The following is a 110361-nucleotide window of genomic DNA, read 5'->3' as shown; positions in this document are numbered from 1 at the left end:
CCTCGTCCAGCCCGCGGCCCTCGTCGGTGACCAGGCTGGACCCCACCTTGACGACGATGCGGCGCGCGTCGCGCAAAGCCGCCTGCCCGTTCTTCTCCATCAGAAATGCCTCCGCGCTGTGCCCTGCGCGCGCGCCGCTTCGGGCGGCCCTGCGCGGCTCATCGTTCGATATTCTCGCCGCCCGCAAAGCGCGGGTCGACCTCGACGTGCGGCTGCTCCGCGACCTGCTGCGCATGCACGTGCTGCCAGATCGCCTTGATCAGGTGCTCGCAGCCCTCGCGCGTGAGCGCGGAGATCTCGAACACCGGCCCCTTGTACTTGAAGCGCTTGACGAAGTCCTTCACGCGCGCCGCCCGCTCCTCGGCCGGCACCATGTCCAGCTTGTTCAGCACCAGCCACCGGGGCTTGTCGTACAGGGCCTTGTCGTACTTCTTCAGCTCCTCGACGATCGCCTTGGCCTGGGCGACGGGGTCCACGCCCTCGTCGAAGGGCGCGACGTCCACGACGTGCAGCAGCAAGCGCGTGCGCTGCAGGTGGCGCAGGAACTGGTGGCCCAGGCCGGCGCCCTCGGCCGCGCCCTCGATCAGGCCCGGGACGTCGGCGACCACGAAGCTCTGTTCCGGCCCCACGCGCACTACCCCGAGGTTGGGATGCAGCGTCGTGAAGGGATAGTCGGCGATCTTGGGCCGCGCATTCGACACCGCGGCGATGAGGGTGGACTTGCCCGCGTTGGGCATCCCCAGCAGGCCGACGTCGGCCAGGACCTTGAGTTCGAGCTTGAGGTTCTTCTTCTCGCCGGGCCAACCCGGCGTCTTCTGCCGCGGCGCCCGGTTGATCGAGCTCTTGAAGCGCATGTTGCCGAAGCCGCCGTCGCCGCCCTTGGCGATCATGATCTTCTCGCCCGGCACCAGCAACTCGTACAGGACGTCGCCGGTCTCCGCATCGGTGATGATGGTGCCCACCGGCATCTTCAGGGTGATGTCGTTGCCCATGGCACCGAACATGTCCGAGCCCATGCCGTGCTCGCCCCGGCCGGCCTCGTGCCGGCGCGAGAAGCGGTAGTCCACCAGGGTGTTGAGGTTCGGGTCCGCCACCGCGTAGACGTGTCCGCCGCGGCCGCCGTCGCCGCCGTTGGGACCGCCGAATTCCTTGTATTTCTCGTGGCGGAACGAGACGCAGCCGTTCCCGCCGTCGCCCGCGGCGATGTCGATGAATGCTTCGTCGACGAACTTCATGGCTTCAGCCCTTTATAAAGGACAAGGCCCCGACTTGTCGGGGCCTTGTCACCGCCCCGTGTCGCCGGGGCTTACTGTCAGCGGGTGAGACCGGCTCAGGCCGCCACGGGGACGACGCTGATCGTCTGCTTGTTCAGCGCGCCCTTGGTCTGGAACTGCACGTGGCCGTCCACCAGGGCGAACAGCGTGTGGTCCCGGCCCTGGCCGACGTTCGTTCCGGGGTGGAACTTGGTGCCGCGCTGGCGCACGATGATGGAGCCGGCGCTGATGAGTTCGCCGCCGAAGGCCTTGACGCCCAGCATCTTCGGCTGGGAATCGCGCCCGTTTCGCGTGGAGCCGCCGCCTTTTTTCTGTGCCATTGTCCGTTCTCCTTAGCCGGCGATCGCACCGATTTCGAGTTCGGTGTAGGCCTGGCGATGGCCCTGGTGCTTCTGGTAGTGCTTGCGGCGACGCATCTTGAAGATGCGCACCTTCTCGTGCTTGCCGTGCGAAACGACCTTCACCTTGACCGTGGCACCCGACACCAGGGGGACCCCGATCTTCAGGTCGCTGCCGTTGCCGAGAGCGAGAACCTGGTCGATCGTGATTTCCTGGCCGATGTCCGCAGTAATCTGTTCTACCTTGATCTTGTCGCCGGACGCAACGCGATACTGCTTGCCCCCGGTTTTTATGACCGCGTACATGTTGACCTCACAAAGAAAGCTCCCCGGACGAATTCCGGAGAGCCCGCGATTATAGCGTTGTTGGCGTCCACTCACAACTCAGGGGCATGGCCCCCGGCGGGTGCGGCGGTCGCGTTCCTATAATCCGGCGCAACTCTGCGGATTCCCTGTCTTGACCGATACCAGTGCCTCGTCCGTCCTAGCCCTGATTGCGGACGACATGCGCGAGGTGGACGCCGTCATTGGGCGCCGGCTCGATTCCGGCGTGCCCCTGGTCGGCCAAGTCTCCCGTTACATCATTTCCTCCGGCGGCAAGCGCCTGCGCCCCGCCCTGCTGCTGCTGATCTGCCGCGCGCTGGGCTATCGCGGCCCCCAGCGCTTCAACCTGGCCGCGGTGGTGGAGTTCATCCACACCGCCACCCTGCTGCACGACGACGTGGTGGACGAGTCCACCCTGCGCCGCGGCCGCGCCACGGCCAACGAGCATTTCGGCAACCCGGCCAGCGTGCTGGTGGGCGACTTCCTCTATTCGCGCGCCTTCCAGATGATGCTCGACGCGCACGACGTGCGGGTGATGGAGATCCTGGCGGACGCCACCAACGTGATCGCCGAGGGCGAGGTCATGCAACTGATGAACATGCACGACCCGGGCCTGGACGAGGCGGCCTACCTGCAGGTGATCCGCTCCAAGACCGCCAAGTTGTTCGAGGCCAGCGCCCGCCTGGGTGCCGTGCTCGCCGGCGCCCCCAGCGCCGTCGAACAGGCCTGCGCCGACTACGGGCAGGCCCTGGGCACCGCTTTCCAGGTCGTCGACGACGTGCTCGATTACGCCGGCGCCAAGGACGAAATGGGCAAGAACCTGGGCGACGATCTGCGCGAGGGGAAGGTCACCCTGCCGCTGATCGCGGCCATGCGCCGCGGCAGCGCGCAGCAGCGCGACCTGATCCGGCGCGCCGTGGAGACCGGTGCGCTCGACGAGCTCGATCACGTGGTGGAGATCGTGCGGGCCACCGGGGCGCTGGACGTGGCGCACGAGGCCGCGGCAGCGGAGGCGCAACGCGCGATGTCAGCCGCCGCGCAGCTTCCGTCGAATGAGCATGCTCAGGCTTTGGTACAATTGGCGGCTTCGCTGCTCGCGAGGCGCAACTGAGGAAACTCGGCGCGCCGGAGCGGCGGACATCGGGGTGTAGCTTAGCCTGGTAGAGCGCTACGTTCGGGACGTAGAGGCCGGAGGTTCGAATCCTCTCACCCCGACCAGGTTTCCCATTCGAATCGGGCACGTCGTTGCCCGATTCGTCTTTCTGGCCTGCCCTCGCCGGATCGCGTTCCCCCCACCGCAGCACGCAGACGGCATCGCCGCCTGCATCAGGTCGGGCCCTGCGCCGACCTCGCGCTTGCCCGCGGAACCTCATCGTCCCGCCATGCACACGGTCGATTACACCCGCAAGGCCGGGCAGCAACTCACGTACCGCATCGTCGCGGACGACCATGGCCGTTTCACGATCGCGCTGGGCGAAAAGGAATTGCTGCGGGGGCGGGACAGCCTCTCCGCGGGCGGCCGCCGCGGGGCGAACAAGCGCAAGATCGTCGGCGCGGTCGCCGAAGCGCAGCGCGCCATCGAGTCCTTGCTGCTGATGGACGAGAGCTGAGGCCAGGCCGGGGCCTCGCAGGCCGTCCATCCTCGCGCGGCGACCGTTGAGTCCCGCTGACGTTAACAAGCCATTGCAAACGGGCTGGATGGTGGGCGAGCCGTGACTTCCTACCAACGCCGGGGCTTTGCAAACGGCGTGCGCATTTACACCAACTCGGCTTTTCGGGATGATCGGACACCGATTTCCCTCTGCCCGAGCACGCCCCGGGCCGCCCCAACGTTTCTTCCATGGCCGCCGTCGACCCCATCACCGAAGCCTCCGTCGCCCTGCCTGGCCTTGGCCGCGCGCTGGTTTCCGCGGGCAAGCTCGGCCAGAAGGCGGCCGAGGAAACCTACCGCAAGGCCCAGTCCAAGCGCACCAGCTTCATCGCGGAGCTGACCGGCTCCGGCGCCGTGTCGCCCGCCGACCTGGCGCACACCATGGGCGCCGCGTTCGGAGCGCCGGTGCTGGACCTCGACGCGCTGGACACGAACCGGCTGCCCAAGGGCCTGCTGGACGGAAAGATCTGCCAGGACTTCCGCATCGTCGTGCTCTCCCGGCGCAACAACCGCCTGATCTGCGCCACGGCCGATCCCTCCGACCAGGCTGCCGCCGAGAAGATCAAGTTCGCCACCCAGATGGGCGTGGACTGGATCATCGCGGAGTACGACAAGCTGACCAAGATGGTGGAGACCATCGGGACCTCGACCACCGAGGCCATGGACAGCATCATCGGCGAGGACTTCGAGTTCGACGAGTCCAGCATGGACACGTCGGCCGGCGGCGACGAGGACTCGGGTGCGACCTCCGACGTCGACGACGCGCCGGTCGTCAAGTTCCTGCACAAGATGCTGCTGGACGCCATCGGCGCCCGCGCCTCCGACCTGCACTTCGAGCCCTACGAGCACCAGTACCGCGTGCGCTTCCGCATCGACGGCGAGCTGCGCGAGATCGCCTCGCCGCCGGTGGCGATCAAGGACAAGCTCGCCTCCCGCATCAAGGTGATCTCCCGCATGGACATCTCCGAGAAGCGGGTGCCCCAGGACGGCCGGATGAAGCTGAAGATCAGCGCCGACCGCGTGATCGACTTCCGGGTGTCCACCCTGCCCACGCTCTTCGGCGAGAAGATCGTGATCCGTATCCTGGACCCGAGCTCCGCCCGCCTGGGCATCGACGCGCTGGGCTACGAGCCGGAAGAGAAGGCGCGCCTGATGGACGCCATCGGCCGCCCCTACGGCATGATCCTGGTGACCGGCCCCACGGGCTCCGGCAAGACGGTGTCGCTGTACACCTGCCTGAACCTGCTGAACAAGCCGGGCGTGAACATCTCCACGGCGGAAGACCCGGCGGAAATCAACCTGCCCGGCGTCAACCAGGTGAACGTCAACGACAAGGCGGGCCTGACCTTCGCGGCGGCGCTGAAGTCCTTCCTGCGCCAGGATCCGGACATCATCATGGTCGGCGAAATCCGCGACCTGGAAACCGCCGACATCGCCATCAAGGCCGCCCAGACCGGCCACCTGGTGATGTCCACGCTGCACACCAACGACGCCCCGACCACGCTGACCCGGATGCGCAACATGGGCATCGCGCCCTTCAACATCGCGTCCTCGGTGATCCTGATCACGGCCCAGCGCCTGGCGCGGCGCCTGTGCGGCCAGTGCAAGAAGCCGCTGGACATCCCCTACGAGAACCTGATCGAGGCGGGCTTCAAGGAAGAGGACGTCGACGGCACGTGGACGCCCTACCAGCCGGTGGGCTGCTCGGCCTGCAACAACGGCTACAAGGGACGGGTGGGCATCTACCAGGTGATGCCCGTCGGCGAGGACATGCAGCGCATCATCCTGGCCGACGGCAGCGCGCTCGAGATCGCGGAACAGGCGCGCAAGGAGGGCGTGCGCAGCCTGCGCGAATCGGGCCTGCACAAGGTGCGGCTGGGCCTGACTTCCCTCGAGGAAGTGCTCGCCGTCACCAATGAATAACACCGAGAACAGCGAAAGTCAGAGGAGCGCAGATGGCCACCGTAGCAGCTAAGGTCACCGAATTCGTCTTCGAGTGGGAGGGCCGCGACCGCAACGGCAAGCAGGTGCGCGGGGAAACGCGCGCCGCCGGCGAGAACCAGGTCATGGCGTCGCTGCGGCGCCAGGGCGTGTCGCCGAGCAAGATCAAGAAGCGCCGCATGCGCTCCGGCTCCAAGATCAAGCCGAAGGACATCGCGATCTTCACGCGGCAGCTCGCCACCATGATGAAGGCCGGCGTGCCCCTGCTGCAGTCCTTCGACATCGTGGGCCGCGGCAACGCGAACGCCAGCGTGACCAAGCTGCTCAACGACATCCGCACCGACGTCGAGACCGGCACCTCGCTGTCCGCCGCCTTCCGCAAGTACCCCATGTACTTCGACAACCTCTACTGCAACCTGGTGGAGGCCGGCGAAGCGGCGGGTATCCTGGAAAGCCTGCTCGACCGCCTGGCGGTCTACATGGAGAAGACCGAGGCGATCAAGTCCAAGATCAAGTCGGCGCTGATGTACCCGATCGCGGTGCTGGTCGTGGCCTTCGTCGTGGTCTCGGTGATCATGATCTTCGTGATCCCGGCGTTCAAGGAGGTGTTCACCTCCTTCGGCGCCGACCTGCCGGCGCCCACGCTGTTCGTGATCGCCGTCAGCGAGTTCTTCGTCAAGTACTGGTGGGCCATCTTCGGCGGCATCGGCGGCGCGCTCTACTTCTTCATCCAGGCCTGGAAGCGCAACGAGAAGGTCCAGCAGTTCATGGACCGCCTCATGCTCAAGCTGCCGCTGTTCGGCAACCTGGTCTACAAGTCGGTCATCGCCCGCTGGACGCGCACCCTGTCCACCATGTTCGCCGCCGGCGTGCCGCTGGTGGAAGCGCTCGACTCCGTGGGCGGCGCCTCCGGCAACTCCGTGTACGAGCTGGCCACGCAGAAGATCCAGCAGGAGGTGTCCACCGGCACCAGCCTGACCGCGGCGATGACCAATGCCAACGTCTTCCCGTCCATGGTGCTGCAGATGTGCGCCATCGGCGAGGAGTCCGGCTCGATCGACCACATGCTGGGCAAGGCGGCGGACTTCTACGAGGCCGAAGTCGACGACATGGTGGCCGGCCTGTCGAGCCTGATGGAGCCGATCATCATCGTGGTGCTGGGCACGGTCATCGGCGGCATCGTGGTCTCCATGTACCTGCCCATCTTCAAGCTCGGCTCGGTCGTCTGATGTTGCTGGATCCCGGTCTCGAGGCGGCCATCATCGCCGCCGTCTTCGGCCTGCTGGTCGGCAGCTTCCTCAACGTCGTCGTCTACCGCCTGCCGAAGATGCTGGAGCGGCAGTGGGCCGCCGAGTGCGCGGACTTCCAGGGCCAGCCGGCCAAGGAGGAGGAGCCCTTCAACCTGGTGGTGCCGCGCTCGCGCTGCCCGCACTGCGGCCACCAGATCCGCTGGTACGAGAACATCCCGGTCCTGAGCTGGCTCGCGCTGCGCGGCCGCTGTTCGTCGTGCAAGGCCGGCATCAGCCTGCGCTACCCGGTGGTGGAACTGGTCACCGGCGCCTTCTTCCTCCTGTGCGGCTGGCGCTGGGGCCTGGGCCTGCAGGCGGCCGCCTGGGCGACGTTCGCGTCGCTGCTGATCTGCCTGTTCCTGATCGACATGGACACCCAGATCCTGCCGGACGACCTGAACTACGCCCTGCTCTGGCTTGGCCTGCTCACCGCTGCGATGGGCTGGACCGTGCCGCTGGCGTCCGCCGTCTGGGGCGCAGCGCTGGGCTACGGCATCTTCTGGCTGATCTTCCAGCTGTTCAAGCTGGCCACCGGCAAGGAAGGCATGGGCTATGGCGACTTCAAGCTGCTCGCCGCCCTCGGTGCCTGGCTGGGCGCGCCCTATCTCGTGGCCATCATCCTGATGTCCTCCATCGTCGGCGCCGTCATCGGCATCCTGCTGCTGTTCGTGGGCCGGCTGGCCAACAAGGACATCCCCATGCCCTTCGGCCCCTACCTCGCCGGCGCCGGCCTGCTATCGCTGGCGCTGAGCCCGGCGGCAGTGCCCCTGCTGCTGCCCTTCGCCTTCCCCTTCGGCGTGCGCTGAGGAGGCCCTGGCCATGGCCGCGCGCATCGGCCTCACCGGCGGCATCGGCAGCGGCAAGAGCACGGTGCTCGCGATGCTGCAGGAGCTGGGCGCGGCCGCCATCGACGCCGACGCGATCTCGCGTGCGACCACCGCAGCCGGCGGCGCGGCCATCCCGCTGATCCGCCAGGGCTTCGGCCCCGAATTCGTGGGTGCGGACGGCGCGCTCGACCGCGTCCGCATGCGGGAGCGCGCCTATGCCCACCCGCAAGCGCGGCGGGAGCTGGAGCAGATCATCCATCCGCTGGTGGGCGCGGAGATCGCGCGGCAGGTCGAGGCCGCCTTGGCGGCCGGAGCGCGCTGCATCGTCTTCGACATTCCCCTGCTGGTGGAGTCCGGGCGCTGGCGCCCCCAGCTCGATCGCGTGCTGGTGGTGGACTGCGAGCCCGAGACGCAGGTGGCGCGCGTCACGGCGCGCAGCGGCCTCGCCGCCGAAGAGGTGCGCGCGATCATCGCGGCGCAGGCCCCGCGGGCCCTGCGGCTCGCCGCCGCCGACCTCGTGATCTGCAACGAGGGTCTGACGCTGCAAGCGCTGCGGAACGAAGTGGAACAGGCGGCGCGCACCTTCGGGCTATGATGGCGCCCTGCCGAATGCCCCCCGCAGTTCACGCCCGCCGGTGATCCTCTACGAATACCCCTTCAACGAACGCATCCGGACCTACCTGCGGCTGGAACACCTGTTCCGCCGCCTGGGCGAGCTGATCCCACGCAGCCACCCGCTGGACCACCATTACGCGCTCGCCACCATCTTCGAAGTGATGGACGTCGCCGCACGCGCGGACCTGAAGTCCGACGTGCTCAAGGACCTGGAGCGCCAGAAGCAGGCGCTCAACGGCTACCGCGGCAACCCGGCCATCTCGGAAAAGGTGCTCGACGGCGTGATCGCCCAGCTGGAAGGGTGCTTTCGCGAGGTCAACGGCACGCCGGGCAAGGCCGGCCAGCCGCTGACCGAGAACGAGTGGCTCATGAGCATCCGCAGCCGCGCCGGCATCCCCGGCGGCACCTGCGAGTTCGACCTGCCCGGCTACTACGCCTGGCAGCACCACCCCGCCGAGGACCGCCGCGCCGACCTCGAGCGCTGGGCGAACACCCTGGCGCCGCTGGCCGAATCCATCCACCTGCTGCTGCGCCTGCTGCGCGACACGGGCGCCCCGCAGAAGGTGATCGCCTCCGGCGGCCAGCTGCAGCAGACCCTGCCCCAGGGCAAGACCTTCCAGCTGCTGCGCCTGCGCATCGACCCGACGCTGGGCCTGGTGCCGGAAATCAGCGGCAACCGCCTGATCGTCTCGGTGCGCCTGATGCGCCAGGAAGCCGACAAGATGCAGGCCAGCACGGACAACACGCCCTTCGAACTCACGCTCTGCGCCTGATTTCCGCGATGGCCACCCGCCCCGAGAAGCCCCGCCTCGTGCGCTGCCCTGCCTGTGGCGGCGACAGCGTGTACGCGCCGAGCAATCCCTACCGGCCCTTCTGCAGCGAACGCTGCAAGAACCTGGACTTCGGCGCCTGGGCCAGCGAAACCTTCCGCGTCCCGGACGAAACGCCACCCGACGACGTGCCGTTCGGGGATCCCAAGGAGCAATAGGAGCTTGTCTTCAGGCGTGCGTGGCGCCTGCGAAGCCCCGTTCCTGCGCGAACCACCGCAGCACCGGCACCGTCCCCGGCAGGACCGGTTGCACCGTGACGGGCAGCTGCTGCCAGGCGAACTGCTGGCCTTCGTGCATGTGCAGCGTGCCGGTCCATTCGTGGACCTTGCAGAAACTCAGCCGCACCAGCGCGTGCGGGTAGTCGACGCGCTCGACGCGCCAGGGATGCGCCGGGCCGATGGTGACGCCGATCTCCTCCTGGAGTTCGCGGCGCAAGGCCTGTTCGACGGTCTCGCCGGGCTCCACCTTGCCGCCGGGGAATTCCCAGTAGCCTTCGTAGACCTTGCCGGGCGGGCGCGAGGTCAGGAGGAAGGCCCCGTCCGCGCGCAGCAGCACGCCCACCGCGACCTCGACCTCCTTGCGGTCCGGCCCGCCCTCGCGCGGACGGTCGCCATCGGCGACCAGGATGCCCGTGCTCACGCGTGGTGCCGCCCCGCGTAGTCGCGGGCGAACTGGTAGGCCACCCGGCCGCTGCGCGAGGCGCGCTCCAGCGCCCACACCAGCGCCTGCGGACGCGCCGCTTCGATCTCCGGCTGCGGCACGCCGAAGTGCTCCAGCCAGGTCGCCGTGATGTGCAGGTACTCGTCCTGGCTGAAGGGATAGAAGCTCACCCACAGGCCGAAGCGCTCGGACAGCGAGATCTTCTCCTCCACCACCTCGCCCGGATGGACCTCGCCATCGTCGGTATGGGTGTAGGTCAGGTTCTCCTTCATGTACTCCGGCAGGAGGTGGCGCCGGTTGCTGGTCGCGTAGATCAGCACGTTGGGCGTGGACGCAGCCACCGAGCCGTCCAGGATGGACTTCAGCGCCTTGTACCCGGGCTCGCCCTCCTCGAAGGACAGGTCGTCGCAGAACACCATGAACTTCTCCGGGCGCCCCGCGACGATGTCGACCACGTCGGGCAGGTCCACCATGTCGCCCTTGTCGATCTCGATCAGGCGCAGGCCCTGCGGCGCATATTCGTTCAGGCAGGCCTTCACCAGCGAGGACTTGCCCGTGCCGCGCGCGCCCGTGAGCAGCACGTTGTTGGCCGGATGGCCCTGCACGAACTGCTCGGTGTTGCGCTGGATCTTCTCCTTCTGCGGATCGATCTCCTTCAGGTCGTCCAGCCGGATCGCGGCCACGTGCTTCACCGGCTCCAGCACGCCGTGCCCGCTTGAGCGCTTGCGGTAGCGCCAGGCGATCGCCTTGCTCCAGTCGGGAGCGGACAAGGGCTGCGGCAGGACGGCCTCGAGGCGGTCGAGCAACTGCATGGCGCGCGAGATCAGCGCGTCGAAGTTTTGCGTCATGAGCGGTAGTCTGCGTTGATGCTCACGTAGTCGTGGCTGAAGTCACAGGTCCACACCTGGTCGGCGGCGGTGCCGCGGCCCAGGTCCACGCGCACGGTGATCTCGGCCTGCTTCATCACGCGCTGGCCGTCCTCCTCGCGGTAGGCCGGGTTGCGGCCGCCGCGGGTGGCGACGTGCACTTCGTCCAGGTACAGCTCGATGCCGCCCTGGTCGAGGTCCTCGATACCCGCATAGCCGACGGCCGCGAGGATGCGGCCCAGGTTGGGATCGCTCGCGAAGAAGGCAGTCTTCACCAGCGGCGAATGGGCGATGGCATACGCGACCTGGCGGCACTCGGCGGAGGTCTTGCCGCCTTCGACGCGCACGGTGATGAACTTGGTGGCGCCCTCGCCGTCGCGCACGATGGCCTGCGCGAGCAGGCGCGCAACCTCCAGCATGGCGGCCTGCAGCACCTGCCCGGCCGGCGTGTGAAGCGAACCGATCACCGGATGGCGCGCCTTGTTGGTCGCGATCACCACGAAGGAATCGTTGGTGGAGGTGTCGCCGTCCACCGTCGCGCGGTTGAAGGAACCCTCGGCCAGTTCGAAGGCGAGCTCCGGCAGCAGGCGCGGGTCGACCTGTGCGTCGGTGGCCAGGAAGCCCAGCATGGTGGCCATGTTCGGGCGGATCATGCCGGCGCCCTTGCTGATGCCGGTGACGGTGACGGTGGCGCCCTCGATCTGCACCTGGCGGCTGAAGGCCTTGGGCAGCGTGTCGGTGGTCATGATGCCTTCGGCCGCCTTCAGCCAGTGCTCCGGCTTCGCATCGGCGAACGCGGCCGGCAGGCCTTTCTCGATGCGGTCCAGCGGCAGCGGCTCCATGATCACGCCGGTGGAGAAAGGCAGCACCTGTTCGGGCGCCAGCTCCAGCAGGCGCGCCGCGGCGATGCAGGTGGCGCGCGCGCGCACCAGGCCGTCCTCGCCGGTGCCCGCGTTCGCATTGCCGGTGTTGATCACCATGGCGCGGATGTCGCCGCGCGCCAGGTGTTCGCGGCACACCTGCACCGGCGCCGCGCAGAAACGGTTGCGCGTGAACACGCCGCCGACGGCGGTGCCCTCGTCGAAGAGGAAGGTCACGAGGTCCTTGCGGTTGGCCTTGCGGATGCCCGCCTCGGCGACCCCGATGCGCACGCCGGGAACGGCGTGCAGCGAGTCCGCGCGCGGCGCGCTCAGGTTGACTGCCATGGAAGTCCTTGTTGCTGTTGGGAGGAGGAAGCCGGCTTCAGTTCTGGCGCCAGGGCAGGCCGCGCAGGCGCCAGCCGCCGGTGCGGCCGCGATGCCCCTCGGCGTCGGTGCCGCCTTCGAAGCCTTCCAGGATGTTGTACGCCTCGATGCCGACCTCGGCTGCGCGCCTGGCGGCGGCGATCGAACGCACGCCGCTACGGCACAGGAGCACGGCCTTCCCACCCTCGGGGACGGCCGCGCGCAGCTTGTCGGCGAAGGCGGGGTCGATCTCCATGCCCGGCCATTGCTTCCAGGCGAGCGCGACGGCACCGGGCACGAAGCCCACCCACTCGCGCTCCGCATCGCTGCGCACGTCCACGAGCACGGCTTCGCCGGCCTGCCACCAGCGGAAGGCGAGCTCGGGCGTGACGTCGCCCGCGTAGCCCTCGGCGGGCCGGGGCTGGTCGCGGTCGGGCGGGGAGGAAGCGGCGGCGGTCATGGCAAGGATTTTGCCACCCGCCGCCCGGGAGCCTGCGCGGCAGCGCCAGGCCTCAGACGATGCGCACCTGCAGGTTGGGCAGCTTGTCGATGTGGATCTCGATCACGTCGCCACGCACCACGGGGCCGACGTTCTCGGGCGTGCCCGAGTAGATGATGTCGCCGGGGTAGAGCTCGTTGGCTTCCGACAGCTTGCTGATCTGCTCGGCCACCGACCAGATCATCTGGTTCAGGTTGGCGTTCTGCTTGGTCTGCCCGTTCACCTTCAGCCAGATCGCGCCCTGCGTGAAGTGGCCGATCTGCGCGGCCGGGAACAGCGGCCCGATGGGCGCGGAGTGGTCGAAGCTCTTGCCGATCTCCCAGGGCTTCTTCTCCTCGCCCATGGCGCGCTGCAGGTCACGCCGGGTCATGTCCAGGCCGAGCGTGTAACCCCACACATGCTCGAGCGCGGTGGCCACCGGAATGTTGCGACCGCCCTTGCCGAGCGCCGCGACGAGCTCCACCTCGTAGTGGTAATTCCTGGTGAGCGTGGGGTAAGGATGGTCGGCGACCTGGCCCGGCGTCACGTTCTGGATCGCATCGGTCGGCTTCTGGAAGAAGAAAGGCGGCTCGCGGTTGGGGTCCGAACCCATCTCGCGCGCATGGGCGGCGTAGTTGCGGCCTATGCAGTAGATGCGACGCACCGGGTACATGTCGCTCGAACCCGCGACGGGAATGTAGGTATCGGCGATCGGGAACAGCGGCTTGCCGCCGCCGGCGCCCATGGTGGCACCCGTGCTCGCACAGCCCGCGAGGCCGGCCGCTGCGGCCGCGGCCGAGCCCTGGAAGAAATGACGTCTGTCCATCGTTGGTGTCTCCTGGTAATGCATGAGGGGATGCGGGTCGACAGGTGTTCGTCAGGAATGACTGTCGCTTGCCGCTACGCGCTCCGCGTAAACCCTATTACCCCCTGTACAGAGCGGAATCAATGATCGCCTGCCGACCATTCCAACGCAAGGAGACAAGCATGACCGACACCCAGAACACGCGTCGCCGCGGACTGCTCAAGGGAGCAGCCGTTGCAGCGGGCGCGATGGCCGCACCGATGGTGGCCGTCGCCCAGACGACCTCGTTCCGCTTCCAGAGCACCTGGCCCGCGAAGGACATCTTCCACGAGTTCGCGCTGGACTTCGCCAAGAAGGTGAACGACATGGCGGGCAATCGTCTGAAGATCGAGGTGCTGCCCTCGGGCGCGGTCGTGCCGGCCTTTCAACTGCTCGAGGCGGTCAACAAAGGCACGCTCGATGGCGGCCACGGCGTGGTGGCCTACCACTACGGCAAGAACTCCGCGCTGGCGCTATGGGGTTCGGGCCCGGCCTTCGGCATGAACCCGAACATCGTACTGGCCTGGCACTACTACGGCGGCGGCAAGGCGCTGCTCGAGGAGATCTACAAGTCCATCAACATGGACGTCGTGTCCTACCTGTACGGACCCATGCAGACGCAGCCGCTCGGCTGGTTCAAGAAGCCGGTGTCGAACGTGGCGCAGCTCAAGGGCCTGAAATTCCGCACCGTGGGCCTCGCGGTCGACATGTTCAGCGACCTCGGGCTGGCGGTGAATCCGCTGCCCGGCAGCGAGATCGTGCCGGCGCTGGACCGCGGCCTGATCGAGGCGGCGGAATTCAACAACGCCTCCTCCGACAAGGCGCTGGGCTTTCCCGACGTCGCGAAGAACTGCATGCTGCAAAGCTTCCACCAGAGCGGCGAGCAGTTCGAGGTGCTGTTCAACAAGGCCAAGTACAACGGGCTGGCGCCGGAACTGAAGTCCATCATCGATTACGCGGTGCAGGCCGCCTCCGCGGACTTCGCGTGGAAGTCGATCGACCGCAATTCCAAGGACTACATCGAGCTCAAGACCAAGGACAAGATCGCGTTCTACAAGACGCCGGATACGATCCTGCGCGCCCAGCTGGACGCCTGGGACCGCGTGGTGGCCAAGAAGTCGACCGACAACCCGTTCTTCAAGCGCGTGCTCGACTCGCAGAAGGCCTTTGCCGAGCGCGCCGGCCAGTGGCAGTTCGACTACGAGGTCGATTTCAAGATGGCGTGGAACCGCTACTTCGCCAAGACCACGAAGAAGGCCTGACGCGCTGACGCGCTCCTCAGGGCCAGGGCCAGGGGCTGGGGCCCGGGGCCCGGGGCCCGGGGCCCAGGGAAGACCGATCCCTGGGTCCTGGACCCCGGCCCCTGGTCCGATCAACATCCATACAACACATGACGATCGAGAACCTGCTGCACGGAGTGGAAAGCGTCAGCACCTGGATCGGCAAGGCCTTCGCCTGGCTGATCGTGGCGCTGATGCTGCTGGTGTGCGTCGAAGTCTTCAAGCGCTACATCCTCAACATGCCCACGGCCTGGGTGTTCGACGTGAGCAACATGCTGTACGGGACCCTGTTCATGATGTCGGGCGCCTACGCACTCGCCCAGGACGCCCACGTGCGGGGCGACTTCCTCTACGGCAGCATGAAGCCGCGGCGCCAGGCCTCGCTCGACCTGGTGCTGTTCATCGTGTTCTTCCTGCCGGGCGTGGTGGCGCTCACCTGGGCGGGATGGGTGTACTTCCGGGAGTCGCTGGCGATCCACGAGACCACGTTCAACGCGACGCCGCTGCCGATCTACCCCTTCAAGTTCTTCATCCCGCTGGCGGGGGCGGCCGTGCTGGTGCAGGGGCTCTCGGAGATCCTGCGCTGCATCGTGTGCCTGAAAACCGGTGAATGGACGCCGCGCCTGGACGACGCGCACGAGATCGACGTCGTGGAGCAGCAGCTCGCGGGCAGCACCTACGTGGACGACGAGGCGCGTCGCGACGCGATCGCCCGGGCCAAGAACATCGAAGACGCGGCGCGCCAGCGCATGGAGCAGGAATGAGCGACCCCGCACTCGGGCTGACGATGCTGGTGCTCATCGTCGTCGTGATCATGATGGGCTTCCCGACGGCGTTCACGCTGATGGGCCTGGGCATCATGTTCGGCTGGGTCGCCTTCTACGACCCCAACGTCCACTTCTGGAACAACCAGGTGTTCACGCTGATGGTGCAGCGCGCCTTCGGGGCGATGAACAACGACACCTTGCTGTGCATTCCATTGTTCGTGCTGATGGGTTACGTCATGGAGCGCGGCGCGCTCGTGGACAAGATGTTCCACAGCGTGCAACTGGCATTCCGTCGCCTGCCCGGTTCGCTCGCCGTCACCACGCTGATCATCTGCACCTTCTGGGGCATCGCCTCCGGCCTGGTCGGCGCGGTCGTGGTGCTGATGGGCGTGATCGCCATGCGGCCCATGCTCAACGCCGGCTACGACGTGCGGCTCGCCTCGGGCGTGATCACGGCCGGCGGCACGCTGGGCATCCTGATCCCTCCCTCGGTGATGATCATCGTGTACGCGGCGGTGGCGGGCCAGTCGGTGGTCAAGCTGTATGCCGCAGCGATGTTCCCCGGCTTCTTCCTTGCGCTGCTGTACCTGGTCTACGTGATCGGCTGGGTGCTGATCAATCCGAAGATCGCGCCGAGGCTGCCGCCCGAACAGCTGGTCGTGCCCATCCCCGAATGGCTCGCGACCTTGTCGCGCACGTATTCGCGCCGCATGATTCCTGCGTTCTTCGGCGCGCTGCTTGCGCCCCGCAAGGCACTGGCGCTTCCGGCCGCAGGCGGCGCGGCCACCGTCAGCATTGCGCCCCCGATCGGCGCCCGCCAGGTCCTGCGCGGCCTGGGCATCGCCAGCGTGCCGCTGCTGCTGGCCCTCGTCACGCTCGGCACCACCTGGTGGTACGTGGTGATCCATTCCCAGAAGGTCGATCGCCCGGCGGTCACCGCGACCCAGCCGGCGGACGCGCAAGTGGCGAGCGTGGGCGTCGGGGAGAGCGTGCCCGGCCCCGTGCCCGCCGGCGGCGGGCTGCAGGAACCGCCCGGGGTCACGGAGGGCGCAGCGTCGTCGATCGGACAGGGCGAGCCTGCGGCAGCGACGCTGGCGGAGCCACCAGGTGCGGCAGGCACGACTGCGCCTTCCGGCTCCGGCGCCCTGCAGGAGCCGCCCGGGGCGGTGCCCGACGAGCAACAGGCTGGCGACGCCGGCGGCCTGCAGCGGCTGGACGTGCCGCAAGGCGAGGTCGAGGCGGCGGGCGTGCCGCCCGCCTTCTACATCGGCTTCTGGCTCGTGTCCGCCGCGATCGGCTTGCTGCTGCTCTGGTACTACTGGCGCTTCGACGCCGAGCAGTTCGAAATGCTGCGCATGCTCACATCCTCGGTGATGCCGCTGGCCATCCTGACCTTCGTGGTCCTGGCGGTGATCCTGTTCGGCATCACGACGGCCACGGAATCGGCGGGCGTCGGCGCCGCGGGGGCCTTCCTGATGGCCTGGCAGGCGCGCACGCTGAACTGGAAGCGCATCAAGGAAGCGGTGTTCCTGACCGCCAAGACCACCGCCATGGTCTGCTGGCTGTTCATCGGTTCTGCCATCTTCTCCGCCGTGTTCGCCCTTCTCGGCGGCCAGGCGCTGGTGGAACGCTGGGTGCTGAGCATGGACCTCAGCCCCATCCAGTTCCTGCTGGTGTCGCAGGCGATCATCTTCGTGCTCGGCTGGCCGCTGGAGTGGACCGAGATCATCGTGATCTTCGTGCCCATCTTCCTGCCGCTGCTGCAGCACTTCCACATCGACCCGATGCTGTGGGGCGTGCTCGTGTTCGTGAACCTGCAGGCGGCCTTCCTCTCGCCGCCGGTGGCCATGTCGGCCTTCTACCTCAAGGGCGTCTCGCCGCCGCACGTGACGATCAACCAGATCTTCGCGGGGATGATGCCGTACATGGCGATCGTGATCGTCTGCATGGTCCTGATGTACATCTGGCCGCAGCTGACGCTCTGGCTGCCGAACTACCTGTACCACTGACGGCGTTCCAGGGCGCCGCCGCGACGGCCGCCCCCCTCCCCGAGGAGGGGCCGGCCCCGGCGCGGCTGCGGTCAAATGCGGGGGTTTCATTGACGTTGACGTAAACGTCAATTAAGGTGTCGGCTCCCCTGGAGCCCCCCGCATGACCGACCTGTCCGCCGAATTCAAGGCGCTCGCCAGCTACCGCCCCACCAACAAGGTGCGCTTCGTCACGGCCGCCGCGCTGTTCGACGGCCACGACGCCGCCATCAACATCATGCGGCGCATCCTGCAAGGCATGGGCGCCGAGGTGATCCACCTCGGGCACAACCGCAGCGTGGACGAGGTCGTGACGGCCGCCCTGCAGGAGGACGTGCAGGGCATCGCGGTCAGCTCCTACCAGGGCGGCCACGTCGAGTACTTCAGGTACATGGTGGACCTGCTGCGCGAGCGCGGCGGCGCCCACATCCAGGTCTTCGGCGGCGGCGGCGGCGTGATCGTGCCGGCGGAAATCCGCGAGCTGCAGGACTACGGCGTCGCCCGCATCTACAGCCCCGAGGACGGCCAGCGCATGGGCCTGGCGGGAATGATCGGCGAGATGGTCATGCGGGCCGACCACGACCTGTCGCAGCACGCCCCGCGCGAGCTGGCCGCCCTGCAGGGCCACACCCAGCAGGCCTGGCGGGCGCTCGCGCAGCTGGTGACGGCGCTGGAGAACGGCAGCGCCGACGGCAAGCTGCTGCAGGACCTGCGCCAGGCCGCGCAGCAGCGGCCGGTGCCGGTGCTGGGCATCACGGGCACCGGCGGCGCCGGCAAGTCCTCGCTCACCGACGAACTCATCCGCCGGCTGCGCCTGGACCAGGACGACCGCCTGCGCGTGGCGGTGATCTCCATCGATCCGTCGCGCCGCAAGAGCGGCGGCGCCCTGCTCGGCGACCGCATCCGGATGAACGCGATCGGGCCGTGGCAGCAGGGCCCCCGCGTCTTCATGCGCTCGCTCGCCACCCGCGACTTCGGCAGCGAGATCTCCGGGGCCCTGGGCGACGTCATCGCGGCCTGCAAGGCGGCCGGCTTCGATCTCGTGCTCGTCGAAACCTCGGGCATCGGCCAGGGCGATGCGGCCATCGTGCCGCACGTGGACGTCCCGCTGTACGTGATGACGCCGGAGTTCGGCGCCGCCAGCCAGCTGGAGAAGATCGACATGCTGGACTTCGCCGAGTTCGTGGCGATCAACAAGTTCGACCGCAAGGGCGCGGCCGATGCGCTGCGCGACGTGGCCAAGCAGGTGCAGCGCAACCGCGAAGCCTTCGGCAAGCGTCCGGAGGAGATGCCGGTGTTCGGCACCATGGCCGCACGCTTCAACGACGACGGCGTGACGGCGCTGTACCAGGCGCTCAAGCCCCGCCTGGCGCAACTGGGCCTGCCCCTGCAGGACGGCCGCCTGCCGGCCGCGAACGTGCGCCACAGCACCAACCAGTCCCCCGTGGTGCCGCCGGCGCGCACCCGTTACCTGGCGGACATTTCGGAGACGGTGCGCGGCTACAAGAAGCGCGTGCGCGAGCAGGTGCGGCTCGCGCGCGAGATCCAGCAGCTCAAGGAAGCGGCGCGCATGCTCAAGGTGGACAAGCCGGACCGCGCACCGGCGGCCGAAGCCGCCCTGGACCTGGCGGCGCAGCGCCTCACCCGCATGGACAAGGACACCTTGCACCTGCTCAAGCAGTGGCCCGACATGCAGAAGGCCTACGCGGGCGACGAGTACGTGGTGAAGATCCGCGACCGGGAGATCCGCACGAAGCTCACCTACCAGTCGCTGTCGGGCACCACGGTGCGCAAGGTGAGCCTGCCGCCTTACGAGGACCACGGCGAGATCCTGCGCTGGCTGATGCTGGAGAACGTGCCCGGCAGCTACCCGTACACCGCCGGCGTGTTCGCCTTCAAGCGCGAGAACGAGGACCCCACCCGCATGTTCGCGGGGGAAGGCGATGCCTTCCGCACCAACAAGCGCTTCAAGCTGCTGTCCGCCGGCATGCCGGCCAAGCGCCTGTCCACCGCCTTCGACTCGGTCACGCTGTACGGCAACGACCCGGACCCACGGCCCGACATCTACGGCAAGGTGGGCAACTCCGGCGTGTCCATCGCCACGCTGGACGACATGAAGGTGCTGTACTCGGGCTTCGACCTGTGCGACCCCGCCACCTCCGTGTCGATGACCATCAACGGGCCGGCACCGACCATCCTGGCGATGTTCATGAACACCGCGATCGACCAGAACATCGAAAAGTTCAGGGCCGACAACGGCCGCGATCCCACGGACACGGAGGCCGCCAAGATCCGCGAATGGGTGCTGGCCAACGTGCGCGGCACGGTGCAGGCCGACATCCTCAAGGAAGACCAGGGCCAGAACACCTGCATCTTCTCCACCGAGTTCTCGCTCAAGGTCATGGGCGACATCGCCCAGTACTTCGTGCACCACGACGTGCGCAACTTCTACTCGGTGTCGATCTCGGGCTACCACATCGCCGAGGCGGGCGCCAACCCGATCTCGCAGCTGGCCTTCACGCTGTCCAACGGCTTCACCTTCGTCGAGGCCTATCTCGCGCGCGGGATGCACGTCGACGATTTCGCGCCCAACCTGTCCTTCTTCTTCTCCAACGGCATGGACCCGGAGTACACGGTGCTGGGCCGCGTGGCGCGGCGCATCTGGGCGGTGGCGATGAAGGAGAAGTACGGCGCCAACGAGCGCAGCCAGAAGCTCAAGTACCACATCCAGACCTCCGGCCGCTCGCTGCACGCGCAGGAGATCGCCTTCAACGACATCCGCACCACGCTGCAGGCGCTGATCGCGATCTACGACAACTGCAACTCGCTGCACACCAACGCCTACGACGAGGCGATCACCACGCCCACCGAGGAGAGCGTGCGGCGCGCGATGGCGATCCAGCTGATCATCAACCGCGAGTGGGGACTGGCGAAGAACGAGAACCCCAACCAGGGCGCGTTCGTGATCGAGGAGCTGACCGAGCTGGTCGAGGAGGCGGTGCTGGCGGAGTTCGAGCGCATCGCCGAGCGCGGCGGCGTGCTGGGCGCGATGGAGACCGGCTACCAGCGCGGCCGCATCCAGGACGAGAGCATGCACTACGAGATGCTCAAGCACACCGGCGAGCTGCCCATCATCGGCGTCAACACCTTCCGCAATCCGCACGGGGACCCCACCCCGGACAAGCTGGAACTGGCCCGCTCCACCGAGGAGGAGAAGCAGGGCCAGCTGCAGCGCCTGCGCGATTTCCACGCGCGCAACGCCGCCCACGCGCCCGCCATGCTGCAGCGGCTGCAGCAGGCGGTCATCGAGGACCGCAACGTGTTCGAGGTGCTGGTGGACGCCGTGCGCGTGTGTTCCCTGGGCCAGATCACCACGGCCCTGTTCGAAGTCGGCGGCCAGTACCGCCGCAACATGTAAGAAAGCAAGGACGGAAAGAATGACTCGCGAGATCCATGTCGTCGGTGCGGCCCGCACCGCCATCGGCACTTTTGGCGGCGGCCTGAAGGACGTGCCCCTGACGCAACTGGCGACCACCGCCGTCAAGGAGGCCCTGCGCCGCTCCGGCGCCGACGCCCAGGCCGTGGGCCATGTGGTGATGGGCAACGTCATCCCCACCGACGTGCGCGACGCCTACCTGTCGCGCGTGGCGGCCCTGGAGGCCGGCCTGCCGCAGGAGACGCCCGCCTTCAACGTGAACCGGCTGTGCGGCTCGGGGCTGCAGGCGGTCGTCTCCGCCGCGCAGACGCTGCTGCTCGGTGACGCCGAAATCGCGGTCGGTGCCGGCGCCGAGTCCATGAGCCGCGCGCCCTACTTCATGAACGCCGCGCGCTGGGGCGGCCGCATGGGGGACCTGACGGCCACCGACTACATGCTGGGCATCCTGCACGATCCCTTCCACCGCATCCACATGGGGGTCACGGCGGAGAACGTGGCCAGGCGCGACGGCATCACCCGCGAGATGCAGGACCAGCTCGCCGTCGAAAGCCACCGGCGCGCCGCGCGGGCCATCGCGGAAGGCCGGTTCCGGGAGCAGATCGTCCCGGTGGAGGTGGCCACCCGCAAGGGCACGGTGCTGTTCGACACCGACGAGCACGTGCGCGCCAACACGACCCTGGAGCAGCTCGCCAAGATGAAGCCGGCCTTCGACAAGGAAGGCTCGGTCACCGCCGGCAATGCCTCGGGCATCAACGACGGCGCTGCGGCCCTGGTGCTGGCCAGCGGGGAGGCGGTGAAGGCACACGGCCTGAAATCGCTGGCGCGCCTGGTCTCCTACGCCCACGCCGCGGTCGACCCGAAGATCATGGGCCTGGGGCCCGTCCCCGCCAGCCGGCTCGCGCTGCAGCGCGCCGGCCTCAAGGCGGCGGACCTGGACGTGATCGAATCGAACGAGGCTTTCGCCGCCCAGGCCTGCGCCGTGACCCGCGCGCTGGAACTGGATCCCGCCAAGGTCAACCCCAATGGCTCCGGCATCTCGCTGGGGCATCCCGTGGGCGCCACCGGCGCGATCATCGCGACCAAGGCGATCTATGAACTGCAGCGCATCGGCGGCCGTTACGCGCTGGTGACGATGTGCATAGGCGGCGGGCAGGGCATCGCCGCCATCTTCGAGAGGGCCTGAGCATATGAGGAACATCCGCAGCATCGGCGTGATCGGCGCCGGCACCATGGGCAACGGCATCGCGCAGGCCTGCGCGGTCGCGGGGCTGCCCGTCGTCATGGTGGACATCAACGACGAAGCCGTGCAGCGCGGCACCAAGACGCTCGCCGGCAGCCTGGACCGGCTGGTGAAGAAGGAAAAGCTCACGCAGGCCGCGAGCGCCAAGGCGCTGGGCCTCGTGAAGGGCAGCACCCAGTACGCGGACCTGCGCGACTGCGACCTGGTCATCGAGGCGGCCACCGAGAACCTGGAACTCAAGCTGCGCATCCTCCGGCAGATCGAGGAGATCGTCGGCGAAGACGCGGCCATCGCGACCAACACCTCGTCGATCTCGATCACGCAGCTGGCCGCCGTGCTGAAGAAGCCCGGACGCTTCATCGGCATGCACTTCTTCAACCCGGTGCCGATGATGGCGCTGGTGGAGCTGATCCGCGGCCTGCAGACGGAGGACGCGACGCACGCGGCGAGCGCCGCCTTCGCCCAGGCCATCGGCAAGAGCCCGGTCACCGTGCGCAACCGCCCGGGCTTCGTCGTCAATCGCATCCTCTGCCCGATGATCAACGAGGCGGTCTTCGTGCTGCAGGACGGGCTGGCGACGGCGGAGGACATCGACACCGGGATGCGCCTGGGCTGCAACCACCCCATCGGCCCGCTGGCGCTCGCCGACCTGATCGGGCTGGACACGGTGCTGGCCGTGATGAACGTGTTCCACGACGGCTTCAAGGACTCCAAGTACCGCCCGGCCCCCCTGCTGCAGGAGATGGTCGACGCCGGCCGCCTGGGCCGCAAGACCGGGCGGGGCTTCTACAGCTACGCCTGAAGCGGCCGCTTCGGCGAAGCGGGTAGGATGGGGGCTGCAAGGGAGAAAAACATGAGAAGCAGCCAGCCCCGTCCGGGCGGGAGAGCCGCGGCGTGACCGCCACGGTGCACTACACCCATGGCCCCAACTTCGCCGTCGCGGAGGTCACCTCGCTGGCCTTCCTGGAGAACGCGGTCCCCGTGCTGCACGCCATCGTCGAGCGCACGCGGGAGCATGGCGACCGACGCCTGCTGATCAACCTCATCGACGTCGTCGGCACCTTCGGCCCCGAGGAGCAGCGCGAGCTGGGCATCCTCGCGCACCGCTCCCTGTCGCACCTGGAGAAGGTCGCCTCGCTGGTGCCGCCGGACAAGATCACGCGCGTGAGCGAGGCGCAGGCGCAGGCCCAGGGCTTGCAGCTGCAGGTGTTCACGCAGCTGTCGGATGCGATCGACTGGCTGGTGGCGTGACGCAAGCGTCCGCCTAGGATTTCCGCCCCTGGCGCACGGCTGCCGCCAGTTCGCGCAGCAGCTCCTCCGTCTGCTCCCAGCCGATGCAGCCATCGGTGATGGACACCCCGGGCGCCGGCGCGACGCCCGCCTTCAGCTCCTGCCTTCCCTCGCGCAGGTGGCTCTCGATCATCATGCCGAGGATGCGCTTGTCGCCGGCGGCGATCTGCCGCGCGACATCGCGCGCCACCTCCGGCTGGCGCCGGTAGTCCTTGCCGGAATTGGCGTGGGAGCAGTCGACCATGACGCGTTCCAGCACCCCGGCGTTGCGCAGTAGCGCGCAGGCGGCTTCCACGTCGGCCGCCGCGTAATTCGGACCGCGCGAGCCGCCGCGCAGGATGACGTGGCCGTCCGCATTCCCCTGCGTCTCGAACACGGCCGCCACGCCCATCTTGGTCATGCCCATGAACGCGTGCGGCGCCCCGCAGGCGACCAGCGCATCGGCCGCCATCTGCACGCTGCCGTCGGTGCCGTTCTTGAAGCCGATGGCGCAGCTCAGGCCCGAGGCGAGCTGCCGGTGGCTGGGGCTTTCGGTGGTGCGGGCGCCGATGGCCCCCCAGCTGATCAGGTCCGAGATGTACTGGGGGCTGAGCAGGTCCAGGAATTCGGTGCCGGCCGGAAGCCCCAGCTGCGCGACCTCCAGCAGCAGCTGGCGCGCCAGGCGCAGGCCTTCGTTGATGCGGAAGCTGCCGTCCAGCCGCGGGTCGTTGATGAAGCCCTTCCAGCCGACGGTGGTGCGCGGCTTCTCGAAGTACACGCGCATCACCGGCAGCAGGTCCTGCCGCAGTTCGCCGGCCAGGGTGCGCAGGCGGCGCGCGTACTCCAGCGCCTGCGCGTGGTCGTGGATGGAACAGGGCCCGACCACGACCAGCAGGCGCGCATCGCTGCCGTGCACGATCGCAGCCACCTCGTGGCGGCTGCGCTCCACGAAGGCCTGCACGGCCTCGTCGGCGGGCAGCTCGTGCTGCAGCAGCGCCGGCGAGATCAGCGGGCGCACGTCGCGGATGCGGACGTCGTCGAGCCGCGTGGACTGCGGCATCTCTTCCGCACCTTCCGGGCGCGGCGTGGTCGTCGGGTTCATGGGAGCTCTCCTGCAGCCTGCACTATATTGGCTGCCCATGGCATTCGCTTTCCTGGAAGGTGCGCGCGGCCCGCTGCGCATCGAATACGAATGGGTCGGCGCCGAAGGCGCGCCCGTGATGGTCTTCCTGCACGAAGGCCTGGGCTCGGTCGCGATGTGGCGCGACTTTCCCGGGCGCCTGTGCGAGGCGGCGGGCCTGCGCGGCCTGGTGTACTCGCGCCCCGGTTACGGGCAATCGACGCCGCGCCCGCCCGAGGAGCACTGGCAACCGGACTTCATGCACGTGCAGGCGCGCGAGGTGCTGCCGGCGCTGCTGCGCACGCTGGGCGTGGACAAGCCCTGGCTGCTCGGGCACAGCGACGGCGGCTCCATCGCGCTGCTGTACGCGGGGGCCTTTCCACAGGACGTGCTGGGCGCCGTCGTGCTCGCTCCGCACATCCTCGTCGAGGAGATCTCGCTCACCAGCATCCGGCAGGCGCGCGAGACCTACATGCAGACGGACCTGAAGCAGAAGCTGGCGCGCTACCACGCGGACGTGGATTCGGCCTTCTGGGGCTGGAACGATGCCTGGCTGTCGAACGCCTTCCGGACCTGGTCCATCGAGCAAGAGATAGGCGCGATCCGCTGCCCCCTGCTCGCCATCCAGGGCGTCGCCGACGAATACGGCACCCTGGAGCAGGTCCGCGGCATCGCCCGGCGCCTGCCGCAGACGCAATTGCTGGAGCTGCCGCGCTGCGGGCATTCGCCGCACAAGGACCAGCCCCAGGCCGTGATCGAGGCCGTCACGCAATTCGTGGCGATGTCGTCCCGTCCCTGAGCCGGGATCCATGGCGCGGGCTACGTCCGCGGGCAGCGGAACAACTTCAGCGTCCGCGCCGGCAGCAGCGTCTTGTCTCCCGCCTTCTGCGTCTCGCTGGCCTCGTCGTCGCTGGTATCCACCAGCAGCTCCCAGTGCCCGCACTCCGCGAAATCCGGCAGCGTGAACTCCAGGTCCTCGTGCGAGGACGAGAGCATCAGCAGCAGGTGGTCGTCGTGCAGCGGACGGCCCTGGCGGTCGGTTTCCTTCAGGCCATTGCCGGCCAGGAACATGGCCAGCGACTGCGTGTGGGGGTTCTGCCAGTCCTCGTCCGTCATCGCCTCGCCGTCATGGCGCAACCACATCACGTCGTGGATGTCGCTGCCGCGGATGGGCCGGCCGGAGAAGAACTTCTGGCGGTGCAACGCCGGGTGCTCCTTGCGGATGCGGATCAGGCGGCGCGTGAACTCCAGCAGCTTGCCGTCCACCTGGCTCCAGTCGAACCAGCTGATCTCGTTGTCCTGGCAATAGGCGTTGTTGTTGCCCTGCTGGCTGCGGCCGAACTCGTCGCCACCCAGCAACATGGGGGTGCCCTGGCTCAGGAGCAGCGTGGCGAGGAAGTTGCGCAGTTGCCGGTCGCGCAGGCGATTCACCTCGGCGTCGTCGCTCGGGCCCTCGGCGCCGCAGTTCCAGGAGCGGTTGTCGTTGTGGCCGTCCTGGTTGTTCTCCTGGTTCGCCTCGTTGTGCTTGTCGTTGTAGCTCACCGTGTCGCGCAGCGTGAAGCCGTCGTGCGCGCTGATGAAGTTGATGGAGGCCGAAGGCTTGCGGCCGTCGCCCTGGTACAAGTCGCTCGATCCCGTGAGGCGGTAGCCCAGGTCGCTGGCCAGGCCGCCCTCGCCCTTCCAGAACGCGCGGATCGAGTCGCGGTACACGCCGTTCCACTCGGCCCAGCGCACCGGGAAGTTGCCCACCTGGTAGCCGCCCTCGCCCACGTCCCAGGGTTCGGCGATCAGCTTCACGTGCGACAGCACCGGGTCCTGGTGGATGATCGTGAAGAAGCCCGAGAGCTGGTCCACCTCGTGCAGCCCGCGCGCCAGCGTGCTCGCCAAGTCGAAGCGGAAACCGTCCACGTGCATGGCGAGCACCCAGTAGCGCAGCGAATCCATGATCAGCTGCAGCGTCTGCGGATGGCGCCCGTTGAGCGTGTTGCCGGTGCCGGTGTAGTCGAAGTAGAAGCGCGGGTTGTCCGCGACGAGCCGGTAATAGGTCGGGTTGTCGATGCCCTTGAAGCTGAGGGTCGGCCCCATGTGGTTGCCCTCCGACGTGTGGTTGTAGACCACGTCCAGGATCACCTCCAGCCCGGCGGCGTGCAGCGCCTTGACCATCTCCTTGAACTCGCGCACCGCACCCACGGGGTCGCCGCGCTTGAACGCGGCGCTGTAGCGCAGCTCCGGCGCGAAGAAGTTCAGGGTGGAGTAGCCCCAGTAGTTCGTCAGTCCCTTGTCCAGCAGGAAGGGATCGTCCAGGTGCACGTGCACCGGCATGAGTTCGACGGCGGTGATCCCCAGCGACTTCAGGTAGGTGATCATGGTCGGGTGGGCCAAGCCTGCGTAGGTGCCGCGCAGTTCCTCGGGCACCTCCGGGTGCAGCTGCGTGAGCCCTTTCACGTGCGCTTCGTAGATCACCGTCTCGTGCAGCGGCGTGTTGGGCCACCGGTCGTCGCCCCAGTCGAAGGTGTTGTCGACCACCACGCCCAGCGGCGCGCCGCGCTGGTCCCGTTCGAGCATCGCGTAATCCTCGCGCTCGCCACCGGTTTCGTAGGCGAACACGCCCCGTTCGAAGTTCTCCAGGCCGTCCAGGGCGCGCGCATAGGGATCCAGCAGGACCACGTTCGGATTGAAGCGCAGGCCGCGGTCCGGGTCGTAAGGCCCGTGCACGCGGTAGCCGTAGCGCTGCCCGGCCTGCACGCCCGGCAGGTAGCCGTGCCAGATGAAGGCCGTCTGCTCGCGCAGGGGGACGCGCGTTTCCCGGCCGTCCGCATCGAAGAGGCAGAGCTCGACGCGCGTCGCGTTCTCGGAATACAGGGCGAAGTTGACGCCCTCGCCGTCCCAGGTCGCGCCCAGCGGATACGGCTCGCCCGGATGGACGAGGATCGCGTTGCTCATGCTGCTCATCCCAGGAAGACGGGACCTTCGAGGCGCGTGCCGGGCCCGATGCCGCGCTCGTCGAACCAGCCCTGGTTCACTTCGAGCACGAAGCGCACCGGATGCCCGGACGACTCGGCTTCCAGGTCGTAGGGCTCCAGGTCGGCGATCTTCAGGATGGTGCCGTCGTCCTCCAGGAAGGCGATCGACAGCGGCAGCGGCGTGTCCTTCATCCAGAAGTTCTGCACGTCCGCTGCATCGCACATGAACAGCATGCCTTCATCCTGCGGCAGCTTCTGGCGGTGCATGAGGCCGAGCGCCCGCTCCTCGTCGCTGCGGGCGACGTACACCTGGATCTGGTGCTCACCGGTGGTGAGCTGCACGCGCGGAAGATTCATGGATGGCAATGGTGGCGCCGGCGGCGGGGCTGCTTCGTAGGACAGCGCCACTGCCTGCAGAGTCAGCCCGCGATGGCGCGTTGTAGGATGCCCCGTGACTTCCCCCGCAGTAACCTCCCCCGCCCCCGATCCCGCAGCCGCCACCCGCGCGGCCGTCGTCCTGCTGGCGCTCGCCGGCTTCTTCAGCGGCGCCGCCCTGCGCATCTGCGACGGGCTGATCCCGCGCCTGGCCAGCGACTACGCCGTGACGCCCGGCGTCGCGGGCCGCGTGATCCTGACCTTCGCCGTCGCCTACGGCGTCTCGCAACTGCTGTTCGGCCCGCTGGGCGACCGCTACGGCAAGGCGCGCGTCATGTGCGGTGCGCTGTTCGGCTCCGCCCTGGCGTCGCTGGCCTGCACCCTGGCGCCCGATTTCCAGACCCTGGTGCGCCTGCGCGTGTTCTGGGGCGTCGCCGCGGCGGGCGTGATCCCGCTGGCGATCGCCTGGATCGGCGACGCCGTGCCGTACGAGCAGCGGCAGGCGACGCTGGCGCGCATGCTCATGGGCACGCTGTCCGGCATGACGGCGGGCCAGCTGGCCGGCGGCCTGTTCGCGGATTCGGCCCTGGGCTGGCGCGGTGCCTTCGCCACGCTGTGCATCGGCAACCTCGTCGTGGGGCTGCTGCTGCTGGCGCGCCTGCGCAGCATCCCATCCGTGCCGCCGGTGCGCGGCACCGGCCGTTTCGCCTTCGCGACGCAGCTGGCCGCGGTGCTCGCCATCCCGTGGGCGCGCGTGGTGGTGCTGGCCGTGTTTGCCGAAGGCGTCATCCTGCTGGGGCCGCTGGCCTTCCTGCCGTCCTACCTGCACCAGCGCTTCGGCCTCGCGCTGTCGACGGCCTCGGGCCTGATCGCGCTGTATGCGGTCGGCGGGCTGCTCTATGCCGTGGTCGCCCAGCGTGTGGTGCGGCGCCTGGGCGAGCGCCGCATGGTGCTGGCCGGCGGAATCGTGATGGGCCTGGGCTTCCTCGCGCTGTACGCCACGCCCATCGCGTGGCTCGCCGCCCCGATCGCGCTGGCCCTGGGCTTCGGCACCTACCTGCTGCACAACACGCTGCAGACCAATGCGACGCAGATGGCTCCGGCCACGCGGGGCACCGCCATGGCCTTGTTCGCGTTCTCCTTCTTCAACGGGCAGGCGATCGGGGTCAGCGTCGCCGGTTACGCTTACGATCACGGCGGGCCGCTGCCGCTGCTCGTGGCGCCCGCCGTGCTGCTGCCGATGCTGGGCTGGGCTTTCGCGCGCGGCCTGGCGCGGCGCGCACGCGCGGCTGCCTGACCTCCGGAGGCAACACATGCAGGCTGCGTTCTACACCCGGCAAGGGCCGGCCCGGGAAGTGTTCACGGTGGGCGAGCAGCCCACGCCGCAGCCCGGGCCGGGCGAGGTGCGCGTGCGCCTTGCCGCGTCCGGCGTGAACCCGTCGGACTGGAAGGTGCGCAAGGGCGGCTTCGGCCGCCCGCTCGCCTTCCCGCTGGTGGTGCCGCACAGCGACGGCGCCGGCACCATTGACGCCGTCGGCGAGGGCGTGCCGCGCGAGCGCATCGGCGAGCGCGTCTGGACCTGGAACGCGCAGTGGAACCGGCCGCTGGGCACCGCCGCGCAATTCATCGCCCTGCCCTCCGCACAGGCCGTGCGCCTGCCGGCGGCGGCAAGCGATGCGGAAGGTGCCTGCATCGGCATCCCGGTCCGCACGGCCTGGCAGGCGGTGCACCGCGCGCAGCTGGGGCCAGGCCGCACCGTGCTCGTCTCTGGTGGCGCCGGTTCGGTGGGGCACTACGCGATCCAGCTGGCCAGGCGCCAGGGCGCCACCGTGCTCACGACGGTGAGCACGCAGGACAAGGCCGCGCACGCCCGGGCGGCGGGTGCCGACCACGTCATCCGCTACCGCGACGAGGACGTGGGCACGCGCGTGCAGGCGCTCGCCGGCGGCCGCGGCGTCGACGCCGTGATCGAGATGGACTTCACCACCAACGTGCGCCACTACCCGGCCTGCGTGCGCCCCGGCGCGACGGTGGTCGTCTACGGCCTGGGCGCGCAGGAAGCGACCCTGCCCACGTACTGGTTCATGCGCAACCGCATCCGCCTGGAGCACCTGTTTGTCTACGACATGGACCCGGACGAACGCGAGCTGTGCCACCGCGAAGTGCTGGGCCTGCTTGAAGCCGGCGCGCTGCGGCACACGGTGGCCCTGCGGCTGCCGCTGGCCGACATCGCCAGGGCCCACGACCTGGTCGAACAGGGACAGGCCCTCGGCCACGTCATTCTCGACATCACCTGAAGGAGAAGAGATGGACCTGCAACTGCAAGGCAAGCACGTGCTGGTCACGGGCGGCAGCCGCGGCATCGGCCTGGCCTGCGCCCGCGAGTTCCTGCGCGAGGGCTGCCGCGTGAGCCTGGTGGGTCGCGACCCCGCGCACATGGAGAGCGCCCGCGCGGCCTTGTCATCGGCCGAGGTACGCGGCTTCTGTGCCGACCTGCGCGATCCGGCCGCAGCCCTGCGCGTGGTCGACGAGGCCGAGGCGCAGATGGGCCCGATCGACGTCCTGGTGAACTCCGCCGGCGCGGCCAGGCGCACGCCTTTTGCCGAACTCCAGCCGCAGGACTGGCACGACGCCATGCAAGCGAAGTTCTTCACCTACGTCCACGTGATGGACCCGGTGGCCAGGCGCATGGGTGCGCGCGGGACCGGCTCCATCGTCAACGTGGTCGGCATGGGCGGCAAGGTGGCGGCACCGACGCACCTGCCCGGCGGCGCCGCGAACGCCGCCCTCATGCTGGCCAGCGCCGGACTCGCCGCGGCCTGGGGCCCGCGTGGCGTGCGCGTGAATGCCGTGAATCCGACCCTGACGCTCACCGACCGGCTGGCCGAAGGCCTCGCCGCGGACGCCCGGCTGCGCGGCACGACGCCCGAGGACGTGCGGCGCCAGTCGGAGCAGAAGCTGCCGCTGGGCCGCCTGGCGACGCCGGAAGAGATAGCGGCCGCGGTCGTGTTCCTCGCTTCCGGGCGCGCGTCCTACATTTCGGGCGCGATCCTGTCGCTCGACGGGGCGAGCACGGCGATGGTGGTCTGACGCTGCATCACCCCGCGCGCACCCACTCGCGCGGTCGCACAGGGGGCGGCGCCCATCCGACGCTGCGCGGACCGCGCCGCAAACATCCGGACTACGCGCAATGCGCCGGAATGCCTGTGGGACAAAACCCTCTGTCAATGTGAGTGCGTTACACGTCGTTCGCACAGCTTTCGGAGGCATCTACATCCAGATGTAACTTAATGAAGAACAATTGGCCGCACGGCTGTTGTAGGACAAAGGACACCCACGACTGAACACTGGCATTTGCTGTGCTTCGCTAATGCTTGAGCAACGTAAGGAGGCGTCTCGAAGGTGAGATTAAGTTGCGGCTTGATTTTTACACCGCGACACAATTTACGTCAGCCGCGAGTTCCACACTCCGCCGCCTGTGTCGAAGTTTGCTGACACGGCGAATGGGAGAAAAAAAGTGGAAGTACCGAACACCTCGCAGCCGGCCTGCAGTGAAGCCGATCTGGTCCGCGCGCTGACCCGTGGCGCGGCACTCACGAGCCGCGTTGAACTCGCGCAGTGGCTGCAGCACGACGTTCAGCCGTGGCTGCCGCACCAGCTGCTGCTGTGGGCGGAATTCCGCGACGGCATCGAGGAATGCGCGGTGCTGTCCGCTCCCCGGCACTTCCGCGACCCCACGGACCGCGGCGTCTGGGTCCCCAAGCTGATGGCGTACTTCGCCGACTGCTGGATCGCGGCCCAGCACACCCCGACCCGCGTCCCGCTCGCCGGCTGCGAAGCGCTGCTGGGCCCGGACATCCAGGCCCTCCACCAGCGCAATGCGAAGTCGGCACTGGTGCACGGTGTCGTCGACCGTCATTCCGGCACCCGTCGCGTGTTCGCTGCGATCGGCCAATTCTCCGTCGAGCCGGATCCCGCGCCCGCCTCGCTCAAGCTGTTCATCGCCGTGCTCGACACCGCGATGCGCGCCCTCCCCGCCGCCCCCGTGTGCCACGCGGATGGCCCCGGCGGCCGGGCGCTGAGCGAGCGCGAGCGCCAGATCATGCACTGGATCGCGCTGGGCAAGACCAACCCCGAGATCGGCTGCATCCTGCGCATCAGCGAATTCACGGTCAAGAACCACATCAAGAGCATCTTCTCGAAGCTCGACGTCACCAACCGCGCGCAAGCGGTGGCCAAGCTGACCCGCCTGCACTCCTATGCCTGAAGTCCGCGCCCACATGCTCCCGAGCCGCATCGAGCAGGCATCCCACTGGATGCCGGCTCCGAGCATGGACAACCGCATGCTCGGCGCGCTGGAGGCTCTCGTCGAGCCCCTGGCGAGCGTCGCTTCGCTGTGGCTGCTGGTTTGGTGGTTCGACAACGATCTCAGCCCCGCGTGGGTGATCGTCTCGGTCCTGGTGTTTGCATTGGGCTTCCCCGGCCGCAGGCAACTGCAGCTGAGCCCGGCCAAGGTGCTGATCGGAACGCTCGTGCTGTGGCTGTGGACGGCCGGCCTGCTGCTCACGCTCGGCTTCGCCAGCGGCCGCATGGACAGCTTCGACCCGGTGGTGGTCGGCCACTGGCTCTGGTTCGCCCCGGCGGTGCAGCTCGCCGCGCACGGGGCCCTGCGGGCGGCCGCCCCGCGGCTGGCGCGCCTGCAAGGCCAGGTCCAGCGGGCGGTGATCGTGGGGACGAACGAACAAGGGTGGCTGCTCGCGCAACGCCTCGCGAACGCGCCCGACTCCGCGATCGAGCTGATGGGGATCTTCGGGGACCACGCCGCGCCGGACGGCTACGCCCCGCGTTGCGCGGTGCTGGGCAAGACCAATTCCGTGGCCTCGTACGTGAAGGAGCACCGCATCGACCGCGTCTACCTGTCGCTGCCGATGACCGCTTCCGGCCGCACGCGGCGGATGCTGGACGCGTTGAAGGACACCACGGCCTCCGTGTATTTCGTGCCGGACATGTTCGTCACCGACCTGATCCAGGGGCGCGCCGACTCGGTCTGCGGCCTGCCGGTGGTGTCCGTGTGCGACACGCCCTTCCGTGGCCCGGCCGGGGTCATCAAGCGCGTGAGCGACCTCGTGCTGGCCTCGGTCATCCTGGTCCTGATCTCGCCCGTGATGCTCGGCGTCGCGATCGCCGTGAAGTTGAGCTCGCCCGGCCCGGTGATCTTCCGGCAGCGCCGCTACGGCCTCAACGGCCAGGAAATCATCGTCTACAAGTTCCGCTCGATGACGGTCACCGAAGACGGGGGCGAAGTCCGCCAGGCCCGCAGGAACGACTCGCGCGTGACCCGGGTGGGCGCCATCCTGCGCCGGACCTCGCTCGACGAGCTGCCGCAATTCATCAACGTCCTGCAAGGCCGCATGAGCGTCGTTGGTCCGCGGCCACACGCCGTCGCGCACAACGAGATGTACCGCCGGCTGGTCAAGAGCTACATGGTCCGGCACAAGGTCCGTCCCGGGATCACGGGCTGGGCCCAGGTGAACGGTTTCCGGGGCGAAACCGAATCGGTCGAGAAGATGGAGGCGCGCGTGCGCTTCGATCTGGATTACTTGCGGAACTGGTCGTTGCGGCTGGACCTTTACATAATCCTCAGGACCATCCGCCTGGTGTTCCGGGACAGCGCAGCCTACTGAAGGGAAAGCAGCAGATGCCCAAGGCCCTGGTGGATGGTGAAGTGTCCGTTTGCGTGGAGCGCGAGCAGCGTCTCCGCGTGCGCGGAAAAGCGCCCCAATCCCGGGGCAGTCTCATCCAAAAGCCTGAGGATTCCTTGAAGAAACATCTCACCTTCCGGCCCGTGCTGGCCACCTTGTGCGCCTTGCCGCTCGCAGTGCATTCGCAAGGCGCACAGCCCGCCGGCCCCGCGCAACCGACGCAAGCCTCGACCACGTCGCAGGCATCCGCTCCGTCCACGCCCTCCGTACCGGAGTCGGCGCTGTGGCACGGTACGCCCTCACAGGCTCCCGGCGTGCCCTATCCGTCGGGCCTCTTCTACCCGTCCGCCTTCGCTCCGGCCGGCACCCAGGCGTCCACGGTCACCGAGGACGTCGGGCCGGCGCTGCAGTTCCGCGTCCTGGCCGGCATCGAGCACGAGAGCAACGTCACCCGCGTCAACACGGGTGAGGTCTCGGACACGGCGGCCATCCTGGGCGTCGGCGTGCGGTTCGATCGCCGCTACAGCCTGCAGCGCCTGCGGGCCGACGTGGAAGCCAACACCTACCGCTACACCGACGATTCGTCTCTCAATTACAACATCGTCAACTACGCGCTCGCGTGGGACTGGTCGCTGACGCCGCGCTTCCATGGCGTGCTCGGTGCGAACCAGCAGCAATACCGCGACGTGCAGCTCGATCCCGTGACGCTCGTGAACCGGGTCGGCCGCCGCAGCGACCGCACCGAGCTGCTCGAAGGCGTCTACGAGATCGGCGCCGCCTGGCGCGTGACGGGCGGCTTCGCGCACACGCAGTCCAAGAGCGAACTGCCCAACAGCTGGGACGGCAACCCGGACATCACCAATTTCCGCGCCGGCCTGGGCTACGAATTTCCCTCGGGTGCCTCCGTCTACGGCCGCCTGCGGCACGGCAAGGGTTCGTACAAAGATCCGCGGTCCTCGGTCAATGGCGACTTCGACGAGAACGAAGTGGACGCGGTGCTCAAGTGGCCCGTGTCCGGCAAGACCGCGCTGGACGCGCGCCTGGGCCATGTCGAGCGCAAGCACGACACCGACACGCAACGCGATTTCTCGGGCATGGTGGGGGCCGCCGTGGTCTCCTGGGCCATCACCGGCAAGACCTCGATCGCGGGCGGCATCAGCCGTGACCTGAGCGCCACGGGCGACGTCGTCGGCGGCAGCGTGACCAGCGACCGCGTGTTCATCGGACCGATCTGGCGGGTGACTCCGCTGGTGGCCGTGAACCTGCGCTACGACCACGTGCGCCGCGCGTGGGAAGACATTCCCGCCGGCAACATCAATGCCGGCCGCCACGAATCCGCCAACATCCTGTCCGCAGCCGTCGAATGGCAGCCGCTGCGCTGGATGGCGGTGTCAGGGTATGTCCGCGGAGAGCGGCAGACATCCAACGCCAACACCGGTTACCGCAACACCACTGTAGGAGCCGCGGTGAAGGCATTTTTCTAGCCAGTACTGAAGGGAGATCACTCATGCCAAACCTCTTTCGAATCACGATAGCCTTGCTGCTTTCGGCCTGCACGGCCGCGACGTTTGCAGCTGCACCGCCGGACTACAAGCTGGCGGCAGGCGACTCGATCAAGGTCCAGGTCTACCAGAACCCGGACATGACCGTCGAAGCGAGGGTTTCCGAGAGCGGCACCATCAGCTACCCGCTGGTCGGCAGCGTGTCCATCGGCGGCATGAGCATCCCCCAGGCGGAGAAGGCCGTTGCCGGCGCGCTGGAGCGCGGCAAGATCCTCAAGCAGCCGCAGGTCAACATCGTGCTGCTGCAGGTGCGCGGCAACCAGGTCTCGGTGCTCGGCGAGGTGCAGCGCCCCGGGCGCTTCCCGCTGGAGACCACGACGGTGCGGGTGAGCGACATGCTCGCCACCGCCGGCGGGATCACCCCGACGGGCAATGACCAGGTGATCATCAGCGGCACCCGCGACGGCAAGCCGTTCCGCAAGAGCGTCGACGTGCCCAGCCTGTTCCGCGCCGACGCCAGCGCCGACGACATCCTGCTGGCGCCGGGCGACACGGTGTTCGTCACCAAGGCGGCCACCTTCTACATCTACGGCGCCGCCCAGCGTCCCGGCACCTACAAGATCGAGCGCGGCATGACCATGCAGCAGGCCCTGGCGATCGCCGGCGGCCCGAACGCGCGTGGCAGCGAACGCATGCGCCTGGACCGCAAGAGCGAGGACGGTCGGCTGCAGCAGATCGAGCCGCGCATGACCGACGTGGTTCAGCCTGGCGACGTGCTGTTCGTCAAGGAAAGCCTGTTCTGATTTCCAACAACCGACGCAGGGAGCACTCATGAGGCTGCATCAATTCTTCGCCATCGTGCGAGCACGGTCGCGGCTCGCCACGGCCATCTTTCTCGGCGTGCTCGCGCTCGCCGCCATCTGGCTGCTGGTGCGCACGCCGGCCTATGTCGCACGCGCCCCGGTCCTGGTGGACGTGCGCACGGACCCCGTCGGCACCACGCCGCTGCAAGGCATGGTCTCGCCCAGCTACATCGCGACACAGATCGACGTGGTCAAGAGCCGCGCGGTGGCAGAGCGCGTCGTCAAGCTGCTGCCGCCCAACGCGGAACCCATGCTGCGCCTGAAGGAGGACGCCAAGGACCGGTCGTCCCCTGACGAGTGGGTCATCAACGCACTGCAGCGCGAGCTGGAAGTGACGCCGGCCCGCGAGAGCAACATCATCCAGATCGGCTGGACCGGCCGCTCGGCGGAGGAGGCAGCGCGCGTCGCGAACGCCTACGCCGAAGCGTACCTGGACACCAACGTCGATCTGCGGACGACGCCCGCCAAGCGCTACACCGCCTGGTTCGAGCAGCAGCTGGAGCAGGCCCGCGAGCGGCTGCAGGCCGCCCAGTCCAAGCTGGCGCAGTTCCAGCAAAGCTCCGGGCTGATCTCCACCACCGGTCAGAACGACTACGAGCAGCAACGCCTGAACGACCTGTCCGCCCAGCTGCTGGCGGCACAAGGCCGGCGCACGAACCCCGTGCCGGATGCAGCAGCCGCCAGCCCGGAGGTGGGGGCCCTGCGCTCCGAAGTGGCGCGCCTGCAGGCCAAGGTGGACGAGGCGAACGAGACGCTCGGCGTCAACCATCCCAGGATGCAGCAGATGCGCGCGGAGCTGCGCTCCATGCGTGACCGGCTGGCCGAGGCATCGTCGCGCGCCGGCAGTGCGTCCGCCGTTTCGAGCCAGACGAGTGCCCAGCGCATCCGCGAGCTGCAGGCGCAAGTCGATGCCCAGAAGGCCCGCGTGCTGTCCCTGGCCCGCGACCGGGCCGGCTTCAGCGTGCTGGAGCAGGACGTGAACGCGGCGCAGAAGGCGTACGACGTGGTGGCCGCGAATGCCGCGCAGACCCGCCTGCAGAGTCTCTCGACGCAAGGCAACGTGACCTTCCTCGGGTCCGCGGCGGCGCCTCTGCGCGCCAAGGGTCCGACCGGCATCCTGACCATGGCCATCGCGGCCATCGTGGGCGGCTTGCTCGCGATCCTGGGCAGCCTGCTGGCCGAGATCGCCAACCGTCGCGTGCGGTCCCGCGAAGACCTCGAGAGCATCACCGGCCTGCCGATCCTCGGCATCGTTTCCGCCCCCGCGCCGCGTGCCAAGCTCATGCGCCTGGGCGGCGAGTCCCGTCCCCAATTGTCGTTCCAGCCCTCCAGGAGTGCAGCATGAACAGCCAGGTCTACCCTCTGCCCCAACGCTCCGAGTCCGAGGACACGCCGGTGCGCAGCGAGCAGGACTTCCAGGTCACCGTCCACGACCGGCCGCGGTCCGTCAGCCAGGCGCTGGTCGAGACCGGCCGCCTGACCGCCGACGACACGCGCGCGATCCAGGAATACCAGGCGCGCAACGGGACGAGCTTCGCCGACGCGGGCATCTCGCTGGGCCTGCTGGACATCGCGGACCTGCGGGCCGTGCACGCCGCCGAATTCGGGCAGGTGCTGCTCTCGCCGGACAGCGGCATCGCCGACGAAGTGATCGCGGCCCGCGACCCGGACGCCCCTTCGGTGGAGAACCTGCGTTCGCTGCGCACGCAGCTGATGCTGCGCTGGTTCGAGAACCACGAGGGCCAGTCCGCGCTGGCGATCGTCAGCCCCGGCTCCGGCGAAGGCCGCAGCTGGATCGCCGCGAACCTCGCCGTGCTGATCGCGCAGACCGGCAAGCGCACGCTGCTGATCGACGCGGACATGCGCAGGCCGCGGCAGCACGCGCTGTTCGGCATCTCCGACCGCAACGGCCTGTCGTCGATCCTGGCGGGCCGCGCCGGGCTGGACAGCCTGACGGAGATCCCGGGCGTGCCGGACCTGTCGGTGCTGCCCGCGGGCATCGTGCCGCCCAATCCGCAGGATCTCCTGGGCCGTCCGCTGTTCCAGCGCCTGCTCAACGCGCTGCGCACGCGCTTCGACGTGATCCTGCTGGACACGCCGGCGGCATCGTGCGGCGCCGACGCCGAAACGATCTCCGTACGTGCCGGCGGCGCACTGGTCGTTGCCTGCCGGGACGTGAGTTCGGCGCCGGCCCTCACCTCGCTGTGCCGCGACCTCGAGCAGTTCGGCGTGACGGTGACCGGCGCCGTGCTGAACGGAGCTCCCGAGCATGCCGGTAGCCACTGACCAGCACGCCTGGACGGACGAATGGAGGGAGCTGCTGACGCGGCTTTCCTCCGTCGAAGACGCGAAGCAGGAGTCCCAGCTGCTGCGCGCGCTCGCGACGCCCGCGTACCCCACGGTGCTCGGTTTCGCGAACGCGCACGCCATGAACTCGGCGGCGCGCGACACGGCCTTCTCCATGGCCCTGTCGCGCTGCGACGTGCTCCTGCGCGATGGCAGCGGCATGGCCATCCTGCTGCGCCTGCTGCACCAGGAGCCCGGCCTGAACCTGAACGGCACGGATCTCATCCCGAAGCTGATCCAGCGCTTCGGCGGGCGCACGATCGCGCTGTTCGGCACCCGCGAGCCCTACCTGGGCCGGGCGCGCAGCGAGGTCGAGGTGCGGCTCGCGCGGCACAGCCCGTGCGTCTGCGCGCACGGCTTCCTGCCCGACGAACACTACCTGCAGCTCGCGCGCCGCCACCGTCCGGCCCTGATCCTGCTGGGGATGGGCATGCCCCGCCAGGAACTGCTCGCGCAGCGCCTGCGCGCGACGCTGGACCATCCGTGCCTGATCGTCTGCGGCGGCGCGATCATCGATTTCCTCGGCGGCAAGACCGCGCGGGCGCCGCACTGGATGCGCGCGGCGGGACTCGAGTGGTGCTACCGCCTCGGCGCGGAACCGCGACGCCTGTTCCGGCGCTACGTCCTGGGCAATCCCTTGTTCCTCGGCCGGGCGTTGCGTTTCAGCCTGTCGACGCCTGCCATCGGACGAAGGACCGTCTGAGGGCACGAGCTGCCGCCGCGTGCCGGCGGCAGCTCATGGCGCGATGCATTTCGCAGGGTGTCGATGCGCGCCGAGCGCGCGACCCAGGCCGTAGGCCTTGCACCTTGGGAGCCTGGCCGGGGAGCCCCCTCCCCGGCCGGCAGGCTCACCAGCGCGCCGCGAGCGAAGCCCCGTGCCGCGGCGCGGGATGCGCCTTCACCCACCACTGCACCGCCTCTGCCAGCGCCTTGGAATAAGGCGTCCAGCGCACGCCCAGCTCCTCTTCGGCGCGCGCGCTGCACAGGCGCAGCTGCCGGCCGAACAACGCCAGCAATCCGGGCGGGAACACCTCCGGCACGCGCCGGGCGTGCTCGCCGCCGGGTCCGAAAGCGAGTTCGAGCAGCTTCAGGGGCGGTGCGGCCAGCCGCGTATCCGCCAGCAGTTGCCGGCGCCCGACCCGCGCGACCGGGACCGCCCCGATGCGCAGCGCCAGCTCGACGAAGTAGTCGTTCCAGCGCGGACTGTCGGGAGCCGCCAGGTTGTACGCCCGCATGCTTCCCTCGGCCGGCGGCTGCCGCAAGGCGGCAAGGGCGGCATTGCACACGTCGTCCACGTGGACCAGGTTGCTCCAGCCGTCCCCCGCCGCGCCCAGGTCGCCGAGGCGGTGCGACCGCAGCAGGCGCGCGATGCGGCCGACCCACAGTTCGCTGCCGGCCCCCCAGACACATCCAGGGCGCAGCACGGTCACGGAGCCACCGCCGGCGGCGAATCCCGCCATCGCGTCCTCGGCAGCGTTCTTCGCGTGGGCGTACCAGCCGATCGAGGAATCCCTGGCCGCATCCTCGGTCAGCTCTCCCTCGGCAGCGCCGTAGATCGACATGGAACTGAAATGCACGATCTTTTTGCAGCCGCTGCGACGCGCGGCTTGCGCCAGCGCCACGGCGCCACCGGAGATCGCGCCGGCGCTGCCTGCCACGCAGTTCACGACCGCGTCCACGCCGACCAGGGCCTGCTCCACGGCCTCCGCGTCCATCGCGTCCAGCCGCACGGCGCGCACGTCGTGCGGCGCACTCCTGGAGGCGGCCACGGGCGCCGCCCAGCCGCTGTCGGACAGTGCCTGGACCAGCCGCTTTCCGATGAAGCCCGAGGCTCCCAGCACCAGTACCTTCATGCCTGCACCTCCTGCTCGGACGCGATCGTGGGGGCACGCAGGCGCCCGCCCAGGTGCTTGCCCAGCCGCAGCGCCAGCGCGACCAGCGTCAACGTGGGATTGGCCTGGCTCGAGGTCGGGAACACCGAGCTGCTCGCGATGTAGAGGTTGTCCACCCCATGCACGCGGCAGTCCGCATCCACCACGCTGCTGCGCGGGTCGGCGCCCATGCGCGTGGTCCCGATGTGGTGCCCGCCGAAAGCACCGAAGCGCATCAGCTCCTCCTCGAGCGTGGCCGGGTCGTACTCCAGCCGGCCGCTGCCGGTTTGCTGCAGTTCCAGCGCGATGAGGTCCAGCATGCGGCGCACGGAGGCGATGTCCTCCGGCCCATAGCGCCAGTCGACGCGCAACCGTGGCATGCCGAGCGCATCCACCGACTCGCACAGCCCGACCCGGCTGTCGCGCCGCGGGGCCTGTTCCGCATGGATCTCCAGGCTGAAGCGGTTGGTGCGGTTGCGCAGGATCACCGACGGGAACTTGCGGTCGGCCAGCGTGCGCTTGAGCGCCCAATGCGCCAGGAAGGCCGCCGTGTCGAGCGGATCGCACAGCACGTTGCGCAGATGCTGTGCCTGCATCGCGAGGCCGCCTTCGACGCCGTCGCGCAGCCGCTTGCCGTACTCGTAGCTGATGAAATTGCGCGCGAGGAAGAGGCCCGAGAGCACGCCGTTGCGGTGCGCGGGGTCGACGATGCGCGGGAAGTGCAGGCGCGCGACCGCATTGAGCAGGCCGCAGCGGCGTTGCTCCTGCGGCGCGATCGACAGCCGGCGGCGGGAATAGATGCCGTCCGGGCTGCGCAGGTAGCCATGCTGCACTTCCGTGGTCGAGCCCGACAGCGTCAGCCGGCCCACGTTGCCGGCGATGTGGCACATGTAGTAGCGCCCGACGACGTCGTGGTCGTTGCCGACGCCCAGCGGCGCGACGTCGCGGCTCGCCAGCAGCAGCCGCGGCGTCTCCAGGCCCCCCAGGGCCAGCACGGTGCTGCGTGCCGCGACGCGGAAGCGCTTGCCGCCCAGCGTGCTCACCGACAGCTCGCGCACGGCGCGGCCGTCGGCCTGCAGCACCACGCGCGTGCAGTTCGCACCCAGCAGCACCTCGATGTCGCGCGCGACACGCAAGCGTCCTTCGTAGCGCTCGCCGAAGTGGGTGGGGCAGGAAAAGCGCTCGAGGCTGTTGGTCAGCACCACCTTGCTCACCAGCCGCCGGATCAGCGGCGAGGAAGCGAAGAGCTTGTCACCGTCGTACTCGAAGCGGCCGGCCTCGGACAGGTGATTGGCCTCCGGGTAGAAGGCGGCGATGTCCTCGTAGGCGATCGGCCAGCCGCTGTCGGGGACCCAGTCCCTCTTCTCGAAGTCGATCGGATCGTAGGGGACGCAGCGGCCGCCCCAGATGGCCGTGGAGCCGCCCAGGCGGCGCTGCCGGTACTTGTCCGGCGGGCTGTGCAGGCGCTCGTCGACCACCTCGCCGGCATACAGCGCCTGGGTGGTCGCATCCTCCTGCATGCGGCCCGATTCGAGCAGCAGGACCTGCAGCCCCTGGCCGGACAGCGACAGGGCCAGCGAAATGCCGGCGGCGCCGGCACCGACGATGCACACGTCCGGGCGCAGGCAGGCGCCGTTCTCGATCGCTTCGGCATCGGAGATCACGCGTTCACCTCCGAGCCGGCCCGTGTTGCGGAAGGCCCGGCGGACGTGCCGAACCGCAGGCCATGCACCCGTGCGATGCGGGCGAAAAACCGTGGCATGGAAAACCTCTCTTCGTAGATCGCGCGTCCGTTGGCGCTCAAGGCCCGCATCAATTGCGCATCGCCCAGCGTCGCCTGCAGCGCGGCGGCGAGCGTCTCGGGCTGCCGGGCCGGCACGAAGCGCACGTGCACCCCGTCCTCGAACACGTGCGGCAACTCGCCCACGGGCGTGCAGAGGACCGGCAGGCCGTACGCGAGCGCCTCCAGCACCACCAGGGGAAGCACCTCCTCGTGCGAAGGCAGCACCAGCACCGACGCCTCGGCCAGAAGCCGGTGCACCTTCTGCTGGTCGCACCAGCCGGCAAAGTGCGTGACCGATGCGATGCCCAGGCTGGAGGCGAGCTGCTCGTAGCGCTCGACGTCGTCGCCGCCGCCGGCAAAGGTCAGGCGCAGCGCCACGCCGTTGGCATGCGCCAGCGCCGCCGCCTGCAGGAGATCGACGATTCCCTTGGCATCGCACATCCGGCCGACGAAGAGCAGGTGGTGCGCGCCACCCGCCTCCGGCTGCGCCCGCAGCGGGGCGACGGACGGGCCGGGAACACCGTTTTCCACCACGTCGATGCGGTCCTCGGGAACGCCGAGTTCCTCCGCGATGAAGCGCCGGCCGGTCGTGCCGATGACGACCACGCTCGCCGGAAGCGAGAACATCCAGCGCGTGAGCCGCTGCGCGGCCGCCGGCAGCCGCCGGTAGAAGGTGCGCATCTCGCCGTGCAGGTGGATGATCGACGGCACGCCCAGCAGCCAGCAGGTGACCACGACCAAGCCCTTGCGCAGCAGGCTCATGCGCTCGGCCATGTTGACGTGCACGCCGGCGAGCCGGCCGCTGAGCCGCCCGCGCAGGATGCGCAGCAGGGCGAGTGCGAGGAACAGCAGCGAAGCGGCGGCGCTTCCCGCCCCGCGCGTGTCGAGCGGCCGCAGGGTGACGGCCTCGCTGCCCTGGAACGCGTGCTGGGCGGAAATGAGGTAGTCCGCGACCTTGAACATGCCGCCGCCGCCCGGGGACCACGGGCAGGCCACGTAGATGAAACGGCCCTTGGCGGCCGCCCGCGACCCGCCGGCGGGCGCTTCGGTCCCGACCGGAGCAGCTTGCGGCGTGCCCTGCGCGAGGCCCGCGCCGTGCCGGACCTCCACGCCAATGCGCTCCTGCGGCGGCGTGCGGGCGCCGAACAGGCCGCGGATCATCCCCGCGGCGTGGACGTTCCACGAGACGACGGAGTAGACCGCACGCGACACCGAGCGCTTCTTCACGCCGATGGCGAGGAAGGGAAGCAGCGCGATGCCGATCGTCGGGAGCGCGCGCCCCAGCCCGTGAAGCGGCCAAACGGCCGACGACAGCAGGACCAGCCACCAGGCAACGACCGCGACGTACAGCTTGAGTTCGCGCAGGTCGTGCCACAGCAGCGACCAGTGCGGGCGCCCGGCGGCCGCGCGCAGCAGCTCGCCCGCCGCGAACGCGTACCGGCTGCGCCACCTGCGCAGCAGCAGCTGGTACGGCGGGGCGTCGTGCCCGAAATGGGTGACCGCGTCGACGGGGATGCGCACGAGTTTCCATCCGGCGGCGCGCAGCCGGATGGCCAGGTCGAACTCCTCGTACGCATGGAGGTTGCGATCCGACAGCCAGCCCGCCTGCAGCACGGCCTCGCGCCGGTACAGCCCGCCCCCGTCCAGGCGGTCCACCTCGCCCGGCGCCAGGTGCGCCGCGTTGCGCAGCGCGCGTTCGCGGTACTCCATGCAATGCAGGTTCATCTCCACGATGCGGCCGCCGACGCCGGCGACGTCCCGGTGCGCATCGAGGAAGTCCAGCGCGGCACCCAGGAATCCCGGGCGCAGCTGCATGTCCGCGTCCATCACGTAGACGTATTCGCCCAGCGCGTGCTGGAAGCCGATCTGCGGCCCGATGCCGCAGCTGCGCTCTTTGCCGTCCAGCAGCCGCACGATGCGCACCGGATAGGCGGACGCGATCTCGGCCGTGCGGTCCGTGGAGTGCCCGTCGGCGAGGATCACCTCCCCTCCGACTTCGGCCACGGCGGCCAGGCTGCTGCGCAGCGCCTCCTCGATGCGCCTTTCCTCGTTGTAGGCCTTGATGATCACGGAGACCCGGCAGCGGGTCGGCGTGTTCGAACGCGGCACTTCGCTCATTCGGCCGCCCCCTGGTGCGAATAGACCCCGCTGGCCGATAGCCGCCAGCTCTGCCAGCGATGGGCGACCCCACCGGGCAGCAGCAGCATGAGGGCGCTCAGCATCCAGCGTTTGCCGAAGGCCGCATACCGCGCGCGCCACAGCGAGCGCCGCGCGCCGGCACGCTCGCCGGCCGCCAGCAGCTCGCGCGCGAGCGTGATCTCCTGCTGCGCGACGAACCACAGCGCGGAGTGGCGCTGGCCGGCCGGCAATTCGCCCGCGAGCGCCCGCTGGCGCATCCGGCCCAGGAAAGGAGCAAGCTCGGTGCGCCGCGGGGAGGACAGCGAACCGGCCACGGCCGTGCGGTAGGCCGCCAGTTGCGCGTGCACGAGCGCCACGGGGCTGGTTTCGGCGACCCGGAACCACAGGTCCAGGTCTTCCCCGAAGGACTCGCCAGGGCGGAAACAGGGTTGCATCTCCCGCAGGCGCTGCGCGCGGATGGCCACGGTGCCGGTGAAGAAAGGAATGTCCTTCATCCAGCGGCGGCGCAGGTCCTCCACCACTTCGATCGGGTGGACAGCCGCGACGGCCCAGGGCCGCGGCTCGTCCATGCCCTGGATGCAGCGAAAGCCCGCGGCGAGCATGTCCGCCTGCGGCACGCTGGCATGCGCCTGGGCCCAGTTGCGCAGCAGGTCGGGATGGTGCCAGTCGTCGGCGTCCAGGAAGCCGATCCAGTCGCCGCGCGCCAGGGCGATGCCGTGGTTGCGCGCCTGCGAGACGCCGGCATTGGGCTGGCGCACCAGCCGCACGCGGCTGTCGGCGATGGCCGCGACGCGCGCCGGGCCGTCGTCGGTCGAGCCATCGTCGACCACGATCACCTCCAGCGGGGCGAGCGACTGCGCCAGGACGGAGCGCACCGCGCCCTCGACCAGGTCGGCCTTGTTGAACAGCGGAATGACGATGGAGAAGTTCATGCGGGGGTGCCGATGGACGCCCGTGCCGGCCGCACCCGTGGCTCGCGTTGCCGCCGCGCGACCGCCGCCAGCGTGATGATCAGGAGCAGGTGCGCGAACAGCTCCATGCCGTAGCCGAAGATCAGCAGCGGCACCTCGCTGATGCTGCGCAGCGCGATCACCACGAACAGCGCCAGGCTCAGTCCGCCGGTGGCGCGGGCCGTGGACAGGGCCAGGCCGAGCAGCACCAGCGCGTAGATCACGAGCGCCGTCGCCCCGACCGCGCCGGACCGCGCCAGCGTGTCGTAGAACTGGTTGTGCGCGCTGGTCGCGTTGGGCATCTGGATGCTGGTGCGGAACGCGTCGTCCCAGAGCCCCGGGCCATAGCCGAAGACGGGGTTGGCCTGCCATTCCTCCCTGGCGATCTCCCAGATGCGGTCGCGGCCCGTCATCGACAGCAACTGCGCGCCCTCCTGCGTCGAGGAGAAGTCAGCCGCCTTGTCGCCCAGGTCGGCGAACAGCAGCACGCCCGCCAGCGCGGCGACCGAGAGGATGGCGACCGTGCAGACCACGATGCCGAAGTCCTGCTGCTTCGGGTCCGTCATGCGGCGCCACACGCCCGGCAGCGTGCGCACCGCGAACATGACCAGCACGCACAGCAGGAAGGCGACCCAGGAGGTCTTGGACTGGGCGAAGAACAAGGTCGCCAGACCGATGCCCCAGGCCGCGACGTTGAGCCAGCGCCGGCGGAACGGGAAGGCCCACAGGCACAGCAGGAAGATCTCGCTGAAGATGCCCATGGCCACCGGGTGCGGCGCCAGCCCGCCGTAGCGGGGCACGCCGGGCAGCACGCCCTGGGTATAGCTCGAGTCGAGCACCATCTCGGGATAGGCGACCACGAGCACGGCGCTGGCGAGCAGGAAGGCGAGCAGGGACGTCCGCACCCACTCCACCACGCGGGTCAGTTCCTGCGGTTGCGCGAGCGCCGCGGTCGTGCCGAGCAGCAGGGAATAGAAGTAATCGTGCTGCAGGCGCGGGTGCGCACCGAACAGCGCCGGCGAGCCCACGGTGCCCAGCCAGAAGACGATGTACGCGACCGCCAGCACGGGCGAGCCGCCCGTGCGGTCGCCGGCGTACCACGCATAGATCCGCTGCAGGCAGATCCCGATCAGCACGACCGACACCAGCCGCTGCAGCCATTCGGCGATCGGGTGGATGACCATCGGTCCGCGGGCGAGGTCCTCGAAGTTCTGCGACAACACGCGCCCGGACAACAGGATGGTCACGGCGACCACCATCAGCATCGCGGGAAGCACCCAGTGCAGCAGGGAGGGGAATTCGTGGTTGCGTGTGCGCATGGTCATCAGCTCGCTCCCGTTACGGCCCCGGCGGCCAGAGGGGAAGGGGGTTTGGCAAGGAAGGGGAGGATCCGCGAAAGCATGGCGAGTGCATCCCGGCCGAGCCACCGGGGCGCGAGCAGCAGGACCAGCGGCGCCGCAAGCGCGCCCATCGCCGCGCCTGCGAGCAGGCGTGCCAGCGGCGCAGCGTATTCACCGGCCAGGTGCTGTCCCGCCAGGACAGCGGTGCCGCACAGCAGGGCGAGCGAGGCTCCCCTGAGCAGGGCGACACCCACGCCGGTCCAGCGGATCTGCAGCCTGCGAAGCACCGCGATCACCATGACCGCGGCGCGCAGGAACATCACCAGCACCGAGACGGCAGCCACGGCGCGTACGCCCTCGTGGGAGGCCCAGAACCACGCCAGGGCCGCCACGGCGAGCACGGGCAGCTGCAGCAGGCATTCGGAGGACTTGCGCTGCGCGTTCCACAGCACAGGCGTGGAGATGCCCCAGCTCGCCCACGCAGGCACGCACAGGAACAGCGCGCCGAGCACCCAGCCGGCCTGGCCCCACGCCGGGCCGTAGACAAAGGCGACGAGATCGTTCGAGAGCAATGCGGCCGCGACGGCCACAGGCGTGGCGAGCACCAGGACCGCCGCCATCGCGGTCGACCATGCTGCGCCCAGCCGGCCGGGGTCGTCCTGCAGCTTCGCGCCCGTGGACAGCAACGTGGGCTGCAGCGCGCCCACCAGCAGCGTGTTCGGGATGGAGGCGACGTTGTACGCCAGGTTGTACACGCCGACGGCGTGCGCGTTGAGCACGCGGCCGATCACGACCCGGTCCAGGTTCATCAGCAACCAGTTGACGATGTTCGTGAAGAAGACGATCCGGCCCGTCGCCAGGGTGTCGGAGCCCGCGTGCCTCAGCAGCGGCCGCATCGGATGGCGCCGCACCGCACAGGTGGCGACCAGTGCGACGGCAGCCTGCACGATCGCAGCGGCGCCGAGCGCGAACACGCCGTAGCCCAGCCATGCGAGCGCGACCCCCACGACGAGGTAGCCCGTCGCGTAGCTGCCGATCTGGATGAACCCGAGGCTGCGGAAGTCCAGGTCGCGTTGCAGCAGGCACGTGGCCGTGGCGCCCGCGGCGGTCAACGCGCTGGCGATCGCCAGCAGCTGCACGACCTCGGTCACCCGTGCATCCGCAAAGAAGCGCGCCACCAGCGGTGCCGTGAGCCACATCGCCACGGCACAAGCCACGCCGGCCAGCAGCTGCCACGTGAAGGAGAACCGGATGTCCTCGTCCGTCACCTTGGGCAGCAACATGAGGTTCCAGCTGAAACTCGCGCCCGACAGGAAGGCTACGAAAGTCAGCACGGTCATGCCGATGCCGTAGACGCCGTACACCTCCGGACCGAGCAGGCGTGCGAGGGCGATCTGGGAACCCAACTGCAAGCAGAAGCGTGCGAACGTCGTGGCGACGCTCCACTTGACCGCACGCTCCGCCGATCGCGACAGTTGGTCGTCTTGCATCAGTTCACGGCGGCCAGTCGGCGCAGCACGATCACGAGCATGACGCCCAGGCCGGCGAGCACCATCGCCAGCCGCGAGCCGTGGGGCGGTGCGTCGGGCACCGCCGCGCCCCCAGCGCGCGGTGCGCCCATGACCTGCGTGGGGTTGGCGTGCACGGACGCGGGCATCATGACGGGCCCGGGCTGGGCCGTTGCCGCGTTGAGGGGCGCTTGCGCGGCGGCCGAGGAGATCAGCTCCGCGGCCGGGCTGGACTGGGGCGGCACCAATGCCGCGGCCGGGCAACCGGCCGACGCCAACTGGGCGGCAGCGCAAAGCACCAGGGTGATTAGCAAGTTGCGCATCTGACTCTCTGTGCGTTGAAGGGGGAAGGAATGAACCGATTCTGAGGCAGCACTTGAGCCTCGGGGGGCCTGGCAGGTGGCTCTTTCAGGCCCCCCCCCGCACGCGGCCGCGCTGCAGCGTGCGAAGATCGTTTCCATGACGCACCGCATGGCCTGCCCTGTCGCAGCGAGCGCGCGCTGCACGTGCCCACCGGGCACAGGAGCGCCGGACAGCTGCGCGACGCAGCGGCGCGTCGCTGATTGAGTCGATCGTGAAGCACAGACCCGAAATCGATGGCCTGCGCGCCGTCGCTGTCTTGCCGGTGATCTTCTACCACGCCGGCTTCCCGGCCTACGCGGGCGGCTTCGTCGGCGTGGACGTCTTCTTCGTGATCAGCGGTTACCTGATCACGGCCATCCTGCTGGACGAAAAGACCAGGGGAACGTTCTCGATCGCGCGCTTCTACGAGCGGCGTGCGCGGCGGATCCTGCCGGCCCTGATGTTCATGCTCGTGTGCTGCATCCCGTTCGCACTCGCGTGGCTGCTGCCCCAGGATCGCGAGGATTTCTTCCGCAACGTCGCCGCCACGACCCTCTTCTCCTCGAACATCTATCTCTGGAAGACCAGCAGCTACTTCGCGCGCCACGCCGACCTCAAGCCGCTGCTCCACATGTGGAGCCTGGGGGTGGAGGAGCAGTTCTACCTGTTCTTCCCGGTGTTCCTGGGAATCGCCTGGCGCTTCGGGCGGCGTGCGATCGTGGTGATGCTCGCCATTGCCGCGGTAGCCAGCCTGCTCGTGGCGCAGTGGCTCGCGCTCGCCAAGCCCACGCCCGCCTTCTACCTGCTGCCCCCGCGTGCGTGGGAACTGATCATCGGCTGCCTGCTGGCCTTCTACCTGGAAAAGCGTGACGCCCACGTGCCTTTCCTCGGCACCATCGGCCTGATCGCGATCGCGGCGGCCGTGGCCCTGTACGACAAGACCACGACCTTCCCGGGATTCTTCGCGCTGGTCCCGACCCTGGGCGCCGCCGCGGTCATCGCCGGCGCGGGCCCGCGCACCTTTGCCGGACGCCTGCTCGCCGCGCGGCCCTTCGTCGGCATCGGCCTCGTGAGCTACAGTGCCTACCTCTGGCACCAGCCCCTGTTCGCCTTCGCCCGCAACTACGGCGTCGAAGCGTCCGATTTCCCCGCGATGTTCGGCCTGTGCCTGCTGACCCTGGTCATGGCGTACCTGAGCTGGCGTTTCGTGGAGCGCCCGTTCCGCACCGGCATGAGCCCCCAGTGGATCATGCGGGCGGCGGTCGCCAGCACCGCCGGCATGTGCGCGCTCGGTGCGGTGGCTGCAACGATGATGCGCAGCGAGGTGCAGGTCGAGACGACCGACGCCAGCTGCAACTTCTCGACGAAGGACTGCTACCGGCTGCCGGCGCCGCGCGCCCGCGTCGCGCTCTGGGGGGACAGCTATGCCGACGCCTTCGCGGTCAGCCTGGCGCGCAGGCTGGCGCGCGAGAACATTTCACTGCACCTCTTCATCAAGCAGAGCTGTCCCTCGATCATGGGCACGCGCCGCAACGAGGCGCACACGATGGGCGTGGGATTCGCGGCGGACTGCGAACGCCACAACGACGCCGCGATCGCGGCGATGCGGCAGGAGAAGTTCGACTACGTTATCCTCACCAGCGCCTACGGCTGGTACCTGAAGGACGTGAACGTCCACGGGCACCCGATCCTGCTCGATCGCGACGCGCCCGCCCTTGCGCCGCCCCAGTTCCTCTCGGCGCGCCTGGCCCAGACGATCGACGCGATCGGGCGTTCGGGCTCCAGGGTGCTGCTGGTCACCCCGCACCCGACGGTGGAAGACTTCGATCGCCAGCGTCGCGAGCTGCTGGCGGGACGCCTGCACTCCATCCTGGGCGATTACGCGGAGGCCACCACGGTGCGCAGTGCCCTGCTCTCGGGCCTGGACCGCTCCAGGTTCACGGAGATCGATGGACGCCGCCTGCTGTGCCGGGACGAGTTGTGCCCCGTGGTGAGCAGCGGAAGCATGCTTCTCTATGACGGAAGCCACCTGTCGACGCAGGCCGCTCCCGGCTTCGCCGACGCCATCGCCACCCAGATCGCCGCCGGACTGCGCCAGGGCCCGAAGGTCCTCGAAGCAAGCAGCGGCACGCACCTGGTCGCCTTCCCGCGCTGACGCAGCGGCGGCCGTCATCGCACCGCGCTGCGCGCGACGCGCAGGAACGCACACGCAAGTACGAAACCTCCCCGATCGGGAAATTTCCGCCCTTCGTTTAGGACCTCACCAAAGTTGCGAATCGCCGCGGCCTGCAGGCGGCGCCCGCATGCACGTGCGAAGAAGAGGACGCAGCAGCCGCTGCCGTCGTTCGCTTGGTTTTCACTGTGCGTTCGCTGCGCGGTCCATTCACATGCGAGCCGAGTGCGGTGGCACAAATCCACGCTCCGCACCGTCGGGGTGCGCACGCACGCGAGTGATTTAAGCAATTGTCGAGTGTAGGACACGATCCAATTTCCGTGTGAGTACGAGCGGCTCGTCCCTGCGCGATTGCAGAGGCTCCCATACTCCGCTGGCACAACGTTATGGAGGCACTATGAAGCGACGTGAATTTACTTTGTCGCTGGGGGCAGCAGCCGCACTCACCGCCTGTGGCGGCGGAGGCGGCGGCACGGATGCGGGACCTGCACCAGGTCCTGTTCCCGGCGCACCAGCTCCAGCTCCCGGCGTCGGGCCTGCTCCCGCACCTGGGCCGGCGCCGGCGCCAGCGCCCCTGGTCCAGAAGTTCGCCATCGGCACGAACCTGGCGAGCATGGAACTCGGCGACGCGATCCGCTTCGGCCCGAACACCTTGCCCAACGTGAACTTCACGGTCCCGCGCCAGCAGGACGTGACCTTCCTGCGGGACAACGGATTCACGAAGTCCCGCCTGCCGATCCGGTGGGAACTGCTGCAGCCTGCGCTGCACGACTCCAGGCCCAACGCCGCTGCGCGCGCGCTGCTCGGCATCGTCAACCCGGGCGATTTCCACCCCGGCTACGCCCAGTTCATCACCGACGTCCTCGATGCGCACGCGCGGGCCGGCACCAAGTGCATCATCGACGTGCACAACTACGGCCGCTACACCGACTTCGTCTACCAGCCGGACGGCTCCGTCATCGGGCTGGCGAAGCAGCCCGGCGTGACGCACGCCTACACGACCGACGCGACCAAGGTGCGGTTCCGCGTGATGGCCCTGGCCGCCGGCGCGACGCTCACGATCGCGAACTACGTCGACCTCATGACCCGCATTGCGCAGAGGTGGAAGGGCCACCCCGGCCTCGCCGGCTACGGCATGATGAACGAGCCGTTCGCGCTGCCCAAGCCGGGAACGGTCGAGGAGAACGACCCGACCCTGGCCCCCGAGTTCAACGGCCAGGACCTCAACATCTGGCCCACGTTCGCGAGTGCCGGCGCAAAGGCCATCCGCGCCATCGACCCCGACACGCCGATCTACCTGGGCGGCAACAACTGGCATCGCGCGTGGGGACTGGGCACCGAGAACCCCGGCTTCCCGATCGACGTTCCGCGCATCGTGTACGACGTGCACTGCTACCTGGACTCCACCAACAGCGGCCAGGGCGCCGACTGGGACCTGCAGGTCTCCCGGAATTTCACGGCGGGCGTCAGCAACTCCGCGCCGATGGACGAACAGACCGGCGTGAACCGCCTGAAGCAGGCCATCGACTTCGCCAAGTCCCGCAACATGGCGCTTGCGCTCACCGAAACGGGCATGCCGACGGACGATCCGCGCTGGCAGCGGTCCTGGGAGAACATGCTCGCGCTCGCGAAGGCGAACGACGTGGAGGTGTTTTCCTGGGCCGGCGGCTCGCACTGGCAGCACCGCGCGGAGCACGTCACGCACATCTCCGGCTGGTACCAGAACCGGCCGGTGGAAGCGCAGATGGGTGGCGCCATGATGAAGATCGCCGGCAGCTTCAAGGCCGCCATCTTCGACGCGGGTCCGGGCTGGGCGCCGGGCGGCGCGAGCGTCGAGATCAAGGTGTATGCGCGCGGCGCGCTCCAGGCGCCGGTCACGCTGACGGTGAGCTCGAACAACGGCGGCACCTTCAGCAAGTCCACTCTCACGATTCCGGCGGGTGCCAACGGGTTCGACACCTTCACCTTCACGCCGGGCGCGAACAGGGTCACCACGCTGACGTACGCGAGCACTTCCGCGCCGAACGTGCCGCCGCCGCGCAAGGTGTATTCGCTCACCGACCCTGTGGCGTTCGCAAACGCCAGTCCCGCCAACCTTGCCGACGGTGCGATGGCGCTTCTCGCCAAGTACTCCGCGGCCAGGTGGGACATGGACGATGCCTATACCGATCCGCTGCTCGGGACGCCTGCCGCCGCCGGCCAGGAACTCCGCGCGGTCTCCGACACGGGCTACGCCTCCTCCATGGGCAACGAGATGGACGCGCTGAACTGGTTCAACACCGGCAGCACCATGGGTCCGTTCACCGTGCCCATCATGCGCACGGTGGGTGGGCGCAAGGCCGCGGACCTGACGGACCCGAACGTGTTCGGCCTGTGGTGCAAGAAGCGGCTGCATCCGGCCCAAACGAACCCCGATGGCTCGGTCAACTTCCAGGCCGACGTGGACGCGGTCCCGGTGATGCCCTACAAGCTCGATGAGCCGCACTTCGCCATCGCCGCCCTCTCCGTTCCGTCCGCGGCGACGTCTGGCTTCGTGTTCCAGGCCAGCGCCGCGGACCGGGGGCACTTCTCCGCACTGGAACTGAAGGCGGGCAAGCCGCAGGCGCGTTGGGTCAATTCGGGTGGCCAGGACGTGACGGTGGTGAGCAGCCCCACGGCGCTGGCGCCGAACACGCCGACGACCTTGTCGCTCGTGTCCACGAAGACCGCGCAGACCTTGCGGGTCGGCAACGCGGAACTCGCCGGCGCAGGGACCCTGCCCACCGCGGAGTTCGACTCGGTCCTGCTCGGTTGCGGCTTCAACGACGTCTTCCCGCGTCCGTCCTTCGGGGGCTTCCTGTTCGGCGTGATCACCGGCAAGGGGACGCCGAACGCCGCCGAAATGCGCGTGATGGAGTCCTTCCTGCTGGCCTGATCGCAGCCGCGACAGCGCAAACGAAAATGGGCCGCGCAAGCGGCCCATTTTTCATGGGGCATGGAGCGGGAGATCCCTCCCGCCGGTTGCTTACTTCCAGACCCGGAAGTTGTGCATGGTGAGGTCACCCGTACCGTCGAAGGGCTCGACGCCGAGCTCCACGCTCACGAGGTACTCGTTGCCTTGCGCCCAGGATGCGCCGGCCTTGTCCTTGCGCGTTGTCAGGTAATTGATGAACGACGCCACATTCAGGCTGCTGGGCTGGATCCCGGGCTGGTCGGGTTCGAACACCACGAAGGTCCAGCCCGTCCCCGCCTGCCCGGTGGGGAAGTTGCGCACGAAATAGATGTGCCACAGGCGGCCGTCGATCACCGCATCATGGCTGTACCAGCTGGGGTTGCGGTGCGGATACGCGCCGTAGTTGCCCCAGTAGTCCAGCGGAATCATGATCTCGTGCGTGATCTCGCCCTTGGCATTGAACCCGTGCTGCTGCTCGGGCGTGCTCTGCAGCCAGATGTCGTAGCTCAAGTGGCCACGGCCCGTCGGGGCGGCGTTGTGCTTGTACGCCGCGGAGGACTTGAGCGACGCGATCGGCAGCTGGATCGGGAAGATCGATCCAGGCGTCTTGCCGCTCGGATAGACCTGGCTGGAGGTGCCATTGAGCAGGCGCACGTCGTAGCCACCCGGCGTGATCCAGGTGTTCGACCACCCCGGCTTGTTGCCGGCGAGCAGGGCCATGTAGCTCTTGACCTCGGTCGTGCCGGTGGGCCACGCCCAGCTGATCCGGCCCGCGACTTCCCCGTTCGGGCCCATGGTCGGGCTGACGCCCATGCTCTGCTGGTACTGGGTGCCGTTCAGGCCCGTGTAGGTGCCGCGCGTGAGCGTTCCGGCACCCCAGACGCCGTCCTGCAACCAGTAGGCGGCGTTGTCGTAGCCCGTCTGCAGCATGGTCATGGGCCAGTTCCCCATGACGATATCGGTCGGAGCGGCGGGCACGGGAGCCGGCTTGCCGCCGCCGGCGGCCGCCGCCGCGCCACCCGAAGCGGCCGCACCGCCGGCCGCCGCCACCACGGTGGTCGCGGTCGCCAGGTCCGAAGTCGCCGCGCCCGAGACGCTGCTGGTGCCCAGAGCGCTGCAGGAGTCGGCGCTCGTCGCGCAGCTGACCTGGGGACCGGTGGAAGATTCGCCTCCGCCGCCGCAACCGGCCAGGGCGATCGAGAAGAGTGTGCAGATGCTGAGGATGCTTTTCATTCTACGGTTCTTGCTGGTTGGGATGTGGTCCCGCCCGTACTCCCATACGGCTGAGCCTTCGATGAACACGACTGTAGCCCGGCCGTTTCGCGCAACCGTTCGTCGCTGTAGCGCGGGAATGGATAGCTACGCGTGTTTTTTTTCACGGCGAAGTCGACCGGCGAATTTGCCGAGCCCGTGCCACTACTGGGTTTTTGCCGACATGACGGCGGCGTGCCGTCCTACACGGCTGGGTTACGGATTCCTACGTCGAGGACGCATCCGTTTCGTAGCAAAAGAAAATGTCACGGATTTCGCGTGGTGGCGAGAACACAAGACGAAATCAGCGCGACGATGGACCGTGACATATTCCAGCCGCCTGCCGCTCGTCGCCAGCTCGGCTGTGGCGCACCGACCCGTGCGTTGCGCTCAGCGCGCCGCTTCGCTCGGGTCTCGCAGCCCGAGCGACTTAGCAAGCAGTGGGGAGGACCTAGAGGAGCTCGATGGGCAGCGCCCGCACGACCAGTTCCTTCTGCCCGAAGCGCCGTGCCAGGTCGGTCCGGTAAGCCGCCGACCAAGCGCGGTCCGGCGCCTCGACCATCACTTCGTACACGACGATCTCGTCGCGATCGACGTCCTGCCCGTTCTCGCTCCACAGGCCCTGGGCGGGCGCGCTGTTGTATGCGGTCAGGCCGCCGAAGCGGGCCAGCAGCTCCTGCCGCACGGACCCGAACAAGGCGGGCGGCTGCCGGGCACCGTCCTGGCTGCGCAGCGGAAGGAGGATCTGGACGAGGTGCATCCGGCCAGCATAGCCAAGGCCCGGGAACTTGCGGGCGGGTGCAGGTCCGGCCCGACTACACTAAAGCCTCCTGAAGCATGGCGCGCCGATGATCGACCGTTCTCAACACAGTGTGCTCGTGGTGGACGACAACGCGGCCACGCGCTATGCCACGGCCCGCGCCCTCAAGGCCGGCGGCTTCAACGTCGTCGAGGCCGCCGCCGGCGCCGAAGCGCTGGAACTGTGCGAGTTCGTCTCGGCCGTCGTCCTGGACGTGCACCTGCCGGACCTGATCGGCTACGAGGTGTGCCGGCTGCTGCGCAGCAGGCCGACGACGGCGCAGCTGCCCGTGGTGTACGTTTCGGCCATGTACGTGACCGAAGACGACCAGAAGCACGGCATGGACACGGGCGGCAATGCCTACCTCGTGTCGCCGATCGACCCCGAAGCGCTGCTCGCGACCCTCGACCAGCTCATCGGCGGACGCGCGACGCACACGCACTGAGCCAGCGATCTCCGGATCGCCGTGGGATCGACGCCAACCGTCGAGCCGACCGCGCGCAGGACCCACATGAGGCGCCGTCCTACGCCGCGTCAGCGGACGACGACAAAAAATGCGCCCATGAACGTCGACATCTATCGCCGCAGCGAGCCGGGCAACATGCTCTCCTATCTCATCGTGCCGTCGGGGCAGCCCATCCCCGAAGAGGCCGTGAATGTCGACTGGCAAGCCCGCCAGCGCGACGTGCACGTGGACGACACCACCGAGCACCTGCATCCGTACGAGATCGACAACCCGCGCGCCCAGATCCAGGAGAAGGGCTACGCCATCACCAGCGTGTACCACCAGGTCGCGAGTCAGGGCGACGCGCCCTGAATACCTCCGTGTAGCGGGCGGCGCCTACGCCTGTCCGCAGCACGGCGACGCCATCCGCCGCAGCGCGCCGACGCGCTGCCCCCGCGTGCGCGGCGATCATGCAGGCCTCGAAAGAACGCCTGACGGACAAGAACATGCTGCTCGCCGCCTCCCTGCTCTCCTCCATCGCCCAGACGCGGGTCAGCCGCCTGCTGCGCGTGGCGCAGTCGCTGCCGCGGCGCGTGGTGCGCTGATTCGCCGGGGCTCGCTGCGCCCACCGCCCGCTGCGGCCGCGCCTGCAGCGACTATTCCGTCCAGCCGCCGCCCAGTGAGCGGTAGAGCGCGACCTGGTTCTGCAGGCTCGCCAGCCGCGACTGCACCAGCGCGGTCTGCGCCGTGAACAGCGCGCGCTGCGCATCCAGCAAATCCAGGTAGCTCGCCACCCCGCCCTCGTAGCGCAGGCGGGCGAGGCGGAAACGCACCGCCTCCGCCTCGGCCACCGCGCCGAGCGCGCGCAGTTGCTCGCCGTAGGTTGCGCGGCCCGCGAGCGCGTCGGCGACGTCGCGGAAGGCCTGCTGGATGCTGCGCTCGTACTGCGCGACCGCGATGTCGCGCCCCACTTCGGCCGATGCGAGGTTGGCGCGGTTGCGCCCCGCGTCGAAGATCGGCTGCAGCAGGCTGGGCGCCACCGTGTAGCCCCAGGCACCGCTCTTGAACAGGCCGGACAGCTCCGAGCTCGCCGTGCCGATTCCCGCGGTCAGGGAGATGCGCGGGAAGAAGGCGGCCCGCGCCGCGCCGATGTCGGCGTTGGCCGAGCGCAGCTGCTGCTCCGCCTGCCGCACGTCCGGGCGGCGCACCAGCACTTCCGAAGGCAGGCCGGCCGGCACGTCGGGCAGCTTCACGTCGCGCGTCGTCAGGCCCACGAGGAATTCCGGCGGCACCGGCTGCCCCAGCAGCAGCGCCAGGGCATTGATGTCGTTGGCGCGCTGGCGCTGCGTCTGCGCCAGAGCGGCGCGCGAGCTCTCGCTCAGCGACTGGGCCAGGCGGAAATCGATCTCGCTGGTCACGCCGTTCTCGAAGCGCAGGCGCGTCAGGCGCAGCGTCTCCTCGCGGGTGGCCAGGGTCTCGCGCGTGAGCACCAGCAGTTCCTCGTCGGCGACGATGTTCAGCCACGCATTGGCGACGCTCGCCACGATGGTGATCTGCGCCGCCTTGCGGCCCTCTTCGGTCGCGAGGTACTGCGACAGCGCCGATTCGCTCAGCGCCGCGATGCGGCCGAAGAAGTCGATCTCCCAGCTGCTGATGCCCAGCGTTGCCGAGTAGCTGTTCACCTGCTCGCCGGTGATGGTGCTGGGCGAGCGCGACGCGTTGACGCCCGCGGCCAGCGTCGGGAAGCGGTCCGCGTTGCGGATGTCGTACTGCGCGCGCGCCTGGGCGACGTTGAGCACCGCCACGCGCAGGTCGCGGTTGTTCGCAAGCGCGGTGGCCACCAGCGAGCGCAGGCGCTCGTCGGGGAAGAAGTCCTGCCAGGGCAGCTGCGCCGGCGGCGTGCCTTCCTGCGCCGACGGATAGGGGAAGCTGCCCGCCACCGGCGGCGCGGGACGCTCGTAGGTCGGGATCATCGAGCAGCCGGCCAGCAGCAGGGCCGCGGCGAGCGTGGAGAGGTGCGATTTCATACCTGGTCCCCCGCGGTGGCGCCCGCGGGCATCTCCCGCTGCAGTTCGTGCGTGTACAGCTTGCGCTGGCGCTCGCTGCCCTTGAAGTAGCCGCGCACCACGACGAAGAAGATGGGCACGAAGAACACGGCCAGGGTGGTGCCGGTGAGCATGCCGCCCAGCACGCCGGTGCCGATGGCGCGCTGGCTCGCGGAGCCGGCACCGGAGGCGATCGCCAGCGGCAGCACCCCCAGGCCGAAGGCCATCGAGGTCATGATGATCGGCCGGAAGCGCAGGTGCGCCGCCGCCAGCGCCGACTCGATCACGCCCTTGCCCTGCGCCTGCAGGTCCTTGGCGAACTCGATGATCAGGATGGCGTTCTTGGCCGACAGGCCGATGATCGTGATCAGTCCCACCTGGAAGTACACGTCGTTGGCGTAGCCGCGCAGCAGCGTCGCAAGCAGCACGCCCAGCACGCCGAGCGGCACCACGAGGATCACCGCCAGCGGGATCGACCAGCTCTCGTACAGCGCGGCCAGGCACAGGAACACCGCCAGCACCGCGAAGCCGTAGAGCACCAGTGCCTGCGCGCCGGCGAGCTTTTCCTCGCGCGACTGGCCGGTCCACTCGTAGGCGAAGCCGGAAGGCAGTTCCGCGGCGAGCCGCTCCATCTCGTCCATCGCGGCGCCGGTGCTGTAGCCGGGCGCCGGCGCGCCCGAGATGCGCATGGCCGGATAGCCGTTGTAGCGCACGCTCTGCATGGCGCCGTTGACCCAGCGCGTGCTCGCGAAGGACGACAGGGGCACCACGCTGCCTTGCGTGCTGGGCACGTTCAGGCGCAGCAGGTCTTCCGGCTGCATGCGCGCGGGCGCATCCGCCTGCACCACCACGCGCTGCAGGCGGCCGCGGTTCGGGAAGTCGTTGACGTAGGAGGAACCCAGCGCCGTCGACAGCGTCGCGTTGATCGCATCGAAGCTCACGCCCAGCGCCTGCGCCTTGTCGCGGTCGATGTCCACCTGCAGCTGCGGCGCGTCTTCCAGGCCGTCGGGACGCACCTGCGCGAGCAACTTGCTCTTGCCGGCCAGCCCGAGCAGCTGGTTGCGTGCGGCGACCAGCGCATCGTGGCCGTTGCCGCCGCGGTCCTGCAGGCGGAAGGTGAAGCCGGAGGCCACGCCCAGTTCCGGGATGGGCGGCGGGCTGAGCGGGAAGATGAAGGCATCGCGGATCGCGGAGAGCGCGCCGAAGGCCCGGCCGGCCAGCGCCTGGGCCGAGTGTTCCTCGCCCTTGCGCTGGTCCCAGTCCTTCAGCGTCACGAAGGCGAGGCCCGCGTTCTGCCCCTGGCCGGAGAAGGAGAAGCCCAGCACGCCGACCATGCTCTGCACCTCGGGCTGCTTGAGGATGAAGCTCTCCACCTGCTCCATCACGGCCGTCGTCCGCTGCAGCGTCGCGCCGGGCGGCAGCTGCACGTTCACCAGGATGTTGCCCTGGTCTTCCTGCGGCAGGAAGGAGGTCGGCAGGCGCGTGTAGACCAGCGCCGCCACGCCAGCGATGACGCCGTAGACGATCATGTAGCGCGCCGCGCGGCGCAGCAGCCGCGACACCAGCGACTCGTAGCCCTTGGCCGTGCGCGTGAAGAAGCGGTTGAAGCCGCCGAAGAAGCCGCGCTTCTCCACGTGGTGGCCGGCTTCCACCGGCTTGAGCAGCGTCGCGCAAAGCGCCGGGGTGAGCGACAGCGCCATGAGCGCCGAGAAGCTGATGGAGGCCAGCATCACCGCCGCGAACTGGCGGTAGATGTTGCCCGTGGAGCCGGCGAAGAAGGCCAGCGGCACGAACACCGAGATCAGCACCACGGTCACGCCGATGATGGCGCCCTGGATCTGCCCCATCGCCTTGCGCGTGGCCTCGCGTGGCGGCAGGCCCTCGTGGCTCATGATGCGCTCCACGTTCTCCACCACCACGATCGCATCGTCCACCACGATGCCGATCACCAGCACCATGCCGAACATGGTCAGCACGTTGATGGAAAAGCCCAGCGCCAGCAGCGCGCCGAAGGTGCCCAGCAGGGCCACCGGCACGACCAGCGTCGGGATGATGGTGTAGCGCCAGTTCTGCAGGAACAGGAACATGACCAGGAACACCAGCACCACCGCCTCGACCAGGGTCTCGACCACCTGGGTGATCGAGATGCGCACGAAACGGGAGCTGTCGTACGGGATGTCCCACTTCATGCCCTTGGGGAAGTAGGGAGCGAGCTCGCCCATGCGCTTGCGGATGGCGTCGGCGGTGGCCAGCGCGTTGCCCGACGGCGCCAGCTGCACGCCGATGCCGGTCGATGGCTTGCCGTTCAGGCGTGCCGCCGTCGCGAAGGTCTGGGCGTTGAGCTCCACCCGCGCGACGTCCTTCAGCCGCACGGTGGCGCCGCCGGGCGTGGAGCGCAGCACGATGTTGCCGAACTGCTCCACGTTGGTGAGCTGTCCCGGCACCACGATGGTCGCGGCCACGGTCTGGCCCGGAATGTTGGGCAGGTCGCCGATGGTGCCGGCGGAAACCTGCGCGTTCTGCGCGCGGATGGCGGCGTTCACGTCGGCGGCCGACAGGTTGTAGCCGACCAGCTTCTGCGGATCGATCCACACGCGCATGGCGGCCTCGGTGCCGAACAGCTGCGCCTGGCCGACGCCGGAGATGCGCTGGATTTCCGGCAGCACCGAGCGCGAGGCGTAGTCACCCAGGTCCACCGGCGTGAAGTTGGGATCGTCCGAGGACAGGATCGTGAACAGCAGGAAGTTCGAGCGCGACTTTTCCACGCGCACGCCCTGCTGCGTCACCGCCGCGGGAAGCCGGGGCGTCGCCCGCGCGAGTCGGTTCTGCACGTCCACCTGCGCCAGGTCGGGGTTGGTGCCCGGCTCGAAGCTGATGGTGATCTGGCCCACGCCGTTCGCCTGCGTGACCGACTCCATGTAGATCATGCCCGGCGAGCCGTTCATTTCCTGCTCGATCACGCTGATCACGCTTTCCTCCAGCGTGCGCGCGGAAGCGCCCGGGTAGGCGGCGGTCAGCACGATCGCGGGCGGTGCCACCGGCGGGTACTGCGCGATCGGCAGCTTGGTGATGGCCACCGAGCCGACCACGATGATGAACAGCGCGATCACCCACGCGAAGATGGGCCGGTCGATGAAGAACTTGGCCATGGACGCTCAGCCCTTCTTCGCCTGGGACGCGGCCGCGGATGCCGCAGGTGCCGCGGCGGATGCAGGCGCCGCCGCGGAAGCGGACGCGGCTGGCCTGGACCCAGGCGCGGCCGGCGCCGCGGCCGTCCCCGCCGTCCCGGGACTCGCGCTCCAGGGCACGGGCTTCACCGGCGAGCCCGGGCGCACCTTCTGGAAGCCGTCGACCATCACCTGCTCGCCGGCGGTGAGGCCGCTCAGCACCACCCACTGGCTGTCCTGCGAGCCGCCGATCTTGATCGTGCGCTGGCTCACCTGGCCCTTGTCGTCCACGACCGTCACGGTGTCGCCCTGCGGCGTGCGCGTGACGGCCTGCTGCGGCAGCAGCAGCGCGTTGCTCGCCTTGGCCTGTTCGATCTGCACGCGCACGAACATGCCGGGCAGCAGCATGCCGCGGGGGTTGGGCACTTCGGCGCGCAGCGTCACCTGGCCCGTGTTCGGGTCCACGGTGAGGTCGGCGAAGAGCAGGCGGCCGGCCTGCGGATGCAGGCTGCCGTCCTCCAGCTGCACGCGCACCTGCGCGCCTTCGCTGCCGGCGCGCTTGAGGCGCCCTTCCTGCAGCGCCCGGCGCAGCTCGGTCACTTCGCCTGCCGACTGCGTGAAGTTGACGTAGAGCGGGTCGATCTGCTGGATCACTGCCAGCTGCGTCGCCTCGCCCTGGCTGACCAGCGCCCCCTCGGTGACGAGCGCGCGGCCGATCCGCCCGGAGATGGGGGCGTTGACGCGGGTGTAACCGAGGTTGATGTCGGCGCTGCGCAGCGCCGCGCGCGCCGCCGCCACGTCGGCCTCGGCCTGTTTCTCGGCCGCGACCGCGTCGGCGTACTCCTGCTTGCTGATCGCGTTGGCTTCGACCAGCGGACGGTAGCGCTGCTCCAGCGCCTGCGCCTTCGCGAAAGCCGCCTGCGCCTTGGCCACGTTGGCCTGCGCGCTGGAAGCCTGCGCCGCGTAAGGGCCTGGGTCGATGCGGAACAGCACCTGGCCGGCGCGCACGTCGCTGCCTTCGCGGAACTCGCGCTTGAGCACGATGCCGGTGGCCTGCGCGCGCACCTGCGCAACGCGCGACGCCTCCAGGCGGCCGGGCAATTCGCGCACGAGGCCGACGTCGCCGGTGACGACGCGCACCACGCCGACTTCCGGCGGCGGCATGCCGCCGCCGGCCTGCTGCGGGGCGCCGCTATTGCCCTGGCCGCAGGCGGCCAGCACGAGCACGAGGGGGGACAGGAAGGACCATGCAGGAATCTGCGGCAAGCGAGCAGCCATCGGAGTATTCGTATGAGGAGCGGGAAAACGGCCCGGACTGCAGGCCAACGCAAGCCCGCGAGTATATACATACAGGATTGCATGTATATTCGCGGGGCCATGGTCCGCCGCACGAAGGAAGAAGCCCTCGCCACCCGCCACGCGCTGCTCGACGCGGCGGAGCACGTGTTCCTGGCGCAGGGGGTGGCCGGCACGTCCCTCAACGACATCGCGCAGGCGGCCGGCACCACCCGCGGGGCGATCTACTGGCACTTCAAGGACAAGGCGGACCTGTTCAACGCGATGATGGACCGCGTGGCAATGCCCCTGCAAAGCGCGTTGTCTCTGGCGGACGCGCAGACCCAGGACGATCCCCTGCCCGGCCTGAAGAAGGCGGTGCGCTCGGCCTTGCGGCAGACCGTCAACGACCCGCAGACCCGCCGCGTCTTCGAGGTCGCGACGCACATGGTGGAGTACGTGGACAGCCTGTGCGCGGTGCGCGAGCGCCACCTGCAGACCCGCGAGCTGTGGACCGAGCGCTTTCGCCACATGCTCCTGCGCAGCGCGCAGGCCCGCGGCGTGAAGCTGGCCGTGCCCGCCATCGTGGCGGCCCATGGGCTGCATGCCATGCTGGACGGCTTCATCCAGAACTGGCTGCTGGATCCGGACGTTTTCGACCTGGAAGCGACCGCAGGCAAGGCGCTGGACGCCTACCTGCGGGGCGTCGGGCTCGAGTAGTCCGCCTCCGGCACCCGGCGTCGCCGCGCCCCTTCAACCGCCGCGGCCCCTCGCGCGTCAAAGAAGTGTGTCCTCGCGGCGCAATCCCAATATCCACACATCAGGAGTCCTCCATGAAACTGCAGACCCTTGCCCTGGGCCTGGCGGTCACCGTCGCCGGCTCTGCCTTTGCGTCAACCCATGAGACCACCGTGACGCGCGTGACGCCGCACGGCACCGTGACCAAGCACATCGTTCGCACCAACGACCGCCAGGACGACCACCCCGGCTACTGGCATCCCATGCACAGGGTCGTCGTGGTCAAGCACCCGACCCACCACCACGCCAAGAAGGTGGTGATCGTGCATCCCTCGCACCACGGCCGTGACGTTGCCCACCGCACGGTGGTGATCCACCGCCACGGCTGACCGGCGCACGCAAGGAAAAAGCGGCCCGCAGGCCGCTTTTTTCATGGGCGCGCGCTCAGGACTTCTTCTTCGCGTCCGCCTTGGCATCCGCCTTGGCATCCGCCTTCGCGTCCGCCTTCGCATCCGCCTTCGCGTCCGCCTTGGCATCCGCCGTCTTGGCGTCGGCCTTGGCTTCGGCCTTCAGCTTGTCGTGCGTGGCCTTCGCTTCCTTCTTGCACGCGGACTGGGCGGCGCCCTTCTGGTCCTCGCACTTTTCCTTGGCGACGCTGTAGTCGGCGTCGGCCTTGGCCATCTTCACCTTCTCGTCGGCCTTGGCGCCGGGCTTGTTCTGCGCATCGAGCTCGGCCTTGGCGACCTTCTCCTTGCCCTTGGCTTCCGCCTCGCAGACGTCCTTGGCGTTGGCCTTCATGGCGTCGCAGGCCTTCTTGTCGGTCTTGGCCTGCGCCTCGATCTTTTCCTTGGCCGCCTTGTAAGCGTCCTTGCTCATGGCGGCGTTGTCGGCGGCGAAGGCGGAGCCGGCGAAGCCGAGGCACAGCGCGACGGCGAGGCTGGTGAACTGTTTCATGGGGAGGGTCCTTTCAGCGGATGGAGAATTTTGGAACGGGTCCACTCCACAAAACGCGGCAGGCCCCTGCCCCAGCGGTAGGAGCCCTCTCGGATCGCTTGTGGGACTGCGACTACAGCGCCCGAACCGGTGCCGGCGCCCGGCGGGCGCGCTCAGGAATCGAGCCCCTTGACCGGGCGTTTGGACACGCTGCTGGCGAACGCCCCGCCGGTTTCCCGCACCTTCTCCACCTTCGCCTGGCGGATGGCGGCTTCGCGCGCGGCCTTGGCCTCCTTCACGCAGCGGTCCTCGGCATTGCCGCCCAAGGCCTGGCACTTGGCCTTCGCCGCCTGGTAGTTCGCCTCTGCCGTGACCTTCTTGGCCTTCTGCGATGCCTCGGGGCTGGGCTTGAAGCGCGCCTCGAGCTCGGCCTTCAAGGCCTCGGCCCGCCCCTTGGCCTCCGCGTCGCACACCTTCCCGCGCTGGCCGTGCAGGCTGTCGCACAGCTTCTCGTTGGCCTTGTACTCCGCCTCGATCTTCGTCTTCTCGACCTCGTACTGCGCCCGGGTCATGGGAGCCGGCTTGGCGGGTTGCCTGGCAGGGGCGGCGTGCGCGGCTGCGCCCAGGGCCAGGCAGGCCGCGAAGGCCATGCATTCGAACTTCCTCTTCATGGTCGCAAGGGTAGAGCTGCCTGGCGACACGCCTTGCAGGATGAGCACCGCAGCCGCTGTCATCCACGCACGTGCAGACGAAAGTTGCTATGCGCTCGCGACCTTGGCGGCGTCCAGCTCACGGATGCGCTCCTCCACGTAGTAACCGCCGAACTCCGTGTAGCGCAGGAAGGGCCGGCCGCACGACGCGCACTCCCAGACCTCGCAGCGGTTGTAGGGGAAGAAAGCCGCAGCGATCGGCGCATCCGGCGACCACGAGCGCGTGCCCGCCGGGTGGTATTCCTCCAGCGTGGGATCGTCGTCCCCGGGGCGGCGCAGCGTGGCCACCTTGCGCAGCCGCGCCGCATCGAAGGACCCGGGCAGTGCCTCCCAGCCCGGGGCCCGGATCGCCGCGCAGGCGGGGCAGCCGTTGCCGGCCTTCTGTCGCGCGAGCGCGCGCAGCGCATCGGTGTCCAGCACCGGAAGGTTCTCGTCGCTCATGTCCTGCATTGTGCTTGCCGCCGCAATCCGTGTACGCTGCCTCCATGAGCGAGCATCCCCATCCCACCGACCCACCCGAAGGCGACGCCAGGTGGAAGCGCGACGGCGTGCGCGTGGTCCCCGGCAACCAGCTCGATGCGAACACGGCGCAGACGCCCGGCATGGACCGCAAGGCCGCCATCAACTTCGCCCGCGTCGGTGCGCAGAAGCTGTGGGCGGGTACGGTGCACATTCATCCCGATGCGAAGACCGGGGCGCACCATCACGGCCCCCTCGAAAGCGTGATCTACGTGGTGAAAGGCCGCGCGCGCATGCGCTGGGGCGAGCGCCTGGAGTTCACGGCCGAGGCCGGGCCGGGCGACTTCATCTACGTGCCGCCCTACGTGCCGCACCAGGAGATCAACGCCAGCCGCACCGAGGTGCTCGAATGTGTCCTGTGCCGCAGCGACGGCCAGGCCGTGGCCGTGAACCTGGACATCGAGCCGGTGGAGAAGCCCGAGCAGGTGCTGTGGGTCGACCCCACGCATCCGCACGGCGGCGTCTGAGCGATGCGCACGCCGCCCTCCCACGAGCAGGTCCTGCGCCACCTGCGCCGCTGCAACGTCGTCGCCGAGCGCGCGCTGGCGCTGGGCCACCATCCGTTCGGCGCGATCCTGGTCGCGCCCGACCACGAGACGGTGCTGCTGGAACAGTGCAACATCGACACGGTCAACCACGCGGAGTCCACCCTGGCGCGCGTCGCGGCGACGAACTATCCCGCGGACTACCTGTGGGAGTGCACGCTCTACACCTCGGTGGAGCCCTGCTGCATGTGCGCGGGCACCGCCTACTGGGCCAACATCGGCCGCGTCGTGTTCGGGCTCACCGAGCAGATGCTGCTGCAGGCCACGGGCAGCCACGCCGAGAACCCGACGATGAGCGTGCCCGCGCGCTACGTCTTCGACCATTGCCAGAAGAGCGTCGAACTGTTCGGCCCCGTGCCGGAAGTGGCCGGCGAAGTGCTCGCCGCGCAGAAGGCCTTCTGGTCGCAACGCTGAAGGAACCCTCCATGGACTACCGCACACTGGGCCGCTCGGCCCTGAAGGTCTCGCCGCTGTGCTTCGGCGGCAATGTCTTCGGCTGGACCACCGACGAGAAGACCTCCTTCTCGCTGCTCGATGCCTGGGTGGACGCCGGCTTCAACTTCATCGACACCGCGGACGTGTATTCGCGCTGGGCTCCGGGCCACACGGGCGGCGAGTCGGAGACGGTGATCGGCCGCTGGCTGAAACAGGGCGGCCGGCGCGACAAGGTCGTGATCGCCACCAAGGTCGGCATGGACATGGGTGACGGCCGCATCGGACTGAAGCCCGAGCGCATCCGCGCAGCGGTGGAAGCGTCGCTGCGCCGCCTGAACGTGGACCGCATCGACCTGTACCAGGCGCATCGCGACGACGAGTCCACGCCGCTGGAGGCGACGCTGCAGGCCTTCGCGCGGCTGGTGGAAGAAGGCAAGGTGGCCGTGATCGGGGCCTCCAACTACACGGCGCCGCGGCTCGCCGAGGCTCTGCAGGTCAGCGCGCGCCAGGGCCTGCCCCGCTACGAGTCGCTGCAGCCCCTGTACAACCTGTACGACCGCGCCGAGTTCGAGGCCGACCTGCAGGCGCTGTGCCAGCGCGAGCAGCTCGGTGTCATCAACTTCTATGCCCTGGCTGCCGGCTTCCTCACCGGCAAGTACCGCAAGCCGGAGGACGTGGCGAAGAGCCCGCGCGGCGGCGGGGTGGTCAAGAAGTACCTGAACGAACGCGGGCTGAAGATCCTCGCGGCGCTGGACGCGGCCGCGCGCGAGAACGCGTGCACGCCCGGCCAGGTGGCGATCGCCTGGCTGCTCGCGCAGCCGGCCGTCACCTCTCCGATCGCCAGCGCCACCTCGCTGGCGCAGTTGCGGGACCTGGTCAAGGCGGCCCAGCTGCGGCTGCCGCCGGAGACGCTGCGGCGGCTGGACGAGGCAAGCGCCTGGAAGGACAGCGCGACGAAGTCATCGCGGGCTTGACCCGCCATGACAGGCCTTCGTGCGATGACAGGCCGCGCGGCGACGGCGCGCGTCGCCGCGCTGCCATTCACTGCGGCTCGATCTTCGCGTCCTTGATCGCCTTCGCCCACTTGGCCGTCTCGGCCTTCGTGCGCTGCTCCAGCGCCTGCGGCGTGCCGGGTTCGACGACGAAGCCGATGGGCGCGAACTTCTCCTGCAGCTCCTTGGTGCTGGCCGCTGCGTTGATCGCCTGGTTCAGCTTGGCGACGATGTCGGGCGGGGTGCCCGCGGGCGCGAACATGGCGAAGTAGGCGATCAGCTCGTAGTCCTTCAGCCCCAGCGCCTCGTTCACCGTCGGCAGTTCGGGGATCGCGGGCGAACGCCTGGTCGAGGTCACCGCCAGGCCGCGCACCTTGCCGCCCTTGACCTGCGGCAGCATCACCGCGAAGTCCGCCGTGAACAGCATCACCTGCCCCCCGATCAGGTCGGTCATGGCGGCGGGTCCGCTCTTGTACGGCACGTTGGTCATCTGGATGCCGGCCATGCTGGCGAGCATTTCCGTGGACACCAGCTGCGAGGTGCTGGCGCTGGCAAACGTCACGTTGCCCGGCTTGGCCTTGGCCAGCGCCACCAGCTCGCGCAGGTTCTTCGCGGGAACGTCGTTGTTGACCGCCACGATCAGCGGCACCGAGCCCATGTAGCCCAGGGGCGCGAAGGCGGTGTCCTGGTTGTAGGGCAGCTGCTTCATCAGGCTTTTCAGCGCCGCGTTCGTGCTGTTGGTGCCGATCAGGAGCGTGTAGCCGTCCGGCTGCGCCTTCGCGACTTCGGACGCGCCCAGCATCCCGTTCACGCCGGGCCTGTTGTCCACGATGATCGGTTGGCCCAGGGTCCTGGCCATCTCGGCGGCGAAGGCGCGGCCGATCTGGTCGGTGGCGCTGCCGGGCGCGAAGGGAACGATGGCCTTGATCGGCTTGCTGGGCCAGGTGTCGGCCTGCGCCGCGCTGCCGAGAAGCGAAGCAGCGGCAAGCAGGGCGAGAGAGAGGAAGGTACGGCGCACGGGGATCTCCTTGAGTGCGCCGATTCTAGGAGCCTGCGCGGAACAGCGGCCGCATCGCCAGCACGCCCAGCAGCGGGCCGAGCCCCAGCCAGGGCAGCACGCTCGCCAGCGGCCAGGCCTGCGCGGCGCGGACGAACAGCTCGATGCTGGCCACCGAGATCGCGAAGCCGATGCAGTTGCTGAAGGTGAGCACGCTGCCGACCACCTCCGGCGGCGCATTGCGCGCGGTGAGCGCGGAAAACTGGGGCGAATCGCCCACCACCGTGAGACCCCACAGCAGCAGCCACGCGATGAACAGCGGCGCCGGCGCGGCGAGCATCACGGGCGCGAGCACGCAGCAGGTGCCGCTGGCGGCGAGCTGCCAGCGGGCGACGCGCGCGCTGCCCAGGCGCTGTACCAAAAGGCCGCCGCCCGCGCAACCGAGCGCGCCCGCGGCGATGGTCCAGAAGGACAGCGCGCTCACGTCGCTGCCGGCATAGCGGGTCGCGACGAGCACGGGCACGAGCACGTACAGCGAATAGAGCTCCCACATGTGCCCGAAGTAGCCGAACACGGAGCCGCGCAGGCGCGGCTCGCGCCAGATCGCCGCCAGCGCGCGCACGCGCACCGGCGCGCCGCTGCGCCCCGCGGGCTCGGGCACCAGCCAGGCCGTTGCGATCCCGCCCAGCGCGGCGAGCACCGAGACGGACAGCACCACCCATTGCCACGGCTGCAGGCCGCCGGTGGCGGTCGCGAGCGCATCCTCCCCCGCCAGCGCGCGCAGCCCGTGCGGCAAGGCGGTGCCCAGCACCAACGCGCCGATCAGCACGCCCAGCGCGGCGCCCAGGCCTTCGCGGTACCAGCTGGCGGCGATCTTCATCCCCACCGGATAGATGCCCGCCAGCAGGAAACCGACGGCGAAGCGCAGGGTGACGAGCAGCGTGTACTGGCCGTCCAGCGTCGCGATGGCCGCATTGCAGGCAGCGCCCGCCAGGGCGCAGGCGAGGAACACGCGCGTCGGCGGGAAGCGGTCGGCGAGCGTCAGCAGCGCGAACACCAGCGTGCCCGCGACGAAGCCGAGCTGGACGGCGGTGGTGACCGTGGCCAGCGCCGAAGGCGGCAGGCCCCAGCGCCGCTGCAGGTCGGGCAGGACCGCGTTCACCGCGAACCACAGGGACGTGCCGGCGAATTGCGACAGCACGATGACGGGCAGGATGCGGCGCGGGACCGCGGCGGGGGCCATGCTGGCGCCATTGTGCCGAGCTGACACCCGCCGGCGCCGCAAGCCCGTCCAGCGGTTGAACTAAGCATAATGACCGGCTTCCGGGGCCTGGTCCCGCAGCGTGCTCGACCGTGTGCGCTGTCCGCCAGGGTCCGAATCCACCATCGCCCAGGGAGGGCCGCATGGGCAACTCTGGAGAATCCGGTCCCGCCTTCCTGCAGGGCGGCGGCGAAATGGGCGCGTGCATGCGCGGTTTTCCGTGGCACGACACGCCGCTGGGGGCGCCCTCGTCGTGGCCGCAGTCGCTCAAGACCGCCGTCAGCCTGATGCTGCGCGCGCGCCAGCCGATGTTCATCGGCTGGGGGCCGCAGCTCGTCTCCCTCTACAACGACGGCTACATCCCGATCTGCGGCGACAAGCATCCGCACGCGCTGGGCCGTCCCATGGCGCAGGTGTGGAGCGAGATCTGGGACACCTTGTCGGTGCTCAACGGCGCGGTGCTGCGCGGCGAGGCGCAGTGGCACGAGAACATGCCCTTCGACCTGGCCGGCCGCGGCGGCGACGGTCCCAGCTACTTCAGCTTCTCGTACACGCCGCTGCTGGACGACGACGGCGCGATCGGCGGCATCTTCTGTTCGGCGGTGGAAACCACGGCGTCCGTGCGCATGGCCCACAGGCGCGCGGACGAGATGCGCAGGCAGCAGCGCATGTTCGAGCAGGCACCGGGTTTCATCTGCACGCTCAGCGGCCCCGAGCACCGGTTCGAGTTCGTCAACGACGCGCACCGCCGCCTGTTCCAGCGCGGCGACATCGTGGGCAAGACCATCCGCGAGGCCTTCCCCGACATCGCGGGCCAGGGCTACTACGAGCGGCTGGACGAGGTCTACCGCACCGGCCTGCGGCACGTGGCGCACGGCCTGCGCACGCGCTTGCGGGACACGCCGGCGTCGCCCGAACGTGAAGTGCTGCTGGACTTCGTGTTCGCCCCCGTCTTCGACGACGGCGGGCGCGTGACCGGCATCTTCTGCGAAGGCCACGATGTGACGGCGATGGACGCCGCGCAGCAAGCGCTGCTGGAGAAGGAAGAGCAGCTGCGCCTCGCCACCGAGGCGGCGGAGGTCGGCTTCTGGGACTTGAATCCCGCATCGGGCACGCTTTACTGGCCGGCGCGCGTTCGGGGGATGTTCGGCATCACGGCCGATGAACCCGTCACCCTGGCCGACTTCTACGCCGGCCTGCATCCGGACGACCTGGAGGCGACTTCCGCCGCCTTCGCGGCCGCCTGCGACCCGGCACGGCGCGCGCTCTACGACGTCGAGTACCGCACCGTGGGCCGCGAGGACGGGCTGGTGCGCTGGGTGGCCGCCAAGGGCCGCGGCATCTTCGACGCGGACGGCCGCTGCGTGCGCGTGCTCGGCACGGCGATCGACATCAGTGCGCGCAAGGCTTCGGAACAGGCGATGGAAGTCGCCCTCGCGGCCAGCCACACCGGCACCTTCCACTGGGACATCCAGAACAACAAGCTCAGCTGGGACAGCGCGCTCGACCGGCTGTTCGGCCTGCGCCCGGGCCAGGTCGTGCGCAGCCTCGACCAGTTCGTCGCGCTGGTGCACCCGGACGACCGTGCGGGCGTCATCGCGCGCTGCGAGCGCTGCCGCGACGAGGCGGCCGATTTCGAGATGGAGTTCCGGGTGGTCTACCCGGACGGCTCGGTGCACTGGCTGTACGACCGCGGCCGCACCTTCGTCGACGCGGCCGGAAGGGCCAAGACCATGACCGGCGCCTGCGTGGACGTGACCCAGCGCCGCGAAGCCGAAGCCGCCCTGCGCGCCAGCGAGCAGGAACGCCAGCGCGAGCTGCGCACGCTGGCCGACAACTCCCCCGACGTCATCGCCCGCTTCGACCGCGAGCTGCGCCACGTGTTCGTCAACGCCGCGGTGGAACGGTTGACGGGGCTGGCCCCGGAGCTGTTCCTGGGGCGCACCAACGAGGAACTCGGCATGCCGGGCGCCTTGTGCGAGCAGTGGAACCGCGCGCTGCGCAAGGTGTTCGACGAGGGCCGGCCGCTGGGCATCCAGTTCGAGCAGGACGATCGCGGCACGCAGCGCCACTTCTCCTCGCGCTTGGTGCCCGAACCGGACGCGGACGGGGTCGTGCGTCACGTGCTCGGCGTCACGCGCGACATCACCGACCTGTGGCAGGCGCAGGAGGCGCTGCGCCGCGCCGACCGGCAGAAGGACGACTTCCTGGCGACCCTCGCGCACGAACTGCGCAACCCGCTGGCGCCGCTGCGCACCGGGTTGCACATCCTCAAGCGCAGCCCTGCCACCGCCGAGGAGGAGCGCGTGCGCCAGATCATGGAGCGGCAGCTCAATCACATGGTGCGGCTGGTGGACGAACTGCTGGACATCGCCCGCATCAGCCGCGGCAAGATCGTGCTCAGTCGCGAGACGCTGCAGCTCGACACCGTGCTGCAGCACGCCGTGGACGCCTGCCGGCCGCTGCTGGACGCGCAGGGGCACCGGCTGTCCTGGGAGGGCGTGGACCCGCGCTGGCACGTGCACGGCGACATGACGCGGCTGGTGCAGGTGGTGGGCAATCTCCTGAACAACGCGGCCAAGTACACCCCGCCCGGGGGCCGCGTCGCCGTGCGGGCGGTCGAGGACGGCGAAGGCATCGCGGTGATCGTGGAGGACGACGGCATCGGCATCCCGCGCGACCTGCTGGATCGGGTGTTCGAACGCTTCGTGCAGGTGGACCAGCACCTGGAGCGCGCGCAGGGCGGGCTGGGCATCGGCCTGAGCGTCGTCAAGTCGCTGGCGGAGATGCATGGCGGCCGGGTGCGCGCCGAGAGCGCCGGGCCCGGTGCGGGCAGCCGCTTCACGGTGTGGCTGCCGCGCGCGCAGAGCCCGCACGCCCGGCCGGACGCGGACGCGCTGGCGATCGCCCCGCGCGCGGCGCAGCGCAGGAAGGTGCTGATCGTCGACGACAACCGGGACGCTGCCGAGACCCTGTCGATGGTGGTCGCGCAAGGCGGGCACGAGGTGCACCTGGCGCATGACGGCGCCAGCGCGCTGCGCATCGCGGCGGCGCAGGACCCGGCGGTGGTGTTCCTGGACATCGGCATGCCGGGCATGAACGGCTACGAAACTGCCGGCAGGCTGCGGGCGCTGCCCGGCGCGAACCGCCCCGTCCTGGTGGCGCTCACCGGCTGGGGCACCGAGGAAGACCGGGCGAAGAGCCTGGCCGCCGGCTTCGACGTGCACCTCACCAAGCCGGTGGACCTGGGCGAGGTGCAGCGCATGCTGAGCCTGGTCGAAGCCGGGCCCGGCACTGCCGACTGAACCCGCGGCCGCCACGCAAGAGAAGCCGTCCGACATCTGCCGCGCCGCGCCCGCGTTACACCGTCAGTGAAGGAGGCGTCCCATGCTCGAGAAACTGCCGCCGGCGGTGGGCCATGTGCTGCGCGACCGGCGCGCCGGCCTGGAGAAGATCGTGTTCAACCGCAGCGGCCTGCGCACCGGCCAGGGCCTGCTGCAGGTCGGCAGCCTGGCGTTCGCCGACCACGCACCCATCCCGGCGCGCTACACGGCCGATGGTGAAGGTGTGTCGCCGCCGCTGCACTGGCAAGGCGTGCCCACCGGCACGGAAAGCGTCGTGCTGATCGTCGAGGATGCCGATGCGCCCACGGGCGAGCCGCTGGTGCACGCCATCGTGGTCGGCCTGCCGGGCGAGGACGGCAACCTGCACGAAGGCGCGCTGGACAGCCCGGGCCACGAAGGCTCGCACGTGCACGAGGGGCGCAACTCCTTCTTCCGCAGCGGCTGGCTGCCGCCCGACCCGCCGCCCGGCCACGGCCAGCACCGCTATGTCTTCCAGCTGTTCGCCCTCGGCCCGGGCGCCGACTTCGGCAAGACGCCGGGACGGGACGAGGTCGTGGAAGCGATCCAGCAGCGCGCGCTCGCCAGCGGCATGCTCACCGGCACCTACGAGCGGCCCGACGGCACGATCAAGGTCGGCGCGCCACGGGTGGTGGCCGGGACGATACCGCCGGCGTAGCGCGGGCTCTCGCCCCGCCGCCGGATTCCGGTCAGCGCCGTGGCGCGGTCGCTTCCCGCAAGCCCGCCGGCAGGCGCCCGAGCAGCCAGCGGATCGCCAGCGGTACCAGCACGATGTCGTCGACCATGCCGAGGCCGGGGATGAAGTCGGGCACCAGGTCGATGGGCGAGAACACGTAGAGCACGATCAAGGCCGTGCCCAGCTTCAGCCAGCCCGGCGCGGCCGGGTGGCGCAGGGCCGCCCAGAGCTGGCGGGCGTCGCCCCGCAGCACGGTCCACAGGAGGGTCAGGCGCTTGAACATGCTTGCTTCCTCGTTCACGGCCCCGGCGGGGCCCACGGGCGGATACTTGGCAGCGGACCCGACCGGCACAAGGGGCGTTACATTCCCAGGCCGCACGAAAGCCCGCAACGTGAAATTTCGCCCATTCCCCGTGCTCGCCGGCGTGCTGCTGGTGGCAGCGGCCCTGCTGCTGGCGCGCGAATGGCGCTGGCGCTCCGACTACCCGCTGGCGGGAACCGCGACGCCCTCCCCCGACGGCGCCTGGACCGCGGAGATCCGCGGCCTGCCCGAGACCCTCAAGCTGGGCTCCGGCGTGTTCCTGCGCAGCCGCGGCGACCTGCTGCGCAGCTTCAAGCCGCGGCTGGTGTTCGTCGGCTCCTGCGAGGAGCTGTCGGCGCGCTGGTTCGGCCAGCGGCGGCTGGTGCTCACCTGCGTCGTGCGCTCGGGCGAGCCCGCGCTGCTGCAGGAGCTGGTGCAGGACGTGAAGATCGAGCTGGTCGTCGACCGGCACTTCGGGTAGTTGGCGCGGCGAAGCCGCGGACAGTGAGCGACGGCCAGCCCCGTCGCGCGGGCTACCCGCCGCGCGGATCCAGCGCATCCCGCAGGCCGTCCCCCAGCAGGTTGAACGACAGCACCAGCAGGAAGATCGCGATGCCCGGCCAGATCGCCATCCAGGGCGCGTTGTCGATGAAGTTCTTGGCCGTGTTCAGCATGCTGCCCCAGCTGGGCGCGGGCGGCTGCTGCCCCAGCCCGAGGAAGGACAGGCTCGCTTCGGCGATCACGGCCGCCGCGATGGCCAGCGTTGCCTGCACCATGAGCGGCGCCGTGATGTTCGGCAGGATGTGGCGCAGCGCGATGCGCAGCGGCGGGTTGCCGACGGCGCGGGCGGCTTCCACGTAGTCCTCCACCTTGACGCTGAGCACCTGCCCGCGCGTGAGCCGCACGAAGATGGGCGCGGCCGACACGCCGATGGCCACCATGGCGTTGGACAGGCTCGGGCCCAGGAAGGCGGCCAGCGCGATGGCCAGGATCAGGAAGGGACAGGCCAGGAAGGCGTCGGTCACGCGCGAGACCACGGCATCGACCCAGCCGCCCAGGAAACCCGCCGCCATGCCGATCGGCACGCCGATCAGCAGCGAGATGGAGACGGACATCACGCCCGCCAGCAGCGAGGCGCGCGTGCCCCAGATCACGCGCGAGAGCACGTCGCGGCCGATCTCGTCGGTGCCGAACCAGTGTTGCGCCGACGGCGCCTTGCGGATCGCGCCCCAGCTGGTGGCGATCGGGTCCTGGGGCGCGATCCAGGCCGCGCCCAGCGCCAGCACGATGAAGGCCAGGACGACGGCCAGGCCCAGCATCGCCGACGGCCGGCGTCGCAGCCGGCGCCACGCGCGCCGCCAGGGACCGGCCGGGGGTGAAACGGCCGCCGGGGCGGGAAGAGGAAGGACGGCCGACATCCTCAGTGCCGCAGCCGCGGGTTCACCGCGAAGTACGCCAGGTCGGCCAGCAGGTTCAGGAGCATGTAGGCGGTTGCGGTCACGAGCACCACGCCCTGCACCACCGCGTAGTCGCGGTTGAACACCGCGTCGACGATCAGCTTGCCGAAGCCGGGGATGGTGAAGACCTGCTCGGTCAGCACCGCCCCCGAGAGCAGCGTGCCGAGTTCCAGCGCGCCGAGCGTGATCACCGGCGTGAGCGCATTGCGCAGCGCGTGCTTGAGCACCACGGTGCGCTCCGACAGGCCCTTGGCCCGCGCCGTGCGCACGTAGTCGGCCGACAGCACCTGCAGCATCGCGCTGCGCGTGTGCCGCATCAGCACGGCGGCGATGGCGTTGCCCAGCACGAAGGCCGGCATGATCATCGACTTCAGGTTGGCGCCCAGGTCCTCGAACGGACTCACGTAGCCCGAAGCCGGCAGCCAGCCAAGGTTCACCGCGAACAGCAGGATTAAGAGGATGCCCAGCCAGAAGTTGGGCGTGGAGATGCCCCACAAGGCAAAGACGTTGGCGCCCCAGTCCCAGGCCGTGCCGCGCGCCACCGCCGACACGATGCCGGCCGGGATGCCGATCACCAGCGCGATGGTGATCGCCATGAGCGCGAGCTGCAGCGTCACGGGCAGCTTCTGCGCCACCAGCGACAGCACCGGCTGCTGGTTGCGGATGGACTCCCCGAGGTCGCCACGCAGCACGCCGCCCACCCAGTACGCGTAGCGCACCGGCAGCGGCTCGTCCAGGTGCATCTTCTGGCGCAGGTAGGCGATCACCGTCGGGTCCTGCTCCTCCCCCGCGAGGATCATGGCCGGATCCCCGGGCAGCAGCTGCTGCAGCCCGAAGATCAGCATGGACACCAGCACCAGCGTCGGAACGAGCTGGGCGAGGCGGCGCACGAGGTAGTCGAACATCCTAGGAATCGGAACCGGTGGCTGGCAGTTGTCGGCCTCTCACATCTTCAGGCCGGTCACCCGAAGCAAGCCATCCGGGATCTGGCGCACGCCGGTGAGCTTGGGGTTGTACGCCCACAGCCACTTGCGGTGGTAGAGGTAGATCACGGGACGGTCCTTGAGGACGCGGGCTGCCACTTGCTCGAAGATCTTGCGCCGCTCGGCCGGGTCGCGCGCTTCGCGCGAGGCGTTGATCAGCTTGTCGGTCTCCGCGTCGCAGTAGCCGGCGTAATTGAGCGGCTGCTTGCAGGCGTGGAAGCTGTAGAGATTGCCGTCGGGGTCGGGGCGGCCGCTCCAGGCCAGCACGTAGGCCTCGAAGTCGCCCTTGTCCGCCATGTTCAGCGAGGTGGCGAACTCCGTCGCCTGGATCTTCACGTCGAAGCCGGCCTCGCGCGTCATCGCCTGCACCACCAGCGCGATGCGCTGCGCGTCCGAGGTGGTGGGCGTCACCAGCGTGAAGCTCGGGTTGGGCACGCCCGCTTCCTTGAGCAACTGCCTGGCCCTGGCGACGTCGCGCTTGGGGATCGGCACGTTCTTCGCATAGAACGGGTTGGTCGGCGGCACCCACTGGTTGCCCACGATCGCCTCGTTGTCCATGACGACCTGCACCAGGCCCTGGCGGTCCAGCGAGAGCTCGAAGGCCTCGCGCACCTTGGCGTCGCGCCCCAGGGGATTCGCCTTGGCCTTGTCGCTCTTGCCGACGTTGATGGTGATGCCCTGGTAGCCGATCTCGGTGATGGCCGCCGTCTTGAGCTTCTTCTCGGCGGCGATCTTCTCCATGTCGCTGGGCGCGACCCGCTCGATGAAGTCCAGCTGGCCCGAGCGCAGGTTCGCCAGCCGCACCGTGGCGTCCGGGATGGGCGTGTAGACGATGCGCTCGAAGTTGACCGCGCCCTTGTTCCAGTAGTTCGCGTAGCGCTCCAGGACGATGCGGTCCTGCGGCACGCGCTCGACGAACCGGAACGGCCCGGAGCACACCGGATGCGTGCCGAACTTGTCACCGGCGGCCTGCGCCGCCTTGGGCGAGACCATCATCCCCGCCCGGTCGGTGAGCTGCGCCAGCAGCGGCGAGAACGGCGCCGACAGGTTCAGCCGCACGGTGGAGGGATCGACCACGTCGACGCTGGCCACCGGGGCCAGTTCGCCGCGCCGGTTGGAGCCGGGGATGGTCTTGTGCCGCTCGATGTTGTACTTCACGGCGGCCGCATCGAACTTCTCGCCGTCGTGGAAGCTCACGCCCTGGCGCAGCTTGAGCGTCAGCGTCTTGCCGTCCGCCGACCAGTCGTAGCCGGTGGCCAGTTGCGGCACGATCGCCAGCTTCTCGTCGATGTCGAACAGCTTGTCGCACAGGCCCGCGAACACCACGCGGCCGACGAAGCTGCGGGCCAGCGACGGGTCGAGCGCGTCGGGATCTTCGGCCAGGCCGACGCGCAGCGTCTGCGCCTGCGCTGCGACGGCCCCGGCCGCGAGGGCCAGGGCGAGCAGGATGCTTCGGGGGGGACTTTGCATCAGGGGTTCTCCGGTGAGGACGTGGACGACGGTGGTGCGAGGAAGGCTGCCTGCAGGCGCGCCAGGCGCTGGCGGCCGGGCACGAAGGCGATGGGCTGCGCAGCTGGCGCGGGCGCTGCCAGCTCGCGCCAGAAATGACATGCCGCTGCATGCCCATCCGCGGTGGCTTCCAGCACGGGTGCCTCGCGCACGCACAACTCGCGCGCGTGCGGGCAGCGGGTGTGGAAGTGGCAGCCCGAAGGCGGCTGCAGCGGACTGGGCACGTCGCCACCCAGGACCGGGCGGCCGCGCTCGCGCGCCGGCTCCGGCCGCGGGATGGCCGCGAGCAGCGCCTGCGTGTACGGATGGCGCGGCGAAGCGAACAACGCGTCCTTGTCCGCCAGTTCCACCACGCGGCCGAGGTACATGACGGCCACGCGATGCGCGATGTGCTTGACGACCGCGAGGTCGTGCGCGATGAACAGGTAGGCCAGGCCGAAGCGCCGCTGCAGGTCCTGCAGCAAATTCACCACCTGCGCCTGCACCGACACGTCGAGCGCGGACACCGCCTCGTCGCACACGATCAGCCTGGGCTCGCCGGCGAGCGCCCGTGCGATGCCCACGCGCTGCCGCTGGCCACCGGAGAACTCGTGCGGGTAGCGCAGGGCGTGCTCCGGCGCCAGGCCCACGGTGCGCAGCAAGGCGTCGATGCGCTCGTCCTCCCTGCCTGCATGCAGGCCGTGCAGGCGCAGCGGTTCCGCCAGCGTCTGGCCCACGGTCATGCGCGGGTTCAGCGAGGAGTACGGGTCCTGGAAGATCAGTTGCATGGCGCGCCGGCGGGCGCGCAGTGCCGCGGCATCGAGGCTTCCCAGGTCCTGGCCGTCGAACACGATGCGGCCGGCGCTGGGCTCGATGAGGCGCAGCAGCAGGCGACCCAGCGTCGACTTGCCGCAGCCCGATTCGCCGACCACGCCCAGGGTCTCGCCTGCGGCCAGCTGCAGGTCGACGCCATCCACGGCACGCACCTGTCCTTGCACGCGGCCGAACAGGCCCCGGCGCACCGGGAAGTGCTTGACCAGGCCCTGGGCCTGCACGAGCGGGGCGGCAGCCTTCATGGCGCGAGCGCGGCCTCGGGCGCGCGGGGCAGCAGCACGTCGGGATCCAGCGGCGCGCGCCAGCAGGCGGACTGGTGCGCGGGACCCACGTCGCGCAGCGGCGGCACCTCGGCGCGGCAGCCAGGCAAGGCGAAGGGGCAGCGTTCGGCGAAGCTGCAGCCGCCCGGCCGGCGCAAGGGATCGGGCACCTGCCCCTCGATGGAGGCAAGCCGCTCCTGCGGTACGTCCAGGCGCGGGATCGACCCGAGCAGGCCCACGGTGTAAGGATGCTGCGGCTGGTCGAACAAGGCGCGCGCCGAGGCGCGTTCGACGACGCGGCCCGCGTACATCACGGCGACTTCGTCGGCCACCTCGGCCACCACGCCCAGGTCGTGCGTGATGAGGATGACCGCGGAGCCGGTCTCGGCCTGCAGCGCGCGCAGGAGCTCCAGGATCTGCGCCTGGATGGTCACGTCCAGCGCGGTGGTCGGCTCGTCGGCGATGAGCAGTCGCGGGCGGCAGGCCAGCGCCATCGCGATCATCGCCCGCTGGCGCATGCCGCCGGAGAGCTTGTGCGGGTACTCGTGGAAGCGCTGCTCGGGCGCGGGAATGCGCACCTGCCGCAGCACCTCGATGGCACGCGCCTGCGCTTGGGCGCGCGCCACGCTCCAGTGGCGCAGCAGTCCTTCGACGATCTGCTCGCCGATGGTGAAGGCCGGGTTCAGCGAGCTCATGGGCTCCTGGAAGATCATGGCCATGCCGTTGCCGCGCAGGTCCAGCAGTTCGCGCTGCTGCGCCCCCACCAGTTCGCGGCCCTCGAAGCGGATGGAGCCCGCGGTGATGCGGCCCGGCGCGGGCACGAGCCCCATGATGGACAGGGCGGTGACGCTCTTGCCGCAGCCCGACTCGCCGACGATGGCCAGCGTGCGTCCGGCCTCCACGGCGAAGTCCACCCCGTCGACGGCAGGAAAGCGCCCGGCTTCGGTGGTGAACTCGGTGCGCAGGCCGCGCACTTGCAGCACCGCCATCAGGCCTGTCCTCCGCGCGCGCGGTGGAAGGCCGCGATGCGCTCCTCGATCACCGCGCGGTCGGTGATGCCCGCGGGATCGTGTCGCCCCGCCAGACAGGCCATGAAGGGCTGGTAGCGCTCCAGACTTTTTTCGTACAGCCGGCGCAGCTCGCGCACGGGCTGCTCGTGGTCGTCGACGCGGATGTCCAGCTGCGGGTGGTCCTCGTCGGCGTGGATGCGCAGCGCCGCGGCCTGCTTGCCGCGCTTGTCGCCGCCCGCGTCCTCGCCGGCGGCCAGCGCCGCGAGCAGGCGCTCCGCCAGGTCCTGCCCGCGCGTGGCGCGGAACGCATCGGCCGTGGCCTGGAGCACCTGGGCCCCCGCGAGCATGTTGCCGGCGACGCTGAAATCCTCGCCCGCCAGGTGGCCGCACCAATCGATGCAGGCCGCACCGGTCCAGGCCGCGGACGCACCGCGGGCGGGCAGAACGTGCAGCTGGCGGTGCTCGCGTCCCCCATCGGCAGCGGTCAGTTCCGCGATCACGCCGGCCGGGGAATGCCCTTGCGCCAGCAGCGCGATGCCGCGCGGACCGTAGAGCGGATTGAGCAGGGCCTGGGTCGCAAGGACGCCGACGCCGCGGCGGGTGTGCACCGTGAGCGCGCCCACCGCGAAGAAGCGGCTGGCGATGGCGGCGCCCAGACGTCCCGCCTCATCGCGCGCCAGAATCGACCAGGTCATGCGGCCAGCCTTTCGCGGAGCCGCGACGGCCCCGACGGGGAGTCATTGTGGCAAGAAGCGCGCCTGCCGGCCCCCGGGTATGTCAGGAGCAGCTGAAGGTTCTCAGAACCCGACCTCGTGCCGTCCCTTGAGCTGGAGCAGCGCGCGCGCTTCGTCCGGCGTGGCCACTTCGAGTCCCAGGCCTTCCAGGATCGCGCGCACGCGGCGCACCTGGTCCGCATTGCTCCTGGCCAGGCGCCCCGGGCCGTCCCACAGCGAATCCTCCAGGCCGACCCGCACGTTGCCGCCCTGGGCCGCGGCGGTCGCGGCGATGGGCATCTGCGCGCGCCCCGCGCCCAGCACGGACCAGACGTAGTCCTTGCCGAAGAGGCGGTCGGCGGTGCGCTTCATGTGGGCCACGTCGTCGGCGTGCGTGCCTATGCAGCCCAGGATGCCGAACACCGTCTGCACGAACAGCGGCGGCGTGGCGAGCTTGCGGTCCAGGAAGTGCGCCAGGTTGTACAGGTGGGCGGTGTCGTAGCACTCGAACTCGAAGCGCGTGCCGTTGGCGGTGCCGCGCGTGAGCACGAACTCGATGTCGGCGAAGGTGTTCTTGAACACCACGTCGCGCGTGCTCTCCAGGAACTTCGGCTCCCACTCGTGCCGCAGGTCCTTGTAGCGCTGCAGCATTGGAAACAGGCCGAAGTTCATGGACCCCATGTTGAGCGAGGCGACCTCCGGCCGCAGCTGCAGCGCGGGCTGCATGCGCTCTTGCACCGTCATGGTCGGCGCGCCGCCGGTGGTGATGTTGATGACGGCATCGCTGCGCGCCTTGATGTCCACCACGAAGGGGCGGAAGGCCTCGGGCGTCTGGTCCGGGCGCCCGTCCTGCGGGTTGCGTGCGTGCAGGTGCACGATGGCCGCACCGGCCTGCGCGGCGGCCACGGCCTCGTCGGCGATCTGCCGCGCCGTGACGGGCAGGTGCGGCGACATGGATGGCGTGTGGATGGAGCCGGTGACGGCGCAGGTGATGAGGACCTTGCGGGAAGCAGCCATGTCTTGTTCTCCAGGAATCTAGCGGCCGCCGGCCACGTCGAGGACGGTGCCGTGCACGTAGGAAGCGGCATCGCCTGCGAGCCACAGCGCCGCCTCGGCGACCTCGCGCGCGCTGCCGGCCCGGCCCATGGGCACGGCGGTCTTCGCCATCTCCTGCATCTGCGCGATGCCGCCATGCACGTTGTGGATCTCGGTGGCGATCAGGCCCGGGCGCAGCGCATTGACGCGGATGCCGTCGCGGCCCACCTCCTTGGCGAGCGCCAGGTTGAAGGCGTCGAGCGCTCCCTTGGAGCCCGCGTAGGCGCTGCCGCCGGCCAGGCCGCCCAGGCGCGAAGCGACCGAGGACATGTTGACGATCGCGCCGCCGCGGCCGCCCAGCGACGTGGCCATGCGGCGCACCGCCTCGCCCGCGCAGTAGTAGGCGCTGAAGACGTTGGCCTCGTACAGCGAGCGCACGTTGTCTTCGTCCACCTCGGTGATGCGGAAGCTCGCGAGCACGCCGGCGTTGTTCACCAGGACGTCCAGCGGGCCGAAGGCTTCGTCGAGCTGCGCGAACATGCGCTTGACCTCCGCCAGCTTGCCCGCGTCGGCCTGCAAGGCCAATGCCTGCCCGCCAGCGGCATGCACGCGTTCGACAACCGCGCGCGCGGCCTCTTCGCTGCGGTGGTAGTTCACGCCCACGCGCCAGCCACGTTCCCCCGCCGCCACGGCGATCTCCGCGCCTATGCCCCGGCTCGCTCCCGTCACGAGAATCGTCTTGGTCATGCTCATTCCGGCTGGATGTTGGCTTCCTTGACGAGGCGCACCCATTTCGCGACCTCGCTGCCCATGAAGGACCTGAGTTGTTCCGGCGACATGGGCATGGGCTGGATGCCGATGCCGGCGAGCTTTTCCTTCGCCTCGGGTGACTTCAGCGCGGCGCCGACGGCGCCATTGAGCTTGTCCACCACCTCCCGGGGCATGCCGGCGGGGCCGACGATGGCGAACCACGCGGTGATGTCGAAACCGGGCATGGCTTCGGACAGCGCGGGCCAGTCGGGGACGATGGCGGAACGCTTCGGCGAGGTCACGCCCAGCGGCCGCAGCTTGCCGCCCCTGGCCTGCGCCATCGCATTGCCCAGGTCCACGAAGGTGAAGTCCACCGTTCCGCCCAGCACGTCGTTGACGGCCAGCGGGATGCCCTTGTACGGCACCGGCATCGTGTCGAGCTTGCCCAGCTTGTTCAGCACGGCGATGCTCACCTGCGAGCTCGAGGAGCCATAGCCGGCGGTCACCTTGCCAGGGCGCTGCCGCACGTACTCGACGAACTCCTGGAGGTTCCTGGCCGGGTGTTCGGCCTTGACCATCAGCACCAGCAGGTTGTCGCCGATGCCGGCCACCGGCGTGAAGTCCTTCAGCGGGTCGTAAGGGATGTTCTTCAGCAGGGCCACGTTGGAGGCGACCGCCGAATTCGAGGAGAACAGCAGCGTGTAGCCGTCGGGCGCGGAGCGGATCACTTCCGTGGCGGCGATGGAGCCGCCGGCGCCGGGCTTGTTGTCGACGATGAAGCTCTGGCCCAGCGAAACGGTGAGCTGCTGCGCCATCACGCGTGCCGCGAGGTCGGTGGCACTGCCCGCCGGGAAGGGCACCACCATGCGCACGGGCCGGCTCGGGTAGGCCTGCGCGAATGCGCTGCCCGTGCCGGCGGCCAGCACCAGCGCGAGGGCCAGCGACTGCAGAAAGGGACGTCGGGAGTTCATGGCGTTGCCTTTGCGGGAATGCGCGCCGCCACCGCGGCGCTCACGGGGATGGTCATGGCCAGGAGCTGGAAGGACAGCGTCTTGCCGTGCATGTCCAGGTTCAGCGAATCGTTCACGCCGCCGTCCAGGACCTCGTCGAGCACGAAGTTCATCGCGGCCAGCTTCGGCAGCAGGTAGCGCTTGACCGCGGTGGGGTGGCGCGCGGCAAAGCAGGCCGCCACGCGCTCCTCTGTCACCTGTTCGACCAGCAGCGGCCAGTCCTCCTCGCGGTACGCGATGAGGCTGATGTTGATGCGGTTGCCCTTGTCGCCGGTGCGGCCGTGGGCAAGTTCGTAGAGAGCGATGTCCGGCATGGCGGTTCCTCAGGCGATGCGCCAGCTGGCAGGCGCCAGCTCGCGCGGGACCAGGCAGGCGCGGCTGGACAGGCGCTGGCGCTTGGCGGTGCGCACGCCGCCGCCGCCCGCGGGTCCGCCGGTCCACAAGGCGGTGACCTCGCGCATCAGGTGTTCGACGGGCGCGAGCTGTTCGTGCTTGCCGGCCACGCGCAGGCGCACGTCCAGGGCCTGCCCGCGCGGCGCGGCTTGCAGCATGCTGCCCGCATCCTCGCCGAGGATGCTGCTGATGCCGATGAGGTCGAATCGCAGCGGCATGGTGCCGCCCAGGCGCTTCTGCATCATGTCCATGGCCAGGCGCGCGCGCGCCTCTGCGTTGGGACCGGCATAGGAGATCTCCGCCTCGCCCAGCCAGCCGCCGTCGAAATAGGCCAGCACCTTGAAGGTCGGGGTGCGCGGATGCCCCTGCACGCCGGAGAGGCGCACCCGGTCCGGGCCCACCTGCGCCACCGTGGCTTGCGTGATGTCGGCGACGACATCGGGCGTGATGTAGGCCGCGGGATCGTGCACCTCGTACAGCAGCTGCTCCTTGACGGTGCGGCAGTCCACCAGCCCGCCGGTGCCTTGCGCCTTGGAGACGATGCAGCTGCCGTCCGCGGCGATCTCCGCGATCGGAAAGCCGACGTTCTCCATGCCGGGCACGTCCTTCTTTCCCGGGTCGGCGAAGTAGCCGCCCGTGACCTGTGCGCCGCATTCCAGCAGGTGTCCTGCCATGGTGGCGCCCGCGAGCTTGTCCCACTCCTCGGGCCCCCAGCCGAAATGCGCGATGGCCGGGCCGAGCACGAGCGAAGGATCGGCCACGCGCCCGGTCACCACCACCTGCGCGCCGGCGCGGATGGCCGCGGCGATCTCGTGCGCGCCCTGGTAGGCGTTCGCGCAGACGAAGCGGCGTTCGTCGAAGCCGGCGCCCAGGCGCTCGCGCACGACACCGCGGCCGCGTTCGTCCGAGAGGTCGTCACCCTGGACGATACCGATGCGCGGTGCCGGCAGGCCGAGCTCGTCGGCGAGCCGGCGAATCACCTGCGCCGCACCATCGGGATTGGCCGCCCCGAAGTTGCCGACGATGGTGATGCCGTGGCGCAGGCAGTCGGCCAGCACGGGCCGAAGCTCTTCGGCGAGCAGCGGCTCGTACCCCAGCGAGGGGTCCTTGCGGCGCGCGAGCTGCTGGAACGCGAGCGTGCGCTCGGCGAGGTTCTCGAAGATCAGCGCGGCGGGCCCGCCGCGTTCCACGAGCGTGCGCACCACCGGGGGTGCGGCGTCGACGCGGTCGCCGGAAAAGCCGGCGCCGCAGCCCACTGCGAGTGTCTCCATCGGGCTGGATCCTTCTGTTTGCGAGAGCGCACTGTGCCTCGGGCCTTTCGGCAAGTAAACTGGATTTATTCGACCGACTGTGCAGGTTTCTCGATGAATCTCTCCGGCCGCCTCATCGACGCCTTCCTCGCCCTGGAGGAGACGCGGCGCTTCTCCATGGCGGCCCAGCGCTGCCATGTCTCTCCTTCGGCGTTCAGCCAGATGATCGGCCGACTGGAGGCGCAGGTAGGCGCGCGCCTGTTTGACCGCGACACGCGCAACGTGGCGCTCACGCCGGAAGGCGAGGCCTTCTCGCAGGGCGCGCACCGCATCGCCTCGGAGATCCGCGCCACCATGGGCGAACTGCGCGACCGCGCGACGCGCCAGCAGGGCCGCGTCACCGTCGCCGCCCTGCCCTCGCTGGCGGCCGACTGGCTGCCGCGGCGGCTGGCGGAGTTCCACGCGCGCCATCCCGGCATCACGCTGCGGCTGCACGACGTGGTCTCGGACCGCTGCCTGGAGATCCTGCGGCGTGGCGAGGCGGACTTCGGCATCAACGCCGTGGCCGGCAGCTCGCTCGAATTCGAGGCCACGCTGCTGTTCGACGAGCACTGGCACGTCGTGTTTCCCGAGCACGACCCGCTCGCGGCGAAGAAGGGCGTGACGCTGCGGGAACTGAGGGGGCGGCCCTTCATCCACACCCTGCGTTCCGGCAGCGTCTGGCAGCAGCTGCAGCCCCTGGTGGAGGCGGCGCAGGTGCGGGACACCGGCTTCGAGGTGAACCAGCTGGGAACGCTGGGCGGGCTGGTTGCCGCCGGCCTGGGCATCAGCATCGTCCCCGAGTTCGCGCTGCGGCTGTGCGCGCACCCCGGCGTGGTGGCAGTGCCGCTGAACGCGCGCAACGCGACCCGGCCGGTCTACCTCGTGCGGCGACGCCAGCGCAGCTTGTCGGTCGCGGCCGCCACGCTGTGGGACCTGCTGCTGGAGGACGCGCGCGGCGGGCGCGGTCCGGCGCGCCCCCGCGCCGCGCGAAAGGCCCGATGATCGGGCGGATGCGCGCCCTCGTCGTCCTCAACGCCCGCTCCGGCACCGGATGCGACGACAGCCGTGTCGAACAGCTGAGGCAGTTGTTCGACGAGGCCGGACTGGAGGCGCGCCTGGTCCTTGCGCACGGCGGCGAGGAGATGTTCGCGGCGGTCGATCGGGCGCGGGCGGACGGCATCCGGCTGGTCGTCGCCGGCGGCGGCGACGGCACCCAGAGCGCCATCGCGTCGCGGCTGGCGGGCACGGACCTGGTCCAGGGCGTGCTGCCCCTGGGCACGCTGAACCACTTCGCCAAGGACCTGGGCATCCCGCTGGCGCCGGCCGATGCGGTCCGCACGCTGGCGCAGGGGCGCGTCATCGAGGTGGACGTGGGGGAGGTGAACGGCCATGTCTTCATCAACAACTCCAGCCTGGGCCTGTACCCGCAGATCGTGCGCGAGCGCGAGCTGCAGCGCCTGCACCTGGGCAAGAGCAAGTGGCGCGCGCTGGCCAGTGCCACGCTGCACGCGACCGAGGGGCGCCCGGGCATGGCGGTGAAGGTGGACGCCGAAGGCGAGCAGCAGCTGCTGCGCACGCCCTTCGTGTTCGTGGGCAACAACCGCTACACCATGGAGGGCCTGGCCATCGGCGCCCGGCCTTCGCTGCAAGGCGGCGAACTGGCGCTCTATGTCGGACAGCGGCGCGGCCGCCTCGCGCTCCTGCGGATCGCCCTGCGCGCGCTGACGCACCGGCTGCGGCAGGACGAGGACTTCGCGATGCTCACCGGGCCGGCCTTCGTGGTCAGCACCACGGAAGCGCGCGTGCGCGTGGCCACCGACGGCGAGGTGACGATGATGGACACGCCGCTGCACTACCGCATCCGGCCGCGCGCGCTGCGCGTGTGCGTGCCCGGCTGAGCCGGGTCAGTCCAGGCCCAGGGGCGCGGGTCCCGTGGTCGCGGCTTCGGGCGCGCGCACGCGGATCGCCAGCCTGGCGAGATCGCGCTCGACCCCCTGCAGCCAGCCCCGGCCTTCGTAGGTGCGGCTCCAGCCAGGCGCGGAGACCAGCACCACCACCGGCAGGGCGGCATCGTCCACGCCGGGCAGCGGCTGCAGGCGCGACACGCACACATGCTGCGGCGGGATGCGCAGGCGGCGCAGCAGCGCGTGCAGCTCGTCGCGCTCGCGCAGCGGGAAATCGGTGAAGGGGATGAGCTTCATGTCCTGGAGGTCGGCCGACGCATTCTTGCAAACGCAGGCCCCCTGGAACATTTCCCCCATGTAAACCGAAGTCCGCACCGGTGACGGGGCGGACTTAGTTCCGCATCGCGTGGCGCCGGCTCACTCCGCCGTGATCTTTCGGTCCCGGACGATGGCGCCCCACTTGGCCGATTCCTTCTGCATGAACTCGGTCAGTTCGGCGCGCGTGGTCGGATGCGGCGTGAGGCCGTGCCTGGTGAGCTGCTCCCGCACCGACGCGTCGTTGAGCACCTTCACGATCTCCTGGTTCCAGCGCTCCAGGACCGGAGCAGGCGTCCTGGCCGAAGCCACGAAGGCATACCAGTTCAAGGCCTCGAAGCCCGGGTAGCCCGACTCCGCCACCGTGGGGATGTTGGGCATGTAGGCCGGCCGCGTCAGGCCCGTGGTGGCCAGCGGCACCAGCTTGCCGCTCTCGACGTGCGGCAGCGCCGTCGGCGGCGCGGCGAAGTAGCCGGTGAAGCGGTTGGCCAGCAGGTCCTGCATGGCCGGGGCGCCGCCCTTGTACGGCACGTGGATCATTTCCACCTTCGCCTGCTGGCCGAACAGTTCGCCGGTGAGGTGCGAAGCCGAGCCGGCCCCGGTGGAAGCGAAGGTGACCGCCCCGGCCTGCTTGCGCGCGGCCGCGACGAAGTCGGCCAGCGTGCGGATGCCCGAGGCGGGGTTCACCACCAGCACGTTCGGGAAATGCACGCCCCCGGACAGCGGCGCCAGGTCCTTGAACGGGTCGTAGCCGACCTTCATCATGTGCGGCGCGATCGTGAGCGGCCCGATGGAGCCGAGCAGGATCATCGAGCCGTCGCTGGGGCCGTTGGCCACGAGCTGGTGCGCGATGTTGCCGCCGGCGCCGGCGCGGTTGTCCACCACGACGGCCTGGCCGATGCTGTCTCCCAGCTTCTTGGCGATGAGGCGAGCGGCTGCATCCGCGGCGCCGCCGGGCGCGAAGCCCACGACCATCGTCACGGCCTTCTTTGGCGGAAAGTCCTGGGCGTGCGCGGACGCGGCGAGGACGGCGGCGGCAAGGCCGCAGCCGATGGCGCGCAGCCAGAGGCGCTTGTGCATGTCTTGTCTCCTGCTGTGGGATGCCGCGCGATGTTAGGGCGCAAAGAGCGCGGGCGGGCTCCGCAGGAACCCGGCGCCTCAGGGCCCCGCGACCCAGCCCGGGAGCACGCGTTCGAGCGCAGCGCGCATGCGGCGCACGTGCGAGCCGTCCCAGTAGAGGCGCTCGCACGCCGGGCAGCGGCGCACGGTCGCCGCCAGCCCGCGCACCCCGTCAGGCAGCAGCTGCTCGGCTTCCCCGGGGGGCACCGGGACCAGCGCCGCGTTGTCCAGGAGGCAGCGCGTGAACAGCTCGCTGGGCCCGGGCAGCTGCAGCGCCAGCACGAGGTCGCGCAGCTGCTGCAGCGGTTCGTCCTGCCGGACCTCGTGCGCGCGGACGGGACGCAGGTCCTGCAGTAGGCGGCGGTCGCGGGTGAGCAGGATGCGCGCCTGCGTCTCGGCGACTTCCACCAGCACCGGGTCGGCCACGGCGATGTCGTACCAGGTGTCGTAGCCCAGCACGCGCAGCCAGCGCGCCAGGCGCCCCAGCATGGCGTCGGCGGCGAAGCGCGTGTCGTCGTTCAAGCCAGGCGCGCGACCGCCGGCGGCCGCTGCGTGCTCCAGGGCGCGATCGTTTCCCAGGCGCGGGCGAAGGCGAGAACGGAGAGGTCCGCGCGGGCGGGACCGGCGACCTGCAGGCCCATGGGCAGGCCGCCGGGACCGAAGCCGATCGGCACGCTGGCCACCGGCAGCCCCGCCAGGGAGAACGGCGTGACGATCTCCATCCAGCGGTGGTAGGTGTCCATCGCCACGCCCGCCACCTCCCGCGGCCAGTGCTGCTCCACCGGGAAGGGGAAGACCTGGGCGGCGGGAGCGACGAGGTAGTCGTGCTTCTCGAACAGGCGGCGCAGGCCCTGGTACACCTGCGTGCGCTGCACGGAGGCCTCGTACAGCTGCGCCGCGGTGAGCGTGAAGCTCTGCTCCACTTCCCACTGCGCCTCGGGCTTCATCAGCGCGCGCAGCTGCGGCTGCTCGTACAGCGCGCGCAGCTTGCCGGCGGTGAGCATCTGCCGCACGCGCAGCCAGGCGGACCAGTTCACCTCGCGCGGGACGTCCAGCGTGCACGGTTCCACCACGTAGCCTGCGTCCTGCAGCTTGCGCAGTGCCGCTTCGCACAGTTCGCGGATGCCGGCTTCCAGCGGCAGGTCGCTCCAGATCGGGCCCAGCCAACCGATGCGCTGGCCCGCTGCACAGGCGATCGGGTCCTCGGCGGACGGGTCCGGCAGCACCTCGGGGAGGGACAAGGGCGCGCGCTCGTCCCAGCCTGCCAGGGTGGACAACAGGCGCGCCACGTCCTCGGTGGTCCGGCCCATGGGCCCTTCGGTGCCCAGCTGCTGGAAGAACACGTCGTCCGCGGGCACGGCAGGCACGCGGCCGCGCGAAGGACGCAGGCCGACGATGTTGTTGAAGGCCGCCGGGTTGCGCAGCGAGCCGCCGAAATCGCTGCCGTCCGCCACCGGCACCATGGACAGGGCGACGGCCACCGCCGCACCGCCACTGCTGCCGCCGGCGCTCATCGCCGGCTCCCAGGCGTTGCGCGTGACGCCGAACACCTGATTGTAGGTGTGCGAACCCAGGCCGAACTCCGGCGTGTTGGTCTTGCCGATGACGATCGCGCCGGCTTTCTTCATGCGTTGCACGAACAGGGCATCCGTCTGCGGCACGCGCCGCACGGTGCGCGAGCCCAACGTCGTGGGCAGCCCCGCCGCGTCGCTGAGGTCTTTCACCGCGATGGGAAAGCCGTGCATCCAGCCGGTGATCTCGCCGCGGGCGAGCGTCGCGTCGCAGGCATCGGCTTCGGCCAGCAGCGCCTCGGGCGGGCGCAGGGAAACGATCGCGTTGTGCAGCGGGTTGAGGGCGGCGATGCGCTCCAGGCTGGCTTCCATCAACTCGCGGCAGGACACTTCGCGCGCGGCGATCCGCCGCGCCAGCGTGCCGGCATCCAGCAGCAGCAGGCCTGCGTGCGTGCTCACGCTTGAGCCCCCCCGAAGTGGCCCTGGTGCCGCAGGCGCAGCTCGCGCTTGAGCAGCTTGCCGCTGGGGTTCTTGGGCAGCGCCTCGGTGAACACCACCGCCTTGGGCGCCTTGAAGCCGGCCAGGTGCTGCTGGCAGTGCGCCAGCACCTCGGCCTCGGTGAGCTGCTGGCCTGCCTTGGGCACGACGACCGCCACCACCGCCTCCACCCAGCGCGGGTGCGGCACGCCGACCACCGCCACCTCCGACACGCCCGGCAGGCGGTAGATCATCTCCTCCACTTCGCGGCTGGCGACGTTCTCGCCGCCGGTCTTGATCATGTCCTTCTTGCGGTCGACGACGGTGATGTAGCCCTCGTCGTCGATGGTCGCGAGGTCGCCGGAATGGAACCAGCCGCCTTCGAAGGCCGCACGGGTGCGCTCCTCGTCGTGGAAGTAGCCCAGCATGAGGTGGGGCGAGCGGTGCACGATCTCGCCCACCTCCCCCGGCTGCACGTCGTGCATGGTGTCGTCGACCACGCGCGTTTCCACGTTCAGCACGGCGCGGCCGCAGGAGCCGGGCTTGCGCAGCTGGTCCTCGGGGCCGAGCATGGTGGCCAGGGGCGCGATCTCCGTCTGGCCGTACAGGTTCCAGAAGCCCACGTCCGGCAGCCGCCGGGCCAGCTCGCGCAGCACCTCCACCGGCATGATGGACGCGCCGTAGTAGCCCTTGCGCAGCGAGCTCAGGTCCGTGCCGTCGAACAGCGGCGAGCGCAGCAGCGAGATCCACACGGTGGGCGGCGCGAAGAAGGACGTGATGCGGTGCCTGGCGATCAGCGGCAGCAGGTTCTCGGGCGTGGGCTTCGCGGTGACGATGCTGGTGCCGCCGACGTAGACCATGGGGCCGAGGAACACGTCGAGCTGCGCGCAGTGGTACAGCGGCAGCGCATGCAGCATCACGTCGGCACCGGTGATGTTCGCGTCCACGGCGCAGCTCGCGTACTGCCAGATCACCGCATCGTGGGTGAGCATCGCGCCCTTGGGGCTGGACTCGGTGCCGCTGGTGTAGACGATCTGCAACAGGTCCTCCCCCTTGAGGTCCACCGCGGGAGGTGCCTCGCGCCGGTCCAGGAGCGCGTCGAAGGCGGTCATGCCGGCGGCCGGCTCGCTGGGGTCCTCGGAGGGCAGCCAGAGGAACTGCCGCACCTGCGTGTCCAGCGCGGCGGCGCTGCGCGCGAGCCCGGCCAGGCCCGAGTCGGTCGCCATCAGGCCCGCGCCCGAATGGCGCAGGATGTAGGCGACCTCTTCGGCCTTGAGCATGAAGTTGATCGGCACCAGCACCGCCCCCAGCCGCGCGAGCGCGAAGCGCAGGGCGGCGAAGCCGTGCGAGTTGCGCGCCAGCACCGCAAGTGGCGTGCCCTTGCCCACGCCCATGCGCGCCAGGCCGGCGGCGAGCCGGTCCACGACGTCGTCGAATTCGGCAAAGGTCCAGCGTGTGGCGCCGCATTCGAGCGCGACCCTGGCGGGAAAGCGCTTGGCGCTGCGGTGCAGCAGGTCGGCCAGGGTCTGGCGGCGGACGGCGGAATCCATGCGGTGCTCCTCGGGTGAGGGGCTATGGTGCCGCAGGGGAACGGGCCGCGGGGACGGGATTGACCCGCAAGGAGGTCATTGCGGCCAGCAGCCGCGATCCACCGGGCGACCGATGCGGCGCTGCATGGCCCCCGGCGCGACGCCGGGATGACCTGCCGGCTCAGGAGCCGAGGACCTGGTAGGCGTTGCCTGGGCCGAGCAGGTGCCGCACCTGCTCGGCGAGCGAGCCGAACATCTTGCCGGCGAGGCTGGGACCTTCGTCGCCGAACAGGATGCGGTCGCAGCCGAACTCCCGCGCGGCCTGGGCGATGGTCTCGGCGCTGCGCCCCACCAGCACGGTGCTGGTGTAAGGCACGCCGGCGGCATCCAGCAGCCCCTGGGCGAAGTGCAGTTCCTGCGCGCCCTCTTCCATCTGCATGGTCTGCAGCTCGCGGGTGCCGAAGAACATCGCCACGTGGCCGGACAACCGCGGCTGCACCCGCACCAGCCGGATGCCGACGAATTCCTCGCGCCAGATCCGCACGGCCTGTTCGACCGCCGAGCGCGTGCGCGCAGGGCTGTGCGGATCGACGGCGACCAGGAGCTGCCTCATGGCGTCAGCCTCAGGCGGCGGGCTGGTCCGCGGCCGGATGCTCTTCCTCGCGGCGACCACGGCTGCCGAGGTACTTGCCGATCGCGACGACCAGGATGGCGCCGGCGATGGGCAGCACGGTGTGCAGGTAGTGGTGCTGCTCGACGAAGCCGTGGATCGCCGGATCGGTCACGGCCATCTCGCCGGCCACCCAGCCCAGCAGCGCCGCGCCGATCGTGATGATGATCGGGAAGCGGTTCATCAGCTTGAGGATGACCGTGCTGCCGAAGATGATCAGGGGGATGCTGATCACGAGGCCGATCACCAGCAGCGGCACGTTGCCCTTGGCGGCGGCGGCCACGCCGATCACGTTGTCCAGGCTCATCACCAGGTCGGCGATGACGATCGTCTTCACGGCCGCCATCAGCCCCGAATTGCCCTCGATGTCCTCGTCGCCGTCATCGCCCTTGAGCAGGCCGATGCCGATCCACAGCAGCAGCGCCGCGCCGACGAGCTTGAGATAGGGCTGGGACAGGAGGTAGACCGCGAAGAAGGTCAGGATCACGCGCAGCACGATGGCGCCGACGCTGCCGAAGATGATGGCCTTCTTCTGCTGGGGCGGCGGCAGCGACCGGCACGCCAGGGCGATCACCACCGCGTTGTCCCCCGACAGCACGATGTTGATCAGGATGATCTGGGAAAGGGCAATCCACATGTCGGGATTGGTGAGAAAGGCCATGTTGTCTCCTGAGGGTCCGCCCGGAATCCGAAGCGGATCCGATCCCATCGAGCGTAAGGACTGCCGCTGACAGCCTCTTGGCGTTGCCCTGTCGGCAAGTTGTCGGCCAGCTTTCAGCGCGCTTACTAGGCCGCAGCTTCAGGCAGGGGCCGGACTGTCCGAACGCCCCGTGAAGAACACGCTGAAGGTGTTGCCCACCCCGTCGACGTCTTCGTCCAGCGTGATGCGCGCTCCGTGCAGGGTGGCGATCTCGCTGACGATGGCCAGGCCCAGGCCGCTGCCGTCCTCCTGCGTGCCGAGCAGCCGGTGGAAGCGCTCGAAGATGCGGGCCCGCTCGGCCACCGGGATGCTGGGGCCGTCATCGCTGATGGCGAGCTTGCACTGGCCTTCGGCGGTGCGGCTGGCCTGCACCGTCACGCGGCCGCCCTCGTGGCTGTAGCGGATCGCGTTGTCGATGAGGTTGTTGATCAGTTCGCGCAGGCGGTCGCCGTCGGCATCGATCATGAGCGCATCGTCCACGCCCTCGAAGCCCAGGTCGATGTTGCGCTTGATCGCATGCGGCACCCAGTCCATGCTGACCTCGAGCGCGAAGGCGTTGAGGTCCAGCGGCTGCAACTGCACCGTGTCCAGCGCGCCGGGCTCGTTGCGGGCCAGCGAGAGCAGCTGCCGCACCAGCCGCGACAGGCGGTCGGCGCTGATGTACAGCTGCGCCAGCGAATGGCGCACGCGCTCGGCGTCGGTCTCGCGCAGGGCGAGTTCGATCTGCGCCTTCAGGCCGCTCACCGGCGTCTTGAGCTGGTGCGCCGCGTCGGCGACGAAGCGGTTCTGGAAATCGAAGGTCTTGCCCAGGCGCGCCATCAGGTCGTTGACTTCGTCGACCAGCGGCCGCACTTCGCCCGGCACGTCGTGCGTTTCGATCGGGCTCAGGTCCAGGTGCGAGCGCCCTGCCACGGCGCGGCGCAGGCGCTGCAGCGGCTCCAGCCCGCGGGAGACCCCCAGCCACACCAGGGCGGTCGCCATCACCACCAGCAGCAGCTGCGGCAGCACCACGTTGGCGAGCATTTCGAGCGCCAGCCGCCGGCGCTTGTTCAGCGTCTCGGCCACCTGCACCTGCACCACCGGCGCACCGGCTGCTTCGGACACCGGCATGCGCGCGGCGATCATGCGCACCGGCTCGCCGTGCACCTGGTCGGCGTAGAAGCGCGGCTCGCCGTTGGCCACCGATGCCTTGGCCAGCGCCGCGTCGCCCCCGAGCAGGGAGCCGTCGGCCGCGTCGAGGCGGAAGAACAGGCGGTCCTGCGCGTCCATCAGCAGGATGTTGGCCGCCGTTTCGGACAGCTCCAGGCGCGGCCGGCCGCCGCCGTCGCGCACGTGCAGCACGATCTCGCGCGCGATCTCGTGCAGGGCACGGTCGTAGGCGAGGTTGGCGAAGCGCTGCGAGATCCACCAGGCGGCAGCGGTGTCCAGCACCAGCAGCACCAGCAAGGGACCCAGCAGCCAGGCGAGCAGCTTGCGCTGCAGGCGCGGCTCAGCCTTCCGCATCGCCGCGTTCCATGAGGTAGCCCATGCCGCGCACGGTGCGGATCTCGCACCCCAGCGGCTCGAGCTTGCGGCGCAGCCGGTAAACGTAGACCTCGATCGCGTTGTCGCCCACCTCGTCGCCCCAGCCGTACAGGTGGTTGACCATCTGCTCCTTGCTGACGACGCGGCCCTCGCGCATCAGCAGCAGCTCCAGCACCGCGAGCTCGCGCGGGGAGAGCTCCAGCGGCTTCTTGTCGTAGAAGACGCGCCGCCCGACCGTGTCGAACTTCAGCAGGCCGTGTTCCAAGTAAGGGGTGGAATTGCTGCCGCGGCGCAGCAGGGCGCGCACGCGCGCTTCCAGCACCGGCAGGTCGAAGGGCTTGGACAGGTAGTCGTCGGCCCCGAGGTCCAGCCCCCGCACCTGGTCCTCCATGGTGTCGAAGGCCGTGAGCATCAGCACCGGGATGGTGGACTTGCGCGCGCGCAGGCGCTTGAGCACCTCCAGCCCGGACAGCCCGGGCAGGCCGATGTCCAGGATCGCCAGGTCGTAGATGGCCAGCCCCAGCGCGTGGTCGGCCTCCTCGCCCGTCGACACGCTGTCGACGGCATGAGCGGTCTGCACCAGGGCGCGCGAGAGCGCGTCGGCGAGCACCTTGTCGTCTTCGACCAGCAGGATGCGCATGGACGGGAACTGTAACGCGAGCGCGCCCAGGCGTTAAACTGGCGTCGCCATGCATGGCTTCGCCCTCTTCATCGGAGACCACCTCGCGCGCAGCGTGCGCGGAGTGCCGGGCGCGCCTCCTGCCTGACGACCCCCCGCCGCCGGCCGCGCCGGCCAGCCCGCCGTCGTCTTCACCCTTGCAGGAGTTCCCCATGCCCGACCTCTTCGACAACCCCATGGGCCTGTGCGGATTCGAGTTCGTCGAATTCGCCTCGCCCACGCCCGACGTGCTCGAGCCCCTGTTCGAGAAGATGGGTTTCTCCCTGGTCGCCAAGCACCGCTCGAAGGACGTGCTGCTGTACCGCCAGGGTGACATCAACTTCATCGTCAACCGCGAGCCGAAAAGCTTCGCCGGCTACTTCGCCGCGGAGCACGGTCCGTCCGCCTGCGCGCTGGCTTTTCGCGTGCGTGATTCACACAAGGCCTACGAGCGCGCGCTGGCGCTGGGCGCGCAGCCGGTGGAGATCCCCACCGGGCCGATGGAGTTGCGGCTGCCGGCGATCAAGGGCATAGGCGGCGCGCCGCTGTACCTGATCGACCGCTTCGAGGACGGCAAGTCCATCTACGACATCGACTTCGAGTGGCTGCCGGGCGTGGTGCGCCATCCCAGGGGGCACGGCCTGAAGGTCATCGACCACCTCACGCACAACGTCTACCGCGGGCGCATGGCGCACTGGGCGGCGTTCTACGAGCGCCTGTTCGGTTTCCGCGAGATCAAGTACTTCGACATCAAGGGCGAGTACACGGGGCTCACCTCCAAGGCGATGTCGGCACCCGACGGCCTGATCCGCATCCCGCTGAACGAGGAGGCCGGCAAGACCTCGGGCCAGATCGAGGAATTCCTGATGAAGTTCAGCGGCGAGGGCATCCAGCACGTGGCCCTCGCCTCGGACAACCTGATCGAGACGGTCGACGCCTTGCAGATGGCGGGCGTGCCGCTGATGACGGCGCCCAACGACATCTACTACGAGATGCTGCAAGAGCGGCTGCCGGGCCACGGCCAGCCGGTGGGAGAGCTGCAGGCGCGCGGCATCCTGCTCGATGGCGACACGAGCACGGGGCAGCCGCGGCTGCTGCTGCAGATCTTCAGCGAGACGCTGCTGGGGCCGGTGTTCTTCGAATTCATCCAGCGCAAGGGCGACGATGGCTTCGGCAACGGCAACTTCAAGGCGCTGTTCGAGTCGCTCGAGCGCGACCAGATCCGCCGCGGCGTGCTGCAGGTGGACGAGCGCGGCGCATGAAATTTGCGCAGGCGCGTGGCACGCGCCGCACGGCCGCGCCAGGCGCAGGACGGCACCACCGACCAGGCTGCATTTCCGACTAGGGCGTTCCAGGGACTTGGCGGACGGTTTGCGCATCGCCGGTCCTACAGGCCGTTTTCGGCCGCCGCGCCACGATGCTCCCACGTAGCGCAGACCTTCAGTCTTCATTCCGTTGCTGGCGATGCGCTTGGAACAAACCGTGGAGTCCACATGAAAGCCGTCGTCTTCTGCGCCGCGATCGCCGCCTTTGCCGCGGCCCCCAGCTTCGCCCAGGACCTGATCGCCCGCCAGGGCGACGACTCGGTCCGGCTGTCCGAGGAAACGTGCAAGAGCGATCTGGTCATCGCCCGGCTGGAGCCCGGCATGGCCCAGCACTTCCACTCCGCTTCGGCGACCTTCCAGGGACAGCGCTTCCAGGCCTGCTGGCGCATGATGGGCAACGCCGCCTACCTCATCTACGAAGACGGCGACCAGGGCATCATCCCGGCGGGCGAGCTGAAGCCGGAACTGTCCGCCTGATCCAGGACAGGGTCACGACTGTCGCGCATCGTCTATCCTCGGGTCCGTGACCCGTGCGCTGATCGTCGAGGATGACCCCACCACCGCCGCCGCCCTGGCCGGGCTCGTGCGGCGCCACCAATGGCAGGCCGAGGTGCGCGGCGACCTCGCCTCCGCCTGGACTGCACTGGCCCAGGGACCGTTCGACTTCGTGCTGCTGGACCTGAGCCTGCCCGACGGCGAAGGAACCGACCTGCTGCAGCAGCTCAGGCGCGCACCGTCCGGGACCTTGCCCGATCCCAAGACGCCGGTGCTGGTGATCTCCGCACGCACGCAACTGCGCTCCCGCCTCAGCGCCCTGGACCTCGGGGCCGACGGCTACATCATCAAGCCCGTGCACCTGGAGGAAGTGGGTGCCGTCCTGCGCGCACTGCTGCGCCGGCGCACCACGCTCTCCGCGGGGCAGATCGCGCACGGCGACATCCGCGTCGACCCGGCCAGCCGCTATGTGCAGAAGGCGGGCGCGCCGGTGGAACTGACGGAGCAGGAGTTCGCCGTGCTGCTGGCCTTGCTGGAAGACCGGCCCAAGCCGCTGAGCCGCGCCGACATCCAGGCGCGCAGCGGCAACCGCGTGAGCGACGGCGGCGCGGTCGAAGTGCACGTGCACCACCTGCGACGCAAGCTGGGGGACGGCCTCATCCAGACGGTGCGCGGCGTCGGCTACCGCATCTCCGAGGATCCGCAGGCGTGAGCGGCGGCCCGCTGCCGTCGGTCCTCGCGATCGGCCTGGGCGCCGCCCTGGGTGCCCTGCTGCGGTGGGTGCTCGCCGTGCGCTTCAATCCCTTGTGGCCCGCCCTTCCGCTGGGCACCCTCCTTGCCAACCTGGCGGGCGGCTATGCGATCGGGCTGGTCCTGGGATGGCTGGGCCAGCATCCGGAGCTGCCGCCGGAGTTGCGCCTGTTCCTGGTCACGGGCCTGCTGGGCGGGCTCACCACCTTCTCCACCTTTTCGGCCGAAGTCATCACCCACCTCCAGGACGGGCGGGTGCTGCCGGCCCTCCTGGTCGCCGCGACCCACCTGTTCGGCTCACTCGTCCTGACGGCCCTGGGCTTCGCCACGGCGCGGGCCATGTCGTAGCACATTAGGCAAATTGGCTAGCCGGCGCTTGCCAAACACCTAGAGCATCTGCTCATCCGTCGATGACACTGTTGGCATGCTCACATTGTCGCTTCGCGGGTTGTTCGGAGCCGGGCGCAAGGAAGCTTCCTCCAACCCCTCTCAGGCCACCCGATCCGGCGCACCGCGGCCCGCGGGTGCCGACCTCATCTTCCGCATGAAGTCCTGGCCCCAGTTGCCCGAGGACGGGCGCACGGCCGACATCTACCGCGTGCTGTCGGTCATGAGCCACCAGCCGGTCAACCGCCAGTACCTGCTCGCCCGTTGCCGGCTCGCGCCGCGGCAGCTGGACCAGCTGCTGATGAAGCTCGTCGCAGAAGGCGCGCTCGAGGTGATCGACCCGGCCGGGTTCGCGGGACGCGAAGCGCGCGCCGCCTGAACCCGCCGCCGGGTCCCCTTCCCGGCAGCTAGTCGCCCGCCGCCGCGTCCGCCGGCTCGGGCACCGCCTGCGCCAGCACCTTGTCGATGCGGCGGCCGTCCAGGTCCACCACCTCGAACACCCAGTCGCCGCAGTCGATGCGCTCGCCCGGGCCCGGCAGGCGGCCCGACACCGCCATCAGCAGGCCGGCGAGCGTGTTGTAGCGCCCCTTGTCTTCTTCCGGCAGGTCGCGGATGTCCAGCCGCGCCTTCAGCTCGGACACGGGCATCATGCCGTCCAGCAGCCAGGAGCCGTCCTCGCGCTGCGTGGCCCAGGCCTCGGCGTGCTCCGCCGGCTGCAGCTCGCCGGTGATCGCCTCCAGCAGGTCGTGCGGGGTGATGAGGCCCTGCACCACGCCGTATTCGTCCACCACGAAGACCAGGCGCGCGGCCTGGATGCGGAACTGCTCCACCAGCTCCATGCCCGAGAGTGTCTCGGGCACGAAGGGCGCCGGGACGGTGTGCGGCTCGATCGGGCCTTCGTGCGCGGGGCCCAGCGAGATCAGGCGCGACACGCTCACCACGCCGACGACGTCGTCGAGCGAGCCGCGGCACACGGGATACCAGGAGTGCGCCTCGCTTTCGCCGGCGCGCCGCAGCGCGTCGCGCACGCTCGCGGACGCGTCCAGCCATTGCACGTCGCTGCGCGGCACCATCATCGAGGTGAGCGGGCGATCGTCCAGGTGGAAGACGTTGCGCACCATCTGGTGCTCGTGCTCCTCGATGAGCCCGGCCTCCACGCCTTCTTCCAGGCTGTGCGCGATCTCCTCTTCGGTCACCGGGCGCGCGCGCGTGTCGATGCCCAGCAGCTTGAGGATGCCTTGCGTGGAGGCGGACAGCACGCGGACGAAGGGGCCGGCCGCCTTGGACAGCCAGCGCATGGGGCGCGCCATGAAGCGCGCGATCTGCTCGGGATAGATCTGGCCGATGCGCTTGGGCACCAGCTCGCCGAAGATGATGGTGATGTAGGTGATGATGGCCACCACGATGGCCGTGGCCGCGATGGCCGACGCGCGCGGGGGCACGCCCAGGCCGTGCAGCCACGCGGCCACGCCTTCGCTGAACGCCGCCTCGCCGACGATGCCGTTGATGATGCCGATGGAGGTGATGCCCACCTGCACGGTGGACAGGAACTGCGTGGGCTGGTCCAGCAGTTTCAGCGCCGCCAGCGCACCGCCGTCGCCATCCTCGGCCAGGGACGCCAGCCGCGCCCGCCGCGTGGAGGCCAGCGCCATCTCGGACATGGCGAACAGGCCGTTGAGCAGCGTGAGGAAGGCGATCAGCAGGAAATCCATGAATGGGGACAGAATCGGAGCCAACGCACTTTATCCCAAGCCCCACGTGCCCGACGAAACCCTGGACCAGGTGCTCTGGTCCGACATGCAGCGCGAGCCGCCCGCCGGCGCCCTGCCCCTGCTGGCCCACTACACCTCCATCGGCACCCTGGAGCGCATCGCGCAGACCGGCGAGATCTGGTTCTCCAACCCGCTGTACATGAACGACGTGGACGAGCTTCGCTATGGCATGAACCTCGGCCTGCACGCGGTGCGCAGCCACACCGGCCTGCGCGAGGCCTGCCCGCCCGCGCACTACAACGCCCTGCTGGATGCCTTCGACGAGCTGTACGCCGCGTTCGACAGCGACTCGGCCTTCGATGTCTACGTCTTCAGCTGCTCGGAGCACGACGAGGACATCGGCGACGACGGGCTGCTGTCGATGTGGCGCGGCTACGGCGGTGACGGCAACGGCGTGGCGATCGTCTTCGACATGGGACCGCTGCTGGCCGCGCGCTCGCCGCTGCTGGTGCGGCAGGTGCAATACCTGTCCTACGAGGCCAGCGAGGCGTGGATGGAACAGAAGCTGCAGCAGTTCGCGCAGGCGCTGCAGCGTGCCGGCGGTCCCGTCACGCAGATGAAGGACGCGGCCGCCGCCCTGTTCGAGCGCATCAAGCTGTTCGCGCTGTTCACCAAGCACCGCGGCTTCCACGAGGAGCGCGAGTGGCGCATCGTGTACCTGCGCGAGCAGGACCGCGAAGGCCTGTTCACGCAGCAGCTGCACTACGCGATCGGCTCGCGCGGCATCGAGCCGCGGCTGCGCTTCATCACCGAGGCGCTCAGCTCCCAGGAGGGGCCGCCGAGCCTGGAGCACATGGTGCGGCGGATCATCCTGGGGCCGGTGCTCGCGACACCGCTGGCGCTGCGTTCGGTGGTGCGCATGCTGGAGCTGTACCAGCCCACCTGGGCGGACCGCGTCGCGCGGTCCAGCACGCCCTACCGCTCGCAGCGCTGACGCCGTGGCGCACTACCTCGTCGGCGATGTGCAGGGCTGCGACGCGCCGCTCGGGCGGCTGCTGGCCACCATCGCCTTCTCGCCCAGCCGCGACACGCTGTACGTGCTCGGCGACCTCGTCAACCGCGGGCCGGCCTCGGCCGCGGTGTTGCGGCGGCTCATGGCGTACGGGGACGCGGCGCACTGCCTGCTGGGCAACCACGACCTCAGCCTGCTGGCCGTGGCGCACGGCCATCGGGCGCCGCACGGCAACGACACGATGGACGACATCCTGCACGCGCCGGACCGCGAGGCAATGCTGGAGTGGCTGCGGCACCGCTCGATGGCCTTGCTCGCGCACGGCATCCTGATGGTGCACGGCGGCGTGCTGCCTTCCTGGGACCTGCGCAAGACGATGGCGCTCGCCGGGGAAGTCGAAGCCGTGCTGCGCGGCCCCGATCTGCCGGTCTTCCTCGCGCGCATGTGGGGCAACCAGCCCGATCGCTGGGATGACGCGCTCACGGGCGCCGACCGGCTGCGGGTGATCGTCAATGCACTGACGCGCCTGCGTTTCTGCACGCCCGAAGGCGCGATGGACCTGAAGGCCTCCGGCGGGCTGGACCAGGCGCCGCCGGGCATGCTCGCTTGGTTCGACGTCCCCGGGCGCAAGACCGCAGGCGTGACCATCGCCTTCGGCCACTGGTCGACGCTGGGTTACCTGCGGCGGCCGGACCTCATCTCGCTGGACACCGGCTGCGTGTGGGGCGGCTGCCTGAGCGCGCTGAAGCTGTCCGCCGACGGGCAGCACGAACTGGTCCAGGAGCGGTGCGAGCAGGCACAGGCGCCGGGAGAATGACGCTGGCCTTGCGGGGGCGCGACCCGCAATCGACGGGCGTCGGAGCCAGCGCCCCAGGGTTCCCGGGTCGAGCCCGGCATGCCATCCGCAGCCGGGAGGCCGGGCCCTATTCCGACTTGAACAGCGCCGCGACCTTGCGCTTGGGCTTGATGTTCGCCGAGATGCGGTTGCCGGCCGGCTTGGCGTTGGCTTCCCAGGCGGGCGCTTCCTCGCGCGCAGGCGTCTCGTAGGGCTGGTCGAAGAAGGGATCCTTGGGCGCGGCGGTGGCCCGGGAGTCGCGGCGGCGGTCGTCGGTGACACGCTGCGGGCGGTCCTCCTCGTCCTGCTCGCGCCAGGCGCGGCGGCCGTCGTTGATGCGGCCGCGCGGACGGTCTTCCTCGAACTCGATCGGCTCGATCTCCAGCTTGCGCTTGAGGAGCTTCTCCAGGTCCGCCACCAGGCGCGTGTCGCTGGGCGAGACCAGGGTCACGGCCAGCCCCGAGGCGCCGGCACGGCCGGTGCGCCCGATCCGGTGGATGTAGTCCTCCGGGTTGAAGGGCACGTCGAAGTTGAACACCGCCGGCACGTCCTTGATGTCCAGGCCGCGCGCCGCCACGTCGGTGGCCACCAGCAGGTCGACTTCGCCCTTCTTGAACGCGTCCAGCGCCTTCAGGCGCTCGTCCTGGCTCTTGTCACCGTGCAAGGCCGTCGTGTTGAGGCCCTCGCGCTCCAGCGAGCGCGCGAGCCGCGCGCAACCGAGCTTGCTGTTGACGAACACGAAGGCCTGCGAGATCCCGCGCTGGCGCACGATCTGGCGCAGCGCGCGGCGCTTGTCGTCGTCCGGGACGCTGAAGAAATGCTGTTCGACGGTGGAAGCGGTGGTGTTGGGACGCGACACCTCGATGGTGACCGGATCCTTCAGGTAACTGGCGGCCAGCCGCTTGATCTCCGGCGAGAAGGTCGCGGAGAACAGCAGCGTCGTGCGCTGCTTGGGCAGGTACGACAGGATGCGTTGCAGGTCCGGCAGGAAGCCGATGTCCAGCATGCGGTCGGCCTCGTCCAGCACCACGTATTCGACCTGGTTCAGGACCGCGTTCTTCGCCTCGATGTGATCGAGCAGGCGACCGGGCGTGGCGACCAGCACCTCGACGCCGCGCTTGAGTTCCGCCGTCTGCGGCTTCATGTCCATGCCGCCGAACACCACCGCGCTGCGCAGGTTGGTGAACTTGGAATAGAGCTTGACCTGCTGCGCCACCTGGTCGGCCAGTTCGCGCGTGGGCAGCAGCACCAGGGCCCGCACCGGGTGCCGCGCGGGCGAGGTGGAGGCGTTCTCGTGTTTGAGCAGGCGCTGCAGCAGCGGCAGCGAGAAGGCGGCCGTCTTGCCGGTGCCGGTCTGCGCCGCACCCATGACGTCCTGGCCCGTGAGCACCACGGGGATGGCCTGCGCCTGGATGGGCGTCATGGACTCGTAGCCCATCTCGGCGACGGCCCGCGCCAGGGGCTCGGCCAGGTTCAGTTTGGAAAAGGCGGATTCGGACATGAACCCGCTATTGTCGCACTGCCGCAAAATCCATGCCGGGCAGGCTTGCTGCGGAGGCTGGGACCCTCCAAAAAGCAATGACGGAGGCCGGTCACCGCAGAGGCATGGAGGACGCAGAAGACCGCAGAGCTGCAGAGAAGCAACTTGTGATCTTCTGCGCTCCTGTTTCCTGCGCGCCTCCGCGGTGAATGTCTCAGAGGTTCTTGGCGCTGAACGTGTCGCAGGACTTGACGCTGCCGGTCTGCAGCCCGGTGTTGAACCAGCGCTGGCGCTGCGCGCTCGTGCCGTGGGTGAAGCTCTCGGGCACCACGGCGCGGCCGGCGGCCTGTTGCAGGGCGTCGTCGCCGATCTTCTGGGCGGCGTTCATCGCTTCCTCGATGTCGCCCTGCTCCAGGATGTTGCGTGCCCGCTGGGCGTGGTGTGCCCACAGGCCCGCGAAGCAGTCGGCCTGGAGTTCCAGGCGCACGCTCAGGGCATTGCCTTCGGCCTGCGAGGCCCGGGCGCGGGCGCGGTCGACCTGGTCGGTGATCCCGAGCTCCTTCTGCACGTGGTGGCCCACCTCGTGGGCGATCACATAGGCCTGGGCGAAATCACCCGGCGCGCCCAGGCGGGACTTCATCGTGTCGTAGAAGCTCAGGTCGATGTAGACCTTCTGGTCGGCGGGGCAGTAGAACGGGCCCATCGCCGCCTGGCCGGCTCCGCAGGCCGTGCGCACCGAACCTCGGAACAGGACCAGCTTGGGGTCCTGGTAGGTGGCGCCGCCCTGCTGGAACTGCTGCTTCCAGACGTCCTCGGTGTCGGCCAGCACGGTGGAGACGAACTTCGCCTGCTGGTCGTTCGCCGGGGGTGCGGGGGCCGGTCCTTGCTGGGTGGTCGGCGCACCGCCGCCGCCGGTCATGATGCCCAGCAGGGTGAGCGGATTGACGCCCAGGAGGGCGCCGCCCACCAGCGCAATGACGATGGTGCCGATGCCGATCGTGCCGCCGCCGATGCCGAAGCCGCCGCCGCCACCGCCGGAGCGCATGTCCTCGACGTTCGATGATTCCCGGTTTCCTTCCCAACGCATGGCCGATCCTCCTGCTGTAGAGTGGGCCCATGGTAGTCCCCGCAAGCCCGGCCGTTCGTAGGCCGTTGTCCGTATTGGTGACAGGTTTCGACCCCTTCGGCGGGAGCGACGTCAACCCCAGCTGGGATGCCATCCATGCCCTGGACGGCCGGGACATCGCCGGCCACCGGATCGTCGGCGGCGAAATCCCCACCGTTTTCGGCGCCTCCCTGCAGCGCCTGCAGGCCCTGATGGAGCAGCACCGGCCGCAACTCGTGCTCTGCACCGGCCAGGCCGGGGGCCGCCCGGCGATCTCGCTGGAGCGGGTGGCGATCAACGTCAACGATGCCCGCATCCACGACAACGCGGGCGCCAAGCCCATCGACCTGCCCATCGTGGAGGGCGGCCCGGCGGCCTACTTCACCAGCCTGCCGATCAAGGCGATGCTCAAGGCGCTGCTGGACGCCGGCGTGCGCGCCGAGGTGTCGCAGACGGCCGGCACCTTCGTGTGCAACCAGACCTTCTACGGGCTGATGCACCTGCTCGCGCGGCCGGAGTGGCAGGGCGTGCGCGGCGGCCTCGTCCACGTGCCCTGGTTGCCCGCGCAAGGGCAGCCCTCGATGCGGCTGGAGGAGATCGTGCGCGGGCTGGAAATCGCGATCGCCACCGCCCTGGCCACGACGCAGGACATCCGCCAGGAAGCGGGCGCGCTGAACTGACCTGCCCCGAGTCCAGGCGATGCACGGGGGCGTTCATGGCGTCGCCAGCAGCGCCACACGTCGGCTCGTAGAATCGGCACGTGTCCATCCTCAACGCCGACCTCCACTGCCACTCCGTGGTGTCCGACGGCACGCTCGAGCCGGAAGTGCTGGCGGCGCGCGCGGCGAAGAACGGGGTCGAGCTCTGGGCCCTGACCGACCACGACGAGATCGGCGGGCAGCGCCGCGCGGCCGCCGCCGCCCGCGAACACGGCATGCGCTACCTCACGGGCACCGAGATCTCGGTCACGTTTGCCAGCGAGACCGTGCACATTGTGGGCCTCGGCTTCGACCCCGAGGACGCGCAGATGCAGCGCGGCCTGGAGGAAACGCGCGGTGGCCGCGGTGCCCGCGCGCACGAAATCGCCGCCGGCCTGGCCCAGGTCGGAATCAAGGACGCGTACGAGGGCGCGCTGAAGTACGTGGGCAACCCGGCCCTCATCTCGCGCACGCACTTCGCCCGTTTCCTGGTGGAGTCCGGCGTGTGCAAGGACACGGGCGAGGTGTTCCGCCGCTTCCTCACGGACGGCAAGCCGGGCTACGTGCCGCACCGCTGGGCGTCTCTCAAGCACGCCGTGCAGTGGATCACGGACGCCGGCGGGCTGGCCGTGATCGCCCACCCGGCGCGCTACCGGTTCACGGCCAACGAGGAGTTCGCCCTGTTCAGCGAATTCAAGTCGCACGGCGGCCGCGGGGTCGAGGTGGTGACCGGCAGCCACACCAGCGCCGAATACGTGAAGTACGCCGGAACGGCCAAGGAGTTCGGCCTGGCAGCGTCGCGCGGCAGCGACTTCCACAGCCCCGACGAGAGCCACACCGACCTGGGCCAGTTGCCTTACCTCCCCGGCGAGCTCACGCCGGTGTGGGAGCTGCTGGCCGACCGGATCCGGTGAGCGCGGACGCCGCGGCCCTGGCGCTGCGCAAGCCCCACGCCCTGGCGGGCATCGCGCTCGTCGTCGCCGCCAGCGCCTGTTTCGCCGCGCTGGACACCACCACCAAGTACGTCAGTGCCTCGGTGCCGCTGCTGATGGCGCTGTGGTTCCGCTACCTGTTCCAGGCGGTCGCCACCACCGCGCTGGTGCTGCCGCAGCGCGGCTGGCGCATCTGGCGCACGCGCCACCTGGCCTGGCAGCTGGTGCGCGGCGTGCTGCTGCTCACGAGCAGCTTCCTGGCCTTCCTGAGCCTGCGCTACCTGCCCGTGGGCGAGTTCACCGCCATTGTGATGATCACGCCGCTGGTGATCACGCTGCTGGCCGCCACGATGCTCAAGGAGCCGGTGACGCCGCTGCGCTGGGTGCTGGTGGCCGGAGGCTTCCTCGGCACGCTGGTCATCATCCGGCCCGGGCACGGCAGCTTCAGCTGGACGAGCCTGCTGCCGATCGCGCTGGTGGGCAGCAACGCCTGGTTCCAGGTGCTCACCAGCAAGCTGGCCCGCACGGAAGACCCGGTGACCATGCACCTGTACACGGGCTGGACCGGGACCCTGGCCGCCTCGCTGCTCGTGCCCTTCGTCTGGACGCAGGTCGCGGACCCCTGGCTGTGGGCCGGCATGTGCTTCATGGGCCTGATGGCCACGGTCGGCCACTTCGCGCTCATCCTGGCCTACTACCGCGCCGCGGCGGCGACGCTCACGCCTTATCTCTACAGCCAGATTGCCTTCGCCATGCTGGGCGGCTGGCTGGTTTTTTCGCACGTCCCCGACGACCTTTCCTTCGTCGGAATCGTCATGATCGCGGTTTGCGGCGCGGCCGGCGCCTGGCTCACGGTGCGTGAGCGGCGCGCGGCCGGCTGACGACGAGCCATGGCCCAGTACTTCGAGCTGCATCCGGAGAATCCCCAGCCCCGCCTGCTCAAACAGGCGGCGGCCGTGATCGCGGCCGGCGGTGTCGTGGCCGTGCCGACGGATTCGAGCTACGCCATCGCCTGCCACCTCGACGACAAGGCGGCTGTCGACCGGCTGCGCCAGATCCGCCGCATCGACGACAAGTACCACCTCACGCTCCTGTGCCGGGACCTCAGCGAGCTGTCGAACTACGCGCGCGTGGACAACCGCCAGTACCGGCTGCTCAAGTCCGCCACGCCGGGCCCGTACACCTTCATCCTGGACGCGACGCGGGAAGTGCCGCGGCGCGTGAGCCACCCCCAGCGCAAGACCATCGGGCTGCGCGTGCCGGACCACCGGGCGCTGCACCTGCTGCTGGAGCTGCACGGGGAGCCGCTGCTCGCCACCACGCTCATGAGCCCGGAGGACAGCGAACCGCTCAACGACCCGGACCTGATCCGCGAACGCTTCCAGAAGGTACTCGATGCGGTGATCGGCTCCGGCCCTTGTCCCGACCAGCCGACCACCGTGGTGGACCTGACCCCCATGGACACGGGGGGCGACCCGGTGCTGGTGCGCCCGGGACGCGGCGACCCTTCGGTCCTGGGACTCTGAAGCGGTCTGACACAATCGGTCGGTGGACTTCAACAACCTGATCCAGACCGTCCTGGTCTACGCGCTCCCGGTGCTCTTCGCGATCACCATCCATGAGGCGGCGCACGGCTACGTGGCGCGGCACTTCGGCGACAACACCGCCTACGTGCTCGGGCGCGTGACGCTCAACCCGATCAAGCACATCGACCCCATCGGCACCATCCTGATGCCGCTGATGCTGTACTTCGCCACCTCGGGCGCCTTCCTCTTCGGCTATGCCAAGCCGGTGCCGGTGAACTTCGGCCAGTTGCGGCACCCCAAGCGCGACATGATCTGGGTGGCGCTGGCCGGACCGGTGTCCAACTTCATCCAGGCCATCCTGTGGGCGCTGCTGTTCACCGTGCTGGTGGGTGCGGGCATCAACGAACGCTTCTTCCTGCAGATGGCCAAGGCCGGCGTGCTGGTCAATCTCGTGATGTGGGCCTTCAACCTGTTTCCGCTGCCGCCGCTGGACGGCGGCCGCGTGCTGGTCGGCCTGCTGCCGGCCAGGCAGGCCCTTGCCTTCTCGCGCATCGAGCCCTGGGGCTTCTTCATCGTCATGGCGCTGGTGCTCGCCGGCGTCGTGAGCTCGCTGTGGCTCAGTCCGCTGATGAACGTCGGCTACCGCATCCTCGGCGTGCTCCTGGCGCCCCTGAATTCCCTCCTGTCCTGACCCCATGAGCGCACCCGTCGTCCGCTACCTCACCGGCATCACCACGACCGGCACGCCGCACCTGGGCAACTACGTCGGAGCGATCCGTCCCGCCGTGCAGGCCAGCCGCCGCCCCGGCACGGAGAACTTCTACTTCCTGGCCGACTACCACGCGCTGATCAAGTGCGACGAGCCGGCACGCATCCAGCGCTCCACGCTGGAGATCGCCGCCTGCTGGCTCGCCGCGGGCCTGGACCCGGAGCAGGTGTTCTTCTACCGCCAGTCCGACATTCCCGAGGTCACCGAGCTCACCTGGCTGCTCACCTGCGTCACCGGCAAGGGCGTGCTCAATCGCGCGCATGCGTACAAGGCGCAGGTGGACAAGAACACCGCGGCCGGCGTGGACGTCGACGCCGACGTGAGCATGGGCCTGTTCATGTACCCGGTCCTCATGGGCGCGGACATCCTGATCTTCAAGGCGCACAAGGTGCCGGTGGGCCGCGACCAGGTGCAGCACCTGGAGATGGCGCGCGACATGGCGCAGAGCTTCAACCACCTGTATGGCGAGCACCTCGTGCTGCCCGAGGCGGAAGTGGACGAAGCGGTGGCGCTGCTGCCCGGCCTGGACGGCCGCAAGATGAGCAAGAGCTACGACAACGTGATCGGCCTGTTCGCGCCACGCGAGCAGGTGCGCAAGGCCATCTTCTCGATCGTGACCGACTCGCGCGCGCCGGGCGAGCCCAAGGACACGGAGGGATCGGCCCTGTTCCAGATCTACCAGGCCTTCGCCACGCCGGCCGAGACGCAGAAACTGCGCGAGCTCTACGCCGCGGGCATCGCCTGGTCGGATGCGAAGCAGCTGCTGTTCGACCGCATCGACGCGGAGATCGGCCCCATGCGTGCACGCTACGAGCACCTGGTCGCGAACCCCGCGGAATTGGAGCGCATCCTGCAGGCGGGCGCCGCCAAGGCGCGCGCGCGCGCGACGCCGCTGATGCGCGAACTGCGCGAAGCCGTCGGCCTGCGCAACCTCGCTTCCATCGCCGGCGCGGCGAAGAAGGAAAAGACGAAGGCCGCCCTGCCCAGCTTCAAGCAGTACCGCGAAGACGACGGGCTCTTCTATTTCAAGTTCGTGGATGCGCAGGGGCGCCTGCTGTTGCAGAGCGCGGGCTTCGCCTCGCCCAAGGAGGCGGGGCAGTGCATTGCGGGCCTGAAGGCCGCCCAGTCCCTCCCGGCCGGCGTGGCGGCCGAGCCGCCGCAGGGTGTCAGCCCCGAACAGGTCGCGGCTGCGCTGCGCGAGATGGCGGCAGGGGCGAACTAAGGCATTAGCACGGACGTGTTCACGAGGAACGCGCTATCCTTGTCGCCTCATGCCGGAAACACATTTGTCGAAAACCATGACCCTGTACGTCGTCGACGACCATCCCCTGATGCGTGAGGCGGTCGTGATGCTGCTGCGCCGGATGCGGCCCGGCGCCGAAGTCGTCGAACTCGACCGCCTCGGCGGGATCGAGGCCGCGGTGCGCCAGCACGGCACCCCCGACCTGATCACGCTGGACCTGAAGCTGCCAGACACCACCGGCACCTCCGGCGTGCACGAACTGAAGAAGCGATTCCCCGAAACGCCGCTGGCGGTGCTGTCCGCCTCCCCGGCGGCCGACGCCGAGGAAGCCTGCATCGAGGCCGGCGCCGACATCTACATCGAGAAGTCCTCGGGCGGCCAGGAGATCGGCAATGCGCTGCGCGCCCTGCTTTCCGCCGACGGCCAGTTCGAGGAACTCGCCCCGACGGACAACAAGCTGTCCAAGCGGCAGAAGCAGCTGATCGTGATGCTCGATCGCGGCCTGTCCAACCGCGAGATCGCCGACGAACTCGGGATCAGCGAGCACACGGTGAAGGTGCACCTGTGGCGCCTGTTCCGGCGGCTCGGTGTCAAGAGCCGCACGCAGACGATCCACTACGCGCGCACGCACGGGTTGTTGGGGGCATAAGGCGGTCTCGGAGGTGGACCCTTCGGTGGGATCCACTGCCTTCACCGGCCGCGGCGTGTGTCGCGCCACCCTTGTATTGTTCATGATTGAATTTCCAGAGTTCGGCGAGAGCCGAGCGGAGCGGGTGTACGCCGTCGCCACCCTTTGGACCCCTCAGCCTGAGCTGTAGATCAAGCGGCACTCGCTCCTTTCTCCTGTCCTGTCCCAAAGATCGGACAGTATCTTTCTGCCCGGCATTGCCGGAGCCCGTATTCACAAGGTGGATCAGACAT

The 110361-nt window shown here is 69.5% G+C and carries 108 protein-coding genes and 1 tRNA gene (1 of these 109 only partly in view); 56 read left to right on the top strand and 53 right to left on the bottom strand.

The window, feature by feature from the left end; translation table 11 throughout:
* The 4 genes from proB to rplU all read right to left on the bottom strand — a co-directional run.
* Window positions 1-100, bottom strand: partial view of a glutamate 5-kinase gene (proB, locus tag AC3EGR_RS16520; RefSeq protein WP_488547598.1) — the beginning only. It extends 1034 nt beyond the left edge of the window; 100 of the gene's 1134 nt are visible here — the first part of the coding sequence; it begins with the start codon at window positions 98-100; its stop codon lies beyond the left edge, outside the window.
* Between the two features lie 58 nt (window positions 101-158).
* Complete coding sequence (gene cgtA, locus AC3EGR_RS16515; protein WP_488547597.1) at window positions 159-1235, bottom strand: Obg family GTPase CgtA; 1077 nt, start codon at window positions 1233-1235, stop codon at window positions 159-161.
* 95 nt (window positions 1236-1330) lie between these two features.
* Window positions 1331-1594, bottom strand: coding sequence for a 50S ribosomal protein L27 (rpmA, locus tag AC3EGR_RS16510; RefSeq protein WP_488547596.1), 264 nt, complete (start codon window positions 1592-1594; stop codon window positions 1331-1333).
* 12 nt (window positions 1595-1606) lie between these two features.
* Window positions 1607-1918 carry a 50S ribosomal protein L21 gene (gene rplU, locus AC3EGR_RS16505; protein ID WP_488547595.1) on the bottom strand — a complete coding sequence of 104 codons (312 nt, stop codon included), beginning with the start codon at window positions 1916-1918 and terminating at the stop codon, window positions 1607-1609.
* A gap of 199 nt (window positions 1919-2117) precedes the next feature.
* Here rplU and AC3EGR_RS16500 point away from each other — a divergent pair, with 199 nt between their 5' ends.
* The 9 genes from AC3EGR_RS16500 to AC3EGR_RS16460 all read left to right on the top strand — a co-directional run bounded on the left by AC3EGR_RS16500 (window position 2118) and on the right by AC3EGR_RS16460 (window position 9247).
* On the top strand, window positions 2118-3047 hold the full coding sequence (locus AC3EGR_RS16500; protein WP_488547675.1) for a polyprenyl synthetase family protein: 930 nt from the start codon (window positions 2118-2120) through the stop codon (window positions 3045-3047).
* A 30-nt stretch (window positions 3048-3077) separates the two neighbouring features.
* Window positions 3078-3154: transfer RNA gene (locus AC3EGR_RS16495), tRNA-Pro, on the top strand.
* Between the two features lie 164 nt (window positions 3155-3318).
* Window positions 3319-3546 (top strand): hypothetical protein, encoded by a 228-nt coding sequence (locus tag AC3EGR_RS16490; RefSeq protein ID WP_488547594.1) that lies wholly within the window; start codon window positions 3319-3321, stop codon window positions 3544-3546.
* 230 nt (window positions 3547-3776) lie between these two features.
* Window positions 3777-5510: a type IV-A pilus assembly ATPase PilB gene (pilB, locus tag AC3EGR_RS16485; RefSeq protein WP_488547593.1), complete on the top strand. Its 1734-nt coding sequence runs from the start codon at window positions 3777-3779 to the stop codon at window positions 5508-5510.
* A 32-nt stretch (window positions 5511-5542) separates the two neighbouring features.
* On the top strand, window positions 5543-6757 hold the full coding sequence (locus AC3EGR_RS16480) for a type II secretion system F family protein (protein ID WP_488547592.1): 1215 nt from the start codon (window positions 5543-5545) through the stop codon (window positions 6755-6757).
* Window positions 6757-7623, top strand: a complete 867-nt coding sequence (locus AC3EGR_RS16475; protein WP_488547591.1) for a prepilin peptidase — start codon at window positions 6757-6759, stop codon at window positions 7621-7623. The genes AC3EGR_RS16480 and AC3EGR_RS16475 overlap by 1 nt, the downstream gene beginning before the upstream one ends.
* A 13-nt stretch (window positions 7624-7636) precedes the next feature.
* Window positions 7637-8239: a dephospho-CoA kinase gene (gene coaE / locus AC3EGR_RS16470; protein ID WP_488547590.1), complete on the top strand. Its 603-nt coding sequence runs from the start codon at window positions 7637-7639 to the stop codon at window positions 8237-8239.
* A 40-nt stretch (window positions 8240-8279) separates the two neighbouring features.
* Window positions 8280-9032, top strand: a complete 753-nt coding sequence (gene zapD / locus AC3EGR_RS16465; protein ID WP_488547589.1) for a cell division protein ZapD — start codon at window positions 8280-8282, stop codon at window positions 9030-9032.
* 8 nt (window positions 9033-9040) lie between these two features.
* The gene (locus AC3EGR_RS16460) at window positions 9041-9247 is read left to right on the top strand and encodes a DNA gyrase inhibitor YacG (protein ID WP_488547588.1); all 207 of its coding nucleotides are present in this window, start codon (window positions 9041-9043) and stop codon (window positions 9245-9247) included.
* A gap of 10 nt (window positions 9248-9257) precedes the next feature.
* Here the strand turns inward: AC3EGR_RS16460 and AC3EGR_RS16455 are convergent, their stop codons facing one another.
* From AC3EGR_RS16455 to AC3EGR_RS16435, 5 genes are read right to left on the bottom strand one after another with little or no spacing between them, the layout of a single operon-like run.
* Window positions 9258-9728 carry an NUDIX domain-containing protein gene (locus AC3EGR_RS16455; protein WP_488547587.1) on the bottom strand — a complete coding sequence of 157 codons (471 nt, stop codon included), beginning with the start codon at window positions 9726-9728 and terminating at the stop codon, window positions 9258-9260.
* Complete coding sequence (locus AC3EGR_RS16450) at window positions 9725-10597, bottom strand: ATP-binding protein (RefSeq protein WP_488547586.1); 873 nt, start codon at window positions 10595-10597, stop codon at window positions 9725-9727. The genes AC3EGR_RS16455 and AC3EGR_RS16450 overlap by 4 nt, the downstream gene beginning before the upstream one ends.
* Complete coding sequence (gene argJ / locus AC3EGR_RS16445) at window positions 10594-11820, bottom strand: bifunctional glutamate N-acetyltransferase/amino-acid acetyltransferase ArgJ (protein WP_488547585.1); 1227 nt, start codon at window positions 11818-11820, stop codon at window positions 10594-10596. Before argJ ends, AC3EGR_RS16450 begins: the two co-directional genes overlap by 4 nt.
* A 37-nt stretch (window positions 11821-11857) precedes the next feature.
* The gene (locus AC3EGR_RS16440) at window positions 11858-12298 is read right to left on the bottom strand and encodes a rhodanese-like domain-containing protein (protein ID WP_488547584.1); all 441 of its coding nucleotides are present in this window, start codon (window positions 12296-12298) and stop codon (window positions 11858-11860) included.
* Between the two features lie 52 nt (window positions 12299-12350).
* Window positions 12351-13142: a fumarylacetoacetate hydrolase family protein gene (locus AC3EGR_RS16435; protein ID WP_488547583.1), complete on the bottom strand. Its 792-nt coding sequence runs from the start codon at window positions 13140-13142 to the stop codon at window positions 12351-12353.
* Between the two features lie 161 nt (window positions 13143-13303).
* Here AC3EGR_RS16435 and AC3EGR_RS16430 point away from each other — a divergent pair, with 161 nt between their 5' ends.
* From AC3EGR_RS16430 to AC3EGR_RS16400, 7 genes are all read left to right on the top strand, one after another.
* A complete protein-coding gene (locus AC3EGR_RS16430) occupies window positions 13304-14422 on the top strand; it encodes a TRAP transporter substrate-binding protein (protein ID WP_488547582.1) in 1119 nt (372 codons plus the stop codon).
* Window positions 14423-14550: 128 nt separating this feature from the next.
* Window positions 14551-15204 carry a TRAP transporter small permease subunit gene (locus AC3EGR_RS16425; protein ID WP_488547581.1) on the top strand — a complete coding sequence of 218 codons (654 nt, stop codon included), beginning with the start codon at window positions 14551-14553 and terminating at the stop codon, window positions 15202-15204.
* Entirely contained in the window at window positions 15201-17216 is a 2016-nt protein-coding gene (locus tag AC3EGR_RS16420) for a TRAP transporter large permease (RefSeq protein ID WP_488547580.1), read from the top strand. The genes AC3EGR_RS16425 and AC3EGR_RS16420 overlap by 4 nt, the downstream gene beginning before the upstream one ends.
* A 142-nt stretch (window positions 17217-17358) precedes the next feature.
* Window positions 17359-20652, top strand: coding sequence for a fused isobutyryl-CoA mutase/GTPase IcmF (gene icmF, locus AC3EGR_RS16415; protein ID WP_488547579.1), 3294 nt, complete (start codon window positions 17359-17361; stop codon window positions 20650-20652).
* A gap of 19 nt (window positions 20653-20671) precedes the next feature.
* Window positions 20672-21853 carry an acetyl-CoA C-acyltransferase family protein gene (locus tag AC3EGR_RS16410; RefSeq protein WP_488547578.1) on the top strand — a complete coding sequence of 394 codons (1182 nt, stop codon included), beginning with the start codon at window positions 20672-20674 and terminating at the stop codon, window positions 21851-21853.
* Window positions 21854-21857: 4 nt separating this feature from the next.
* Entirely contained in the window at window positions 21858-22712 is an 855-nt protein-coding gene (locus tag AC3EGR_RS16405) for a 3-hydroxybutyryl-CoA dehydrogenase (protein WP_488547577.1), read from the top strand.
* A gap of 92 nt (window positions 22713-22804) precedes the next feature.
* Window positions 22805-23161, top strand: coding sequence for an STAS/SEC14 domain-containing protein (locus AC3EGR_RS16400; protein ID WP_488547576.1), 357 nt, complete (start codon window positions 22805-22807; stop codon window positions 23159-23161).
* A 13-nt stretch (window positions 23162-23174) separates the two neighbouring features.
* Here AC3EGR_RS16400 and AC3EGR_RS16395 read toward each other — a convergent pair whose 3' ends face one another.
* Window positions 23175-24281, bottom strand: a complete 1107-nt coding sequence (locus AC3EGR_RS16395) for a 3-deoxy-7-phosphoheptulonate synthase (protein ID WP_488547575.1) — start codon at window positions 24279-24281, stop codon at window positions 23175-23177.
* Window positions 24282-24318: 37 nt separating this feature from the next.
* On the opposite strand from AC3EGR_RS16395, the gene AC3EGR_RS16390 reads away from it, so the two are divergent.
* Window positions 24319-25098, top strand: coding sequence for an alpha/beta fold hydrolase (locus tag AC3EGR_RS16390; RefSeq protein ID WP_488547574.1), 780 nt, complete (start codon window positions 24319-24321; stop codon window positions 25096-25098).
* Between the two features lie 20 nt (window positions 25099-25118).
* Here AC3EGR_RS16390 and glgX read toward each other — a convergent pair whose 3' ends face one another.
* Together glgX and AC3EGR_RS16380 are read right to left on the bottom strand one after the other, a co-directional pair.
* Entirely contained in the window at window positions 25119-27242 is a 2124-nt protein-coding gene (gene glgX / locus AC3EGR_RS16385) for a glycogen debranching protein GlgX (protein ID WP_488547573.1), read from the bottom strand.
* 5 nt (window positions 27243-27247) lie between these two features.
* The gene (locus AC3EGR_RS16380) at window positions 27248-27619 is read right to left on the bottom strand and encodes a DUF192 domain-containing protein (RefSeq protein WP_488547572.1); all 372 of its coding nucleotides are present in this window, start codon (window positions 27617-27619) and stop codon (window positions 27248-27250) included.
* A 94-nt stretch (window positions 27620-27713) separates the two neighbouring features.
* Between AC3EGR_RS16380 and AC3EGR_RS16375 the strand changes: the two genes are divergently transcribed.
* From AC3EGR_RS16375 to AC3EGR_RS16330, 10 genes are all read left to right on the top strand, one after another.
* On the top strand, window positions 27714-28934 hold the full coding sequence (locus AC3EGR_RS16375; RefSeq protein WP_488547571.1) for an MFS transporter: 1221 nt from the start codon (window positions 27714-27716) through the stop codon (window positions 28932-28934).
* A gap of 16 nt (window positions 28935-28950) precedes the next feature.
* Window positions 28951-29934 (top strand): NADPH:quinone reductase, encoded by a 984-nt coding sequence (locus AC3EGR_RS16370; protein WP_488547570.1) that lies wholly within the window; start codon window positions 28951-28953, stop codon window positions 29932-29934.
* Between the two features lie 10 nt (window positions 29935-29944).
* On the top strand, window positions 29945-30727 hold the full coding sequence (locus AC3EGR_RS16365) for an SDR family NAD(P)-dependent oxidoreductase (RefSeq protein WP_488547569.1): 783 nt from the start codon (window positions 29945-29947) through the stop codon (window positions 30725-30727).
* 427 nt (window positions 30728-31154) lie between these two features.
* Complete coding sequence (locus AC3EGR_RS16360) at window positions 31155-31904, top strand: LuxR C-terminal-related transcriptional regulator (protein ID WP_488547568.1); 750 nt, start codon at window positions 31155-31157, stop codon at window positions 31902-31904.
* Window positions 31905-31917: 13 nt separating this feature from the next.
* Window positions 31918-33321, top strand: coding sequence for an undecaprenyl-phosphate glucose phosphotransferase (locus tag AC3EGR_RS16355; protein WP_488547567.1), 1404 nt, complete (start codon window positions 31918-31920; stop codon window positions 33319-33321).
* Between the two features lie 134 nt (window positions 33322-33455).
* On the top strand, window positions 33456-34823 hold the full coding sequence (locus AC3EGR_RS16350) for an outer membrane beta-barrel protein (protein ID WP_488547566.1): 1368 nt from the start codon (window positions 33456-33458) through the stop codon (window positions 34821-34823).
* 23 nt (window positions 34824-34846) lie between these two features.
* Window positions 34847-35644, top strand: a complete 798-nt coding sequence (gene epsE, locus AC3EGR_RS16345; RefSeq protein ID WP_488547565.1) for a polysaccharide export protein EpsE — start codon at window positions 34847-34849, stop codon at window positions 35642-35644.
* Window positions 35645-35672: 28 nt separating this feature from the next.
* Window positions 35673-37049: a chain length determinant protein EpsF gene (locus AC3EGR_RS16340; protein WP_488547564.1), complete on the top strand. Its 1377-nt coding sequence runs from the start codon at window positions 35673-35675 to the stop codon at window positions 37047-37049.
* Window positions 37046-37990 (top strand): polysaccharide biosynthesis tyrosine autokinase, encoded by a 945-nt coding sequence (locus AC3EGR_RS16335; protein WP_488547563.1) that lies wholly within the window; start codon window positions 37046-37048, stop codon window positions 37988-37990. The genes AC3EGR_RS16340 and AC3EGR_RS16335 overlap by 4 nt, the downstream gene beginning before the upstream one ends.
* Complete coding sequence (locus AC3EGR_RS16330) at window positions 37974-38753, top strand: WecB/TagA/CpsF family glycosyltransferase (protein ID WP_488547562.1); 780 nt, start codon at window positions 37974-37976, stop codon at window positions 38751-38753. The genes AC3EGR_RS16335 and AC3EGR_RS16330 overlap by 17 nt, the downstream gene beginning before the upstream one ends.
* A 145-nt stretch (window positions 38754-38898) precedes the next feature.
* Here the strand turns inward: AC3EGR_RS16330 and AC3EGR_RS16325 are convergent, their stop codons facing one another.
* From AC3EGR_RS16325 to AC3EGR_RS16295, 7 genes are read right to left on the bottom strand one after another with little or no spacing between them, the layout of a single operon-like run.
* The gene (locus AC3EGR_RS16325; RefSeq protein WP_488547561.1) at window positions 38899-39903 is read right to left on the bottom strand and encodes an NAD-dependent epimerase/dehydratase family protein; all 1005 of its coding nucleotides are present in this window, start codon (window positions 39901-39903) and stop codon (window positions 38899-38901) included.
* Window positions 39900-41585 (bottom strand): FAD-dependent oxidoreductase, encoded by a 1686-nt coding sequence (locus AC3EGR_RS16320; protein WP_488547560.1) that lies wholly within the window; start codon window positions 41583-41585, stop codon window positions 39900-39902. The genes AC3EGR_RS16325 and AC3EGR_RS16320 overlap by 4 nt, the downstream gene beginning before the upstream one ends.
* On the bottom strand, window positions 41582-43822 hold the full coding sequence (locus tag AC3EGR_RS16315; protein ID WP_488547559.1) for a glycosyltransferase: 2241 nt from the start codon (window positions 43820-43822) through the stop codon (window positions 41582-41584). Before AC3EGR_RS16315 ends, AC3EGR_RS16320 begins: the two co-directional genes overlap by 4 nt.
* The gene (locus AC3EGR_RS16310) at window positions 43819-44775 is read right to left on the bottom strand and encodes a glycosyltransferase family 2 protein (RefSeq protein WP_488547558.1); all 957 of its coding nucleotides are present in this window, start codon (window positions 44773-44775) and stop codon (window positions 43819-43821) included. The genes AC3EGR_RS16315 and AC3EGR_RS16310 overlap by 4 nt, the downstream gene beginning before the upstream one ends.
* On the bottom strand, window positions 44772-46118 hold the full coding sequence (locus AC3EGR_RS16305; protein ID WP_488547557.1) for an O-antigen ligase family protein: 1347 nt from the start codon (window positions 46116-46118) through the stop codon (window positions 44772-44774). Before AC3EGR_RS16305 ends, AC3EGR_RS16310 begins: the two co-directional genes overlap by 4 nt.
* On the bottom strand, window positions 46118-47623 hold the full coding sequence (locus AC3EGR_RS16300; RefSeq protein WP_488547556.1) for an oligosaccharide flippase family protein: 1506 nt from the start codon (window positions 47621-47623) through the stop codon (window positions 46118-46120). The genes AC3EGR_RS16305 and AC3EGR_RS16300 overlap by 1 nt, the downstream gene beginning before the upstream one ends.
* A complete protein-coding gene (locus AC3EGR_RS16295; RefSeq protein ID WP_488547555.1) occupies window positions 47623-47964 on the bottom strand; it encodes a hypothetical protein in 342 nt (113 codons plus the stop codon). Before AC3EGR_RS16295 ends, AC3EGR_RS16300 begins: the two co-directional genes overlap by 1 nt.
* A 251-nt stretch (window positions 47965-48215) precedes the next feature.
* On the opposite strand from AC3EGR_RS16295, the gene AC3EGR_RS16290 reads away from it, so the two are divergent.
* Together AC3EGR_RS16290 and AC3EGR_RS16285 are read left to right on the top strand one after the other, a co-directional pair.
* Window positions 48216-50138 (top strand): acyltransferase family protein, encoded by a 1923-nt coding sequence (locus tag AC3EGR_RS16290; protein WP_488547554.1) that lies wholly within the window; start codon window positions 48216-48218, stop codon window positions 50136-50138.
* Window positions 50139-50769: 631 nt separating this feature from the next.
* On the top strand, window positions 50770-53070 hold the full coding sequence (locus AC3EGR_RS16285; protein WP_488547553.1) for a glycoside hydrolase family 5 protein: 2301 nt from the start codon (window positions 50770-50772) through the stop codon (window positions 53068-53070).
* Between the two features lie 90 nt (window positions 53071-53160).
* Here AC3EGR_RS16285 and AC3EGR_RS16280 read toward each other — a convergent pair whose 3' ends face one another.
* Together AC3EGR_RS16280 and AC3EGR_RS16275 are read right to left on the bottom strand one after the other, a co-directional pair.
* Entirely contained in the window at window positions 53161-54321 is a 1161-nt protein-coding gene (locus tag AC3EGR_RS16280) for a GH12 family glycosyl hydrolase domain-containing protein (RefSeq protein WP_488547552.1), read from the bottom strand.
* A gap of 469 nt (window positions 54322-54790) precedes the next feature.
* Window positions 54791-55099 carry a hypothetical protein gene (locus AC3EGR_RS16275; RefSeq protein WP_488547551.1) on the bottom strand — a complete coding sequence of 103 codons (309 nt, stop codon included), beginning with the start codon at window positions 55097-55099 and terminating at the stop codon, window positions 54791-54793.
* 88 nt (window positions 55100-55187) lie between these two features.
* Between AC3EGR_RS16275 and AC3EGR_RS16270 the strand changes: the two genes are divergently transcribed.
* The 3 genes from AC3EGR_RS16270 to AC3EGR_RS16260 all read left to right on the top strand — a co-directional run bounded on the left by AC3EGR_RS16270 (window position 55188) and on the right by AC3EGR_RS16260 (window position 56188).
* Window positions 55188-55583, top strand: a complete 396-nt coding sequence (locus tag AC3EGR_RS16270; RefSeq protein WP_488547550.1) for a response regulator — start codon at window positions 55188-55190, stop codon at window positions 55581-55583.
* 117 nt (window positions 55584-55700) lie between these two features.
* Window positions 55701-55955, top strand: coding sequence for a DUF6139 family protein (locus AC3EGR_RS16265; RefSeq protein ID WP_488547549.1), 255 nt, complete (start codon window positions 55701-55703; stop codon window positions 55953-55955).
* 98 nt (window positions 55956-56053) lie between these two features.
* Entirely contained in the window at window positions 56054-56188 is a 135-nt protein-coding gene (locus AC3EGR_RS16260) for a hypothetical protein (protein WP_488547548.1), read from the top strand.
* A 51-nt stretch (window positions 56189-56239) separates the two neighbouring features.
* Here the strand turns inward: AC3EGR_RS16260 and AC3EGR_RS16255 are convergent, their stop codons facing one another.
* From AC3EGR_RS16255 to AC3EGR_RS16245, 3 genes are read right to left on the bottom strand one after another with little or no spacing between them, the layout of a single operon-like run.
* The gene (locus tag AC3EGR_RS16255) at window positions 56240-57610 is read right to left on the bottom strand and encodes an efflux transporter outer membrane subunit (protein WP_488547547.1); all 1371 of its coding nucleotides are present in this window, start codon (window positions 57608-57610) and stop codon (window positions 56240-56242) included.
* Window positions 57607-60777: an efflux RND transporter permease subunit gene (locus AC3EGR_RS16250; protein WP_488547546.1), complete on the bottom strand. Its 3171-nt coding sequence runs from the start codon at window positions 60775-60777 to the stop codon at window positions 57607-57609. Before AC3EGR_RS16250 ends, AC3EGR_RS16255 begins: the two co-directional genes overlap by 4 nt.
* 6 nt (window positions 60778-60783) lie before the next feature.
* Window positions 60784-62073, bottom strand: a complete 1290-nt coding sequence (locus AC3EGR_RS16245; protein ID WP_488547545.1) for an efflux RND transporter periplasmic adaptor subunit — start codon at window positions 62071-62073, stop codon at window positions 60784-60786.
* A 99-nt stretch (window positions 62074-62172) separates the two neighbouring features.
* Here AC3EGR_RS16245 and AC3EGR_RS16240 point away from each other — a divergent pair, with 99 nt between their 5' ends.
* Window positions 62173-62790: a TetR family transcriptional regulator gene (locus tag AC3EGR_RS16240; RefSeq protein ID WP_488547544.1), complete on the top strand. Its 618-nt coding sequence runs from the start codon at window positions 62173-62175 to the stop codon at window positions 62788-62790.
* A 113-nt stretch (window positions 62791-62903) separates the two neighbouring features.
* Window positions 62904-63197, top strand: a complete 294-nt coding sequence (locus AC3EGR_RS16235; RefSeq protein ID WP_488547543.1) for a hypothetical protein — start codon at window positions 62904-62906, stop codon at window positions 63195-63197.
* Window positions 63198-63252: 55 nt separating this feature from the next.
* On the opposite strand, the gene AC3EGR_RS16230 is transcribed toward AC3EGR_RS16235, so the two are convergent.
* The 3 genes from AC3EGR_RS16230 to AC3EGR_RS16220 all read right to left on the bottom strand — a co-directional run bounded on the left by AC3EGR_RS16230 (window position 63253) and on the right by AC3EGR_RS16220 (window position 64892).
* Window positions 63253-63762, bottom strand: a complete 510-nt coding sequence (locus AC3EGR_RS16230; protein ID WP_488547542.1) for a hypothetical protein — start codon at window positions 63760-63762, stop codon at window positions 63253-63255.
* Between the two features lie 152 nt (window positions 63763-63914).
* Window positions 63915-64412 carry a hypothetical protein gene (locus AC3EGR_RS16225; RefSeq protein ID WP_488547541.1) on the bottom strand — a complete coding sequence of 166 codons (498 nt, stop codon included), beginning with the start codon at window positions 64410-64412 and terminating at the stop codon, window positions 63915-63917.
* 87 nt (window positions 64413-64499) lie between these two features.
* Complete coding sequence (locus AC3EGR_RS16220; protein ID WP_488547540.1) at window positions 64500-64892, bottom strand: hypothetical protein; 393 nt, start codon at window positions 64890-64892, stop codon at window positions 64500-64502.
* A gap of 44 nt (window positions 64893-64936) precedes the next feature.
* On the opposite strand from AC3EGR_RS16220, the gene AC3EGR_RS16215 reads away from it, so the two are divergent.
* Genes AC3EGR_RS16215 through AC3EGR_RS16205 form a run of 3 tightly spaced genes read left to right on the top strand, consistent with a single transcriptional unit; the run spans window position 64937 to window position 66924 of the window.
* Complete coding sequence (locus tag AC3EGR_RS16215; protein ID WP_488547539.1) at window positions 64937-65437, top strand: cupin domain-containing protein; 501 nt, start codon at window positions 64937-64939, stop codon at window positions 65435-65437.
* A gap of 3 nt (window positions 65438-65440) precedes the next feature.
* Complete coding sequence (locus AC3EGR_RS16210) at window positions 65441-65929, top strand: nucleoside deaminase (RefSeq protein ID WP_488547538.1); 489 nt, start codon at window positions 65441-65443, stop codon at window positions 65927-65929.
* 11 nt (window positions 65930-65940) lie between these two features.
* The gene (locus AC3EGR_RS16205) at window positions 65941-66924 is read left to right on the top strand and encodes an aldo/keto reductase (RefSeq protein ID WP_488547537.1); all 984 of its coding nucleotides are present in this window, start codon (window positions 65941-65943) and stop codon (window positions 66922-66924) included.
* 67 nt (window positions 66925-66991) lie between these two features.
* Here the strand turns inward: AC3EGR_RS16205 and AC3EGR_RS16200 are convergent, their stop codons facing one another.
* Window positions 66992-67960 carry a Bug family tripartite tricarboxylate transporter substrate binding protein gene (locus tag AC3EGR_RS16200; protein ID WP_488547536.1) on the bottom strand — a complete coding sequence of 323 codons (969 nt, stop codon included), beginning with the start codon at window positions 67958-67960 and terminating at the stop codon, window positions 66992-66994.
* 25 nt (window positions 67961-67985) lie between these two features.
* Window positions 67986-69182 (bottom strand): MFS transporter, encoded by a 1197-nt coding sequence (locus AC3EGR_RS16195; RefSeq protein WP_488547535.1) that lies wholly within the window; start codon window positions 69180-69182, stop codon window positions 67986-67988.
* A gap of 161 nt (window positions 69183-69343) precedes the next feature.
* Here AC3EGR_RS16195 and AC3EGR_RS16190 point away from each other — a divergent pair, with 161 nt between their 5' ends.
* Window positions 69344-72505, top strand: coding sequence for a PAS domain-containing protein (locus AC3EGR_RS16190; protein WP_488547534.1), 3162 nt, complete (start codon window positions 69344-69346; stop codon window positions 72503-72505).
* Window positions 72506-72587: 82 nt separating this feature from the next.
* Entirely contained in the window at window positions 72588-73220 is a 633-nt protein-coding gene (locus AC3EGR_RS16185; protein WP_488547533.1) for a YbhB/YbcL family Raf kinase inhibitor-like protein, read from the top strand.
* A gap of 31 nt (window positions 73221-73251) precedes the next feature.
* Here the strand turns inward: AC3EGR_RS16185 and AC3EGR_RS16180 are convergent, their stop codons facing one another.
* On the bottom strand, window positions 73252-73521 hold the full coding sequence (locus AC3EGR_RS16180; protein ID WP_488547532.1) for a YkvA family protein: 270 nt from the start codon (window positions 73519-73521) through the stop codon (window positions 73252-73254).
* Window positions 73522-73630: 109 nt separating this feature from the next.
* On the opposite strand from AC3EGR_RS16180, the gene AC3EGR_RS16175 reads away from it, so the two are divergent.
* Window positions 73631-74020 (top strand): hypothetical protein, encoded by a 390-nt coding sequence (locus tag AC3EGR_RS16175; protein WP_488547531.1) that lies wholly within the window; start codon window positions 73631-73633, stop codon window positions 74018-74020.
* Window positions 74021-74072: 52 nt separating this feature from the next.
* Here the strand turns inward: AC3EGR_RS16175 and AC3EGR_RS16170 are convergent, their stop codons facing one another.
* From AC3EGR_RS16170 to AC3EGR_RS16120, 11 genes are all read right to left on the bottom strand, one after another.
* A complete protein-coding gene (locus tag AC3EGR_RS16170) occupies window positions 74073-74957 on the bottom strand; it encodes an ABC transporter permease (RefSeq protein WP_488547530.1) in 885 nt (294 codons plus the stop codon).
* A 2-nt stretch (window positions 74958-74959) separates the two neighbouring features.
* A complete protein-coding gene (locus AC3EGR_RS16165; protein WP_488547529.1) occupies window positions 74960-75901 on the bottom strand; it encodes an ABC transporter permease in 942 nt (313 codons plus the stop codon).
* Between the two features lie 39 nt (window positions 75902-75940).
* Entirely contained in the window at window positions 75941-77449 is a 1509-nt protein-coding gene (locus AC3EGR_RS16160) for an ABC transporter substrate-binding protein (RefSeq protein ID WP_488547528.1), read from the bottom strand.
* Window positions 77449-78543 (bottom strand): ABC transporter ATP-binding protein, encoded by a 1095-nt coding sequence (locus tag AC3EGR_RS16155; protein ID WP_488547527.1) that lies wholly within the window; start codon window positions 78541-78543, stop codon window positions 77449-77451. The genes AC3EGR_RS16160 and AC3EGR_RS16155 overlap by 1 nt, the downstream gene beginning before the upstream one ends.
* Entirely contained in the window at window positions 78540-79550 is a 1011-nt protein-coding gene (locus AC3EGR_RS16150; RefSeq protein ID WP_488547526.1) for an ABC transporter ATP-binding protein, read from the bottom strand. The genes AC3EGR_RS16155 and AC3EGR_RS16150 overlap by 4 nt, the downstream gene beginning before the upstream one ends.
* On the bottom strand, window positions 79550-80266 hold the full coding sequence (locus AC3EGR_RS16145; RefSeq protein ID WP_488547525.1) for a DUF1028 domain-containing protein: 717 nt from the start codon (window positions 80264-80266) through the stop codon (window positions 79550-79552). Before AC3EGR_RS16145 ends, AC3EGR_RS16150 begins: the two co-directional genes overlap by 1 nt.
* 102 nt (window positions 80267-80368) lie before the next feature.
* The gene (gene kce / locus AC3EGR_RS16140; protein ID WP_488547524.1) at window positions 80369-81301 is read right to left on the bottom strand and encodes a 3,5-dioxohexanoate:acetyl-CoA acetone transferase; all 933 of its coding nucleotides are present in this window, start codon (window positions 81299-81301) and stop codon (window positions 80369-80371) included.
* An 18-nt stretch (window positions 81302-81319) separates the two neighbouring features.
* Window positions 81320-82066, bottom strand: a complete 747-nt coding sequence (locus tag AC3EGR_RS16135) for an SDR family oxidoreductase (protein WP_488547523.1) — start codon at window positions 82064-82066, stop codon at window positions 81320-81322.
* A 2-nt stretch (window positions 82067-82068) separates the two neighbouring features.
* The gene (locus AC3EGR_RS16130) at window positions 82069-83040 is read right to left on the bottom strand and encodes a Bug family tripartite tricarboxylate transporter substrate binding protein (RefSeq protein WP_488547522.1); all 972 of its coding nucleotides are present in this window, start codon (window positions 83038-83040) and stop codon (window positions 82069-82071) included.
* Window positions 83037-83393, bottom strand: coding sequence for an AtuA-related protein (locus tag AC3EGR_RS16125; protein WP_488547521.1), 357 nt, complete (start codon window positions 83391-83393; stop codon window positions 83037-83039). Before AC3EGR_RS16125 ends, AC3EGR_RS16130 begins: the two co-directional genes overlap by 4 nt.
* Window positions 83394-83402: 9 nt before the next feature.
* A complete protein-coding gene (locus AC3EGR_RS16120) occupies window positions 83403-84743 on the bottom strand; it encodes an acyclic terpene utilization AtuA family protein (protein ID WP_488547520.1) in 1341 nt (446 codons plus the stop codon).
* Window positions 84744-84836: 93 nt separating this feature from the next.
* On the opposite strand from AC3EGR_RS16120, the gene AC3EGR_RS16115 reads away from it, so the two are divergent.
* Window positions 84837-85766 (top strand): LysR substrate-binding domain-containing protein, encoded by a 930-nt coding sequence (locus AC3EGR_RS16115; protein ID WP_488547519.1) that lies wholly within the window; start codon window positions 84837-84839, stop codon window positions 85764-85766.
* 8 nt (window positions 85767-85774) lie between these two features.
* Window positions 85775-86662 (top strand): diacylglycerol/lipid kinase family protein, encoded by an 888-nt coding sequence (locus AC3EGR_RS16110; RefSeq protein WP_488547518.1) that lies wholly within the window; start codon window positions 85775-85777, stop codon window positions 86660-86662.
* A gap of 6 nt (window positions 86663-86668) precedes the next feature.
* On the opposite strand, the gene AC3EGR_RS16105 is transcribed toward AC3EGR_RS16110, so the two are convergent.
* The 9 genes from AC3EGR_RS16105 to AC3EGR_RS16065 form a co-directional block, all read right to left on the bottom strand.
* Entirely contained in the window at window positions 86669-86965 is a 297-nt protein-coding gene (locus AC3EGR_RS16105; protein WP_488547517.1) for a hypothetical protein, read from the bottom strand.
* Window positions 86966-87085: 120 nt separating this feature from the next.
* Complete coding sequence (locus tag AC3EGR_RS16100) at window positions 87086-88063, bottom strand: Bug family tripartite tricarboxylate transporter substrate binding protein (RefSeq protein ID WP_488547516.1); 978 nt, start codon at window positions 88061-88063, stop codon at window positions 87086-87088.
* Between the two features lie 78 nt (window positions 88064-88141).
* Complete coding sequence (locus AC3EGR_RS16095; protein ID WP_488547515.1) at window positions 88142-88624, bottom strand: Mut7-C RNAse domain-containing protein; 483 nt, start codon at window positions 88622-88624, stop codon at window positions 88142-88144.
* Window positions 88621-90072, bottom strand: a complete 1452-nt coding sequence (locus AC3EGR_RS16090) for an amidase (RefSeq protein WP_488547514.1) — start codon at window positions 90070-90072, stop codon at window positions 88621-88623. Before AC3EGR_RS16090 ends, AC3EGR_RS16095 begins: the two co-directional genes overlap by 4 nt.
* Complete coding sequence (locus AC3EGR_RS16085) at window positions 90069-91640, bottom strand: acyl-CoA synthetase (protein ID WP_488547513.1); 1572 nt, start codon at window positions 91638-91640, stop codon at window positions 90069-90071. Before AC3EGR_RS16085 ends, AC3EGR_RS16090 begins: the two co-directional genes overlap by 4 nt.
* A 160-nt stretch (window positions 91641-91800) precedes the next feature.
* The gene (locus AC3EGR_RS16080; RefSeq protein WP_488547512.1) at window positions 91801-92232 is read right to left on the bottom strand and encodes a universal stress protein; all 432 of its coding nucleotides are present in this window, start codon (window positions 92230-92232) and stop codon (window positions 91801-91803) included.
* A gap of 10 nt (window positions 92233-92242) precedes the next feature.
* A complete protein-coding gene (locus AC3EGR_RS16075; RefSeq protein ID WP_488547511.1) occupies window positions 92243-92950 on the bottom strand; it encodes a TerC family protein in 708 nt (235 codons plus the stop codon).
* A gap of 138 nt (window positions 92951-93088) precedes the next feature.
* Window positions 93089-94492, bottom strand: a complete 1404-nt coding sequence (locus tag AC3EGR_RS16070; RefSeq protein WP_488547510.1) for a sensor histidine kinase N-terminal domain-containing protein — start codon at window positions 94490-94492, stop codon at window positions 93089-93091.
* Entirely contained in the window at window positions 94479-95153 is a 675-nt protein-coding gene (locus AC3EGR_RS16065) for a response regulator transcription factor (protein WP_488547509.1), read from the bottom strand. The genes AC3EGR_RS16070 and AC3EGR_RS16065 overlap by 14 nt, the downstream gene beginning before the upstream one ends.
* A gap of 191 nt (window positions 95154-95344) precedes the next feature.
* Here AC3EGR_RS16065 and hppD point away from each other — a divergent pair, with 191 nt between their 5' ends.
* The 5 genes from hppD to AC3EGR_RS16040 all read left to right on the top strand — a co-directional run bounded on the left by hppD (window position 95345) and on the right by AC3EGR_RS16040 (window position 98507).
* Window positions 95345-96433: a 4-hydroxyphenylpyruvate dioxygenase gene (gene hppD / locus AC3EGR_RS16060; RefSeq protein WP_488547508.1), complete on the top strand. Its 1089-nt coding sequence runs from the start codon at window positions 95345-95347 to the stop codon at window positions 96431-96433.
* A gap of 231 nt (window positions 96434-96664) precedes the next feature.
* Window positions 96665-96973, top strand: coding sequence for a hypothetical protein (locus tag AC3EGR_RS16055; protein WP_488547507.1), 309 nt, complete (start codon window positions 96665-96667; stop codon window positions 96971-96973).
* Between the two features lie 46 nt (window positions 96974-97019).
* Complete coding sequence (locus AC3EGR_RS16050) at window positions 97020-97703, top strand: response regulator transcription factor (protein WP_488547506.1); 684 nt, start codon at window positions 97020-97022, stop codon at window positions 97701-97703.
* Window positions 97700-98089: a fluoride efflux transporter CrcB gene (crcB, locus tag AC3EGR_RS16045; protein WP_488547505.1), complete on the top strand. Its 390-nt coding sequence runs from the start codon at window positions 97700-97702 to the stop codon at window positions 98087-98089. The genes AC3EGR_RS16050 and crcB overlap by 4 nt, the downstream gene beginning before the upstream one ends.
* Window positions 98090-98285: 196 nt before the next feature.
* On the top strand, window positions 98286-98507 hold the full coding sequence (locus tag AC3EGR_RS16040; RefSeq protein ID WP_488547504.1) for a hypothetical protein: 222 nt from the start codon (window positions 98286-98288) through the stop codon (window positions 98505-98507).
* A gap of 28 nt (window positions 98508-98535) precedes the next feature.
* Here AC3EGR_RS16040 and AC3EGR_RS16035 read toward each other — a convergent pair whose 3' ends face one another.
* Window positions 98536-99840: a hemolysin family protein gene (locus AC3EGR_RS16035; protein WP_488547503.1), complete on the bottom strand. Its 1305-nt coding sequence runs from the start codon at window positions 99838-99840 to the stop codon at window positions 98536-98538.
* Window positions 99841-99886: 46 nt separating this feature from the next.
* Between AC3EGR_RS16035 and AC3EGR_RS16030 the strand changes: the two genes are divergently transcribed.
* The gene (locus AC3EGR_RS16030) at window positions 99887-100834 is read left to right on the top strand and encodes a DUF2971 domain-containing protein (protein ID WP_488547502.1); all 948 of its coding nucleotides are present in this window, start codon (window positions 99887-99889) and stop codon (window positions 100832-100834) included.
* Between the two features lie 4 nt (window positions 100835-100838).
* Window positions 100839-101669, top strand: a complete 831-nt coding sequence (locus AC3EGR_RS16025) for a symmetrical bis(5'-nucleosyl)-tetraphosphatase (RefSeq protein ID WP_488547501.1) — start codon at window positions 100839-100841, stop codon at window positions 101667-101669.
* Window positions 101670-101775: 106 nt separating this feature from the next.
* Here AC3EGR_RS16025 and AC3EGR_RS16020 read toward each other — a convergent pair whose 3' ends face one another.
* Complete coding sequence (locus tag AC3EGR_RS16020; protein WP_488547500.1) at window positions 101776-103188, bottom strand: DEAD/DEAH box helicase; 1413 nt, start codon at window positions 103186-103188, stop codon at window positions 101776-101778.
* Between the two features lie 193 nt (window positions 103189-103381).
* A complete protein-coding gene (gene ypfJ / locus AC3EGR_RS16015; protein WP_488547499.1) occupies window positions 103382-104254 on the bottom strand; it encodes a KPN_02809 family neutral zinc metallopeptidase in 873 nt (290 codons plus the stop codon).
* 29 nt (window positions 104255-104283) lie between these two features.
* On the opposite strand from ypfJ, the gene pcp reads away from it, so the two are divergent.
* The 7 genes from pcp (at window position 104284) to AC3EGR_RS15980 (ending at window position 110089) form a co-directional block, all read left to right on the top strand.
* Window positions 104284-104952 (top strand): pyroglutamyl-peptidase I, encoded by a 669-nt coding sequence (gene pcp / locus AC3EGR_RS16010; RefSeq protein WP_488547498.1) that lies wholly within the window; start codon window positions 104284-104286, stop codon window positions 104950-104952.
* Between the two features lie 80 nt (window positions 104953-105032).
* Window positions 105033-105884: a 3',5'-nucleoside bisphosphate phosphatase gene (locus AC3EGR_RS16005; RefSeq protein WP_488547497.1), complete on the top strand. Its 852-nt coding sequence runs from the start codon at window positions 105033-105035 to the stop codon at window positions 105882-105884.
* Window positions 105881-106783 carry a DMT family transporter gene (locus tag AC3EGR_RS16000; RefSeq protein WP_488547496.1) on the top strand — a complete coding sequence of 301 codons (903 nt, stop codon included), beginning with the start codon at window positions 105881-105883 and terminating at the stop codon, window positions 106781-106783. The genes AC3EGR_RS16005 and AC3EGR_RS16000 overlap by 4 nt, the downstream gene beginning before the upstream one ends.
* Before the next feature lie 9 nt (window positions 106784-106792).
* Window positions 106793-107428, top strand: a complete 636-nt coding sequence (locus tag AC3EGR_RS15995; protein WP_488547495.1) for an L-threonylcarbamoyladenylate synthase — start codon at window positions 106793-106795, stop codon at window positions 107426-107428.
* Between the two features lie 22 nt (window positions 107429-107450).
* A complete protein-coding gene (locus tag AC3EGR_RS15990) occupies window positions 107451-108119 on the top strand; it encodes a site-2 protease family protein (protein ID WP_488547494.1) in 669 nt (222 codons plus the stop codon).
* Window positions 108120-108123: 4 nt separating this feature from the next.
* Window positions 108124-109419, top strand: a complete 1296-nt coding sequence (locus tag AC3EGR_RS15985) for a tryptophan--tRNA ligase (protein WP_488547493.1) — start codon at window positions 108124-108126, stop codon at window positions 109417-109419.
* Window positions 109420-109495: 76 nt separating this feature from the next.
* Complete coding sequence (locus tag AC3EGR_RS15980; RefSeq protein ID WP_488547492.1) at window positions 109496-110089, top strand: response regulator transcription factor; 594 nt, start codon at window positions 109496-109498, stop codon at window positions 110087-110089.
* The last annotated feature ends 272 nt before the right edge of the window (window positions 110090-110361 follow it).

The organism is Ramlibacter sp. G4-7, from assembly GCF_057784995.1.
The sequence above is the reverse complement of the archived record's forward strand: the minus strand, read 5'-3'. Positions and strand labels throughout refer to the sequence as shown.

Excerpts from the sequence above, each read along its gene's own strand:
- cgtA (WP_488547597.1), bottom strand. The coding sequence starts at position 1,235 with ATGAAGTTCGTCGACGAAGCATTCATCGACATCGCCGCGGGCGACGGC.
- rpmA (WP_488547596.1), bottom strand. The coding sequence starts at position 1,594 with ATGGCACAGAAAAAAGGCGGCGGCTCCACGCGAAACGGGCGCGATTCC.
- rplU (WP_488547595.1), bottom strand. The coding sequence starts at position 1,918 with ATGTACGCGGTCATAAAAACCGGGGGCAAGCAGTATCGCGTTGCGTCC.
- AC3EGR_RS16500 (WP_488547675.1), top strand. The coding sequence starts at position 2,118 with ATGCGCGAGGTGGACGCCGTCATTGGGCGCCGGCTCGATTCCGGCGTG.
- AC3EGR_RS16490 (WP_488547594.1), top strand. The coding sequence starts at position 3,319 with ATGCACACGGTCGATTACACCCGCAAGGCCGGGCAGCAACTCACGTAC.
- pilB (WP_488547593.1), top strand. The coding sequence starts at position 3,777 with ATGGCCGCCGTCGACCCCATCACCGAAGCCTCCGTCGCCCTGCCTGGC.
- AC3EGR_RS16480 (WP_488547592.1), top strand. The coding sequence starts at position 5,543 with ATGGCCACCGTAGCAGCTAAGGTCACCGAATTCGTCTTCGAGTGGGAG.
- AC3EGR_RS16475 (WP_488547591.1), top strand. The coding sequence starts at position 6,757 with ATGTTGCTGGATCCCGGTCTCGAGGCGGCCATCATCGCCGCCGTCTTC.
- coaE (WP_488547590.1), top strand. The coding sequence starts at position 7,637 with ATGGCCGCGCGCATCGGCCTCACCGGCGGCATCGGCAGCGGCAAGAGC.
- AC3EGR_RS16460 (WP_488547588.1), top strand. The coding sequence starts at position 9,041 with ATGGCCACCCGCCCCGAGAAGCCCCGCCTCGTGCGCTGCCCTGCCTGT.
- AC3EGR_RS16450 (WP_488547586.1), bottom strand. The coding sequence starts at position 10,597 with ATGACGCAAAACTTCGACGCGCTGATCTCGCGCGCCATGCAGTTGCTC.
- argJ (WP_488547585.1), bottom strand. The coding sequence starts at position 11,820 with ATGGCAGTCAACCTGAGCGCGCCGCGCGCGGACTCGCTGCACGCCGTT.
- AC3EGR_RS16440 (WP_488547584.1), bottom strand. The coding sequence starts at position 12,298 with ATGACCGCCGCCGCTTCCTCCCCGCCCGACCGCGACCAGCCCCGGCCC.
- AC3EGR_RS16435 (WP_488547583.1), bottom strand. The coding sequence starts at position 13,142 with ATGGACAGACGTCATTTCTTCCAGGGCTCGGCCGCGGCCGCAGCGGCC.
- AC3EGR_RS16430 (WP_488547582.1), top strand. The coding sequence starts at position 13,304 with ATGACCGACACCCAGAACACGCGTCGCCGCGGACTGCTCAAGGGAGCA.
- AC3EGR_RS16425 (WP_488547581.1), top strand. The coding sequence starts at position 14,551 with ATGACGATCGAGAACCTGCTGCACGGAGTGGAAAGCGTCAGCACCTGG.
- AC3EGR_RS16420 (WP_488547580.1), top strand. The coding sequence starts at position 15,201 with ATGAGCGACCCCGCACTCGGGCTGACGATGCTGGTGCTCATCGTCGTC.
- icmF (WP_488547579.1), top strand. The coding sequence starts at position 17,359 with ATGACCGACCTGTCCGCCGAATTCAAGGCGCTCGCCAGCTACCGCCCC.
- AC3EGR_RS16410 (WP_488547578.1), top strand. The coding sequence starts at position 20,672 with ATGACTCGCGAGATCCATGTCGTCGGTGCGGCCCGCACCGCCATCGGC.
- AC3EGR_RS16405 (WP_488547577.1), top strand. The coding sequence starts at position 21,858 with ATGAGGAACATCCGCAGCATCGGCGTGATCGGCGCCGGCACCATGGGC.
- AC3EGR_RS16395 (WP_488547575.1), bottom strand. The coding sequence starts at position 24,281 with ATGAACCCGACGACCACGCCGCGCCCGGAAGGTGCGGAAGAGATGCCG.
- AC3EGR_RS16390 (WP_488547574.1), top strand. The coding sequence starts at position 24,319 with ATGGCATTCGCTTTCCTGGAAGGTGCGCGCGGCCCGCTGCGCATCGAA.
- glgX (WP_488547573.1), bottom strand. The coding sequence starts at position 27,242 with ATGAGCAACGCGATCCTCGTCCATCCGGGCGAGCCGTATCCGCTGGGC.
- AC3EGR_RS16380 (WP_488547572.1), bottom strand. The coding sequence starts at position 27,619 with ATGAATCTTCCGCGCGTGCAGCTCACCACCGGTGAGCACCAGATCCAG.
- AC3EGR_RS16370 (WP_488547570.1), top strand. The coding sequence starts at position 28,951 with ATGCAGGCTGCGTTCTACACCCGGCAAGGGCCGGCCCGGGAAGTGTTC.
- AC3EGR_RS16365 (WP_488547569.1), top strand. The coding sequence starts at position 29,945 with ATGGACCTGCAACTGCAAGGCAAGCACGTGCTGGTCACGGGCGGCAGC.
- AC3EGR_RS16355 (WP_488547567.1), top strand. The coding sequence starts at position 31,918 with ATGCTCCCGAGCCGCATCGAGCAGGCATCCCACTGGATGCCGGCTCCG.
- epsE (WP_488547565.1), top strand. The coding sequence starts at position 34,847 with ATGCCAAACCTCTTTCGAATCACGATAGCCTTGCTGCTTTCGGCCTGC.
- AC3EGR_RS16340 (WP_488547564.1), top strand. The coding sequence starts at position 35,673 with ATGAGGCTGCATCAATTCTTCGCCATCGTGCGAGCACGGTCGCGGCTC.
- AC3EGR_RS16335 (WP_488547563.1), top strand. The coding sequence starts at position 37,046 with ATGAACAGCCAGGTCTACCCTCTGCCCCAACGCTCCGAGTCCGAGGAC.
- AC3EGR_RS16330 (WP_488547562.1), top strand. The coding sequence starts at position 37,974 with ATGCCGGTAGCCACTGACCAGCACGCCTGGACGGACGAATGGAGGGAG.
- AC3EGR_RS16325 (WP_488547561.1), bottom strand. The coding sequence starts at position 39,903 with ATGAAGGTACTGGTGCTGGGAGCCTCGGGCTTCATCGGAAAGCGGCTG.
- AC3EGR_RS16315 (WP_488547559.1), bottom strand. The coding sequence starts at position 43,822 with ATGAGCGAAGTGCCGCGTTCGAACACGCCGACCCGCTGCCGGGTCTCC.
- AC3EGR_RS16310 (WP_488547558.1), bottom strand. The coding sequence starts at position 44,775 with ATGAACTTCTCCATCGTCATTCCGCTGTTCAACAAGGCCGACCTGGTC.
- AC3EGR_RS16305 (WP_488547557.1), bottom strand. The coding sequence starts at position 46,118 with ATGACCATGCGCACACGCAACCACGAATTCCCCTCCCTGCTGCACTGG.
- AC3EGR_RS16300 (WP_488547556.1), bottom strand. The coding sequence starts at position 47,623 with ATGCAAGACGACCAACTGTCGCGATCGGCGGAGCGTGCGGTCAAGTGG.
- AC3EGR_RS16295 (WP_488547555.1), bottom strand. The coding sequence starts at position 47,964 with ATGCGCAACTTGCTAATCACCCTGGTGCTTTGCGCTGCCGCCCAGTTG.
- AC3EGR_RS16285 (WP_488547553.1), top strand. The coding sequence starts at position 50,770 with ATGGAACTCGGCGACGCGATCCGCTTCGGCCCGAACACCTTGCCCAAC.
- AC3EGR_RS16280 (WP_488547552.1), bottom strand. The coding sequence starts at position 54,321 with ATGAAAAGCATCCTCAGCATCTGCACACTCTTCTCGATCGCCCTGGCC.
- AC3EGR_RS16275 (WP_488547551.1), bottom strand. The coding sequence starts at position 55,099 with ATGCACCTCGTCCAGATCCTCCTTCCGCTGCGCAGCCAGGACGGTGCC.
- AC3EGR_RS16270 (WP_488547550.1), top strand. The coding sequence starts at position 55,188 with ATGATCGACCGTTCTCAACACAGTGTGCTCGTGGTGGACGACAACGCG.
- AC3EGR_RS16265 (WP_488547549.1), top strand. The coding sequence starts at position 55,701 with ATGAACGTCGACATCTATCGCCGCAGCGAGCCGGGCAACATGCTCTCC.
- AC3EGR_RS16260 (WP_488547548.1), top strand. The coding sequence starts at position 56,054 with ATGCAGGCCTCGAAAGAACGCCTGACGGACAAGAACATGCTGCTCGCC.
- AC3EGR_RS16255 (WP_488547547.1), bottom strand. The coding sequence starts at position 57,610 with ATGAAATCGCACCTCTCCACGCTCGCCGCGGCCCTGCTGCTGGCCGGC.
- AC3EGR_RS16250 (WP_488547546.1), bottom strand. The coding sequence starts at position 60,777 with ATGGCCAAGTTCTTCATCGACCGGCCCATCTTCGCGTGGGTGATCGCG.
- AC3EGR_RS16245 (WP_488547545.1), bottom strand. The coding sequence starts at position 62,073 with ATGGCTGCTCGCTTGCCGCAGATTCCTGCATGGTCCTTCCTGTCCCCC.
- AC3EGR_RS16240 (WP_488547544.1), top strand. The coding sequence starts at position 62,173 with ATGGTCCGCCGCACGAAGGAAGAAGCCCTCGCCACCCGCCACGCGCTG.
- AC3EGR_RS16235 (WP_488547543.1), top strand. The coding sequence starts at position 62,904 with ATGAAACTGCAGACCCTTGCCCTGGGCCTGGCGGTCACCGTCGCCGGC.
- AC3EGR_RS16230 (WP_488547542.1), bottom strand. The coding sequence starts at position 63,762 with ATGAAACAGTTCACCAGCCTCGCCGTCGCGCTGTGCCTCGGCTTCGCC.
- AC3EGR_RS16225 (WP_488547541.1), bottom strand. The coding sequence starts at position 64,412 with ATGAAGAGGAAGTTCGAATGCATGGCCTTCGCGGCCTGCCTGGCCCTG.
- AC3EGR_RS16220 (WP_488547540.1), bottom strand. The coding sequence starts at position 64,892 with ATGAGCGACGAGAACCTTCCGGTGCTGGACACCGATGCGCTGCGCGCG.
- AC3EGR_RS16215 (WP_488547539.1), top strand. The coding sequence starts at position 64,937 with ATGAGCGAGCATCCCCATCCCACCGACCCACCCGAAGGCGACGCCAGG.
- AC3EGR_RS16210 (WP_488547538.1), top strand. The coding sequence starts at position 65,441 with ATGCGCACGCCGCCCTCCCACGAGCAGGTCCTGCGCCACCTGCGCCGC.
- AC3EGR_RS16205 (WP_488547537.1), top strand. The coding sequence starts at position 65,941 with ATGGACTACCGCACACTGGGCCGCTCGGCCCTGAAGGTCTCGCCGCTG.
- AC3EGR_RS16195 (WP_488547535.1), bottom strand. The coding sequence starts at position 69,182 with ATGGCCCCCGCCGCGGTCCCGCGCCGCATCCTGCCCGTCATCGTGCTG.
- AC3EGR_RS16190 (WP_488547534.1), top strand. The coding sequence starts at position 69,344 with ATGGGCAACTCTGGAGAATCCGGTCCCGCCTTCCTGCAGGGCGGCGGC.
- AC3EGR_RS16185 (WP_488547533.1), top strand. The coding sequence starts at position 72,588 with ATGCTCGAGAAACTGCCGCCGGCGGTGGGCCATGTGCTGCGCGACCGG.
- AC3EGR_RS16180 (WP_488547532.1), bottom strand. The coding sequence starts at position 73,521 with ATGTTCAAGCGCCTGACCCTCCTGTGGACCGTGCTGCGGGGCGACGCC.
- AC3EGR_RS16170 (WP_488547530.1), bottom strand. The coding sequence starts at position 74,957 with ATGTCGGCCGTCCTTCCTCTTCCCGCCCCGGCGGCCGTTTCACCCCCG.
- AC3EGR_RS16165 (WP_488547529.1), bottom strand. The coding sequence starts at position 75,901 with ATGTTCGACTACCTCGTGCGCCGCCTCGCCCAGCTCGTTCCGACGCTG.
- AC3EGR_RS16160 (WP_488547528.1), bottom strand. The coding sequence starts at position 77,449 with ATGCAAAGTCCCCCCCGAAGCATCCTGCTCGCCCTGGCCCTCGCGGCC.
- AC3EGR_RS16155 (WP_488547527.1), bottom strand. The coding sequence starts at position 78,543 with ATGAAGGCTGCCGCCCCGCTCGTGCAGGCCCAGGGCCTGGTCAAGCAC.
- AC3EGR_RS16150 (WP_488547526.1), bottom strand. The coding sequence starts at position 79,550 with ATGGCGGTGCTGCAAGTGCGCGGCCTGCGCACCGAGTTCACCACCGAA.
- AC3EGR_RS16145 (WP_488547525.1), bottom strand. The coding sequence starts at position 80,266 with ATGACCTGGTCGATTCTGGCGCGCGATGAGGCGGGACGTCTGGGCGCC.
- kce (WP_488547524.1), bottom strand. The coding sequence starts at position 81,301 with ATGGCTGCTTCCCGCAAGGTCCTCATCACCTGCGCCGTCACCGGCTCC.
- AC3EGR_RS16135 (WP_488547523.1), bottom strand. The coding sequence starts at position 82,066 with ATGACCAAGACGATTCTCGTGACGGGAGCGAGCCGGGGCATAGGCGCG.
- AC3EGR_RS16130 (WP_488547522.1), bottom strand. The coding sequence starts at position 83,040 with ATGAACTCCCGACGTCCCTTTCTGCAGTCGCTGGCCCTCGCGCTGGTG.
- AC3EGR_RS16125 (WP_488547521.1), bottom strand. The coding sequence starts at position 83,393 with ATGCCGGACATCGCTCTCTACGAACTTGCCCACGGCCGCACCGGCGAC.
- AC3EGR_RS16120 (WP_488547520.1), bottom strand. The coding sequence starts at position 84,743 with ATGGAGACACTCGCAGTGGGCTGCGGCGCCGGCTTTTCCGGCGACCGC.
- AC3EGR_RS16115 (WP_488547519.1), top strand. The coding sequence starts at position 84,837 with ATGAATCTCTCCGGCCGCCTCATCGACGCCTTCCTCGCCCTGGAGGAG.
- AC3EGR_RS16110 (WP_488547518.1), top strand. The coding sequence starts at position 85,775 with ATGCGCGCCCTCGTCGTCCTCAACGCCCGCTCCGGCACCGGATGCGAC.
- AC3EGR_RS16105 (WP_488547517.1), bottom strand. The coding sequence starts at position 86,965 with ATGAAGCTCATCCCCTTCACCGATTTCCCGCTGCGCGAGCGCGACGAG.
- AC3EGR_RS16100 (WP_488547516.1), bottom strand. The coding sequence starts at position 88,063 with ATGCACAAGCGCCTCTGGCTGCGCGCCATCGGCTGCGGCCTTGCCGCC.
- AC3EGR_RS16085 (WP_488547513.1), bottom strand. The coding sequence starts at position 91,640 with ATGGATTCCGCCGTCCGCCGCCAGACCCTGGCCGACCTGCTGCACCGC.
- AC3EGR_RS16080 (WP_488547512.1), bottom strand. The coding sequence starts at position 92,232 with ATGAGGCAGCTCCTGGTCGCCGTCGATCCGCACAGCCCTGCGCGCACG.
- AC3EGR_RS16075 (WP_488547511.1), bottom strand. The coding sequence starts at position 92,950 with ATGGCCTTTCTCACCAATCCCGACATGTGGATTGCCCTTTCCCAGATC.
- AC3EGR_RS16070 (WP_488547510.1), bottom strand. The coding sequence starts at position 94,492 with ATGCGGAAGGCTGAGCCGCGCCTGCAGCGCAAGCTGCTCGCCTGGCTG.
- AC3EGR_RS16065 (WP_488547509.1), bottom strand. The coding sequence starts at position 95,153 with ATGCGCATCCTGCTGGTCGAAGACGACAAGGTGCTCGCCGACGCGCTC.
- hppD (WP_488547508.1), top strand. The coding sequence starts at position 95,345 with ATGCCCGACCTCTTCGACAACCCCATGGGCCTGTGCGGATTCGAGTTC.
- AC3EGR_RS16055 (WP_488547507.1), top strand. The coding sequence starts at position 96,665 with ATGAAAGCCGTCGTCTTCTGCGCCGCGATCGCCGCCTTTGCCGCGGCC.
- AC3EGR_RS16040 (WP_488547504.1), top strand. The coding sequence starts at position 98,286 with ATGAAGTCCTGGCCCCAGTTGCCCGAGGACGGGCGCACGGCCGACATC.
- AC3EGR_RS16035 (WP_488547503.1), bottom strand. The coding sequence starts at position 99,840 with ATGGATTTCCTGCTGATCGCCTTCCTCACGCTGCTCAACGGCCTGTTC.
- AC3EGR_RS16020 (WP_488547500.1), bottom strand. The coding sequence starts at position 103,188 with ATGTCCGAATCCGCCTTTTCCAAACTGAACCTGGCCGAGCCCCTGGCG.
- ypfJ (WP_488547499.1), bottom strand. The coding sequence starts at position 104,254 with ATGCGTTGGGAAGGAAACCGGGAATCATCGAACGTCGAGGACATGCGC.
- pcp (WP_488547498.1), top strand. The coding sequence starts at position 104,284 with ATGGTAGTCCCCGCAAGCCCGGCCGTTCGTAGGCCGTTGTCCGTATTG.
- AC3EGR_RS15995 (WP_488547495.1), top strand. The coding sequence starts at position 106,793 with ATGGCCCAGTACTTCGAGCTGCATCCGGAGAATCCCCAGCCCCGCCTG.
- AC3EGR_RS15985 (WP_488547493.1), top strand. The coding sequence starts at position 108,124 with ATGAGCGCACCCGTCGTCCGCTACCTCACCGGCATCACCACGACCGGC.
- AC3EGR_RS15980 (WP_488547492.1), top strand. The coding sequence starts at position 109,496 with ATGACCCTGTACGTCGTCGACGACCATCCCCTGATGCGTGAGGCGGTC.